The sequence below is a fragment of the Actinomadura madurae genome, assembly GCF_047130825.1.
Lineage (GTDB): Bacteria > Actinomycetota > Actinomycetes > Streptosporangiales > Streptosporangiaceae > Spirillospora > Spirillospora madurae.
The window spans coordinates 8090812-8203345 of sequence record NZ_CP083237.1 but is presented as its reverse complement, the minus strand read 5'-3'; the positions used below and the strand labels follow the sequence as shown (position 1 = coordinate 8203345).

Below are 112534 nucleotides of genomic sequence, written 5' to 3'. Positions count from 1 at the left end.
GCTTCTCGGAGCATGGTCGCCTGGTCGGGCCACGACCACACTCCGCTCTCCTCCCATACCCGGGAGAACTGCAATGGCCGGTTCCACCAGAAAGCGAACAGGTCGAGTTCGGCTCGCAGTTCCCTACTCATGCGCTTACGCATTTCGAGGGACCAGGAAATATGCAAAGGATGGTTTTTTACTGTGTCCAGGATGTGCAAGCTGCGCAGCATTTCATGGGCCACCGAGCCGCTGAACGCGACCATGTCGGAGTCTGCCGCGTCCAGTCGTAACCGCATGTTCATGGTGCCAGTCCTATTGATTGACTCGTTTGTTGATCAGTTGGGGTCGATCGCCGTGCTCGCGTACGGTTTTCCCGACGCCAACACAAAGGGTACATCTCGATGAACATGCAACGGAGAACCTTTATCGGGGGAATCGCGCTGGCCGTGGCCGTTTCCGTCGAGCCGATATTCGCCGGTGTCCACGCCTCCGTGGGCGGGCCGGAGAAATGGAAGGCATTCGATGACTATCTTGAAGAGCTCACCGCGGCCAGATGGTTTTCCGGCACGGTTCTGGTGGCAAGGCACGGCCGGACCCTACTCAAAGGGGGGCACGGAATGGCCGACCGTGCGAGCAGCGAAGTCAACACGGCGAAGACGGGGTTCAATATCGGCTCAGACGGCGTTTACCGATATCCGGGTGCTGCTCGAGAAGATTGAGCACCACAAATTGAGGGGAAGTCAAATCATCGGCGACCAGCTCTGCCCACCACAACAACTTGTTCGCCTGCTGGAGACGGCGGGTGAGATGCCCCGGCTGCTCGTGAAGGTCCATTGACGTGCGCCGGTCGTCCGGCATCTCGCTGAATATACATTCGACGACACGGTGCGTCGTTCCGTGGCCGACGCCTACGGTCGCCGCACCGTGTGCAGTCCCCTGATCTGCGGTGACAACACAGTAGGAGTCCATGCCGGTACGGACGTCCTGTTCGTCCGGCTCGTCGAGCATGCGCAGGTGAGGTGGCTGCGCTGGGCGTGGCCGGCTAGGCATTGGGCTGGACTGCCGGTTCGGCTTGGGTGCGTAGAACCCGCCAGGACAGGTAGACGCACACGCCCAACGCGGGTGCGCCTCCGAGCAGCGTGGCGGTGATGCCGAGTGCGATCAACTGCTCGGTGAGGTACAGCGGCACCAGGATCGCCGCGGCTATGGTTGACTTCAGTCCGAAGAACGCCGTACATATCTGGTACTGCCGCCGTCGCACCGGATCCCGCCGCCAGGTGAACCGTTCACCGCGTACCGTCCCGGCCGCCAACCCGACAGCGGGCCAGCCCACCGCCATGGACGCCAGGAACAACACCGCGCCACCCGACTGTATGAGCACGGCCGACAGGTAGAAGTCGACCGCGCGCCCGGTACTCCCGGCCAGCAACGCCGAGAACGCCACGACGAGCACCCCGATCGCCGTGGACCAGTACGCCCGCTGGGTGAACACCCGTACCAGGGCGAGTACCGCCACCGCACCGACCGCGATCAGCGCGGAGACCAGTACCCCGTCGGTCAGCATGTAGGCGATCAGGAACACGACTCGGGACGCGACGGCCTCGGCGACCGTGCGCCAGCCACCCACCGCGTCGAACAAGGACAGCGACTTCCGCGTCAACATGGTGAAGGTCACGTGTTCGCCCTCGCGGGGGTGGCGGTTTCGGCCGCGCCGTGCGGACCGACAGTGTCGGCCATGGGGAAGCCGTCCCTGGGCAGCGCGTCCTCATAATCGCTGATCGCGGTGAGCAACTCCTGCTCGCCCGTCGCGGCCCGCACCAGGGCGTCGCGGAGGCGCTGCGCGTCCCGCAGCGCCAGGTTGCCGCCGAAACCAGGGGCCAAGTGAATGGCGTCACCGATCAACGTCACCGCGGCAGCGGGCCACTTGGGTGGCCGCGGAATGATCCCGATCCGCAGCGCCACCGTGACCAGCGGCCACGCCTCGTCGACGACCGACCGCAATGCCGGGTGCAGGTCGGCGGCCAACTCCTTGGCCTTGTCCCACAGCGTGGCTGGTCCTTCGGCGGAACTGAGCCGTTCCCTGGCGACAGCGGGCAGCGCCCACATCACGTAGTCCTCGACGTCGGCGACGGCACCGAGGGGCAGTGCGGGCAGCCACCGTTCCCGCGCCGCCATCGGCTCCTCCGTGAACCGCAGCACGCCGAGTGCCACCATCGTGCCGCGCATCTGCGCGCTGGTGGGTTGGTGGCCGATCAAAGCGGGCAGTTCGCTTCCGTCGATGGCACGCAGCGGAGTCGCACCCATGAGCGTGCGTTTTCCCGTGTCGATCACCCGCACGTCGGGCAGGTACTGGCGGCGGACGGCCGATCCGATGCCGTCCGCACCGACCAGCACGTCCGCGGTGTCGGTGCGGCCGTCGGCGAAGTGCACCCGGACGGTGCCGTCGGCACACTGCTCGAACCGCGTGAACTCCGCCCCGAACCGCACCGTGTCCGCCAGTCCGGTCAGCAGCACTGCCCGCAGCAGCGGCCGGTGTACCTGCCGGCCTGGGCGCGGCCGCACCTGCTGACCGGGCGCCGGCGTGCCGTCGAGTGGCCGCCTCCCGGTGACGGCGAGCTGTCCGTCCACTTCGGCCAGAGACTGCGCGTGTTCTCGCGGCCCACCCATGGTGGCCTCGACCATCACGACATGTTCGGGCGGCAGGCACTCGCGAAGCGCCGTCGCTCCACGGTCGTCCATGTGCAGGCTGATGCCCTGCGGGCGGCCCCGTTGCCCGTCCCGTTCGTAGACCACGACGTCGATACCCGCCCGCCGTAGCCCGTGGGCCAGTGTCAACCCGCCGAGCCCCGCCCCGACCACGATCACCTTCATCCGCACACCTTTCTCCATCGGCTGATGAAGAAAGAGCCTAGCGCGAGTTCACGAAAGATCTCCACCGAGCGATGGAGAAAATGCTCGATAGACTCTGCGGCGATGGCGGAGAAGACGACGCACGGTCGCCCCGGACGCTGGCGGTCCGGCGCGGAAAGCCGGCAACGGATCCTGGACGCGGCTCGCACGCTGTTCCGCGAGCGCGGCTACGGCGGCACGACCGTGCGTGCGGTTGCCGCCGAGGCGGGCGCCGATCCCTCGATGGTGTTCTACTTCTTCCACACCAAACAGGGCCTGTTCGCCGCGGCGATCGAGATGTCCGCGCACGTGCCAACCGCCATCGAATCGATCTTCACGGGCGATCTCGACAGTCTCGGTGAACGCCTCGTCCGGACACTCGTCGATAACCTCGATGCCTCCGACCGCGCGCCACTGCTCACGCTCACCCGGTCGGCGACCACCCACGACGAGTCCGAGGCCCTGCTCCGCGAGTTCATCGAACGGGAGATCACTGGCCGGCTGGCGGCACTGGTCGGCACGCCGGACGCCAGGTCGCGGGCCGGCGCGGTGAACGTTCAGATCTTGGGCATCGTCATGGCGCGCTACGTCGCCAAGATCGAGCCGATCGCCTCGGCGTCGATCGACGAGCTGGTGGCCAGGTTCGGCCCCCTCGTGCAGCACTGCCTGACCGGCCCGGCACTGTAGGCCGCGTCTCGCCCGGTCAGCGACCGAGAATGTACCCCCTTGTTCTGGCCTGAGTTGCACAGATTCAGCGTCCCGGCGCGGTGATGGCTGGACGCCGGTCGAGTAGGGCACGGGTCTCGCTGGTGATCTGCCGGGGCGGCGATGACGGCCACGACCGGCTCCCGCGCGACACCAAGATCACTATGTCCGCTGCGGCGGCCTCGGCGTCTACCGCGCCGATCCCGCCGCGAGCAGGGTGCGCACGCCTGCTTGCCTGGGGTTCCCATCGCGATCATGCACGCTTGGATCGGCCGGCCCGCAGACTCCCGGGCCGGCGACCTGTGAAATGACCGCCACTGCTGCTCGCCGCCCGCTGACCCCGGGGCTGGTCTGGCCGCCCGTTGGCCCAGCAGCCGCTCAGGGCAGATGAGCAGGCACCCGAACGCCGGCCGGTACGGCGCCACCGCAGGCGGGAGCGCGGTTCGCGGGTTCGTCCGCCGCCGGGTGGTGTTCGGGTCCGATGGCAGATCGCGGAGGGGCAGGCCGCTGCGGACTCGGTGCGCGGGCTGCGGGGTGACGCATGTGCTGCCGCCGGTGGCCGCGACTATGTCCGCCACCATCTGGAAATCGCCCAACGGACCCGCGAGCGACTCTGACGGCCTCCCCGGCCGCGAAGCGGGTCGGCAAACTACACCAAGCGTTGAATTTTTCGTGCTACGGTCCCACTGCCGACCACGGGAAGTGTGGGCGAAGACGAATGCGAGCCGCTGGCGGGTTACCGACGGACTCCGGAGGAGAAGGGTTACCAGGGAGTTCTGGAAGGGAGACTGAAATGTGGAGACTTCGCTGTGCTTGTTCGATCGCAGTATTGGGGTGCGTGTTCTTGGTCGCAGTTCCAGCGGCGGCACGCGACGACGGGTCCACCCTCACGGCGACGGTACAGCCACAGCTCCGGCGGGCGGCACGCGACGATGGACTCGCCCTCAAACCGCCGATGGGCTTCAACAACTGGAACGCCTTCGGTTGCCGCGTCAACGAAGACCTGATCAAAGAAACGGCCGACGCCATGGTGGCCAACGGCATGAAGGCCGCCGGATACCAGTACGTCAACATCGACGACTGCTGGATGAGCCGCACCCGGGACGCGAACGGGAATCTCGAAGCAGACCCGGCGAAATTTCCCAATGGGATCAAAGCACTGGCCGACTACGTGCACTCCAGGGGGCTCAATCTCGGCATCTACGAGAGCGCGGGTTTGACCACCTGCGCGGGATACCCCGGCAGCTACGGGCATGAGGTCCGGGACGCGCAGACGTTCGCCTCTTGGGGGATCGACTACCTCAAGTACGACAATTGCGGGGCCCCACCCGGGACGGCTGACAATCAGCAGCAGTACATCGCCCGCTACAAAAGGATGGCGGACGCCCTGAAGGCGACGGGCCGCGACATCATCTACTCCATTTGCGAGTGGGGCAGATCCGAACCGTGGACTTGGGCGGGCGATGTCAGCCACCTGTGGCGGACGACCGTTGACATCAAGGACACCTGGCTCAAGACCGTCTCTAACTTCCGTTCGACCGTCGCGCTCGCGGAGCACGCCGGCCCCGGCGCCTGGAACGACCCCGACATGCTCGAGGTGGGCAACGGCGGCATGAGCGACACCGAGTACCGGTCGCACTTCGCCCTGTGGGCGTTCATGTCGGCACCGTTGATCTCCGGGACCGATCTCCGCAAGGCCGGCAAGGCGACCCTTGAGATCCTGACCAACCGCGACTTGATCGCGATCGATCAGGATCCGCTCGGCAAACCGGCGCGCGTGCTCTCGCACGTCGGCAAGCAATGGATCCTGGTGAAAGACCTCGCCGGCGGCGACAAGGCCGTGTTGTTCTTCAACGAGGACATGCAGCCGGTGACGCAGAGCGTCTCGCTGCGATCGCTCGGCATCGGCGGCAGCGGTTCCTACGTGGTCAAGGATCTCTGGTCGCGCGACCGCTCGCAGGCGCGCGACCGGCTCACCGCCTTCGTCGAGGGTCACGGGACGGCGAGCTACCGGGTCTCCCGACACCGTCACATCCCGAGCCTGAAGCAGCCTCACGTCGCGGCGACGAACTCGGTCACCGAGACCTACGTCGAGCCGGGCAGGTCGACGACCCTCACGGGCAGCCTGGTGAACGACGGCACGCGGTCCATCGACCACGTCGCGCTCACTCCCAACGTTCCGCCTGGATGGAAAGTGAAGCAGGTCAAGGGTCCGAGGGCGAGCGTGCCCGGCGGCGCGAGCACGAGCGCGGCCTGGAAGCTGACCGTGCCTCCCGGCGCATCGGCGAAGACGTACTCGGCCGAAGTCTCCGGCAGCTACCGCCTCGGCCGGCACCGGGAAGGCATTGGCAGCAAGCGGGCGATATTCGTCCCACCCGCACCACCCACGACGACGCGTTGGCTCAGCGACCTGCCGTGGACGTCGGCGGCCGGCAATGTCTACAGGGACCAACAGCTGATCATGACGTTGACGCCTGGCGGCGGCACGACCCAGGAATACAAACCGATCACGCTGGGCGGCGTGACCTACGCCAAGGGCATCGGCACCGTGGCGGGATCGAGCTTGATCTACTACTTCGGTGGGCGCTGCTCGAAGTTGACCGCGGTCCTCGGTGTGGATGACAACGCCTTCTCGTTCGGACGGCCCAAGCCCGACCTACCGGTTCGGATCATCGTCGACGGCAAGACGGTGTTCGACCAAAGGGTCGCCAAGGGTTCGCCGGTCACGATCGATCAGGACATCTCCACCGCAAAGGTCGTGGAGCTGACGACGGAGCTGGAGGAGCTCTACAACCTCTCCGTCGACTGGGCGAACGCGAAGGTGGTCTGCTCCTAGGGGACGAAGGGATCGCCGCGGGCCGGTCGTCGGTCCGCGGCGCCCCTCGCGGCTACGCGGAGCCGGGTCGGCCCGATCCGGATGGCGGTCGTCAACTCCTGATGACCGCGGACGCGCGAAGGCCCCCGCGGGGGGATCATGGGCGTGATCCCCCCGGGGGGCCTTACAGCTACCCTATTCCGGTGACGGGGAGAGTACGCGGGGCAGCGCCGCGACGATGAGGGCGCCGAGAACGGCGGGGATCATGAACGCGATGAACCCGGCACGTGGCGCGACGATCATCGTGGTGGCCGCCGTGAGGTACGTCGGACCGACGATGGCTCCCAACCGGCCGAAGCCGAGCCCCACACCGAGGCCCGTGCTGCGCAGGTGCGGCCGGTAGAAGGTCGACATGCAGGCGATCACCATGCTCTGGCAACCCATCGACCCGAGCCGGCGAGCGCCGAGACGACGAGCAGCACCGGACGTGGCTGGTTGGAGCTCAGGACGAGCAGGGAGACCGCGGCGAGCACGAAGATCCCGACGGTGACGAACTTCAGGTGGCCGCGATCGGCGAGCAGCGCGACCAGCAACCCGCCCAGGCTCGCCCCAACGGAGAAGACGATCAGGAACTCCAGGGACGATCTGAGGTTGTATCCGTTCTTCACCATGACCGTCGGCAGCCACACCGTCGTGCTGAAGACCAGCACCATGCTCATGAACACCGCGCCCCAGAGCAGGAGCGTTCCGCGTACGGCGGACGGCGAGAACAGCTCCGCGACACGGGCGCGCCGAGCGGGTGGGTCCGGTGGCGAGGCGATCGGCAGGGTGCGCCGCGTGCGGCGGCCCGGCCGGGACCATTCACCAGATCAGCGGGATGAGGACGACGGGCAGGACGCCGATCCAGAACAGGTTCTGGAAGTCGTTTTCGGGCAGCAGGATCCGGCCCAGGACGGCCGAGGCGGTGCCGCCGACGCCGATGGAACCAAGCGCGATCGCCAGGTGGAGGGTGCGGCGGGCCTGCGGCGGGCCTGCGGGGCGCCGTCGGTGACATAGGCGGACACCAGCGGGCCAGCGCGCCTACCCCAACGCCGGTGCAGAACCGCGCGGCGCTCAGCTGGTCGAGATCGGAGGCGAGCGCCGCCGCCAGCATCGACGCCGAGATCCAGGCCATGGACACGGTCATCGGCAGCTCCCGACCGGCTCACCCCCGCCCGCGTCCGGCGGGACTTCCGGAACATCCACGCGGTCATCGGCACACCGGCCAGCGCACCGAAACCCTCAAAACCCGGCCCTGGCAGGCCACCCGGCTCCAGAACAACCAGCCCGTACTCGTCCACGAAGTCGACAAAACTATCAAACGCGAGAAAACCCTCGCCGCCCCACTCGGACAGACAGCTTAAAAATCAAGCTATGGCGCGAATGAAACGAGATCAGATAGCCACCGAGGGAGCTGTGGGGCGATTGGCCTGGCCGCAGCACGGTCGGGCTGCTGCCGGGATTCGATTTTGTTTAAGTCCGGCCATAAGTGGGGTTACCGTGGTGGCGGAGTTCGCCGTATGTAGAACGTCGCTTGGTCGTGGTAGCCCAGCCAGCGCAACGAAAGCGGGCATCGCGAGACCGGGAGCCAGTGTTCGGCGAGTTCCTCGAAAAACGAAGCCGAGGCGCATAGGCCGCCCGGGCGGTCACCGATGTAGACGAACCCGGGGCCCTCGTAGGCGCGCAGTGCATCCACGGCCATGGGGTCGCGATAGGGAGGCCAGATCATGGCCAAGACGCGGTCGGCGTGGTGTCGTACGGCGTCAGCCGCGGTCGCGGGCTGGATGTCGGTGTAGCGGAACCGATCGGCATAGCCGTTGTGGTCAGTGACGGAATCGGTCGCCAGGACGTTGATGCCTTGTGCCGCAAGTAGCGAGGCCCAGTACCCGCTGCCCGCTCCGACCTCCAGCAGGTCCCGACCGTCGAGCTGGTGGGTGAGCCAGTCAAGGGCGGTGCGGGAGGCGATCGCCCAGCTGCAGATCCGGGAGAGTTCCTGCCGGCGGATCATCGCCGAGGCGGCGTCGTGGTCCGCCGGCAGATGGTCGAAAACGTCGATGACCGGCATGGTATCCGGCCCCTGGCGGAGGGCCGGATACCACAGCAGGGGCACCATTTGCGGGTTCCGCTCGGCGAATTCGACGTCGCGCGCGGGCAACAGTTCGCCGAGCGGGCAGAACGGCACATGCCATCCGGGCATGAACACTCCGTGGCGGTGTTGTTCCCAGTAGCCGACCAGCCGCCGGCCTGTCTCGGCGATCTGGCCGATGACGGCTTCCGCAGTCAAGGGAGCAGAGCCGGTGTTCACTGCCTCGGTGCCCGGTCCGTCTCAGGCGGTGTGGTCCGGCGTCGCGATCGCGGTGTGGTCCGGCGTCGCGATCGCGGTGTGGTCCGGCGTCGCGATCGCGGTGTGGTCCGGCGTCGCGATCGCGGTGTGGTCCGGCGTCGCGATCGCGGTGTGGTCCGGCGTCGCGATCGCGGTTGCGGAGTCCTGCCGAATACCGCTGTCGGTTGCGGTAGTGACGATGGCGGCAGCGGCAAGCGCTGCTGCGGCGGCGCCGATGACGATGGTGCTACGTGATGAACGAGCTTCCATGGCAATGTCTCCTCTGATGGCGAATGGAACTATGTGCACACAATCTGCACTTGATCAAATTGGGGGCAGCTCGAACTCGGCGAGCTTCTAAACAGGCTCTTATGAGCACGGATGTTTGATTGAGTGACCACCTTTCTGCCGCTCTCGACCGCGCGGGGGTACCCGTACGCGTCGCAACCTCTAAAGCCGCGGGGTGCCGTCGTTGATCGTTCGGCTACGCAGCAGCGCCTCACCGGCCGAACAGCGACCCTGTCCAATGGCTGGCCGCGCAGGACACCGATCAGGACGCGTCCGGAAAACGCAGGGCCCTCACTACCGATGAGCAGGTTCCGACGGCGGCCTGCCAGTGCGCCATCCAGGCCAGCCCGGTCGCGATCAGCTCGGGAAGTCCCGCCAGATTAGATCTGGTAGCCGTTCTCGGTGATCGATTCCAGCCTTCGACGTCATCGCCGATGATGGGGACCGCGCCAGGGCCCGGGAAGCTGAAGCGGTGGCGGGCCGAGCACCCGATCGGCCTCGGCCCGTTCTCACCGGGGTGTCAGCCGACCATCCGAAGATACAATGACCAGGTCGGACTTCCCCAGTCGCAGCGGTAGTCGACAACAGCACCGCTGCCGATCATGTCGCGGCCCTTTTTTCTGCATTTCTCATGAGTGCTGTAAGCCGCCCAGAAGACCCAAACATCCGGAACCTGTGCGCTGGTAGTGGCCGTCCGAGTCGGCGTTTTGGCGTCGGCGGTGGCGACGGTGGCGAGCCAGCCGGAGGCTGACACGGTTACCGCCGTGGCTGTTACTGCGACCAGCCTCAACAGTCGTTGCATGCATGGAGATCCGTTCCGCATCTGTTGCCTTTCCTGGGTAGCAGTTGACCAGGATATTGCCGCCGGAATTGTCCTTTCGTGTTGGCGTCGAGAGAATCGTACGCGAGCACGGCGATCAACCCAACTGATTAACAAAAGAGTCAATCGATAGAATTTGGCACTGAGCTAATTCCAACTCATTCGCCCTGGTGGTGCAGGGTGAGGATGGCTTGGACGATGGTGTCAGCCGATTGGGTGAGCAGCGGGCTTTGCGCAGGATGTGCCAGCCTTTGAGGGTGGCGGCGTCCTGTTCGCCGAGCGCGCGGACCTGGCGTGGGGGGTCCCTCCGATGTGTGGACACCGGTTGTTATGCGGCTTGAGCCACCGTAATGGACTGTTGTTCGTAGCTGACCGGGCTGGTGTGGCCGAGGGCCGATGCCGCCTGGTCGTGTTGTAGCGGGTTGCCCATCGGAACACTGCGAGACGGGCCTCGCGCGCCCCGGACCAGCGTCTGCGGCCCTGCAGGGTTCCCCGCTTCAGGCTGGCGTTGAACGCCTCGGCCGCCGCGTTGTCGGCACTGGCGGGCCGCTGGCGCTGCGCCGGGTCCCGCCCGACGCCTACACGCTTACCGCCCGCCTGGACATCCTGACCGCCGAGCAGCACCTCGCCGTGGCCGGCGCCACCCGCCACCACTCCGCCCTCACCAACGACGAAGCCACTGTCCTGCTCGCCGCGATCGGCGTCAGCCGCTGGCCGCCCCAGATCGACTGAAACGAGCTTCGCGCCGACCCGCGCTACCAAGCCGCAGTCGCCGGGCTGAAAGAAGCCGGAGTCCTCTACAGCGACACCGGCCCGCACCGCATCGGCATGCACCCCGACGTGTGTTCAGCCTCCGCCACGAAGACGACACCCGGCTCGCCCGCCAACTCGGCAAAGACCTACCGCCGGTCCCCCACAGGGACCCCTGGCCCGACGCTCTCCAGATCAACCCGGACGGCACCGTCGCCGACGGCCCAGCGCACTGACAACTACTCCGCGCCGTCCACTGACAACTACTCCGCGTTCCCACTGACATTTGCTCCGCGCTCGACACGCCGCAGGTCGGGCAGAATCCTTCACCACACCACGGCGCACCTCAGGGAAGATCAAGCCCGTTGTGCTCTCCCACAATTGAGGCTCTGCCGGTCGCCAGCGCGTGACCCACGGTAACCAGAAGTCAACCGAGCGGCGGGCTGGGCGCGATGACACGGGTGCTCAGCCAGAGACAGCAAGATCACGATCTACAACTGGAGCAATGGATCGAAGGGTGCGCTGCCCGTGAGCCGCATCCCGCCGAACCCGACACGGTTGACCGTCACCGAGCTCCCGCGGCCGCGGCGCTGATCGTTGCGGAGGTCGTCATCGGAGTCCGCCACCCCGTACCGGACATTCACGATCTGCTCACCGGGCGGTGATGGCGCGGGCCAGGAGCTCGGCCAGGTGGAGGCCGTTCTTGCGGGCGAGGTCGCCGAGCTGCGTCCGGCAGGAGAAGCCGTCGGTGAGGACGGTCTCCGGGGCGTCCTCGGCGTGGACCGCCGGCAGCAGCGCGGTCCCGGCGACGGCGACGCTGACGTCATAGTGACCGCGCTCGACGCCGAAGTTCCCTGCCAGACCGCAGCAGCCGTCGATCGTACGCGTCCGCACGCCCGCACGTTCCAGCAGGGCCTGGTCGGCGAAGAAGCCCATGACCGCGCGGTGGTGGCAGTGGGGCTGCACGATCGCGGACGTGCCGTCCAGGCGTGGTGGCGCCCAGCCTTCAGTGCCCATGAGCAGTTCGGCGAGCGTCCTCGTCGCGGCGGCGACGGCGGCCACCTCCGGCGTCCGGCCGAGAAGCTCGGCGGCGTCACTGCGGAACACCGCCGTGCACGAGGGTTCGAGGCCGACGACGGGCATGTCCGCGGCGGCGAGGGCTGCGACGCTGCGGGCGAGGAGCCGGCGCGCGGTGCCGAGTTGGCCGGTCGAGATCCAGGTCAGCCCGCAGCACAGCGCGCGTTCGGAAATGGCGACGGAGTACCCGGCGTCCTCGAGCACCGCCACGGCCGCGATGCCGACCTGCGGGGCGAACAGGTCGGTGAAGGTGTCCACCCAGAGCATCACCGGTCGGCCGGGAGCGGGCCGGTGGCCGGCGAACCACCGGCGAAAGGTGAGCGTGGCGAAGACGGGCAGTGGGCGGCGGGGGTCGACGCCGGCGAGCCGCTTGCCCGCCGACGCCAGCGGTCTCGTAGCCATCGCGCGGTTGACCAGGTTCGGTGTCCGGGAGGCCAGCCGCGCCCAGCGGGGCAGCCACCCCAGCGAGTAATGCGCGGCGGGACGGGGACGGCGCCGGTAGCGCTGGTATAGGGACTCTGCCTTGTATGTGGCCATGTCGACACCCGTGGGGCATTCCGAGGAGCACGCCTTGCAGGAGAGGCAGAGATCGAGCGCGTCGAGCACCTCGGGTGAGCGCCAGCCGGCGACCAGGTCTCCGGCGGCCATTTCCTGCAGGACGCGTGCCCGTCCACGCGTGGAGTCCTTCTCGTCGCGGGTGGCACGGAACGAGGGGCACATGACGCCGGTCGAGCCGGCGGGCACGCGGCATTTGCCGACGCCGGTGCAGCGGTGCACCGCTACGCCGAAGTCCGCCCCGTCCTCGTGATATCCGAAGCCGAGCCGGGTGGGAGAGGGCCTTGCCACGACTTGCCGCAGGTCGGCGTCGACAGGGTGGGGACGCACGATGACGCCGGGGTTGAGCACGTCGCCGGGGTCGAACACGTCCTTGACCGCGCCGAACACGTCCAGCAGCGCGGGGGAGTACATCACCGGGAGGAGCTCGCCGCGGGCGCGCCCGTCACCGTGCTCGCCCGACATCGAGCCGCCGTAACCGGCCACCAGTTCCGCGGCCTGGCCGAGGAACTCCCGGAACACGGCCGTGCCGCCGCTGCGGCCGAGCGGGAAGTCGATGCGGATGTGGAGGCATCCGTCACCGAAGTGCCCGTAGGGGACGCCGGCCAGACCGTGCTGGTCCAGGAGCGCCTCGAAGTCGCGCAGGTAGGCACCGAGCCGGTCCGGTGGGACGGCGGCGTCCTCCCACCCGGCGTACCCGGGGCCGCCGTTCCCCGCCCGCGCGGCCAGCCCCGCGCCGTCCTCCCGGATCCTCCACAGCGCGGCCGCCTCACGGGAGTCGCGGACGATCCGCGCGTCCAGAGCGCCCGCCTCGTCCAGCAAGGACTCCGCGCGAGCGGCGACCTCTCCCGCCTCGTCATCGCCGAGCTCGGCGAACAGCCACCCTCCGCCGCGCGGGAGGCCGGGGACGGATGCGCTGCCCTTGCGGCGACGCACCACGTCCACGAGCCGGGAGTCAAGACCCTCCAGCGCGACCGGGCGGAAGGGCAGGAGGGCGGGCACGGCGTCCGCCGCCGTCGCCATGTCGGGGTAGCCCAGCACGACGAGGACCGTCGCCTTGGGCGCGCGAACCAGGCGCACGGTCGCACGCTCCAGGACTCCGCAGGTCCCCTCGCTGCCGACCAGCGCCTTGGCGACGTCGAAGCCGCGCTCGGGCAGCAGGTGCTCCAACGAGTAGCCGGAGATCTGCCGGGTGAACCGCCCGCACTCGGTGCGGATCACAGCCAGCCGCGACCGCACCAGCCGGTCCAGCGCTGACAGCACCGGGCTCGACCGGGGATCAGCGCCCCGCGTCGCGCGCAGCCGCTCTCCCGTACCGGTCACCATGTCGAGATCGACGACGTTGTCCGCGGTGCGGCCGTAGCCGAGGGCCCGGGATCCGCACGCGTTGTTGCCGATCATGCCGCCGATCGTGCAGCGGTCATGAGTCGACGGGTCAGGGCCGAACCGCAGCCCATGTGCCGCCGCGCGGCGTTGCAGGTCGTCCAGCACGACTCCGGGTTCGACGACGGCCGTGGCCGAGCCCGGGTCGATGTCATGGATCCGGTCAAGGTGACGGGAGAGGTCCACCACCACGCCGGCCCCGACCGCGTTCCCGGCGATGGACGTGCCGGCGCCGCGGGCCGTCAGCGGCGTCCCCAGCGTCCGGCACACCTCGACGACGGCTGCGATCTCGCCGACGTCGCGGGGGAACACGACCACCGCCGGGACGACGCGGTAGAGCGAGGCGTCGGTGGAGTACTCGGCGCGCCGACGGGCCGAGTCGTCGAGGTCGGTGACCCCAGCCCGGCGCAGCGCGGAGACGATGCCGGTCCCCTTCACGCGGGCTCCTCGCCGGGAGGTGTACGGAGCGCGGACAACACCTCGTCGGTGTGCTCGCCCAGTGCGGGGATCCCCCGTCCGGCGTGCGACGGCAGGCCAGCAAGGTCGAACGGGGCCCGCAGCACCCGCACGGGACCCGCCGGTGAGTCGGCTTCGAGCCATCGGCCACGGGCCGCGAGCTGGGGATGCTCTACCAGGCCGCGCAGGTCGTTGACATCGCCGGTGGGTACCCCGGCCGCGAGCAGGAGTCCGGTGACCTCGGCGACCTCGCGCGGGGCGAACCGGTCCTCGATCAGCTGCTCAAGCGCGTCCCGGTTGCACACGCGCGCCTCGTTGCTACGGAACTCGGGCGCGTCGGCGAGGTCGGGGTCGTCCAGCACCTGGGAGCAGAAGGCGTGCCACTGGGCGTCGGTCTGGACGGCGAAGTTGACGTGCCCCTTGTCGCCGACCCGGTACACTCCGTAAGGGACCATCATGTTGTGCCGTGCCCCCGCGCGCCGTGGCTGGTTGCCGCCGTAGAGCTGGTGGTACGCGGGAGCCATCATCCACTCCGCCAGGCAGTCCAGCATCGCGACGTCGATGAACTGCCCCCTGCCCGTGCGGGTGCGGTCGAGTACCGCCGCCAGGATCGAGGACAGCGCGTACACCGCCGCGCACATGTCGGCCACCGATATCCCGGCCTTCGCGGGCGCGTCCGGCTGCCCGGTCACCGACAGCAGCCCGGCCTCGCCCTGCACCAGCAGGTCGAACGCCTTGCGCGCGCGCAGGGGCCCTCCGGTCCCGTATCCGGTGATCGCGCAGTTGATCAGCCGCGGCCACCGCTCTTCGAGAGTTCCGGCGTTGAGACCGAGGCGGTCGACCGCTCCGGGGCTGAGATTGTGGACGAACACGTCCGCGCCGCTCAGGAGCGCGTGCAGCGCCGCGCGGCCGTTGGCGGTCTTCAGGTCGAGAGCCACGCTGCGCTTGCCCCGGTTCGCCCAGACGAAGTACGCCGACTGCCCCTTGACCACCGAGTCGTATCCCCGGGCCAGATCACCGCCTGCCGGGTTCTCGATCTTGACTACATCGGCCCCGAGATCGGCCAGATGGCGGCTGCACAGCGGCGCCGCGACCGCGTGCTCCAGCGCGATCACTCGCAGGCCGGCGAGTGGGGGCGCAGGCGCGTTGCCCACGGCGCCGCCGGCCGGAACCGGGTCAGGGATATTCGCCATCTCCGCCTTTCCTATCCTTCTTGTTCTTTCCGCTCTCGCCTCTCGGTAAAGGGGACGAGGCTGACGCTAGGAGATGGGAGACCGACCGTCGTCAGCCGATCCACCAAACCTGCCGGGGTGCGGTTGGGAATTCCCACACCGCCCCGTTCAGGGATTCCGTTCAGCGCCCCGAAACACGAAATCGGCGGACGCAACGGGCCGTCCGCGTTGCGACACCTTGGTGTGCACGAACACTGTCCTGCGAGTCCTGTGGACGGCAACGGGCCGCGCCAGCAACGGCACCTGGGGATCTACGGCGGTGAGGAACTGGATGTGCCCCGAAACCAGGTGACCCTCGTCGCTGGAAGACGCGGCGGCGAACCAGAACAGCACGGCGCCCTGCACCTGGCCGGAACGGTTCAGCATGGCCGCGTTAGGGTGCAGGAACCGTCCGTCCGAGCCGGCTGTGCACGTCTTCGCGAGTAGCGCGTCGGCCCAGGACCGACCCTGATCCGCGTCCAGTGTTCGCATGGCGGTCAGCACCGCAAGTTCTGCGTCGGTCAACGGCTCGGCCGTCGAACCCGCCGGTGCGGTCACAGCCTCTGGCATCTCCCAGGGCAGCGGGTCGAGGCGCGCCGCCGCGCTGGGGACGGCGAATGTGGCCAGGCAGCGGCCCACCACCGTCTCGCCGGACAGGACGGTGCCGTGCGTCCGCCCCAGGCCGCCGCGCGCCGGCTCGCTCCGCGCACGCACCGAGGTCCACCGCTGAGGCGGTTGCGGATCGAGCTCCAGTGTCAACGTCAGCGTCGGCAGTGCGTGCCGGGCGCCGACCTGGGAGCGCCGCGCCGCGCCGAGAGCCAGATCGGCAGCATGGCGAGGCCCACCACCCCCGCACCGGACGGGCCGGGACGCCCGATCCGCAACTCGGCCACGGACGGATCGCCGGTCGCGACGGCCTGCACCCGCACCATCGTGGCAACCAAGGAACAGCGCTCGCGCGGGCGAGCGCCAGCGCTTCCAAAGCCCGGTCCTGCATTTCTTCACGCTCGTTCTCCGGCATACGGCCAGCGTGATCTCTTCGCGGCGTCCCGGCGACGTGAGTTCCCCCAAAACGGTACGACCGACGTTGCACGATCGCCCGATGTCGGCGCTCACAGCACGGTCCTAGCGTCGTGGGTGCCCACCGATCCGACTCTGGAGGAGCAACGGCCTTGACGAACAACGAAGATGCCATTCGCGGGATCAAAGCCCTCATGTTCGACTTCTACGGAACCGTGGTCGACATGCAGACCGGCCTCACCGAAGCCATCACCCCGTACCTGGCGCAGAAGAACTACACGGGAAATCCAGCGTCCCGCGTCGTCACCTGGTGGCGGCGCACCCACTTCGAGAACTCGATGATCGACGCCCTGCTCCACCGCGAGCACACCCCCTACCGGGAGATCGGGCGGCAGGCCGTCCACTACACGCTCGACCGCGCGGGCATCGAGCACACCGATGAGGAAGTGGTCGGCCTCGTGGCGCAGATCGAACGTCTCAAGCCATTCTCTGACGTCGTGGACGCCCTGGCCCTGGTCAAGGCAGGTGGAACGAGACTGGTCATCCTGTCCAACGGCGACCCCGACATGCTGGCCAGTGGCGTCCGGTACTCGGGCACCGAACACCTCTGGGACCGTGTCGTTTCCGTCGCCGCGGCGAACTCCTTCAAACCGCACCGCGGCACCTACAGGACCGCGGCCGACCTGATCCGGCAGGCACCGGAAGAGGTCCTGTTCGTCGCCAACCACGCGTTCGACTGCGTGGGAGCCAAGGCGGCCGGCATGAGGACGGCCTTCGTCGACCGGCGCCGGCGGCCCTTCGGGAACACGCTCTACGAGCCCGACCTCATCGTCGACGACTTTGCACATCTGGCCAAGACCGTCACCTCCGCCCTCGGCCCCGCGTAGGGCGGGCCGCCGGGGTCCGGCCCGGACCCCGGCGGGCGGTCATTCCGGATGGGCATCTGTGCCGTGGACCCGCTCCCGCACATGGAGGACACGGAGCTGCACCGCGACCGCCAGGCGCTGCACGGGATCGGCCAGGTCCAATCCCGAGATCTCGCCGAGCCGCTGGAGCCGGTGACGCAACGTGTTCGGATGCAGCACCAGGCGTTCGGAGGCTTTCGAGACGGACCCGAACTCGTCCAGGTAGACCCCCAAGGTCGTCAGATAGTCGGTGTGCTGCTGCCCATCGTGCTCGATGAGCCGGCGCAGCGGCGCGCACGGCTCGAACCCCGCGCCACCGACGGCGTTCTCCACCGGCAGCAACACCAGGTCAGGCCACAGGTGCTCGGCAGTGACCACCGCGCGGCATATCGCTCCGGCGGGCCACCTGCAGGAGGTCGTCCACCATCTGCCGGGAGGCGGGCAGGGCGGCCGGGCCCGGCCCCCAGGTGCCGATCGCCGCGCACATGGCGGCGCCCATGCGTTCGAGCTGACGCAACGCCGGCTTCACCCGGGCCGTCAGCCGCGCACGGCCGTTCTCGTCCGGGATCGGTACGAGCGCGTAATAGACGCCCTCACAGAGCACGACCACGGTGGCCGGATCGATGCTGCTCATCTGCAACGACAGGAGATGCAGTAGCCGTTCGCCCAGCAGCGCCGAGGACCCGCCGGAGGGCTCTTCGCCAGCGAACCCGACGACCACGAACCCTGCGCGGTCGCCCAACCCCAGTTCGGCGACGGCGTTCGCGCCCGGCCCGAGATCCCCGTACATCAGCCCCCGCACCAGCCGGGTTCGCGCCGCCCGGTCGGTGTCCTCCACCAGCCGGTGCCTCAGCATGAAGGGCACGGCCAACTCGGCGGCGCGGGACAGCGCGGCCTCCGCCTCCGCGCCGAGCCGCTGCCGGCCCTCGGCGACCGAGATCTCGCCCAGCGCCTCGCCCTCGAGCCAGATCGCGATCCGCAACCGGGTGCGCAGACCCGGGTAGCCGTCCAACCGGACCACGGAGCCGGGATTCCGGAACGTCTCGTAGGCGCTGCGGTCGGCAGTGAAACGCTCGACCCACTGCTCAGGCGTCTGACGGCCCAGGATGGTGTCGCGCCGGACACTGTCGATCTCGAAATCCTGCACGGAGTAGGCGATGACCCGATGAGCCCGGTCGTAGAGCACCACCGATCCGCCCCCCATCACCGCGATGGCGTCGGCCAGCCCGTGCACGCTGCTGGGCGCCAGCCGCTCGCTGCGCGCCTCCGGATCGGCGGTCGTGGCCGAGATCAGCGTCCGCAGCAGGGTCACCAACCGCGCCCAGCCCAACCCCGGCTGCGCGCGCAGCAGCGACGTCCCGAACTCGCAGGCCACCTCAACCGGGCCTTCGTCCCCAGAGTCGCGGAACACGACGGCCGCCGCCCCCGCCGCACCCGCCTCGGCGGCGAGTTCGCGGGCCACGGCGGACGACGCCTCGACGCCGATCGCGAGCACCACCTGGCCGCGCTCGACAGCTTGCGGCGGATCATGGACGACCACGTCATCGACCACGGCCATGCCGTCCTGCGCCACGTACTCGGCACGCAACTGCTCCGGCCTGAGCGCGGCCAGCAGATCACTGAGCCTCATCGTCCTCCCCCCGGGCCGTTGCCGCGGTGGACCCCCATCCGACCTGGACGGTGACACCCACGGTAACCGTCCTCGCACCGGTGAGCCTGTCAGGATGTCCAACGCCACCTCCACGACATCGTGCGAACTCCCGAGGCGTGACCGGCGTCACGCTTCCTAGCGTGAGGCCCACGATCCGGCGGTCGGGACGACGCCGGCCACCCCACGTACGCAGGGAGAAGTCATGATCTTGAGTAAGAAGGAGAGCACCTGACGATCACCCACGCACGGGCGCTGGTACCGCGACGTCACCCGCACCAACCGGCGCACTCTCGATGCGGCCTTCCTGGGATGGGGCTTAGACGGGTACGAGACTTACGCGCTCGTGGTCGTGCTCGTCCCGATGATGCCTGACTTGCTGTCGCCCGGTCAGCAGGCCGACCTCCCGTTCTGGGGCGGGGTCGCCATCGGGGTGACACTGCTCGGCTGGGCGATCGGCGGCGTCATCGGCGTCATCGTCGCCGACTACATCGGACGCAAGCGCGTCATGCTGTTCTCGGTCACCGCCTACGCCGTGTTCGCGGGCCTCACCGCACTGGCGGGCAACCTCGAAATGCTCATCGCGCTGCGCTTCCTGACCGGACTGTCGCTCGGCAGCGAATGGGGCACCGGAACCGCGCTCATCGCCGAGACCTGGCCCGTCCGGGCGCGCGCCAAGGCCGTGGGCATCATGCAGGCGGGATTCGGCTTCTGCGCCCTGCTCGCCTCCGGCGTCTGGCTCGTTCTAAGCGAAGCCGGCCCCGGCGCCTGGCGCATCGTCTTCCTCATCGGACTGGCACCGGCGCTGTTCACTCTCTACATCCGCCGGCACGTCACCGAGTCCTCGTCCTGGCGCCACGCCAAAGATACTGCGACGGCCCGGCGCGAGAAAGAGCGCACACTCGTCCAAGTCTTCAGGGAACCGGAGCCCCGGCGCCGGGTACTGCTGACGCTGGTGTTGTCCCTGTTCTCCATCGGCGCCTACTACACCGTGTCCACGTCCCTGCCATTGTTCGTCAAGGAACTAGCCGTTGACCAAGGCCGAACGGACACCAACCACCTGACCAGCCTCGCAGGCGTGACCTACAACCTGGGCTCGATCCTCGGCTACGTTGCCGGCGGCTTCCTCGCCGACCGCCTGGGCCGCAGACCGTACATCGCGCTCTACCTCGTCGGCGCCGTGGCGACCACCGCGCTGCTCTACCTGACCACGACGTCACTGCCGCTGATCATCCTGATAGCCGTCCTCAACGGCTTCTTCACCCTCGGCATGTTCGCCGCCTTCGCCATCTATCTTCCCGAGCTTTTCGGAGCCTCCGTACGCGCAACCGCGATCAGCTTCGTCTTCAACTCCACCCGGATCGTCGCCGCCGCCGGCCCCATCGTCTTCGGCGAACTCGTCCTGGCCCTTGCGGCGCCGCCCACGCGGCCGTCATCCTCGGCTCCCTCTATATCGTCGGGCTCTTGGTCCTGCCCTACCTTCCCGAAACCACCGGAACCTCCACCGGGTGTTAGCCGGTCACCCTCACCGGTTACGCCGGGCCGCACCGATCCCGCGGGCCCAGGCTGCCCGCCGGGCCGAAGGACGCTCCGCGCCCGATCTCGATCGGACGCGGTGACCGCCAGGTGATGGAAGTGCCTCGGAAGCAGAAGGTGGGCCGGGATTGGACCACCCGCCGTCGAGGAGCTTCATCGCATGGTCGAGGGGCGGGCCCCGGGGGCCCGCCCTGTTGCGGGTGAACCCGCCCTGTTGCGGGTGAAAAGGCAGTTCAGCCGAGGGGCTTCAAGGTGGGCAGGGGCGCTTACAGCCTGTGCGCGGTGGTGAGGAAGTCCAGGACGAGAGGGCTGGCGTGGGTGCGGTACTCCTCGAAGTAGGCGCGCCGGCCATTGGGGACCAGGTGCGGTCGGGCGTCGGGGATGCGGTCGGCGAGCAGGGGTGCGTTGGCGGTGGGGTTGAGCAGGTCGTCGCTACTGTGGACGACCAGGGTGGGGGCGCTGATGTCCGGCAGGAGGTCCCAGGCGTTGTGCCGGTTGCTGGCCGCGAGGTGGCGGCGCCGGGCGTGGGCGGGCATGCGAGGGTCCCCTAGGGTGTGGTGCGCGGCGGGATGGGAGACGAGCCATCGAGGGGTGTACATCAGCTCCAGCAGGGCCTGTCGCGCGGCTCCAGGCTGAGGTTACGCCAGGGCTTGGCGGACGTCGTTGCCGCGTTCGACGCTGTGCGGGCCGCCGGGTGAAGTGCAGCCGAGAACCAGGGCGCCCACCCGGTGGGGGTGGCGGGCCACGATCTGCTGGGCCACCCGTCCGCCCATGGACGTGCCGTAGACGTCGGCCCGGTCGATGCCGAGTTCGTCGAGGACGGCGATAACGTCGTGGGCGAACAATTCGGTGCTGTAGGGGACGTCGGGCTTGTCGCTGTCGCCGGTGCCGCGGTAGTCGAGCGTGAGGAGGATGCGAGCGGGGTGAAAGGCGGCACGATCCGCATCCCACCAGTGGTGGTTGTTGGCCTGGCCCGCCAGCAGGACCAGGGGCGCCCCCTGGCCCCGGAGCTGGTAGGCGATGCGGGTTCCGTCCGGTGTCATGGCGTATGTCATCTGCTCCCTCGAAGTGCCGGCCCGGCCCTCAGATACCTGCTGCCACCGCGGCGCCCAGCACCAGCAGGACGACACCGGTGGTCACGCTGAGTCCCCGCAGGACGGTCGGCTGCGACACCAGGGCGCGCCCTCGGCTGACGGCCCAGGTGAGCAACAAGTACCAGGAGGCGCTGACGAGCGCCCACAGGGCTCCCAAGGCGACGGTCGACAGGAACACCGGGCCTTCCGCGGTCACGAACTGGGGCAGCACCGAGATGGCGAACACGCCCGCCTTAGGGTTGCCGAGGTTAGTGACCAGGCCGGTGAGGTATCCACCCGCGAAGCCGGTGCTGCGCCCGCCCTCGTTGGCTGGGCGGGTGGAGACGGTGGTGAGCGCGGTCCGTAGCGTCTTCACCCCGAGGATCATCAGCACAACGCCGCCTGCGATCCGGAGCACCGCGTACGCGGTGGGGCTGGCCAGCAGGACGGCGGACAACCCTGCCGCGGCGGCCGTGGACCACACGAGAAAGCCACTGGCATTGCCCGCGAGCGTGCCTCGGAGCGTACGTTGGCCGCCTTCCAGAACCTGTCGGATCATCAGAGCTTGACTCGCGCCTGGCAACATCGCTAGCAGCAAGGTGGTGACGATGAAGACGGGCACATGCGTGGGCATGGGAAAGAACCCCTTCCGGGAATGCGGCCGATGGATGGACCACCAGGCTTCCTGTCCCGCGCCCCTAAGTAAAGTTAAAGGAGAAGGGGCAGCGTTAGGATTAGTGAATGCTGGTGGACCCGGGGCAGCTGCGGCTTCTCGCGTTGATCGAGCGGCACGGCTCACTGACGGCTGCGGCTCACGCACTCCAACTCACTCCCGCGGCGGTCACCCAGCAGGTGGCCAAGGCCGAGCGCGACTGGCAGGTGCCCCTGGTCATGCGCGGTCCCCGCGGAGCGACGCTCACGGCGGCCGGCGCGCTGCTCGCCTCCCACGGTCGAACCGTGGAGGAGGCATCAGAGAGGGCCGAGGCGGAACTGGCCGCACTCCTCGGCCACCTCTCGCTCCGTCTGCGGATCGGGACGTTCCAGGCGGCTGCCCTGCACCTGCTGCCACCGGCCCTGACTGCTCTGCGACACCACCATCCGGACGCCGACGTCTCCGTCATCGACGTGGTGTCCGGACGCGGAACGGACGAGATCAGCGCGGGGCGCCTGGACATGGCCATCGTCGCGTCCTGGGGCACGCCGCTCACGCCGCCCCCACACCTACGGGCCCACCCGCTCCTGTTGGACCCGATGGTCGTGGTTCTTCCCGATGACCATCCACTGGCCACCGGGCAGCCCGCGGACACCGAACTCCACTTGGACCAACTGCGCGGCGAATCGTGGGTTTCCATCCTGGCCGGCCATGCCGCCCGCGAACAGTTCCACGACGCTGCCCGCGAGGCCGGCTTCACTCCCACCGTGCGGTTCGAGACCGAGTCCTACGACGTCGCCCAGGCCCTCGTCGGCACAGGCATCGCGGTGGCCCTGGTCTCGCGCCTGGCCCTGACCCATGCGTCTGGCACCACCCATCGCGAACTGGCCCACCCCCGGCCCTACCGCCAGCTCTACGCCGTGACCAGAACCGACGCCAGCCTCACACCACTCGCCGACATGCTCATCGACCTCCTCCGTGATGTCGCCCGCGACATCACCGCCACCTGGGAGGCTCCCCTGCAAGAAGCACAACGCCCATCGAACTCACCGCACGGTGCTTGAAAGCCTCCGGTTTCCAATCGTCACCCGCGTGGTCCCGGAGCGGCCTGGCAGCGCTCCGACCGACCATCGACGCCGGCAGCAGGCGCGGCGTCGGGCCCGCCGTAGCCGGAGCCCCGGGGGTTGTCGACGCCACGGCAGACGACTTCAACCACCCCGCCGCACCTACGATCGCGTCGGCGAAGGTGCGAGCACGGTCGAGGCAGATCGCGCGGCCGGCACGCAGGCTTTCCAGCATCGAAGGGGCGCCTTCGGCCTTGACCCCCACGAGCCGAGTACCGGGGGCATACTCCTTCATCCAGCACGCCGCACCGTTGATCAGCGCGCCGTCGCCAACCGGGAGCACGACGGCGTCAAAGCCAGGACCGCCCGCGCCACCCGGCGCGCCGCGGGTCAGCTCGACTCCGATCGTCCCCGGCGCCCTCGGCGATCGCCGGCTGAAGGCCATCCTGCAAGTAGAGGCGGTCAGGATGGCGTTCGGCGTGGGCGGCTGCGGCCTTCCGCGCCGACGAGCCGTCCATCCCCGACGCGATGACGCGGGCGCCCAAGGTCTCCATCCGCTCGCGTTTGACGGGGTTGACCGCCTCGGGCACGGACACGGACGACGGGACGGTGTCGGTGCGGCGCCCAGCGGCACCCCATCCGGGGCGGTCCGCGCCGTCCGCCGCGCGGCGGACGGGCGTCTGCGACTTGGTCCTCACGCGGACGGCACGGACCGTTGCCGTCTGACCTCGTCCGCCGTCCATCGCCAATGCGACTTCGAGCGGTGACGGCGGCGAGCGTCCCACGCGGTCATCCCCGTTAGGGACCGCCTTCGCTCACCGGTTGCTTAGGTCGCCGCGCCCCGCCAGCCCACCGGAGCCAGGGTCATGGACGATAGCTCGTGCCTCCGCGCTCCACCCCGGTGACAGCCCGGACGCGATCACGTTGGTTGTGACCGTGAGAAGCAGCAACGTTTGTTCCCTGGTTTGAGCGACGGTTGGGGGTTGGTCGGGGTGGTGATGTCGATGAGATTTGACAACGGTGTTGGGTCGAACGCGTGGCAGGCGGTCAAGGTGTCCAGCCGCTTGGTGGCTCCGGGCGGGGTCGTGGTGCGTGCGTTTATGGGACGATCTCGGGGTGGCGCACTTTGAGCGTTTCGTGGAGGAGTTGCTTGACTTTCTGCTAATGCGTCTTGATGAGGGAGGTTTTGAACGACTGGTCGTTCATGAACCTCAGCGGATGTCAGCCGCGCATATGTTCACCGAAGGCGGTCGATGCGAGGTGCGTGTGGATGCGTTCACCGGTTGTAGCGCTTGCTCGCAGGTCCCCCCGGGAGTGCTGTTTGCAAGTTTCCTGCACATCGATGTTGAAGCGTGGCCCTGCACCCCAGTTCGGTCCCTGGCGCTGCAGCTTTCCGACGACCCCGACTACCGCTACCGGTGGAGGCCGGAGTATGCCGTTTTTGCCTCCGGGAAGCTTGTCCACCCGGTGGGCGAGATCGAATGGCCCTGGGGCCTTGTTCAAGGCTGAGTGGTTGGCGGCGGGTTCCTGGCCAGGGTGGCTGTTGTGGTGGTCGTCAGGCATGGTGGTTGTGGTCAGTCGTTGGTGTGGTCGGTTCTGGCGCGGGTCTGGGCGAGGCGGTATGAGTCGGTGCCGGTCTCGATGATGGTGCCGCCGAAGGTGAGGCGGTCGACGATGGTGGCGCAGAGACGGGGGTCGGTGAAGGTCTTGGCCCAGTCGCTGAAGACTTCGTTGGAAGCGATGGCCAGACTGTTCTTTTCCTCCCGCTCGGTCAGAACCTGGAACAGCAGCTCGGCGCCATGGCGGTCGAGCTCCATGTATCCCAGCTCATCGATGCAGAGAAGGTCGACGCGGCCGTAACGGGCGATGGTCTTGTTGAGCTGCCGGTCGTCGGCGGCCTCGAGCAGCTCGTTCACCAGCTTGGTGGCCAGGGTGTATTTGACCCGGTATCCGGCCATGGCCGCTTCGGTGCCCAATGCGATGAGCAGGTGGGACTTGCCGGTTTCCGGGTCGCCGATCAGGTAGAGCGGCTCGCCCTTCTTCACCCATTCGCAGGAGGACAGGGTGCGGACGGCGGCGGGGTCGATGCTGGGGTTGGCGTCGAAGTCGAACTCACGCACCGACTTTTGCCGGGGAAGGCGGCGGCCTTGATGCGGCGTTCGGAGCGGCGCCGGTTGCGTCGTCGCACCCGGCCTGAGCAACTCGGCCAGGAACCCGCGGTAGGTCATCTGGTCGCGGACTGCCGTTTCGGCCAGTTCGGGGAACTCGGTGCGGACGGTGGGCAGCCGCAACATCCGGCAGGCGCTGTCGACGGCGGTTTCGGCGGCTTGCTTGGTCAGTCCTCGGTGGCGGTTCGTGGTGGTCATCGAGCCTCTTCCTGGCTGGTCGGTCCCTGACTGGTGGGCGGGTGGCGGCGTAGGAGCTGGTCGTAGTGGGCCACCGACCGCAACGGCCGCCGGGGCGGCAGCCGGGCCAGCCGCCGCTGGGTGAGCGAGGTCACCGTCGCGGCCGCGGCCGGCGTCGCCGGTCCGGGGGCGGGGACCACGGCGGAGTCGTCGGTCTCGGCGGCCTTGCGGGCCTCCAGCGCGACCGCGTCGGCGGTGAGCGCTCCGGCCCGCAACGCCACGGCGATGCCGGCGACGATGTGCTCGGTTCATGTGCCGGTTCAGCAGCAGCACATCGATCAGGGCGCGGGTGCCCGCACAGTCGCCGTGGGCCTTACTGACCGCCGCCCACCAGGCGTCATGGACGGGGGTGAACTTGCCCGCGGCGCGAGCCTGCTCCAGCGCGGTCGCGCGGGGCGGCGCACCGGGCTTGCGGACCAGGGCCTCCAGGTAGTGGTCCAGCTCCAGACGCCGGTTGCCTTTGGCCCGCAGCCGCTCGTGCCGGGCCACTTCCTGGCGGCCGTCATAGACCACCAACTCCGAGGCGTGCAGCACGACCCGGACCATCCGCCGATCAGCCGGACCGGCACCGAGTAGCGGTTGGTGCGCACGCTGATCTGGCTGTGCCGGTCCACCTGCAGACAGAAATGCCGGCCCGTCTCGAACGCCTCGACCGGCAGCGGCTGCAGCAGCGGCCGCTCGACGGCGAACAGCTCACCGATCGTGCGGGGACGAGACCGGATCCGCCGCGCCTCGTCCTCCTCATCCCAGCGGTCCACCATCTGGTTCAGCTCGGCCAGCGAGTCAACCTCGCGCACCGGGACGAAGTGGTTACGGCGAAACCACCCGATCTGCCCCTCCACCTCGCCCTTCTCGTGCGCGCCCTCGATCCCCGGGCGGCAGTAGAAGCTCTCGATCCCGTAGTGCGACCGGAACGCCGTCCACCGCTCGGTCTCCAGCCGGCCCGGGTGAACCCCAGGATCTGTGCGACCGCGGCCTTGAGGTTGTCGTAGCGGATCTTGCCGAACGGCACCCCGCCCAGCACCTCTAACGCATGGACGTGGCCCTCGAAGAACGCCTCCTGCCCACTGGAGGTGAACACCCGGTGCACCGCCTTGCCCAAATACGACAGCCGCAGCCTGAACAAGTAGCAGGTCACCTGCTGCCCGCCGATCCGGACCGTGACGTCACCGAAGTCGACCTCGGCCTCGGCGCCGGGCCGGTGCGTCTGGGAGATGAACGCCTCGACCGGCCCCCGGCTGGCCTCCACCCGGACCTGCGGCCGCCGCTCGGCGACGTAACGCCGCACGATCCCGTAGGACACCGGCGCCTCATGCTCATCGACGAGCCTGTCGAAGATCCGCTTGACCGCGTGACGCTGCTTGCGCGGCGCGTCCGGATCGGCCCGCAGCATCGCGTCGATCAGCGGCTTGAAGGGATCCAGCAACGACGTCCGCAGGACCATCTTCTTGCGCGGCTTCGGCCACGCCGAGTCCAGCGCCTGACGCACCGTCGGGTGCGAAACGCCGTGCTTGCGCATCACCGTCCGGATCGACAGCCCATGTACATCACGGCGGATGGCCGCGTACAGCTCGGTCTTGCACTGCCGCACCATCCAGGCCCCCCACGGTGGGTGACACTTCAGATACTCCCACCGCAATCCCTGGGGCGTTGCTGAAACTCATCGACACAGCAACCCAACGATCAGGGGCGTTGCCCAAACTCATCGACAAACGTTGCCGCTAGACGCGGACGAAACCATCGCGTCTTTTCATACCTCCGACCGCGCCGTCCGCACGCGCAAGGCGTGGTGACCACTTGGCGTGGGCGCCCCCTGTCGGACGGCTGTCTAGCGGAGACCGTCCGCTCAAGGAAGCTGGCGGCACACCTCGTCGGCGAGGTCGTCGAGTCTGCGGACGGTCCGGGCAGCGGCTTCGGTGTACCAGCGGAGCTGCGGCGTTGGATCCCCCCGAGCTCAGCGCCGCGACGGCCTGGTTGAGGTTGACGCCAATCCGGCGGGCTCGCCCGGACGCCTGGATCAGCTCACCAAGTACCTCGCGCAGCATCGCGTAGTCGGGTCGCTCGCGACCACACACCACAGCCATCATCGCCGTCGCCATGAACGCCCCTACCGCCAGGTGCTCCCGTGCAGCAACGGCGCGGACGAGCTCGTGCTCGTCGTGGGCCAACGACACCCGCACCGACCGCCTCCGCGGCGGTTTCCGCGGCATCCGCCGATTGACCCGCCCATGCTCGTCTCTGGCCGCTAACTGCACCTCCGGATCGCGCCCGATCCCTCGTCCGTCCCGCTGGACCGCGCCCGGTCCAGCAGCGTTAAGTGAACCTTTTCCATTTCTTGCCCCGCACCACCTCGGGCGGCGACGGCCTCCTTGGCGTGGCCGCAGGTCGCAAGACAGGCCACCAATGGCGGCTGGACATCCATAGGGACGTCAGTCCTCAGGAAGGCTTGAAAGACGAATCACGTAAGTATGTCGTCCAAAGCGTTGGCGAGTTTGCTGCGGGCGTCGCGGATCAGGTGGTAGTAGACGTAGTAACTGTGTCGCTTCGGGCTGACCCAGCCGGCTTCCGCCAGGAGCTTCAAGTGTCTGGAGATGGCGGCTTCGGTGAGGCCGATCAGCCCAGCGATCTCGCGGGTCGAGCGCGGTCGTTCGGCCAGCAGACGAAGCACCTGGAGGCGGGTGGGGTCCGCCGCCGAGCGCAGGAGCTTGAGGAGATCCTCTGGCGGCGTCGGCGGGCGTGCCTGCCGTTCCAGCTCGGCCAGCGCGTAGGTGATCTGCACGGTCTGCCGGGTACGGTCTGCCTGCCGTTGGCGGTGTCCCACAACGGCGACCTGTGGCCACGCGAAGTGAGAGGGCACGAGCAAGAGCCGGTCACCCTCCGTGAGGGTGAAGTCCAGCACGGGGGCATGGCCACGGCTAGGCGAGGAGGCGATGACCAGCTCGTGGCCGTGGCGTTCGACATGCAGTTGCGGAGGGAGTCCTTCCAGCATGGCGGCCACTCCGTGCCTTGCACCGGCCTGGCCGCGCCGGACGATGTCGGCGAGCAGGTGCTTCTCCAGGTTCGGCCAGTCCTGGGCGAGGCATTCGTCCCAATAGGACGACAGCAGTTCGACAAACCGCTCGCGGGACTGTTCGGGGTCGGAGATCAGTTCGTTGAGAACGGGCAGCGATGTGGGGTGCGACGCGATGCGATGACGCGCTCGTCCTTGCAGAGCGGGGTCACGTAGAAAATCATGCAGCCGCACATAGGAGCTACGCCCGTTCTCCTCCAGGGCGCTCGCGATCAACTGCTCGGCGTAAAGCGCCACCGGCGCTTTACGGAACGTGATTACCTGATCGCGCCACGACCACACTCCGCTCTCCTCCCATATCCGAGAGAAGCCCAATGGCCGATTCGCCCACCAGAAAGTAAATGCATCGAGTTCCTTTCGCAGTTCCATACTCATTCGCTCGCGTATTTCCAAGGACCAGGAAATGTGCAGGGGATGATCCTTTATCGTGCTCAGGATATGCAGGCTGCGCAGCATCTCGTGAGCAGCTGAACCACCGAAGGTGACCGCGTCGAGATCCGCGGCGTCCAGCCGGACGCGCATGTTCATGGGGTCGCTTCCTTCCGATTGACTCGTTGGTTGATCAGTTGATATCGATCGCCGTGCCCGAGTACGGTGCACTCGATGCCAACGCGAAGGAGAGATCTCGGTGAGCATACAGCGAAGAACCTTTCTCGGAGGAATCGCTTTGACAGCGGTCGCTTCCGCCGAGCCGGCGTTCGCCAAAGCCCATACTTCCGGAGGTGCACCGGAAGAATGGAAGGAATTCGATAATTTCCTTGAAGGCCTTGCCGCAGCCGGACAGTTTTCCGGAGCGGTGCGGGTGGCGAGGCATGGCCGGACCCTGCTTAAGAGGGGATACGGAATGGCCGACCACGTAAGCCGCGAGGCCAACACGGCGGCGACGAGGTTCAGCATCGGCTCGATGAACAAAATGATGACGGCCGTGGCGGTCGCACAGTTCGTCAAGAAGGGGGCTTTGTCCTTCCAGGACACGATCGGCACATACCTGTCTGGTTTCCCGCGCGAGGTCGCCGACAGGGTCACCGTCCACCATCTACTCACCCATACCTCGGGTATACCGGACGTGTTCGAGGGGGAGGGTAAGCGGCTCCTCACCATCGACGCGTTGATGAAGGAGATCGTCAAGCAGCCACTGAAGTTCGAGCCGGGCACGCGCATGGAATACAGCAGCGCCGGGTTCGCCGTCCTGGGGGCGATCATCGAGCGAATCAGCCGGAGGGACTTCGCCCACTACATACGCAGGCACGTTCTCGCGCCAGCGCGCATGCATGACACTGCCTTCCGCGTGTACACGCCGTCGAAGGTGCCGCACATGGCTCACCCCTACGCATTGTTCGACGACAACGGCAAGTGGGTGGGCCAGCCCCGGCCCGACGGCACCCTTCCCGACGGTGAGTTGCGCGACGTAGGGAATCAGGTTTCATCCGCAACACCAGGCGGCGGCGCCATCTCCACAGTGGCGGACATGACCGCGTTCTCCCAGGCTTTGCTGGGCCACAGGCTGCTCAGCGCCAGACTCACCGCGACACTCCTAGAGGCCAAAGTGGACCAGCCACGGCCGAACAGCATGTACGGCTACGGCTTCGGCATCGACAAGGTGAACGGCGTCGACATCGTCGGGCACAACGGTGGCACTATGGGCTATTGGTGCCAGCTCGATATGTATCTGGCCACGGGGTACACGGTCGTCATCTTGACCAACCAGGACGGAGCCCTTCCCCCGTCGCTCAGGAAATCAAGAGACCTGCTCACACAATAGTCAGATGCAAAATTCGGAGCCTGTATTTTGAACGGGCCAAAGGAAGGGGCCGACCGTCGCGTCGGGAGCTGTCCCGCTCGAATACCCGGCTACGTGACCTGACCTGCGGTTATGCGGCGTGGTGATACTCGCTGATCACGCCTTGGACGACGCATTTTCGGCGGATGCGGCGCAGGTCGACGAGCCCGGGGAGCGTCCCGGGTCGGTTGCGTTTCGATGTCCGGAGGGCGCTGCTGCCGGGACTGGTGCGGCCGGTGGCGGTTGTAATGGATCAGATACTCGCTGAGCACCATCGCCAGGTGGCGTTTGCCGACGGGCTGGGTCCGGTCCAGGAGTTCGCGGCGGAGGGTTCCGATGACGCGTTCGCAGATGGCGTTTATCCGTGGGGTCCGCGGCAGGGTGGTGATGATCCGCAGCCCGTCGGCTTTGAAGACCTCGGCGAACGCGGTCGTGAAGAGGGGATCGCGATCGTGAATCAGGAACCGCAGCGTGTCGATGCGCTTCCCCAGGTCGATGGCAAGGTTGCGGGCCTGCCGCACCGCCCACGTCCCGGTCGGGTGCGCCGTCACACCGCCCAGGTGAAAGTCTGCGGGGTTCGTCGGTCACCCGACCATCCTGCCGCGTGGTCACGGCGGTCTGGTCGGCGAGGGTCATCGTCACTTCGCTGTTCGTCCTGTCTCGCCCTGCTTGATATCAGAAGGACTTGTTCGTCCCTTGTGTCACAGCAGTCTGACAGAGAGGGGTGCGGCGCCGCTTGACCTGGATCGCCTGGGCGGCGTGCGGGAACAGCAGGCCGCCCGCGGTACAGACCTTGAGCCGGCGGATCTCGTCGCGGCCGTGCCCGCGGTCACGGGTCCGCTCGCCCAGGGGGACCTCGCGCCAGGGCAGCCGCTTGAGCTGGCGGTGCAGGTGCTTTTGATTCCCCTTGACGATCATGATGTAGTCGGCGTTCTTGGCCTCGACCAGCCAGGCGGCGTGTTGGCGGACGGTGTGCAGGGCGTCGGCGGTGACCACCGCGCCGTGCAGATTCAGCGGTTCCAGCAGGGTGGTGAAGCACCTGTTCTCGCCGCTCTTGGCGGCGGTCTGCCGCTGGCTGAGCACGACACCGTCATGGGTGGCCGCGGCGACCAGGTGCGGGCGGGTGCCGTCTGGGCGGCGGGCTCCGCGCACGGTCTTGCCGTCAACGGCCAGGCCGTGCCGTTCACCCGCCTCTGGGATGTCGCCGCTGGTCAACAGTGCGATCAGATAGCTACCCAGAGCATCGTCGAGTGCGTCACCGTCCACCCCCGCCAGGATCCGGCCCAGCGTGGTGGCCACCGGCAGGCGTGCCCGGCCCGTACCGGTGAGCGGGGAACCCACCGCGCCCCAGACCACCGGGTCCATCGAACGTGCCCGCCGGACGATCTGTGCCAGCGAGCGTGCTCCGCCCAGCACCGCGACCACACACAAGCACAGCACGGCACCCAACCGATAACGGCGTCCCCGCCGGTCCCGATGGTCGGGCACCCGGCCCAGCACCTCGGCCAGAACCGGAAGGTCAAGCACGTGGCGAGCCTCGGCACGCATGTCTGGCGTGCGCAACTCATCGCAGTGGCGCACGAGGGTATCGAGCAGGGAAGATGGCATGCGAGCGCGACCCCGGTTCATGATCGATTGGTCTAGGCAACCTTGATCATCAAAAATCGCGCTCGTTCGTTACGCAGGCCGCCGCGCAGTGGTGTGGCGCCGTGCGATGCTCACATCATGGCCAGGAAGCGCCGTAAGAGAAAGCGCAACAGGGGCAGAGCGAACGAACCGGTCCGGACGCCATGCGATGCGTGCTCCGGCAAGGGCGGCCGCACGGACTCCATGTACCTCAGCAACGGTGGCCTGTACTCCTCCCGGGAGAACCCGGTCGTCTGGGTGCCCTGCACGCGGTGCAAGGGACGCGGCTATTCGTGACGGCCACCAGCGCTGAAGGCCCGCCTCACTCACTGGCGGGCCGATGACGCCGCAGCTCACCCACCAGTCATCTCACCATCCGAGAACGCATCAGCCCTGCCCTTCGGGCCCTATGCCCGACAACCGCGTGCGTCGTGAGCCTGGCAACGTCGAAGGTCTGGATCCCGATGAGATCGCGCATGCCCACTATGCCCCTACGGGTACGTGTCGTGGTCGAACTGCCAGGTGTCGATTCTTCGGACTCGGTCACAGAATCCCACTAGCTGACGCCGCCGCGCCGGTAGCCGCTTCACGGTGCCGGCTGATCGAATCGGCAAGCGATCCGCCCGGTTCCGCCAGTAGTATCAACTCCTCAAACAGCAACGTGCATGTCCGTTCTGTCAGCCGATGGAATTGGTCCCCCAGGACGAAGCCCTTGCCGGGTACTCGGTGGACCAGCGACGCGTCGCGGAGCCGACGGATCGCCGGTTCGATATGCACGTTCTGGAGTAGGGAGTCTCTGAATAGCGTGTCCGGGACAGGCCGGCCTGCGGTCCAAGGCGCATCCGGCGGGAACTCTCCCTCAGCGCAGGGGATGGCCACGCTGAAGATCATGATGAACGCCAGCACTGCGCGATCGATAGAGCACAGCACCCCCATGCCCTCTTCGGCCAAGCGTTGCGCAGTGTCCTCGTCGTAACCGGATATGTATCCGGATACGGAGGAAATCAGCACCCTGCCAGAGGCCGCCAATACGTCCTCGACGACGTGGCGAAGCGATGCTTCTGCGAGAGCGGGGAAAAGCGCGGCCGGCAGGGGCCGTGAAGCCGATTCCACCGCGCGCACGGCGGCCATGACCTGGTCCTTGCGGCTCGCTGAGAGCATTGGGCGGAGCCGTCAACGGCGTAGGTGGCCGGGAGTTTCTCCCTTCAGACATCACCTGGCAATTGGAGGTACGAGTGGGACGGCGTCCGGGGGGCGTACGAAGCAGGCGGCGTGTCGGGCTCGGGTGATCGCGACCCGGAGCACGCGCCGATTTCGGACGGCGCGCCTGGTCTCCCAGGTCGAGTCGAGAAGCCGGTCGCGGTGCTGTCCTTCGACGATGATGACTGCGTCGAATTCCTTGCCCTTGGATTTGTGCATGTTCATCAGCGTGACCGGGTGGGGTTCTGCCGGCCGGCCGGCGAGTGTCTCCTCGGCGAGGATGCGGCGGACGGTGTCAGCTGCGCCTGGGTAGGCGGTATAGCCGTCCCAGATGTCGCTGAGTCCCCAGGCAAGGGCGTCGGTCGCGTGTAGCAGGCGGAGCAGCCGCGCTTTGCTGAACACCTCCTCCAACTGCGCCGATCCGCGTAGCCGTGTACGGGCGAGTTGCCAGTCGGTGACCGGGTTGCCGGTGAGCTGGAGCCCGGCCTCGTAGGCAGCGATGATCGCCTTGGCCGTATTCGTGCGTACCGTCTTGCCGCTGAGGAATGCGTTGATCGCGTTCTCGGTGGCCGCGATGGCCGATCGGGCGCTGGTGGACGGCTTCCCTGCGAGCTTGACCCGGTAGAAGTCGGCGATGTTGCGCAGTGTCGCGGTGATGGCCTCGGTGGGCGGGAGCGCGGGCCATTCGAGGATGCTGGCGGCGACGAATCCGGCAGCGGCGGACAGGCCCGGGTCCCACACGAGTTCGTGATCGACCGGCGGCAGAACCTGCACCTTGGCTGACCGCTGCTCGGCAGAGATGGCTTCGGAGAGCGCCGCGGCGAACAGGCTGGAGGGGGCTAGGACAGCGATGGTGGGTACCTTGCCGAGTTGCTCGGTGAGGTGCTTTTGGAGGTGCAGGATCACTCGGTGGGTGAGCCGTTCCGGGGTGTCCGGGTAGTTGTAGCGCAGGTCGCCGATCGACTGGGGTAGTGCTGCGGGCTGGTTGCGTAGGACCGCGTTGGCGTAGTCGAGAATGCCGTTGCCCGCGCTGCGGTGGTTGTCGCCCGCAAGGTCGAACCGCTTCGGTGCAAGGGCGTCGATGACCTGTTGCAGGCGCGCCTCGTCGACCCCCCTTGACAAAGCTTTCATAGATTTTCTGGTCGGGGTCTGCGAGGCAGATGATCGTGCTGGTCTGGGCCAGCATCTGGATGACGCGCCATTGGTCCAGGTTGGTGTCTTGGAATTCGTCCACGATGACGAGCGGGTACCGGTCGCTGTACAGCCACCGGAGCGCGGGGCTGCGTTCCAACAGCATCGCGGTGACCGGTGCAAGCTGGTCGAACACATAGATTCCGCGGCGGGCGAGGGCCTGGGTTTCGGCGTCCCAGTCGCCGTCTTGATCGGCCTTGAGAGGAGCTTCGGCGTCGGGCGGAACAAACGTTGCTGGCGTTCCGGTCAGGAGCGGCCCGTGCGCGCGGACAAGGTCCAACAAGAAGGCATGGAAGGTCCGGATCTCCAGATGATCGCGGATCGCGTGGGGAAGGTGCTCGGCGACACGGTCGGAGATCTGCCGGATGGCGGCGCGCGAGAAGGACAAGAACACGACCCGCTGCTCGGGTTCCAGACTCCCCAGCGTCTTGGCGGCCTTGAGCAGCGCGATGGTGGTCTTGCCGCTGCCGGGTCCGCACTCGATCAGCAGGTGACCGGCCGCGTCGAGGATGGCTCGGCGCGTGTCGTCGAGCTCCATCACCCCTCGCCGGGCCCGCTCGTGTCGGAGTTGCCGTCCTCGGTCGTGCCAGCCTGTGCTCCGGTTTCGGCCGTCGCGGCGTTGTCGCTGGCTGCCTTTGCCGTCAGGTGCGCGTTGATGTCCAGCATCAGCTTGGCGAGCGTCGGCGGCAGCTGGGCCGGCCCGCATTCGGCGATCAGCAGGGGCGCGAGCGTTTCCGTGCCCTTCCGTGCCTTCAGGACCTTCTTCGCCAGTTCAATCACCTGCTCGTCGCCGGCGCCTGCCGGGAGGTATCCGAACTGCTGGGGGCAATCGGTGCGGGATGAGACCGCCATAAGGAAGTCGCGGAGGATACCCGGGTTGATCTCGGCGACGAGGAGATCCTCGATGCCGAGGTAGCCGATGTCGAGGTGGATCGCGAACGACTTGGCCTTGGTGTTCTGGTCGTCGGTGAGCGGGGGTATGGGTGTGTCGTGCGCGCCGAATACGGTCTTGCCGAGTGCGGCGAACACCGGCCCGTACATCGGGACGCGCGCGTCGCCACCGGCATCGAACACGGTCAGGCCGGCCAGGTCTGGGTGTTGGTAGTCGGTCGCCGGGTCGGCGTCTAGGACGTCGGCCACTGCCAGGTAGGTCGCGACTTCGGTGCCGCCCTCGACGACCAGCACGGCGTTTGCCAAGACGGCCTCGGCGAACTGACGGCGCTGCTCGCGGTACTTCTTGGGCTTGATGTCCTCGCCGAGGTCGATGGTGCAGCTGGACAGGGTCCCGTTGTCGTCGCGATTGAGGACGACGATCGCGTCCGGGCCGAATCGCTCGAAAGCCACCGTTGTCGCAGAAGTACGTCGCTGGCATCGTGCGGGGATGCGGCGGCGAGGAGCTGGAGATCGCCCGGTGGGTGACGGCGTTCCGGCTGCTGGACATGGGGAAGGTTCCGGCCGACGTCCGGCCGGACGGCACGGTGACGACGCTGCGCCGTCCGGCCGGTTCACAGTAGAACGGGGTGCTGGCGGGACATAAGACCCGTGCGGTCCCTCTCCCCCGCCCCGCTACCCCGGTAGGGCCCGGTCCGGCCTACCGGTCCGGCCAGGCCGGCATGCGAGCTTCGAAGAGCGGACGGCCACCACGCCAGGTCGTCGCCCGCTGAGTCGCTGTCTCGGCATGCGATGGGGGATAACGCGTGCAGACCGTCGTCTCGGCAGGCACCGCGAACGATTCAGCGCTCGCGGGAACTCTCTGGTGTGTGCCCGGAGGGCGCGTGGGAGGGCCCGGTCAGGCTCGCAGGCCGGCGAGTCGGGTGGTCAGGGCTTGGTGTTCGGTGCGCTGAGCTTGGTGCGTGGCATCGGCTGGCGGTGTGTCGCCGAGGGCGGTCACCTGGTCGATGACGTTCCAGATGAGGCGGTAGGCCAGCATATCGGTGGCCAGGTTGGCCCACTGTTGGGCGTGGTCGGAGGGGGTTGGTAGCCGAAGGTAGTGGTGAACCAGCCGGGGAACAGTTCGTGGTGGCGGACCGCTTGGCCGATCCTGTTGCGCAGTTTGGTCAGTAGCTGGGTCGGGCGCGTTCGGCGTGCATGATCTGTGGCCCGACCTTCACGCGCAGCTCATCGTCGGCCTGCAGTTGCGCGCTGGCGTCTAGGGCGCGCGGCTGCAGCCGTTGCGCCTGCTGGTGGAGCTGGTCCAGTTCGGCGCGGGCGGAGCGGAACTCGGCGGCCGCGTTGTTGTGCTCGGCGGTGCCAGGGGAGCTGTGGGCGAGGGTCTTGCTGTATTGCAGGGCCCGGGTCTCCTGCTGCTGGGCCTGGGTGGCGACGGTGTTGTACCGGGTGATCTCGCCGCGCAGGTACCGGCGGTTCTGCTCGGTCAGCAACGATGCGCGGGCGGTGTCACCGGCGCGTACGCGCCGGGCCAGGTCGGTCCACGTGGTGGGCGCCTGGTCCAGATCGATCGGCTCCAGGCCGCGTCCGGTGCGCACATGGCGCTCCAGCCAGCGCAGGTGCCCGCTCAAGCGCCGCAGGTCGGCACGCAGCGCGGCGGGCTGGTCGTCGTGGTCGTCGGCGCGCTCGTCCAGCCGTTCGAGCTGGCCGCGCAGTTCCTCCAGCCGGTGGTTCTCCAGCTCATACAGCCTTTCGGCATGTTCCTGGCTGAACGGTGCTGTTCAGCTGGTCCAGCCTGCGACGCAGGTCCGCCGCATCGTCGGCGAGGTCATCGAGGTCGTCGGCGGCGGCGGCGGCGTGAGTGACGGAGTAGGTAACGATCGTGCCCCTTCCCGGGCGGCGTGGCCCGCACCAGTGGTGGCGGTCTGGCTGCGAGTCTTGGTGTTGCCGGCCAAGCTGTCTTTGACCAGAGCGGTGCACATCGGACGGGCGAACGCCACCAGGACGACGATCGCCATCCCCCACAACGAGGACACCTGCAGGATCATCACGACCGTCACGCCGACGGCCGCGCCCATCAAGAACGCGGCGTGCGCCTGGCGGGCCAACGGCACGTACGGGCCGTCGAAGCGGGGGTCCACTTGGTCGTAGTGTGCGCCGAACGCCACAACCAGCGCGACGATCGCCAGCAGAATCGTCGGCTGCAGCCAGGCGCGGGCCAGCCAGCCGAACGCCGCCGGCGCCGCGGCGATGGCGGCGAGCGTGGCCGCTACCAGCGCCCAACGCGACGCCGAGGCGCTGCCGCGCCTGCCGCCGCACCCGATCGCGCAGCTGATCCTCGGCGGTCAACAGCTGCTCAGTCGCGGTACAGATCGCGTCGGCCAGCGCGACGTGTTCGTCGCTGCCTGGTTCGCGTCAACTTCATGTCCGGGCACAGGGTGCCGACGAGCCGGTGGTCGTCGCCCAGGTCGTACCGGGCGTCCATGCCGGCGAGCGGGTCGGCGACGTACTGGTGGGCGTCGAGGTCCATCAGGTCGGAGAACATCTCCCACAGCGCCCTCGTCTGCGGGCCGGGTCGCATCTGAGCTCCAGTCGGGCTGGTGGGGCGGATCCGCAGCGACCGGGTGGTGCGGCTGCCGAAGCCCTCGATCAAGGAGTACGCCCTGGCCTGTCCCCAGGGCGGGCGACCGCCGAAGCACGGCAGGGAGTTCCGCTTCGCCAACCCCGAGACCTGGCCCGAGGCGGCGATCACCACCGTCAGCGACACCACCAACTACGGCAAGACCGAAGCCCAGGCGTGGGACCGGGTCCACCCGAGGCCTGGCAGAGCGTGCCGGTCGGCCCATCGCGCCCGCGCCCGTTGCCATCGGTTCGGAGGCGGAGGCCCTGTCGGCGGCGGGGCGCAGGCGGTGCAGACACACGATCACGGTGGGGGACGTATCGCCCGCCTGGCAGGCGAACGGCAGCCTCTACAACGGCAATTGGCATGACGTCTCTGTTGGAGCGCCGGGCCTCGGTGTACGCGCCGACGAGTGGAACGGTTGTTCCTGCGCAACCGGACCTTGAAGAAGATCGCCGCACCAAGAGTCGCGGGCTGCCAGTGCTTGATCTGGCGCAACTCCGCCTTGGAGAGAGTTGAAGTGTCTACATCCTCCAGCGAGGACAGGAGTTCCGCCGCAGTCAGAGAGTGACCGGCATCGTGTCATCGGTCGAGCGCATTCAGGGATTCTCGCACCGGTACACAACATGGATCCACGGGCGACGAGAGCCATATGCGACAGCGTCGGCCGTCGAGCATCCGTCCGGCCTCTGCACCGCGACGGTTTAAGGACGGGTTCTAACGTTCGTCTCAGGTTCGCTCGGTAGGAAGTAGGCATCCAGGTAAGCGATGCAACCCGTATGTAGGAGGCTAGTGATGGCAGTCGACGCAGCGCCGTCAGGGGAAGCGCCGCCCGGGCGGTTGAGGTTCGGGGCGGCCACCAGGGCGCTGGCGACGACCTTCACTGTCGCCGCCCGCGGGTCGCACGCCGACCACAGTGCGGCGCCCGCCGCGACCGGCCCGCACAGCGCGCACGCGGGCGGGTTGTCAGCTCCACCACAGCCGCTGCGCGCCGGCGAGCGGTTCCTCCACCTGACAAACACCTGAAGAGAGACTGACATGAAGTCCATGGGACGCCGCGGCTTTCTAGCCGCTACCACGGCACTTGGCGCTGGTGCCGGCTTGTCCGCGTATGCCGCCGTTTCGGCAGCGGACGGGAACAAGACTCCGGACAAGACTCCGGACATTGCATCGCGAGACCGGGACCTGCCCTTCATCGGCACGGAGGAGACCTTTTCGACTCCCACGTTGTTGAAGCTGAACTCCATCAATCAGGATCACATAGCGTTCCTTGAGGAAATTGGTCTTTCGGATCTAGGGCAACGCCGCATCGGCGATATGGATGCGGGGGGACTCAACGTTCAAATCCTCTCTGCTCATACACCCTCCGTACAAAATGTCCCCGGACAAAGGGGCATCGATCTTGCCTATCGTCTTAACCGGCAACTTGTAGACGGGCCGATCACCAAATATCCGGGCCGCTTCAAGGCTTTCGCCACCTTGCCCTTGCAGAGCCCGGAGGCGGCGGCGGACGAACTGGAACGCTCGGTTCGGGAAGATGGCTTCTTGGGCGCACTGACCAACGGACACATCGCGAAGAAGTATCTCGATCATCCTGATTTCGAGCCTGTGCTGGCACGCGCCGTTGCTCTCGATGTGCCGATCTACCTGCATCCCGGCTATCCAGCCGACGAGGTCTTCAAGATCTACTACAGCACCACACGGTCTAAATACACGGAAGAGTACCAAGACTACATTTTCAGTGGGTCTGGATATGGCTGGCACCAGGAGGTGCTGACCCAATGCATTCGGATGATCGCGTACGGGGTTTTTGATAGATTCCCCAAACTGAAGATCATCATCGGCCACATGGGCGAAGGTCTTCCCTTCTACTACAAGCGGATCATCAATGACATGGGCGAGCCGACCGAAGACTCGCTCGAGAAGCCCTTCGGGCAATACTTTCAGGACAACTTCTGGGTCACAACCAGCGCATTCCCTCAGACCGAACTGCTCGATCTCCTGCTGAAGTACATAAGCGTGGATCGAGTGATGTTCGCAACCGACTACCCGTTCGCGGACATAAAGGAGCAGACCGACTGGTTCCGCGGAGTCGATTTGCCACGCGAAGCCAAGGAAAAGATTGCGTTCCGAAATGCAGAGAAACTGTTCAGAATGAAAGTGCCCGTGAAGTGACGCGCCAGCGTCGGCAGAAGTGGAGAATGCTTTGGCTGTAAGGCGAGAGTACAGCCAAAGTATGCGATGCGCGGCTGCCGCATCACGCGGTCTTCATGCAACGTTGATCCTGGCTCTGCTGGTTGATGGCTGCCGCTCGCCTCATCAGGGAAGCTTTGCGGTGCGTTCGGGGTGAGCCGCAGTGATGTACCGCATTGCGGACTGCGAGGAGATACCGAACAGGCGCATCAGGTGCAACGGGTCGTCGACCTCGAATGCCTCGTCGCGGATCCGGTCCTGCCGTAGCGTCTGCATCGTGAGTCCGGTGGGCCGGAAGACGGCGGTGAACGTGGTGCCGATGGGCGAGTGAGTGGTGTCTACCGCGGTCCATCGGTTGATCAGCAGATGCGGGTTGGTGGTCACTGGCCAGCGGCGGTGACGTTCGCGGAGCCACGCGGAGGCGCAGCGGTAGGTGAGTTCGTCCAGGTAGATGATGTGCCGTTTGCCAGGGCACCGGACGATGAGGCGCTCACGGGACAGGTCGAGGTCGGTGAGCAGCAGGTGGCGGATGTCGGTGCCGCTGAGCGCATGGAAGGCGGGATCTTGTTGATCCCGGCGAAGACGAGGCCACGGGTGGGATCGCGGAAGATCACGCCCTTTTGCCGAAGGGCCCGGAAGACATTCCGCAGGACGATGTGGATCGAACGGGCCGGCGTCCCCTCGCGGGTGGCGATGGCCCTTTTGACGTCGTCACGGGTGATCTCGCGCAGGCTCTCGACGCCGTCCACGAGCCGGTCCTTGAGGTCGTGGGCTGGGAGGTTGGACTTTTCAGGCTCTCCTCCAAGGGCGCTGTAACCGAGCGAACAGACTTATGGGAGTTCTCAGAAGACCTATGAGTCGCCGCAGGGATTGTATGAAGGCGACACCAGCATGGTCCGCGTCCTCACCGCCCACACCTCCGCCACCGAGCGACCCTCACAAACTGTCACTGCTTCACGGAATTTGAGCCAGATCCCGAGAAGCAGGAACGTATATACGTGTGTTCGGGTGCCTGTCCTGTCTCAGGGAAGGCGGCCCAGTGGGGCTTGTTGAACTGGGCGGGCCAGTTGTCAGAGTGCTCCCAGTCCTGGCAGGCGGTTCACGGGTTGTTTCGACGCCGGCAACGCAACGGCACCCGAGCGCGAATCCAGGCCGCCTTGCGGCCCGGGCTGATGCGGCCCCGGGCTGATTACCTGGTATGTAAACGTTCTGAGCGCATACGTCCTGTCTCGGGGTGAGGTGACGACTGCCGATTGCACTGGGCGGTCCTCTCCAACGACGACCTCCGCGACTTCATCGTTCGTCACTTCAGCTCCATGCAAGAGATCGCCAACACCCGCACCACTTCGAGTACATTTCGCGGGCTCGGTTCTCCTTTGACTCTCTGGACCGGTTCCGCCGAAGACCCTGTGGTCACTACCGGACGATGACGCCAAGGCTTATGTCCGTGCAGGTGAGAGTACATAGGCTGTGTCGGTTTCGGCGCCTGGCCCACTTGACCGGGCTTGTCGAGATCGAGTCACACACGCGCGTGCCGGCTGGATAGGGAACTCACAGGCCGCGCAGCAGTGCCTGTTTGGCGGTGGCGAACTCCTCGTCATTGACGATGCCCTCTTTGTGCAGCTCGCCCAACTCGCGCAGCCGCCGCAACAGGGTGTCGTGATCGTGGGCCGGAGCCTCCTGCACGTGAGGCTCGGGGGCGGCGATAGCGGGCGGTGCGGCTTGGACTGCGGGTGCGGACGGGTGCGGCAGATGGGCGACCACGGCGGCCGCCACCAGCGCCGTCAGCCCACCCTCCTTTTGTATGCCCCAGGCGAGGCATTGCGGGTCGTTTTCCGCCGTCTGCCCGGAGTCGCCCGCCCTAAGCCGAAAACGCAGGAAGCCGTAGCCCATCCCCGACTGGGGTGCCCACTCCACTCCCGCGATGTCGGCGAGGTCGAACAACTGTGGCCCGGCCCCTTCCTTGCGTGAACTGGCCATCCAGTTCCACTCCAGGCGCACCCGTTCGCCGTCGAACGATGCCGTGCCGTCCCCCGCCGAAGCGCTCACCGGCACCGGCGGCCCGGGCATGAGGAACCGATCGCAGGGCCCGTCCGGCACCTGTTCGAGCAGGAGCGAGTGGCGGATTTCCTCCACTAGGTATTCGGCGGCGTCCGTCCGGCCCGCGTCGATCGACAGCCGGTAGGGGTCGGCGGCAGAGTCGGTGAGCGCGCTTCCGACGACCTGGCTGAACGGGTCCGCTCCGGCGCGCAGGCGGAGGCGTAGCCAGCCGCTCTTGCGTCCCGGTTCGAAGACCACGCCGGCGATCGCCTCGACCGGCACCACGAGCTCACCCATCGCCTTGCGCAGTTTGTGCACACCCCGCTCACGGGCTGGGACGATGCGCAGTATCTCGCCGTCGAACGTCCATTTGCCTTCGCGCGAAATGGCCTCCATGAACCAAAATCGTAGTACGCGCGGCGCTGGCGGAGGAGAACGACATCGAGCGCCGCGCGAGCCATCCCCACGTTCGCAGCAAGCCTCTGCTGCAGGCTCGATGAGGCGCCCGAAGCTCCTGATGGTTGCAGATCCGGCTGTGGTGATCGATCTGTCCGCCAAGAGCTTCTCAGCTTCCGGGAGTGAATCGTCAACCCGCGATCACGCCGTGGCCCGCGTATCCTCCTGCACAGCGTGAAAACATACTGGCGGCACGATGATGCGGGCGGCAGACGGTGGAGTCCACGCTGACCAGGTCCAAGTCGGCCGCCGCTCTGCTGGTCATCAAGTTCATCAGGTCTTCCAGAACCCCGTCGCGCGCCCAGACCCAGCTGGTGGTGGCGGTCCTGCACTTCGTCCGGGGACGACGAGGATTCCGCCGGGCTCGTCGGTCGCTTGATGGGGCATCTGGCCCAGGGCAGCCATGTGGCGATCTCCCATGGCTATGAGGGCGGCATGGACCTTGGCGGCACCGCGCACTCCAAAGCCGTGTATCGAAGATCGAAGCCGCCGATCTACTCACGAGACCCGGCTGAGGTGTGAATAGTTCTTCACCGGGCTTCACCTCCTTGGCCCCGGCATCGTGTGGGCCCCGAGTGGGCCGCCCGCGTCCCCGCTGCACGGAGCAAACCCGCAAGGGAGCCACTTCATCGGCGCCGTCGCCCGCAAGCCCTGAACCGGTCAGACCCTCCTGGGCGTGACCGCGGTCGGCAGGCTGGTGAAACCGCGCTCATAGGGCGAGTTGATGCGGCGGGCACCGGTCTCATTGATGCTGTAGACGCTGACCCGGGCCGTGAGCTCCTCCAGCGCGACGCGGACCTCCACCCGCGCAAGTGGGCGCCGATGCAGTGGTGCCGGCCAGACCCGAAGCTGATCTTCGCAGCACTATCGCGGCCCAGGTCGAATCGGTCGGGCTCGTCGAGCACGCGCGGGTCGCGATCGGCCGAGCCGACAGATCGTCTCGGCGGATCCCACTGCGTTTTCAGTGCAATGCCTGTCCGACGATGTTCTGAATGGCGCTCGGTGGGGTGGGGACGTGGTCACTCCAAAATTCCTCCAATTCCGGGCGGGTCAGGTCGGTATACGGTCGTGTCGGAAGCGGGCGGCCGGTGCGCAGCGCCCAGACCGTGTACAGACACAGGGCGAGTACCTCGTCATCTACACTGACGCCATGCGGGCGACATACTGCGGCATGGCTGGTCGCCGCCGAAGTGGCTCTGTCGCGGGTTGACTGTGGCGGTTCGGGCACGCGCCAACGCTGAAGCACATCGGACCACCCTGGAACCGGAATCGCGGGTACCCGGACAAAACCGGATACAAACCGAATCACAAGTAAGTGCTTGCCTATCATTCAGCGATCTTGGAATGCCGATGATCAAGGTGTTCGGGAAGGTCGGCGAGGCGAGTGTGTCAACTGACCTGTTCCGTTTCCGGTGGCGATGACAGGATGTCCGCCGGAATGTGAGCGGGGTTTCCTCACACACTCTCGGAGCATGGGTTGTCGGACGAGTTCAAGCAGCGCGTGATCAACGACTTCATCGCCGAACTGGACGCCGCGCGAGCGACCGCTGCGCCGCCCTCCTATGCCGCCATCGAACAGCTTGCGGAAGAGTTGCGGCAGCGAACGCAGCAGCCGCCGGGTGGGCCGGTGATATCCCTGCTGAGCTCGACGGTGAATGATCTGTTCACCAAGCAGCGGCGGCGGCTACCAAGGTGGGAGATGACCCGCTCGCTGGTGATCGTGTTCCGTGAGATGGCGGCCCGTCGCGGTCTAGCCCCCGATGTCGCCATCGGGACGGTCGCCAAGTGGAAACAGCGACACGAGAAGGCGCTGAAACTGCTGAATTGCGTGAAACGATCCAGCCAGGGACAGGCTGGGACTTCTCAACTGCAGTTGCCTCGCTTTCAGCGGCAAGCCGACGGCCCCTTCGATGACGAGGACGAGCGGCGCGCCGTTCTCCTCGACTGGGCACGAAAGCAGCAGCCTGGCGTGACCGCCTCCGGGATGCGCGTAGCACGCTCGCTCCAGCCCTGTCTGGTGCTTGAGGAGTGGTGCAGCCGCTTGCGTATCTACGATCCACACGGCATTCCCGCTCACCTGCAGACGGCAGAGTTGGCCGACCACCTTCAGTCTTCATCCGACCGCTACGCCAGGGAAGCGGAGCCGACCACCTTGCAAGCTCATGGGCAACGCATGCTGCGCCGCGCTGATGCCGTCGCATTGTGGATCGTGCTTGAGGAGACGGCACTCCGTCAGCCACCGTATCTCGACCTTCCATCCCACGTGTGGCGCGGACAGTTGCAGCACCTGCTCGACCTGACCAACCTGATTCAGGTCACCCTCCAGATCCGCCCTGCGGGCAGTGCTCACTTCTGCGCCAGAGGCCCGATTCGGCTGCTGCGTTTCCGTCAGGCGGATGTCCCGGACGTGCTCGTTTTGCAGGAGTGGCAACACGGACTGTATCCGCCCGATTCGCCATTAGTGAGGGAGTATTATGCTGTGCTGAGCGAGCTGGCTGTTTCAGCGGCGCTACCGGACGACTCGACGCAAATCCTGCGCAGCATCCTCAAGCGGCTGTGACGTCCGACGCCGACGTGGTCTGGCCAACGACCCCAGAGGTCTGCTGTCATGTTGGGGCGCGACGCCTACGTCAAACACCGCCGTGACGACACGGCAAACTCATGGGAGACGAGCGTGAACAGCCGAAACGACGAGCCCGCCCGCCAGGAGCACGAGAAAATGTTGGACGCCACCATCGACACCTCGGTGCCCCACTCGGCCCGAATATGGAATTACTGGCTGGGCGGAAAGGACAACTTCCCGGTTGATCAGCAGGCCGGCGACGAGTACGTTCGTGTTTTCCCTGGCATCATCGATCTGGCCCGTCATTCCCGAGCGTTCCTCTCCAGAGCGATCCGCTACCTGGCCGAGGTGGAAGGCATCCGGCAGTTCTTGGATGTGGGGACCGGCCTGCCCACCGTGGACAACACTCACGAGGTGGCGCAGCGGGTGGCCCCGAACTCACGCATCGTCTACGTCGACAACGACCCACTCGTCCTAGTCCACGCCAGGGCGCTTCTGACGAGCACCACCGACGGGGCCACCGACTACGTTGATGCCGACCTCTACGACCCGCCCGCCATCCTGCGCGGCGCCAGAAAAACCCTCGACTTCAATGAACCCATTGCTCTGATCCTCAACGGCATCATGGGCCACGTCACTGACGATGCCACGGCCCGAGATCTCGTCCGGCGCCTCTTGGCCGGACTTCCGTCGGGCAGCTACCTGGCGTTGAACGACGGCACCGACACCGACGAGGCCTTCGCCGAAGCCCAGGAGGGCTACGACGAAACCGGCGCGGTCCCGTACCGACTCCGCCGACCCGACCAAGTCGCCGCCTTCTTCGACGGGCTAACCATGATCGAACCAGGCTTTGTCCCGGTCAACCGCTGGCATCCTGAACCCAGCCCCTTCGAACCGACGCCGGACGCCCACGCCTACGGTGGCGTCGGGAGGAAAGACTGAATCCCTCAATCGCCATACCGATCAACCCTGGTGAGAAGCCCCTGCGGCGGATCGGGCGTGTGCTGATACTTCGGCGCAGCTCTCTCGAGGCGTTGGGATGATGGCTCCGGGAGTCAGGGGTGCAGGTGGCGAGGATGCCTCGTGGTTGGGGTGCTTTCGGTCTTAGCTTTGAATATTGGACAGTATGCCGTTGGTGCCTGCCGGAGCGGTGTCCGAAGGTACGGTGGGGCTAGTGCTGGTGGTTGGCAGATGGGCGCTTCAGGAAGGGCCTTCAATGTCCGACGTTGCTCCTCAAGCCGCGGCCGCCGATGAGGCGCTGTTCGAGCCGAAGCCGGTTCTTCGGCCGCGCGAGCAGGTGGAGGAGCAGATCCGCCAGGCGATCCTCAGCGGCCAGTTGGCGATCGGGACGCGGCTGCCGAGTGAGGCCGCGCTTGCCTCGAAGTTCTCGGTCTCTCGGACCACGGTTCGCGAGGCGTTGCGCTCGTTGGCGGCCAATGGCCTCATCACGAAGGTGCCGGGCTCCGGAGGTGGCAGCTTCGTCCGAAGCGTGGACCATTGGGCGCTGGGGCGGGTGGTGCTGGAGGGGATGCAGAACCTTCTCAAGCTCGGCACGATCGAGCCGGGTGAGGCGGGTGCTGTACGCCGGATGCTCGCGGTGCCGACCGCCCGGCTCGCCGCGGAGAACCGGACCGGCGCCGACGTCCGCGCGCTTGAACGGATCCTCGCGCAGCTGGCCCGCACTTCGCGCGACGACCCGAAGGCTCTGGCGATGGACACCCAGTTCCACACGACGGTGGCGCTCGCCTCCCGCAACCGGGTCCTCGCATGCCTCATCTACGCGCTGCACATGGTCACCGAGCCCGTTCGCGACGCCGAGTCGGCCGAGGAGGCCGGACGGCGGCACCAGCGGCTGCTCGACGCGATCAAGGCCGGGGATCCCGATGCGGCGGAGCTCGCCATGACCGCTCACGCCGCGTACGTGGAGGAGCATCCCAGACCCGCGCCGAACGGCGCCGCGTCCACGGCACCCGGGCCTGTCGAACTCGGGCCGGCGGACGAGGGCCGGGCCGGCATCTGACCATGGGTCGTGTGACCGCGATTCACGCCGTGTACGGCTTCGCGGCCTGTGCCATCGCCGCGAAGGCCTCGCCCGTCTGCGGTACGAGTTCGGCCTCGGTGAGATCCATGACCTCGTCCAGGTGATCCCGTACGTCCTCGGGCCGTTCGCCCAGGTCTTCCACGCGCGGTGACTCCTTGAGGACGAGACGGGACACGCGACCGAAGGCCGACTGGAGCACCTCTCCATTGAGGCGGCAGTCCTCGTGGGCCAGGTAGGCCACGGTCGGGGCGACTCGATCCGGAGAGTTCCGCATCGCGGCGGTCGCCGCGTCCGATCCCTCCCGCATCGCCACCGCGACCATGCGGGTCCCGGCGCCCGGGCCGATCGCGTTGACCTTCACGTCTCCGTGCCGCGAGGCCTCGATGGACAGGGAGCGGGTGAGTCCGATGACGCCCGCCTTGGCCGCGCCGTACGCCGAGAGTTTCTCGATGCCCTTCGCGGCGGCGGAGGTGGTGTTGACGATGCGGCCGTAGCCGGTCTCGCGCATGTGCGGCCAGACGGCGCGGCACATCCACAGGGTGCCCATGAGGTTGACGTCCATGGTGAGCCGCATGTGAGCGTCCGACATCTCGTCGGCCTCCGCGTAGATGCACACGCCGGCGTTGTTGACCAGGATGTCGACGCCTCCGAACGCGTCCACTGCTGTCTGGACGATCGCGCGGGCGCCGTCGGGGTCCGCCACGCTGTGGGTGTCGGCCACGGCCCTGCCGCCGGCCGCACGGATCTCGTCGACGACGGTGTCGGCGGACGCGTTGTCCGAGGCGCCCTTGACGCCGCTGCCCACGTCGTTCACCACGACTCGGGCGCCGCGCGACGCCAGCATCAACGCGTATGACCTCCCGAGCCCGGGGTCTCCGCCCGCGCCGGTGACGATGGCGACCCGCCCGTCGAAGAGCATTTCTGGCATTTTCTCCCTCTTTCGCGATGCTCTGGTCCTTCGTCAGGCGGTGGCGCACTGTGCCTGGGCTAGGGCCTTCGCCGGGTCGAGTGCCATGTTGGCGAGGGCGTGGTCGCAGGCCGTCTCGATCTCGTTCCGTGCCGTTTCCTCCGCCGCCGCGATGGCCTGGTCGGCGACACCGGACGCTCGGAGCTTCTCCGCCAACCGGGTGATCGGCTCCGTGGGACTCCATTGGTCCGTCTCGCTCGCGTGGCCGGTGCGGTGTTCGGGCGGTCGCTCGGTCGTGAGCACAAGGAGGGTCGGTCCTTCACCTGCGCGAGCCCGCTCCACCGCCAGACGGCAAGCGGCTCTGACTGCCACTGGGTCCTGGCCGTCCACGTGGGAGCCGTCCATGCCGCATCCGGCGGCGCACATCCACGGTTGGTCTTCGATGACCGTGTCTGTGCTTGGGGTCACCTCCGGATGGACGTCTTCCTCGCAGATGAAGACCACCGGTAGGCGGAAAGCCGCGGCCATGTTCACCGCCTCTTGGGCACGTCCCTCTCTCAATGCCTCATCGCCGAACACCGTCATGGACACGCGGTTGCTCTGGCCGAAACGGCCCGCCATGGCGGCGCCCACGGCGATCGGCAGTCCGGTGCCGGCGGTCGCTCCGTAGAAGCCGTACTGCGGGGTGAAATCGCCCGGAGGTGCGCTACAAGGTCTCCGGGCGGTCGACGCACCGCGTCCGGTGTGGACGCCTGTGGCTCGGCTGAGGGTCTCCGCGAGGATCACGTGTGCCGGTACACCTCGTTGCAACGCCCAGCCGTGCCCGCGGTGGGTGGCGAAGAGAGCGTCTTCAGGCCCCAGCTCGGAGCAGGCGCCGACAGGCCCGGCTTCTTGTCCTATCCGTATGTGCGCCGCTCCCGATGGCTGCCCTGCGGCGAGGAACTCGGCGGCCTTCTCCTCGAGGACCCTGATCCTCCACATGTCCATCAGATCGATCAGGTGGTGTTCCCTGGTCATGCCTGCCTCCCTCTGTCCGTCGGGGGCCGTCGTGCGTCCGGGGAATGTCCCGGCGGCTCCGCCGCCATGTGTCGCCCCGGTGTGGCGTGGGGCGGGCCGAGGGTGCGGCAGAGAATCCGGCCGCATACGAGGCTTCCTCGGCGTTGGGAACCTGCGAGACGGTACGGAGTCCTGAGCCGGTCGGTGTCGGTGAAGTCGGTGCGTGCCACTGACCATGGGTTGCTGTCTTCGTCATGGGCCATGAGAGCCCCCTCAAGCCGGGGCCGACCATCACGCGGAGGTCGGCGACCGTCGGAAGTATATGGTCATTTACTTACAGGGTCAATGACCGACAGAGGACCTTCGCCCCGACTGTCGGACGAGGTTGGCCCCTCCTCCGCGCGGCGAGCAGCCCCCCAGCGGGGGAACCATCGCGAAGGCGCCCTACCTCGCCGCGTGCACCAGTGGGCCGCCTCCGCCTCCGCCCCGCGTTGCGCGTAGCTGTCGAACATTTGACTTCGGTTGAGGAAGGAGGGCAACTGTCCGCTCTTGATCAAGATGGCAACTGGCTTCCCTCGCGTTCTTGACATGCCTCATCGTCGCGCTTACCGTGAGCTAAGTAAATAGCCATATACTTAGTCTCCGGTGAGGCGGGGTGAGCGACCGTGGCGATCACAGTGACGAGCGGCGACCCGGCCGCGCCCGGCCCGCGTGCGGCCGACGACGCCGGGCACGGTGCGAGCTCGGCGGCGAAGGCGCTGGCGATCCTGGACGCCTTCCGCGGTCCCCGCGCCGTCCTGGGGGTGACCGAGGTGGCGCGCTCGATCGGCGCCCCGAAGTCGACCACCCATCGCCTGCTGACCGTCATGGTCGAGAGCGGATACGTCCGCAAGGTCGACGGAAGGTACGCGCTCACCGAGCGGGTCTTCGAGCTGGGCAACCGGGTCGGGTTCACCCTGCTCGGCTCGACGGGTCTCCGGCACCGTGCCATGCCGTTCCTGTCGAGCCTGTTCGTGGCCAGTCGCGAGACCATCCACCTCGCGACGCTGGCCGGGGGTGACGTTCTCTACCTGGAGAAGCTGTTCGGCCACAGCGGCGCCCTGTGCTCGACCGCCGTCGGCGCGCGGCGACCGGCCTACGCGACCGCTCTGGGCAAGGCCATGCTCGCCTTCGCTGAGGACGCGGTCATCGATCACGTCCTCCGGGGCCCCTTCCGTCGCTTCACCAGCAGCACCGTCCGCGGTGCCGGCCAATTGGAACGGCGACTCGACGAGGCCCGATCGACCGGGATCGCATCGGACCGCGGCGAGATGCAGAACAGCGTGTACTGCATCGCGTCGCCGATCCTCGATCCGTGGTCGGGCCAGGCGATCGCGGCCGTCTCCATCTGTTCCTGCACGAACCGCAGGCTCGAAGCGAAGTACGGCCACCTTCTCCTCGCGACGACCCGGGAGTTGTCCCATCAGGTCGCGGGCCCCGCGGATCCCCGCCCCTCCCAGAGAACGGAGCCCCATGGAATACACGAACCTCGGCGCGTCAGGGCTGCGCGTCTCCCGGCTGGGCCTGGGCACCGCGACCTTCGGGCTGGCACCCGACGCGACTGAGGCGGATCGCATGATCCGCGCCGCGCTCGACGCCGGGATCAACTACATCGACACCGCGAACAGCTACGGCAACCAGGCGCGGTTCGACCGGGCGGGACTTCCCGGCGCCGGCGAGCGGATGTCGTCCGAGGAGATCGTGGGTGCCGCACTCGGAAAGCGCCGGGACGAGGTCGTGCTGGCGAGCAAGGTCGGAGAACCGATCGGAGGCGGTCCCAACGATCGCGGTCTCGGCCGCACGCACATCATGCGGATGGTCGAACGGACCCTGAGCCGCCTTCGGACGGATCATCTGGACATCTACTACGCCCACCATCCCGATCCCGACACCGGCATCGCGGAACTCCTCGGCACATTCGATGACCTCATTCGCCAAGGCAAGATCCGCCACTACGCATTGTCCACCTATGACGGGTGGCAGCTGACCGAAGCACTTCTCGTCGCGGAGAACATCGGAGTCCGAAAGCCCATCTGCCATCAAACCCGCTACAGCCTCGCCAAGCGCTGGATCGAGCGAGAAGTGCTTCCCGCCGCACGGCATTTCGGCTTGCCAACGGCCGTGTTCAGTCCTCTTGCGGGCGGGCTGTTCGCGGCGGGAACAGCGGACCGTCCGTACCAGGGCGACGCTCGCTGGGGAGGGCAGGGATTCACCGCACACGAACGCGACCTGGCCATGGCTGTCACCGGACTCGCGAACAAGTGGGGTCTTACGACATCGGGCGTCGCCCTGGCATGGCTCTTGGGCAGGCCGGGCATCGCCACGGCCATCGTCGGCCCGGAGACGGTGGAAGAACTGAATCAACTTGTGCCGGCGGTCGACGGTGTCAGGTTGGACGACGCGCAAATGGACGAGCTCGACCGGCTCCTCCCCCCAGAGCCGACGCTATGGTCCTGACCTGCGGGTCCGCGGGGCGGCCGTGCGATCTGTGTTCCGCCCGCTTGGAGGCGCTCAGCCGCATGACCACCATTGCGGACCGGCCGGTCGTCCTTTGAATCGGGTCTCGGGATGAAGGTATGATGATCTAATTCTCGGATGATCGTACGGCGAGCGGAGGTGCGGGTGGCTGCGGTCCGTCTGCGGCTGCTGAAACGGTGGGGGCGGCTCAACGGCCGCCTGATGCATCAGCCCCGAAAAGGAGATCACTCCCACGAGCCGTTCCGGTCGACGAGGTGAACCGGAATCGCACCGCCCGTGGGGGGCCCGCGCGCGGGCGCAATGCCGAGCTGACTCGCGCCGAGATCGTCAAGGCGGCCGCCCGGCATTTCGCCGCACGCGGATACGCCCATGTGACCCTGCAGGAGATCGCGGCAGACGCGGATGTCACCGCGGCACTGATCAACAGGTATTTCGGATCGAAGCGCGCCCTTTTCGAGGTGGTCGCCTCGGCGAAATTCGGCTATGAGCCGGAGATGCCGGACACCGCGCCCGAGTGGGCACGCCGGCTGCTCGAATTCTGGGACGACGTCCAGGCCCGAACCCCCGCCGTCGCACTGGTGAGGTCGGTCGACCTCGACGGCGGAACGCTGCTGCAGGCGGAACTGGAGGAGCGGTTCACCGGCCCCCTGAGAGCGAAGCTCGGAGACCGGGACGACTCCGAGACGATCCTGCGGTTGATGGCGTCGTTGACAATGGGGCTCGGGCTCTTCGGTATCGGGGCGATCTTCGGCCGCTCGCTGGACGACCTGAGCGAGCACGAACGCGACGCGCTGGAGCGCAAGCTCACGAAGATCATCGAAGCCTGCCTGACCGACGAGTAGGACGCACCGCCCTCCTCCGCCTCTTCCGGCGCCTGACCGGTCTTACGAACGAAAGACGGCGCTCCACTCGTTCGAGCAGGGCCGTCGGTGATCTGACCTCGATGCAGAGGGTGCCGGGCTCACGCCCTGAGCGGCGCCCCGGGCACTCGTGGATCGTGCTCCGGGGCGCCGGGCGGCTGCTCTCGCCGGACGCGCGGATCGGTGCCTACTCAGGCGGCTGTGCGCGGAGTCGGGCCATTGTTAGCGTGCGCTTCCAAGCGGCCCTAAGACGTCGGCTCGTTCGCTCCGGTCATCGCTTCCGGGCGTCGATGACCCCAGTAGCTCGCGGCGGTGTAGTGGCCGACGACCCAGGTGTCGTCGTCGACCTGGCGACCGTCGAAACCGTACTCCACCACGAAGTCCGAGGGCGTCTTGAAGAAGCAGCTGATCATGTGGTCGTTGGTGTGCTTGCCGAGTGTCAGGTCGACCATGCCGCCGCCGTTGTCGTAGGCGTGCCCCACGGTGTCGATCGAGGCGACCTGCAGCATGATGTGATGCAGCGAGGGCAGCCTGCCGGGAATGGCGACGCCGGCGAGCGTGTGGTGCCGCGTGTTGCAGCGCAGGAAATGGGTCTCCGCGCCCGGCGTCAGGCTGACGGTGTCGCTGAGGCGGAAGCCCAGCTTGCCGATGTAGAAGTCCTTGAAGACCTCGATGTCGTCACACGTGATGAACGCGTGGCCGAGGCCCATGTCGTCGATGACGAACTGGGCGCCCGTGGGCGAGACGAAGGGGGCGGTGGCCTCCTCGTGCCCGACGAAGAACTCCAGGCGGTTGCCCATGGGATCCGTCGCGCTCCGCAGGGCGGACACGCGCCGGGCGGCACAGAGCTCGGCGCCTTCCTCGGTCACCTCGACGCCTTTCGAGTGAAGTTGCTCGGCGAAGTCGGCCAGTTCCTCGCGGGTGCTGATCTCGAATCCGAAGTAGTGCAGGGCGCCATGGGTGCTCTTGTGCACGGCGATCCGGTAGGACCTGCCGTCCATCCGGAAGTACAGCGTGTCGTCGTCCGCGCCGGCCTCACCGACCTGGAGGCCGAGCACGCCGGTGCCGAACTCGCGCCACGCGGTGAGATCGTCGGCGCCGACGCCGATGTATCCGAGGCTTTTGATGTGACCCATCGTCCGGGCTCCTTTGTGGTGGCTGGGCGGGAACTCGCGACCGAAGCGGGGCTCGTCACCGCGCGGCGACGTACTCGGGCATTTCGGGACGGTTCTTGGACACCCCCGCCCAGTCCGCCGTCTTCCGGCTGACCTTTCCGTCGCGGAAGAACTCCAGGAAGACCTGGTTGAACATGTCCGGCTGGTCCGTCTGCCCCTGGTGTCCGCACTCGTCGGGGAAGAAGAACTGGACGTTCGGGAGCCGTTCCTCCTGCAGGTAGCCGAGTTCGACAGGGAAGATCACGTCCTGCCGCCCGTAAAGGTAGATCGCCGGGATCGGCAGCTTGTCGAGGCGGCCCTTGGTGGGGAAGCGCGCGACGTCGACACCGGTCAGCGGCTGGAACGTCTTCACGGTGTGCCGGGCGTACTCCTCGCGCTTGTTGTTGGCGGCCCGCGTGCGCATCTCCAGCAGCTCGTCGCTGATCGACTCGGCCCGGTAGATGATCTTTTCCAGCATGGTCCGCATCGAGTCCTTCGTGCCGTCGAAGACCCTGATGTCGGGGATCACGTGGTCGAGCCTCTCGCGGAGCTCCTGCTCTTCGTCGTCGCCGACCAGATCGCCGATGCGGCCGCCGATCAGCGCGTAGCTGATGACCCGCTGGGGGTGGGCCACCACATAGTTCACGGTGTTCAGGCAGCCCATCGAATTGCCCGCCAGGTGGAAGCGGTCGAGGCCGAGCGCCGTGGTGAAGTCGTGCAGGAAGTCCACGTGCCCGGCACGCCCCGGCTCGTAGTACCCCTGCGGGTCCTCGGTCAGGCCGAACGCGGGCTGGTCCGGGCAGTACACGCGGAAGCCGTGCGCTCCGAGGAATGGCGCCATGAATCGCCACCCGGCCGTACCGGAAGAACCGATGATGCCCCCGTGCAGCAGCACCACCGGCGGCCCGTCCTCGCCCGAAGTCATGTAGTGGGCCTTGACGCCGCCGGGCAGCCTGACCCATCGGCTCAAAAGGCCGTCGACCTTCATGATCCCCTCGTCGGTGAAAGCCATTGCAGAACTCCTTTGCACTTTCTGCGGCAGACCATCTGCCGGCAGCCTGAGTATGGTCGCGGGCATTCGCTGCGTCAGGACGCTTGTTCCGCATCTCTGAACGGCTGCGGACGATTTCTCACACCAATTGACGGGTCGCCTTGCGCAGGTCGATGGCGGGGTCGGCGAGAATCTCCGGCGGGACGGCCAAGCGGGCCGCGATGGCGGTCAGTGCCGCGCGGACGTCCTTGGGCCGGTTGACTCCCACCGCGCCGGTGAGGACGCCGTCCCGGACATAGAAGGCGCAGAAATCCGCGCCCGACGGGTCGCCTCGCCACACCACGTGGTCCGTCGGTTCCGGTGCGCCGGCCATGTGCAGTTTCAGGTCGTACTGGTCGGACCAGAACCAGGGCGATTCGCGGTACGCCGACCCTTTGCCCAGCATCGACATCGCGGCGGCCGCCCCCTGGTCGATGGCGTTCTGCCAGTTCTCCCTCCGGACCCGCCGATCGGCGGCGGGCGACCAGAAGCGGGCGACATCACCGGCGGCGAACACGTGGGGGTTGCCGGTGCGGCACAGCTCGTCGACGATGACCCCGTCGTCGACCGTGATGCCCGCCTGCTCCGCCAGATCGCTGTTGGGAAGGGCGCCGATGCCGACCACGACCACGTCGGCGGGATGGCTGACACCGTCCGTGGTGGTGACGGCTTGGACGTGCTGCGCGCCCTCGATCGCCTCGACGCCGACCGCGCAACGCAGGTTCACGCCGTGGGCGAGGTGGAGCGCGGTGAAGCGCCGTGCGATGTCCGGCCCGAGCACCCGCCCCAGGGGCACGGGCGCCGTCTCCAGCATCGTCACGTCACAGCCGAGGCTCCGAGCCGAAGCGGCGACCTCGGCCCCCACGAATCCGGCACCGATGACGACGACCGCGGCTCCGGCGCGCAGCTCCCCCGCCAGAGCCAGTGCGTCGTCGAGTGTGCGCAGGTACGCGACGCCGGGGAGGTCCGCCCCGGGAACGGTCAGCGGACGCGGTCCAGCACCGGTGGCCAGGAGCACCTTGTCAGCGGGCAGGACGGCGCCGTCGCCCAGCTCCACCGCGGCCAGCCGGGGACGCAGTGCGGTGACCGGCCGGCCGGACACAACCTCGATGGCGTTGTCGACGTAGAAGCTCTCATCCCGCAGTCTCGTCGACTCGGCTTCCCGCGAGCCGTCGAGCACGCCTTTCGACAGCGGCGGGCGATCGTAGGGCAGGTGGGGCTCGTCACCGATCAGCACGAGACGGCCGTCGAAACCCTCCTGGCGAAGTGTCTCCGCGGCCCTCATGCCGGCCAGACCGGCGCCGACGATGACGTAGGTGGGGTGTTTGGGCATACCTGTCGTTCCCTCAAATCCGTTCAAGCGGGGCACAGCGGGCAGCGGGGCACAGCGAGGGCGCAGCGCGTCCCCGGCGCGATCACACGTCGACGTAGACCGCTCCGTCCTCGACCTTCACGGGATAGGAAGTCAGGCCCCTGGTGGCGGGCGGCGACAGCACCTTCCCCGTCCGGATGCAGAACTTCGCCATGTGCAGAGGGCACTCCACGACCTCGTCGTCGATGTAGCCGTCGGCGAGCGAATAGTTGTCGTGGGTGCAGGTGTCGTCGGTGGCGAAGAACTCGCCGCCGACGTTGAACACCGCCACCGGCGGCTCCGGGGAGCGCTGCAGGACGGTCGCCTCGCCGTCGTCGACGGCGTCGATCTCACAGGCGCGGATCCAGGTCATGGCTATGCACACATCCTTGGAGTCGGAGGAGGGAGATCAGTTACCGGCGGGAAGCGACGGCCCTCGCGGCCGGTCCGCTTCCGGTGCGTCGGTCGCCGCGGCGCCCGCCAGGTAGAGGCCTTGGATGTCTTTCAGCGCCGTCTCGCGCAGGTCGTGTGCGGCTCCGCTCATCTCGACCCGCCCCTGCCGCAGCACGTAGGCGTGGTCGGCGACCTCCAGCGCGCGCTGGACGTGCTGCTCCACCAGCAGCACGCCGATGCCGGTCTCGGCCGCCGCGCGGATGGCCTGGAGCAGCCGTGCCGATGCCATGGGGCTGAGCCCGAAGGACAGCTCGTCGGCGATCAGCAGCCGCGGCCTCCGCGACAGCGCGCGAGCGAGCGAGAGCATCTGCTGCTGGCCGCCGGACAGCATCCCCACGCGGCGGTGCAGGTGCGGCTCCAGCTCGGGGAACAGTTCCAGCGCGAGGCGCCGGTCACCGCGGCTGAGCCGCAAGTTCTCCGCGACGGTCATCCGCATCAGCACCGTGCGCTCTTCGGACACCAGGCCGAGACCGTCCTTGACCCGCGCGTGGAGGGCCGAGACCACCTCGCAGCCGTCGATCCGCACGGTGCCGCCGTGCTTGCGCAGATCGCCGGCGAGCGTGCGGACGGTGGTCGTCTTGCCCGCGCCGTTCGGGCCGAGGAGGGCGACCACCTCGCCGCCGCGCACGCGTAGGTCGAGATCCCGGACGACGGTGAGGTCGCCGTAGCCCGCCCGGAGCTTCTCCGCTTCGAGAACGACGGCGCGGTCATCCAGGTCGGACGCGGTCGCCGCGGACGGTTCCCGCTCTTCGAGCGCATCGCCCAGGTACGCGTTGATCACTTCCGGATGACTGCGGATCGCGTCCGGGACGTCGTCGGCGAGCTGCCTGCCGAAGTCGAGCACCGTGACCCTGTCGCACAGGCCCAGGATCATCTCGACGTCGTGCTCGACGATCAGCACCGCGACGCGCCACTTCCGCGCGATGCGCTCGATCAGTGCGACCAGTTCGGCGGTCTCGTGGGCGTCGAGTCCGGCCGCGGGCTCGTCGAGCAGCAGCACCGAAGGGCGGCTGACCATCGCCCGCGCGATCCCGCACAGCCGCGCCGTGCCCTGGGACAGCGTCGACGGCCGCATGTCGAGGAACTCGGCGAGCCCGAACTCGTCCACCACGTCCTGCATCGCCGTGGTGGGCCGGGGGCGTCCCGGCCAGACCAGGTCCACGAGGTAGCGCGCCGGGGGGTGCCGCTCGGCGGCCACGAGCAGGTTCTCGCGGACGGTCATCTCCTCGAACAGCTCGACGCTCTGCCATGACCGCGCGATGCCGCGCCGGGCCCGTTTCTCCGGCGACCAGGCGTCGATCACCTGGTCGCCCAGCAGCACGGACCCGGCCGTGCGCGTGGAGAAGCCGGTGATGACGTCCACCATGGTCGTCTTGCCCGCGCCGTTCGGGCCGATCAGCCCGAGCACCTCTCCCGGACGGACGCTGAAGCTCACGTCGTCGAGGGCCACGACGCCGCCGAACCGCTTGGAGACGTTGCGGACCTCCAGTGCCCTCGGCTGGTGCGGCCGCCCCGGGACGGGCGCGGCCGGGGAACCGGTCCGGCGCCACCTGAAGTCCGGCAGCCGGCGTCCGACCAGGTTGGCGTACAGCGCGGCGAGGCCGTCGGGGCACTGGCGCATCAGCAGGATCACGCCGAGACCCGAGACGATCTGGATCCAGAAGACCGTCTCGGTGTTGCCGGGGAACAGCTGGTCGAGGACGTGTGTCGTGATGCCGCCCTCGGTCTGGGCACCGCCGATGACGCTGCCGGAGGCGAATCCCACTCCCCCGAGCACGGCGTTGAGCACGGCGTTGATCGACCCGGCGATGTCGAACTGGTTGAACTGGATCTGCGGCTGCCGGAACCCGAGGACCACGCCGGCCACCGCCGCGATCGCCGCCGCCAGCGCGAAGGCGAACAGCTTGGCGGTGTGGACGCCGATCCCGAGCGACGCCGCCGCGCGCTCGTTCCCGCGGACCGCGAGCAGGCGCCGGCCGGTCCGGCCGCGGCGCAGGTTGGCCACCATGAGCCCGACCGCGACGAACATGGCCAGGCCGAAGACGGCGTAGCGCGCAGGATGGCCGATCGGGTCGAGCGAGAGTCCGAACAGGCTCGGCGTCGTGACGAGCGTGCCGACGTATCCGCCCGTCAGCGCGCCGTTGCTGAAGACCAGCGCGTTGATCATGAGCGCGAGGCCGAGGGTCGCCACGGTGAGGCTCACCCCCCGCGCCCGGAGGGCCAGCAGGGCCACCAGGAGTCCGGCCGCCGCCGTGGCCGCCACGCCGGCCACGAGTGCGGCGCCGAACGCCAAGCCCTGGGTCGCGACGAGACGGGCGGCCACCCAGCAGCCGAAGCCGGCGAGGGCGAACTGCGCCAGCGACAGCTGGCCCGCGTAACCGGTGACGACCACGACGGAAAGGACGAGGAGCCCGCCGGCGATGCTGATGGTGAACGCGTCGACCCACGTCCCGGAGACCTGGAACGTGATGACCGCGAAGACGGCGCCGGCGCCGATGATGAGGCCCGGCCGGAGCCGGCCGGTGCCCGGCAGCGGCATCCGCGCGGACGTCTCACCGCGCTGGAGGCGGGCCCGGCCGCCGAACACGGTGATCAGGATGACGACCAGGAGCGGGACGGTGTCCGGCAGCCCGGTGATCGAGGGGACGCCGACGCCGAGCGCCTGCGCGATGTCCGGCAGGAGGAACCCCATCACGCTCGTGACGACCCCGATCGCCAGGGCACCCGCGACGGTCAGCGCGAAGGAGGACAGCCGGCCCACCAGAGCGGCGGCGAGTGCCGGCAGGACGGTGAGGGCCAGGGTGCTCCCGGCGAGGCCGATGATCGGCGCGAGGAGGATGGCCGCGAAGCCGGACAGCAGGCCCGCGATCGTGAAGTTGATGAGCTCGATCCTGTTCGGCGACCACCCGTAGGCGCTCGTGACGTGCCGGTTCTCGGCCACCGCCGAGGTGGCGAGCCCGAACAGGGTCGTCGAGTAGGCGATGCGCAGGGCGACGGCGAGCGCGATCGCGATGCCGATGATGAGCAGACGGTCCTGCGGGATCAGGATGCGGTCGGTGATCCGCACGGGGTCGTTGGGCAGGATCGGCCGCGGCAGCCCCTTGGATTCGTTGCCGAAGGCGATGGCCACGGCGCCTTGCGCGGCCGCCATCACCCCCAGTGTCGCGATCAGTTTCCCGATCAGCGACGCCTCCCGCAGGAACCCCAGGACCACGAGCTGGGTGAGCGCGCCGAGCGAGGCGGCAAGGAGCAGCGCCACGGCCAGTGCGGGCACGGTCGCCCAGCCGAGGTCGTCCCGCATGCCGTAGAAGCAGAATGCGGCGATACCGCCGGCCGCGCCCGCCGAGAAGTTCAGTACGCCGGATGACCGGTAGTCCAGCACTATGCCCAGCGCCACGAGCGCGTAGAGCGAGCCGGTGGCCATGCCGAGCAGCGCGAACGCCATTGTCTGCTGGCTGAGGAGATCGGTTGCCAACATGGTTCTTCTCCACTACGTCGGAATGCGACAGAGGCGTGGCCGGTCGCATCGTCATCGTCTTCGGGGTGGGCCGGCGGGACGGTGCCGCCGCCTCGGTGGGCGGCACCGTCCGGCGCGAGTGGAGGGATCAGCCGGTTTTCGGGGTGAACGGCTTCCCGACCGTTGCCGGCGACGGAGTCACCAGGCGCGGCTTGCCGCCGATGATGCGGGACACGAGGAACTGGTTGGAGAAGATCCGAAGGCGGGAGAGCGACGCGTCGTTCGGGAAGGCGTTCCTGCTCCAGTCGACCGTGCCCGCCAGTTCGGAACGCTTGATCGGCCCGGCCGTGTTCAACTTCCGCACGAGGGTCTTGGCGTCCATTGTCGGGGAGCCCTTGAGAAGGCCGGCCATGATGTGCACCGCGGACCATGCCTGGACACCGAACTCACTCACATCGCATGCACCGGACGGCAGTCCGGCCGATTTGAGTTCACCGATGTACTGCTTCGCGCCCGGAGAACCGGTGTCCCACGCCACCGGCCACGCGGAGTTGAGCACCCAGAGCCCCTCACCGGCCGGGCCCACCTGATCGAGGAATTCGCAGGTGACCCCGGAGCCTAGCTGGATGACCACGGTCTCGGTCAGCGGGCTGCCCTGGGCCGCCAATTGCTTGACCAGGCCGAGGAACTGGTCACCCCCCAGAACCGGATAGACCGCGTTCGCGCCCGCGCTCTTCACCTGCGCCGCGTACTGCGTCATGTCGACCGTGGTCGCCGGCACCGGGAACGAACCCGCGAAAGTGCCGTTGAGGGCCTCCGTCTGACGCTTGAAGAAATCGATGTAGAAGCTCACGCCCGGGGAGTCCAGAGGGAGCACCGCGGCTCTGACGTTGTCGAGTTCGGACGCCGCGACCGTCGCGTAGGCGAGAGCCGCGTTGACGTTGCCCGCGAGCGGGAACCACAGCGGGCTCGTGGTCTCGACGCTGGACAGGCCCGTGCCGCCGATCTCGGGAATGCCGGCGGCCGACGTGATCGGGAACCACGTCCCTCCCCCGACGTCCTGGCCCATGAACGCCACGACCTTCTTGTCCACGAGCTTCCGGCCGCAGGCGGCCTCCAGGTTCGGGTCGTTCTTGCTGTCGCAGCTGACCACCTCGACGGGCCGGCCGAGTTCGCACGACCGGTTCAACGCCGTGGCGGCGGCCTTGGCGCCGTTGGCGTAGGAGGGATCGGCCGGGATGACCGCGTCACCGGTCAGGACGGAGATGACTCCGAACCTCACCGGCTCGCCGGTGCAGGACGGGTTGACGCCCACGCCGCCCGTCTCGGAACTGTCCGGCGCGCCGCCGCACGCCACCGCCGCCAGAGCCAGCAGCAGGACGGGAACGCATATCCGGTACACCCGTCTCCGGGAATTCGCGACTTCCATTGTCGCCCGCTCCTCTACGTTGTTCTTCATGTATCGGGCAGGGGCGATCCGGGATCGTCCCTGGTCCTGTTCATCGGGAGGCGTTCATTGGGAGCCGCCGGCAATGCGTTGTCGCCACTCGGCCGGCGAGTGCACGCGTGATCGCACGCTGTCCTCGTTCCGAGGAAGGTGCGGTCTCAGAACATGGTGGTGAGGTTGCGCGAGAGCACCACCGACTGATCCAGCAGGATCAGTCTTCTGGCGATCAGAAAGGAATCACCGTTGCGCCTCAGTACGTCCTGCCGTGAACCCACCCACGAGTCGACATCCGTCTTCAGGCGCGTTCTGTAGACGTGAAAGTTGGACTCCACGCTCAGCTCGGCACCGCGGTCCTCGGTGACCCGAACGTTCGTGATCAGGTGCCGCGTCCTCGACGGCGGGTCCTCCGCCCAGGAGGCTCCGCTGGCGAGCTTCTTCCACCTGGCCTGGAGTAGTTCCTTGTCATCGTCGAAGTACGCCATCTCGCCGGGCTTGGTGAACTCCTTCGCCAGTTCGCGGCGCAGGCGCGTGCGCCTGATCGGCATGAAGTAGTGGGTGTCCTCGGAGAACAGCTCCACCCACTGTTCGTGCTTATGCGCGTCCAACAACGCGGCTTCGTCGTTGTAGAACTTCTCCACCTGGTACTGGAGCACCATGGACGCCACCAGCTCAGGAGAGGCGACCGCCTCCAGATCGACCGTCATCGCCACGAACTCCTTTCAGAAAGACGACGTGTTCGGGATTCAGGACGTCGATTCACAGCACGTCCGGTGGCACGGTCGCCTGGCGGAGCGAATCCCAGTCCAGGTCCTTCATCCACTGCGCCCAGGCGTGATAGGTCCACAGCTGGGCGCTCTCGCTCGTGGATCCTTCGATGCGGTGGAGGCCGTGCTCGTTGATGACCTTTCCCCGGCCCAGCCCCATCTTGAGCAGTTGCGGAATCCGCCGGCTGCGATGACCGTGCGTCTGGACGGTCGACTGGGCCCAGTTCTCACCGTCGTCCTGCTCAAGGATTCCGGCGGGCCCGAAGATGTGGCTCGCCATCCTGACGGTCATCTTCCGCTGCTCGGGCGTGGCGTTCTTCTCGACGAAGCTGAACCACCAGATCTCCGTCTTGTTCGGGCTCACCGGCACCCGAAGCGACAGCTGCCCGCCCGCCGTCGCGAGCCAGCTGTTCGGGAAGACGTTCGGATAGCCGCAGACCTGGCTTCCGATCGGGCCGAGCCACTCGCGGGCCTTCGGCCTCTGCCGCCACGAGGTGTCTATCGGCATGCCGCCCAGCCCGTCGACCGACGGGCCGCCCGCGGCGTGGCCGAACTCGGCGAGGAGCACGAGGTCGTGGATCCCGTCGCCCATGAGCCCGCTCGGGATGTCCAGGGATTCGCCGAGCGTGTTCCTCGCACCGCCGACCTCGACGTCGCCATCGGTAGGCGCGAACAGCCCCGATGCGAGAGCGGACATGTGCGTGACCTGCGCGTGGTACCAGTCGAACACGTTGTCGACGGCGAACTTCCAGTTGCAGTCGATGGTGAACTTCTGGATACCGGGAATGATCTCGACATCGCGCGCCGCGATGAGGTCGATCGCGATCCGGCCGGTCGGCCCGAGGTAGTCCTCCAGCGAAGGCGCCGCAGGATCCATCGTGCCGAAGATGAACCCGTGGTAGTTCGCGAGTTGCGCGACCTGGATCAATCCATGCTTCGACTTGTCGAGGCCGCCCTTGTAGAACCTGTCGATGTTGGGAACGCCGATCAGTTTCCCGCCCAGGTCGAAGGACCATCCGTGATAGGTGCACATAAAGGCCTTGATGTTGCCTTCTTCCGCGCGGCACACCGCGTTGCCACGGTGACTGCACGTGTTCAGCATCGCCTTGATCGAGCCGTCCTTCTGACGGACCGTCAGCACGTTGTCCCGGCCCATCGGCGTCTCGAAGAAGTCGCCCGCCTTCGGGATCTGGCTCTCGTGGCAGAGGAACTGCCAGGCCCTGCCGAAGATGAGCTTCATCTCCTGCTCGAAGATGTCCTCGTCCGAGAAGATGCGCCGGTCCACCTCCCCCCGTTCGAGCGAGACCAGCTCGTCAAGTCGCGTCGCGCTCAGGGCATTCATGCGTCCACCTCGCGTCGTGTGGTTCGACCACGCTCTGTCGTGGGTCCGGTCACGGTCGCACCGGCGCGAGCCCGTTCCCAGACCGGTGTTCCACACCACGGAACGCTCGGTCCGACATTCATCTGTCGGACGAGCACGTCACTTTGGCCGCAGGTCACCACAGCGCTGCGGCTCGCGCCACGCAAGGCCTACGTCACCGACCCGCGACCGAGCATCGCTTGGGCGCACTGCAGGTGAACGGGCCGACCTCAGCTGGAGATCGCCGGCCGGTACCTCGGCACGAGTGGCGTTGGCGTCCGGGCCTGCGCACTTCTTAAGGGGTTGCCGTTTCGGGGCGCAGGCCGGCTATGAGCAGGTCGAACAGGCGTGCTGTCTGGGCGCTGTCATCGGTGGCGAGGAGGATGCCTACCAGGGCCGTTAGCAGGTCCTCGGGTTGCGTGTCCGGTCGGAGGCGGCCTTGCCGGGCGCCGGCGGAGAGCAGGGTTCGGACGGCGGTGTCGAGGTTCTCGCGTGCCTCGGCGTCGGCGCCCGCGTCCATGGTGATGATCGCTTTGAGTGTTTCGGCCATGCCGCGTTTGGTCGCGACGAAGTCGGCGTAGGCGTCCATCCACAGCCGCAGGGCCGTGACGGGCTCGTGGTCGGCGAGCAGTGACTCGGCGCGGGCGCAGAGGGCGGCGCGTTCGGCGCTGAAGAGCTCGCCGATCAGTGCCTCTCGGCTCGGGAAGTGCCGGTAGAGCGTGCCGATGCCCACACCCGCTTCACGAGCGACGTCCTCAAGGACGAGCGGCTTGCCGCTCGTGAAGGCGGCGCGAGCCACCGCCAGGAGACGGTCGCGGTTGCGCCGGGCGTCCGCCCGCATGCCATCACCTCTCGTTCGCCGACGCCACAATCGGAGGCACCTCCGATTGTGCTACGTTTCGGAGGGTCCTCCGGTTTGGAGGTTACCAGCGATCGGAGTCATGACATGACCGTCGGTGATGCCACGCAGTCCCGCCGTCCGCGGCCGGGTGGGATCGGGTCCCTGTACGGGCGCCCTGTCGCCCGTATCGGGTACGGCGCGATGCAGCTCGAACACGGGGACGACAGATCTGCTTTCGCCGTGCTGCGCCGGGCCGTCGAGCTCGGCGTGAACCACATCGACACCGCCGAGTTCTACGCCGCGGGCCTCGTCAACATGCGCATCCGCGCCGCCCTGCACCCGTACCCCGATGACCTGGTGCTGGTCAGCAAGATCGGCGCCACGAGCGACGTGAACGCCGAATGGGGGCTGCGGCCCGCGCAGACGCCCGCCGAGATGCGCGCCGAGGTGGAGACGAACCTTCGCACGCTGGGTCTGGAGCGCCTCGACGTGGTCAACTTCTACCCGATGGGCCGGAACCCGGGCATCCCCGAGGAACAACGGGTCGACTTCGACGATCAGCTCGCCGAACTGGTCGCCCTACGGGACGCCGGGCTGATCGGGGGGTTCGGCCTGAGCCACGTCGACGCCGGCCGGTTGCGTCATGCGCTTCCGGCCGACGTCGCCTGCGTGCAGAACGGTTACAGCCTCGTCGACCGTTCGTCCGAGCCCGTCCTCGAGGTCTGCCGCGAGTTCGACATCGCGTGGGTGCCGTACTTCCCGCTCGGATCGGGAGTGCCGGACCTGCCCAAGGTCGCCGACCTGCCGGCCGTGCGGGAGGTGGCGTCACTGCTGGGCGTGAGCGCGGCTCAGGTCGGGCTGGCCTGGCTGCTCGCGACCGGCCCGCACGCGTTGCTGATTCCAGGGACCCGCAGCATCGAGCACCTGGAGGAGAACATCGCCGCCGGTGATGTGGCGCTCGATGAGGGAGCGTTGGCTTTGCTCGCGGGGTCTCGGTGACAGGCGGTCAGATCTGCGGCGGTGGTCGTTTCAGCAGGGTTGTGGCTATGGCGACTTGGGCGGGGTCCAGTGCCGTTTGCCGTCTTCTATGTCCCACATCCATTCGCGTTCCTGGGGTGCCCGGGGAGCGGGCCGGGGTCAACGCATGGCCCGCCCTGTCCGGGACGATCATTCCGGCCCGCGACTGATTCCGGCCCGGGTCGGCCCGTGGGTGGGCCGACCCGGGCCGGGGGCTTACCTCGGGCTGTCGAAGGTCCATACGGCGTGGGCGCCGGGGCCGGCGACGAGGGTGGAGTTGCCGATCCGCTCCGTGTGGCGGGTGGTCATGGGCCGGTTGAGGGACATCTCGACCCGCCGCATACCTGCCCGCTCGCGCGGGACGCCGTGGAGTTCGATCCTCGTCCCGCCGCTCACCGCGACGACGCCGTCCGGGAGCTTGCGGAGCGTGAAGCCGCCGGCCTTCAGCAGCGGCACCGTGTTGGTCAGGTCGCGCTCGGGGACGGCGAGCTCGATCGCGGTGATGTCGCGCATCTGGTGGTCACGGTAGCCGTCGGGCAGGTAGCGCTCCCGGCCGACGTCTCCCTCGTGGCTCGCGGGCTCGGTCTGGCTGCGCGGGTCGGCGAAGTACTCCGGCCGGTACTCCATCGCCCAGGGGTCGAAGGCGTCGTACTGCTGCCCGGTGGTGCGGATGGTGTCGAACCACGGCACCGGCACGCCGTCGCCGAAGTCACGGGTCTGGTCGTACTCGGCGGGGTCGCTGATCCCCTGTGCCTTGAGCCGGTCGGTCACCGTCGCCAGCTCGCCCTGGTTCTCGACGGACAAGGCCAGCCCGGACGAGCCGAAGAGGGCGTCCTGGCCGGGCAGGTCGCCCTCGCTGAAGAACTCGATGTAGGTCTCCCGTCCCTTCAGGTAGCGGCCCTTCCAGGTCAGGCCGCCACCCGTGGTCGTGCGGACTTCGAAGTCGGAGAACGCCCGCAGGTAGGTGGAGTGCTCCACGGCGTCCGCGGTCGCCCTGTCGAGCACCGCGTAGGAGTGGTTGTAGAACAGCAGCTGCGGCCGGGCCGCGTCGGCCCTGGCCGTCCCGGCTCCACCGCCAGCCGTCCCGCTTAAGGCCACGGCGAGAGCGGCGGTGAGCGTCGTGATCGTCCGTACTGCTCGGCGCATCGACATGAAAATGATCATAAGACGACCAAGATCACGAACGGGGGCTTTCCGCGCCGCGGGCTGACTGCGGCCGTCCACATTTCAAGATCATGCAGGTCACGGGTCCGGCCGTTTTGTGTCTTTTGTGTGGCGCCGACGCGGTGCCGGTTTTCGGGGGCCTGCTCTGCCGATTTTGGATGATTTTTCCTTTTTGTCTGGCTTGTTTGGGCTCGGTGAAAGGGCGGGGAGGTCGGACGTGGCAGGAGCCCTCGTTCGCCCATGGCCCGGCCGACCTCCGGCCGCTCTTCCGCGCTACTTGCGGCGTGCCACGTCGTATGCGGCGCAGCCGATCAGTTCGAGGGAGACCTGGAGCCGTTCGGGGCTGATGTTCAGGGCGATCGTGTCCTCGGGCGTGTGGTAGATCGGTTCCAGCTGGCTGGGCGCCTCGCTGCCGCGCCAGCTGAAGTTGCCCGCCGGGATGCCGCGCTCGTAGAAGGCCTCGTGGTCGCTGGAGCCGCGGGCGGTGGGGCCCTCGGTCTGGCCGGCGTAGCCGAGGCGGCGCGCGGCGGCGTTCACCGCGGCCGTCGTGGTGTTGTCCGCGCCGTCCACCGACAGCAGCCAGTACGTCCCCGCGGGCGGGTGACTGGTGGCGACCATGTCGTTCTGGAAGCAGCCGGTTATCTGCGCGACGCCCGCCTCGTCGAGCTGCTTCACGTAGTGCCGCGCACCGATGAGGCCGGACTCCTCCGAGCCCCACAGGCAGACGCGAATCGCCTGCTGGGTCGGCAGCCGTTTCAGGACGCGCGCCAGTTCCAGGCACAGGACGGTTCCGCTGCCGTCGTCGTTGGCGCCCGGCGAGCCGGGGACGGTGTCGTAGTGCGCGCTGACGATGACGGCCTTGCCCGCGGGGTTCGGCAGCGTCGCCTTCCGCTCGGCCAGGACGTTGTACGAGGTCAGCCCGGAGTAGTGGGTGACCTTGAAGGACAGCCGCCGGGCGCCCGCGCGGATCCGCTCGCCGTGGTACTCGGCCAGGCCCAGCACCGGGATCGCGACCTCCTCCGACAGGGTCGGGACGAAGGAGCCGGGCTTGCGCTCGGGGTAGGTCTCCGAGCGCGCGTTGATGATGAGCACCGCCGTGGCGCCCGCGTCCGCGGCGGCCTTGGCCTGCGCGGTCTCCTTGCCGGAGACGCGGTCGAACAGCACCAGTCTGCCGCGCACATCGGCGGGGACCTCCGTGACCGGGCCCACGTCCACCACCGTTCCGGACACCGAGGCGACGGCGCCCTGCGGGGAGGCGCTGCACTGCCAGAGCCGCTCGCCCCGGGCGCGGATCTCCGCCAGGTACTTGTCGGCGACCGGGAAGGGCTGCAGCACGACCTTGTAGCCGAGGTCGCGCAGGTACCCGGCGATGTAGCGGGCGGCGCGGTGCTCGGAGGGGGTGCCGGAGATGCGCCAGCCGATCCCGTCGCTGAGCACTCTCAGGTGGCGCATCGCTCGGCGGACGTCGACGCGGCCGACCACGGCCCTGTCGCCGGGGGCGAGCGAGGGTGGCAGGAGGGCACCGGGGCGCTGCCGGGTCGCGGCGGCGGCGGTGCCGGGGAGCAGGCCGACGGTCGCGAACCCGGCGAAGGCCGCGGCTCCCGCCAGCAGATCACGGCGCTTGACCTCGGACATGGCGTCTCCTCAAGGGATACGGGCCGCGCCCGCCGGCCTCGGGTCTCGAGGTGACGGACGGCGGCGAGATAAGGAACCATGCCCCCGTTTGAGTCGAAACTACGTAATCACCGTGATGACGACAAGAATGCGTCGTCAATCCGAAACCGGACCGTGATCAAGATCAGCAAGAGAAGGCGCTAACGAACATATCGATATGAAAAGCGCGCCCGTGGCTTGTCAATTGCGCACATGGCGGTTCGGGAGAACCTCTGTCATCGGCCGGTGAGCCGGACGGGCAGTGACCGCAGTCCCCGGAAGACGGGGAAGGGCAGCCAGGCGAGCTCGTCGTGCGGACGGTCGAGCGCGATGCCGGGGAATCTGGCCAGCAGGGACCCCAGCGCGATCCGGCCCTCCAGGCGGGCCAGCGGCACGCCGAGGCAGCGGTGGATCCCGTGCCCGAAGGCCACGTGGGCTCGGCCGTCGCGCGTGAGGTCGAGGCGGTCGGGATCGTCGAACGCGCCGGGATCGCGGTTGGCGGCGGCCAGCCCGACGATGACCACCGCCCCCTCCGGGATCGTGACCCCGCCGATCTCGATGTCCTCGACGGCGTAGCGCGGCGAGGCGCGCGCGGTCGGCCCGTCGTAGCGCAGCAGTTCCTCGATCGCCGCCGGCAGCAGGTCGGGACGGTCCCGCAGCAGGCGCAGCTGGTCGGGATTCCGGAACAGCGCCGCCATGCCGTTGCCGATGAGGTTGGTCGTCGGCTCGTGACCGGCGAAGAGCAGTTGCTGGGTCAGCGCGACCACCTCGGCCGAGGACAGGCGTCCGTCCCGTTCGTGCGCGGTCAGCAGGGCACTGAGCAGGTCGGGCGCGTCCGCCCCTTCCGCCGCGGCCTTGGCGGCGACCAGGTCGGTGACGTACTCGCGCAGTCGCCGGCCGCCCTCTTCGCGTGACATCACCGGATCGCGCACGAATCGGGGCGTCAGCGCCGCGGTCACCCAGACGCGGAAGTCGTCCAGGTCCGGCGCGGGCACGCCGACCAGCTCGCTGATGACGGTGAGCGACAGCGGGTAGGCGAAGTCCCCGATCAGGTCGGCCGTGTCCCCGGCCGCCATCGCGTCGAGCAGCCCGTCGGTGATCTCCCGCACGCGCGGTTCGAGCCCGGCCACCCGGCCCGGGGTGAACGCCCGGGTGACGAGGTCGCGCAGCCGGGTGTGCTCGGGCGGATCGACGCTGTGCAGGTCGAACGTCGCGTCCTGCGGCTCTCCGGACACGATCCCCGCCGCGCGCAGAGCGTCCCAGGCACGGCGGGGGTCCTTGGACAGCCGCTCGTCGGCGAGCGCGGCGCGGGCCTCGTCGTACCGTGTGATCAGCCAGTACGCGAGCCCGTTCGGATCCTTCATCTTCAAGACGGGCGCCTTCTCCCGAAGACGCGCGTACACCGGGTGCGGATCACGGAAGAACGCGTCTGTATAGATCACTTCCTGATTGTTCCGCATCTGTCTGCCTGTGACCCGTGATCCGCTGCGGCCCTCTGTGGCCGCCGCCTGCGTCAGCGTTGGCGGACGGGGAACGGGGTGATGGTGATCTCGGTGCAGCAGACTCCCGGGGGCTGGTCCAGGGCGAACCGCACCGCGCTCGCCACGTCGCCGGGGTCGAGCAAGGCGGGATAGGAGTCGTAGTAGGCGGCGGCCTTGTCCTGGTCGCCGCGCCAGCGCGTGGCGGCGAAGCCGGTCCGCGTCATGCCTGGGAGCACTTCGGTCACGCGGATGCCGAGGTCGGCGCATTCCTCGCGGAGCGCGGCGGTGAAGCCGTGCACCGCGGACTTGCTGGCGCTGTAGGCGGCGAGCCCGGCGGCGGGGCGGACGCCGTTGACCGATCCGATGTTGACCACGTCCGCCGGATCCGTCTCGGCCAGTACCGGCAGCAGCGCGTGCGTGAGACGGAGCAGCCCCGCGGCGTTGGTGTGCAGCACCGAGAGGGCGTCGTCGATGTCGGAACGGTGGAAGGGGGTACGGCCGCCGACGTCGTGGCCGGCGCAGTTGACCAGCGCGTGCAGGTCCGCAGGCCCGTTCCGGAGGGACCGGGCGAGGCGGTCGACCGACTCCTGGTCCGTGACGTCCAGGGCGGCGGGGACGCAGGCGGGGCCGAACCGGTCCGCGAGGGCGGTCAGCGCGTCCAGCCGGCGGGCCGCGATCGTGACGTGCCAGCCGGCCTCCAGGAGGGTCTGCGCGACGGCGGCCCCGATGCCGCTGGACGCGCCCGCCACCAGGGCGTGCCTGCTCATCGCGGCCGCCCGGGGTGCGGAGCGTGCGCCGTCCAGGGCTGCGCCTCCTCGAACCGCGCCGCCGCCGCCATCACCCGGTCGTCACGATGCCGGTCGGCGACGATCTGCAGGCCCACGGGCAGCCCGCCGCCGTCCAGGCCGCAGGGGACGCTGGCCGCCGGATGCCCGGTGAGGTTGAACGGGTAGGTGAAGGGCAGCCGCTCGAACAGCGGGATCTCCGGCTCCCCCTCGGCCGGCCACGCGGTGATCGGCATGGTGGGGGTGAGCAGCAGGTCGTAGGTGTCGAACAACTGCCGCACGCGATCGTAGAGCTCGGCGCGGCGGGCGAGGAGCCGCCGGTATTCGAGGGCGCTGCGCGCGTGCCCGTCCTGGACGAAGGCCAGCAGGCTCGACTCGATCCAGTCGGGACGTTTCTCCGCCTTCTCCGCGAAGCGGGCGACGAAATGGATCCCCCAGGTGGGTTCGATGATCTCCCGGGCGAGCGTCCCCCAGCCGATCGGCACCTCCTCCACGGAGGCCCCGAGCCGCTCGAAGACCAGGGCGGCCCGCCGTGTGGCCTCGGCGACGTCCGGTGCCACGGTGGCGTGGCCGAGGTCGGGGCTCCAGGCGACGCGCAGGCCCCGCACGGAACCGCGGCAGGCCGCGACGAAGTCGGGCGGTTCACGGTCGATCGACTGCGGGTCCCGCCGGTCGGGGCCCGCGAGCGCGTTGAGCATGAGGGCGGCGTCGGTCACGGTGGTGGTGAGCGGGCCGGCGGTCGCCAGAGCGGCGTACCAGTCGTTGCTCGGCCATTTGGGGATCAGCCCGTTGGACGGCTTGAACCCCACCACCCCGCAGTGCGCGGCGGGGATGCGCACCGAGCCCGCGCCGTCCCCGCCCTGCGCCAGCGGGCCGAGCCCGGCGGCGACCGCCGCGGCCGCGCCGCCCGAGGAGCCGCCCGGGGTGCGGGTGAGGTCCCAGGGGTTCCTGGCGGGCGGGCCCAGCAGGTTGTCGGTCATGTCCTTGTAGCCCGCCTGCGGCGTGTTCGTCTTGCCCAGCAGGGGTGAGCCGGTGGCGCGCAGCCGCGCGGCGACCAGCGAGTCGTGGTCGGGGACGTGGTCCTTGTTCCACAGCGAGCCGCCGGTGGTGCGGATCCCGGCGGTGGGCTCCAGGTCCTTGACCGAGTGCGGGACGCCGTCGAGCGGGCCGAGACGCTCCCCGTTCAAGGCGCGCGTCTCCGCCTCCTTGGCGTCCCGGCGGGCCCGTTCCGGCGTGACGGTGAGGAACGCGTTGAGGTGCGGGTTGAGATCGTCGATGCGCTGGAGGAGGGCCTCGGTGAGCTCGACCGGGGAGAGCAGCCCGGCCGCTATGAGCGCGCCGGCCTCGTTGGCGGGCAGCCGCCACAGGTCCGTGCTCATCGCTCGTCCGCGGCGATATCCGCGAGCGCCTCGCGGAACACGTCGAGCGTGGCCGCGACGTCGTCATGGGTGTGCGCGGCCGACAGGTACCAGTTGCCGCGGGCGCTGGCCCAGACTCCCCGTCCCAGCAGGCCCTCCACGAGCCGCTGGTAGCGCGGCATGTCCGGCGGCACCGTCTCGTCCCAGGGGTCGCCGGGGTCGCGGTCGACCAGGGCGACGTGGAAGGCCGCCGGGAAGCCGCGGACGCGCAACCGGACTCCGGCCTTCCCGGCGACCTCCGACAATCCCGACATCAGGCGCGACCCGACCTCCTCGATGTGCCGGTGGACGCCGCCGTCGGCGATGGCGTCCACCGTGGCCACGACGGCGGCCATGCTCGCGGTCGAGCCGTTGTAGGTGCCGCGGTGGTTGACCGTTCCGTCCTCGACCCTGGCGAGGGCGGCGCGGTGCCCGGCCACCGCCGCCACGGGCCAGCCCGAGGCGATGCCCTTGGCGTAGGTGGCGAGGTCCGGGACGACGCCGAACACCTCGGCCGCCCCGCCGGGCGCCAGCCGGGCGCCGGTGACGATCTCGTCGAAGACCAGCTGCGCCCCGCACGCCCGCGTGAGGCGCCGGCACGCCTCCAGGTAGCCGGGCGCCGGGAGAGTGCCGCGGTGGTTGACCATCACCGGCTCCATGATCACTGCGGCCACGCGGGAGCCGCGGCGCTCCAGCAGCGTTCTCAGGGCGTCCTCGTCGTTCCAGGGCAGCACGTGGGTCCAGGGGTCCACGCCGGCCGGCCATCGCCCCGCCGCCTGGTCGCCGCCGGGCGACGGGGCGTCGTCCACCAGCCAGCCGTGGTAGTGGTTCTCGAACCGCACGATCTCCTGGCGGCCGGTGTGCGCCCGCGCAACGCGGAGGGCCAGCTCGGCGGCCTCGCTGCCGGTCGTGGTGAACCGCAGCATCTCCGGCCACTTCAGCAGGGCCCGCAGCTTCTCCGCGGCCTGCACTTCCAGCGGGTGCTGGGATCCGAGGCTCATCCCCGACTCCGCGGCGGCGGTCGCGGCCTTGAGCACGGCGGGCGGCGCGTGCCCGAGCATGCTGGGGCCTCGGCCGAGGACGTAGTCGATGTACCGCCGGCCCGCCACGTCCCACAGGTACGCCCCGCTCCCCCGTTCGAAGAACATCCCGGCGTGGCCGAGGCGGGCGTTGGAATGCACCCCGCCCGGGGCCACGTCCAGGGCCCGCGGACGCAGCCCGGCGGTCGCGTCGCCGCCGTCATCTATGCGGTCGTCGGTCATCGGTCGCTCCCTGTCGCGTATGTGGGCTCGCGTGTTCTCGGCTCGCGTGTTCTCGGCTCGGCATGTCCGGCGTGGGGTCTCAGTACGCGGTCGCGGTCTGCCGGCCCTTGGGTTTCAGGACCGGGGTCTCAGTCTTGGACGAGATGACTTCGAGCACGACCGGGCCGCCGGTGTGGTCGGCGGCGGCCTTCGTCGCGGCCTCCGCGAACTGGTCCGGCGTCGTGCACCGGTGCGCGAGGGTGCCCATGGCGACGGCTGCGGCGGCGAAGTCCACGTCCGTGAAGTCCTGCGAGATGGGCTCGCTGCCCGGGTACCGCTGCGCGGCCGAGTGCCGCGTCCAGGCGAGCACCGAGTTGTTCAGCACCGTCGCCACGACCGGGAGGCGCAATCGGGCGAGCGTCTCCAGCTCCGACTGGGAGTAGGCCCACCCGCCGTCCCCGGCGACGCAGTACACCCGCGCGGCGGAGCCGGCGTCCCGCAGCGCCAGCGCGCTGCCGATCGCCGCCGGCAGGCCCCAGCCGAGCCCGGCCAGGCCGCGCGGGGCCACGAAGGCCCGGCCGGCCCGGGGGGCGCGCCAGTGCGCGGCGCCCCAGCCGGAGGACAGGCTGGCGTCGGTGACCAGGACGTCGTCCGGGCCCATGACCGCGCTGAGGGTCCGCATCACCGCCTGCGGCTTCACGGCGCCGTCCCCGTCCACGCCGTCCCCGGGGGTTCCCCGCCACCACTCCTCGGCCAGCCGGCGGACCCGTTCCAGGTCCCAGTCCCCGGGGCCGCGCTCCGGCAGGGCGTCGGCGAGCGCCCGGGCGCCGAGCTTGGCGTCGCACTCCAGCCCGAGGCTCTGCGGGAAGTTCCGCCCGATCTCCGTCGCGTCCAGGTCGAGGTGGACGATCGGTGTCCCCGGCGGCGGCAGCGTCCAGTTCAAGGTGGCGCCCTGGGCGGCCTTGGTCCCGATGAACACCACGCAGTCGGCCTCGGCCAGCAGCTCGTTCACCAGCGGCAGCCCGAAGGTCCCCGCGGGGCCGACGGCCAGCGGATGGTGCTCGGAGAGCACGCCCTTGCCGTTCAGCGTCGTGGCCACGAGCGCTCCCAGGCGCTCGGCCAGCCGCCGGACCTCGTCGCCGGCTCCGGCGCTCAGCGCCCCGCCTCCGGCGAGCAGCAGCGGCTTGCGGCTGTGGCGCAGCAGTTCCACGGCGCCCTCCACCGCGGCGGGATCGGGGCTCGTGCGCGACTGCGGGTAGACGGTGCTCAGCGGGGTGACGGCTGAAGACCCGTGCGGAGGCTCCGGGTAGTCCGCGGAGAACACGTCGTCGGGGATCTCCAGGACGACCGGGCCGGGCCGCCCCGACGTCGCGATCCGCAGCGCCGCGGCCAGCAGCCCGTCGAGGTTCTCGGGCAGCTCGACCCGGCCGTAGTACTTCACGCACGGTTCGAGGTACGAGCGCTGCTCGAAGCCCTGGGAGGCGGACCCGAACCGGCGCCGGGTCTCCCAGTGCCGCGGGATGTCGGCGATGATCGCCAGCATCGGGACGGAGCTGGTGTAGGCCTCCAGGAGGCCGGACACCAGGTTGCTGACGCCGGGCCCCACGGTCGCGTCGCACACGCCGACCCTCCCGGACATCCGCGCGTACGCGTCGGCGGCGAACGCGGCGCTGCGCTCGTCCCGCATCAGTGTGTGACTGATCACGCCGTGCTGCCCGGCGATCCCGTGGTAGAGCGGCGTCGTCTGCCCGCCCGGGACGCCGAAGACGCGCCGTACCCCGGCGTTGACCAGTAGCGCGGCGAGGCGCTCACCTACATGCACGGCATGCTCCTGGAAGAGTTATTCACATCATGGTTACGGTGACCTTAATCTGAACATAGGGAGCTGAGTAGGGTGTGGTCAACCCTCATGAACACGTCGACCACGATGTGGTGATCGGCGGGAGGGGCCAGCGCGCAGTGGTGAAAGGTGCCGCGATGTCGATGGATCCGGGGAAGATCGGGACGATCAAGGTTCTCGACAAGGCCGCGGCGATCCTGCAGGTACTCCGGGAACGCGAGCGGGTCACCCCGGCCGATCTGGTCGAGACCGTCGGGGAGAGCCGGACGACCGTCGTGCGGATCTGCGAGACCCTCGTCCGCCACGGGCTGCTGGAACGCGAGGACTCGTCGCGCGTCAGCTACCGCCTGGGCCTGACGCTCCTGGAACTGGGCGCGCTGACCCGGCAGCGGCTCAGCATCCGCGACGTCGCCCACCCCGTCCTGGTCGAGCTGTCGGCGAAGACCGGCGACTCGACCAACCTCGTGGTGCAGCGGGACGACGCGGCCGTCTGCCTCATCCGGGTCGTCGGCTCCTACCCCGTGGTCAGCCAGGCCCTCTACGAGGGGGGCCGGCTCCCCTACGACCGGGGCGGATCCAGCCTCGCGCTGCTCGCGTTCGGCGACGCGGAGCTCCAGGAGTCCGTGCTGGCGCGGCTCGAGCCGGACCGGCGGCCGGCGCTGCGGGACAGGCTCCAGGAGATCCGCGAGACCGGCTACTGCGTCAGCCGGGGCGAGTTCCTGCCGGAGACCGGCGCGGTCGGGGCCCCCGTCTTCGGCGTGCACGGCGACCACGCGATCGCCGGCGTCAGCGTCAGCGGCGTGGTCGGCCGGCTGGCCGACGACCGCCTGCCGGAGCTGACGGCCGCGGTCATGGCCGCCGGCGAGAGCATCAGCCGCGGCCTGGCCTACAGCGGCCCGTACCCCCGGCCAGCCTGACACCACCCCGACATCCACCCCGATCCCGCCGGCGCCCGCGCCCTGACACCACCGACGTCGCCGGACCGGCGGCGCGGACACGTCCCGCCTCTCCTTCGCCGCGCATCTCCTTCGCCGCGTCTCCCTGGCGTCGGCATGCCGTCGTGGCCGCGTCCGGCTTCCCGTCACCAGCGCTTCTCCGCACGCCATCGCGCATTTCCGGTGCGCCGGGCCATTGACAGGCGTCGTCCGACTCGCGCATAGTGTCCGCACACATCGTGGTTAGCGTAACCACAATGTGGTGAATGGACGCTCCGGGGGGACGCCCCGGCGCGAACCACGGGAGGCGTGATGAAGAAACGCAGCCGGATGGCCGCCGTCCTCTGCGCGGTGCTCTCCTCTGCCGCCTGCGGCCTGGTGGGGGCCGGGTCCTCCGGGTCGGACGGAGCGGACTACCCGTCCAAGGAGGTGCGCATCCTCGTGCCGTTCGCCGCCGGCGGCACCACCGACCTGCTGGTCAGGACCATCGCCAAGGGCATGGAGAAGCGGCTGGACAAGCCGGTCGTGGTGGAGAACAAGCCCGGCGCCGGCGGCGGGAACGCCTACAACGAGGTCCTGCGCGGCGAACCCGACGGCTACACGCTGTGCGACCTGAGCCTGCCCTTCGCGGTCATCAGCTCGACCCGGCAGAACGTCGGGTACACGATGGACAAGTTCCAGCCCATCGGCGTCACGTACCGCGGGCCGAACGTCGTGGTCGTCCCGACCGGCTCCCGGTACCAGAGCGCGAAGGACCTCTTCGACGCGGCGCGTGCCGAGCCCGGTGACGTCGAGATCGCGACGGCGGGGGCGACCGTGTCCGCGCACATCGAGATCGAGCGCATGCAGCGCGAGTACAAGGTGCCGATCAAACCGGTGCCGTTCGAGGGCGTGGCGCCCGCCCTGACCGCGCTGCTCGGCAAGAACGTGGACGCCGGGATCGTCGACGCCAGCAAGGAGACGCTGCGGCGGATCTCCGCGGGCGAGCTCCGCGCGCTGGCGGTCACCTCGCCCGAGCGCGCGCCCTACCTTCCCGACGTCCCCACGTTCAAGGAACTCGGGTACACCAACCTCACGCTCAGCGTCAGCATCGACGGCCTCGCCGGCCCGAAGGGCATGCCGGCCGCGGTGACGCGCAAGCTCCAGACGGCGCTGCAGGAGACCCTGCGGGATCCCGAAGTGATCAAGACGATCGGGGAGAACTACGTGCCCAAGGAGTTCGTCGGGCCCGAACCGTTCGCCAAGACGATCAGCGATCTCCAGCAGACCTACAGCCAGGTCTTCAAGCGCTGACGGGGAGGCCCGCATGCGGCAGCTACTGCAGTTCGTCGGCCGGAGGGCCGCCGCCCTGGCGGCCCTCGCCGCGGGATCCCTCGGCATGGCCGGCTCCATGGCCGTGGAGTTCGGATCCCCGAACGACCCGGGAACGGGCATGTGGCCGCTCATCGTGAGCTGCCTGACCGTCCTCGGCTCGCTGGTCCTCCTGGTGCGTCCGGGCTCCGAGGACCACGAACCGTTCACCGGCGGGACGCGGGCCGTCGCGTCGGCCACCGCGGGCATGGTCGGCTACGCGGTGCTCTTCCCGCACACCGGGTTCACGCTGCCGGCGTTCCTGCTGCTGGCGTTCTGGATCCGGGTGCTCGGCAAGGAGCCGTGGCGGCTCACGCTCGCCGTGTCCGCGGCCTCCTCGACCGCCTTCTTCTGCCTGTTCTCGCAGGTCCTGAACGTCCCGCTGCCCCGGGACCTCATCTGGGGAATCTGAGGAACACCGCGCATGGGTCTTCTCGACGGCCTGGCCGTCGCACTCCAGCCGACGAACCTGCTGTTCGTCTTCATCGGCGTGTTCGCCGGGATGGTCATCGGCGTCCTGCCGGGGCTCGGCCCGGTGGCGACGATGTCCCTCCTCCTCCCGCTGACCTTCGCGATGGGCCCCGAGTCGGCGATCATCATGCTGGCCGGCATCTACTACGGCTCCATGTACGGCGGGACGATCACCTCCGTGCTGCTGCGGCTGCCCGGCGAGGCCGCGTCGATCGTCACCACGTTCGACGGCTACCAGATGGCGCGGCAGGGCAGGGCGGGGCCGGCGCTCGGCATCGCGGCGGTCGGCTCGTTCCTCGGCGGCACGGTCTCGGTGGTCGGCCTGACGCTGGTGTCCGGCCTGCTCGCCAAGGCCGCGCTGTCCATCGGGCCGCCCGAGTACGCGGCGCTGACCGTGCTCGGCATGGCGATGGTCGCGTTCCTCGGGACGAGGTCGTTCAGCAAGAGCCTGGTCATGGTCGGGATCGGCCTGCTGATCGCCACCGTGGGGCAGGACCCCATCACCGGGGAGGCGCGCCTGACCTTCGGCTTCAGCCAGATACTCAACGGGATCGACCTGGTCGCCGTGGCCATGGGCCTGTTCGGCATCGGCGAGATGCTCTACAACCTGGAGAACCAGACGGCGGCGCCGGCCGCGCTGCCCGCGGTCTCCCGCGCCTGGCCGTCCCGGCGCGACTGGCGGCAGGCGCGCGGCTCGGTGCTGCGCGGCGGGGTGATCGGCTTCTTCATCGGCATCATCCCCGGCGGCGGGGGCGTGATCTCCTCGCTGGTCTCCTACGCGGTCGAGAAGCGCCGGGCCAAGGATCCGGGACGGTTCGGCCACGGCGCCATCGAGGGCGTCGCCGGGCCGGAGACGGCCAACAACGCCTCCTCCACCACGGCGTTCATCCCGCTCCTCACGCTCGGCCTCCCGTCCAACGTGGTGATGGCGGTGATCTTCGGGGCCCTGCTGATGCAGGACGTCACGCCGGGGCCGCAGCTCATCAACGACCACCCGCAGGTCTTCTGGGGGGTGATCGCCTCGATGTACGTCGGCAACCTCATGCTGCTGGTGCTGAACGTGCCGCTCGTCGGGATGTTCATCCGGCTGCTCCGGCTGCGGTTCACGCTGCTCGCCCCGCTGACCGTCACGGTGATCATGCTCGGCGTCTACACGATCAACAGCAGCACCTTCGACGTGTGGGTGGCGCTCGTCTGCGGGATCATCGGCTACCTGATGCGCAAGGCCGGTTTCGACCCGGGGCCGCTGGTGCTCGCGCTGGCCCTCGGCGCCATCCTGGAGCGCTCGTTCCGCCAGTCGCTGCTCATCTCCAACGGCGACTTCGCCATCTTCGCGACCCGCCCGGTCTCGGCCGTCATCCTCCTCGTCACGCTCGCGCTGCTGGTCAGCCCCCTGATCGGCGGGCTGCGGCGGGGGTCGGAGAAGCGCGGAGACCCAGAGCCGACCCTCTCGGAGAAGAACCGATGACCTCCCAGGCAGATGGTGCGGACGAGTGCGACCTCGTCATCACCGGCGCGCTCATCGTGACGGCCGACGAGGCCGGCACGGTGCTGCCCGGCAGCGTCGCGGTCAAGGACGGCCGCATCGCCGGCCTCGGTCCCGACGGCACGATAGCCGCCCGGTACCGGGCGGGCCGCGCGATCCGCGCCGACGGCGCCGTCCTGCATCCGGGCTTCGTCGACGCGCACATGCACATCAACCAGTACGCCGCCCGCTCGGCCCTTCCCGCACTCGAACGCGCCGGGAAGACGATGGGCCACTGGAAGGCGCGGATCACCACCGCCGACGAGGTGGCCAGCGCCCGCCTGGCCGTTCTCGACCTGCTCCGCTCCGGCCATACCGGCTTCGTCGACCCGGGAACCGTCTACGAGCCGGACGCCGTCGCCGAGACGGCGTCGCAGGCCGGCGTCCGGGCCTGGCTGACCGACCCCTACGTCGCCGACCGGGGCCACGACCTCGCCGCGTCCCACCCCGAGCTGTTCGGCGGGGGCTTCCTCCGGAGATGGCCGCGCACCACCGACGAGGCCATGGCCCGCGTGGGCGGCCAGCTCTTCCGGAACCGGGATGACGGGCTCGTCCAGGGCTTCGTCGGGCTGTACGGGGAGGCGAGCGACTCCCCCGAGCTGTACCGGTACGCCGCAGAGGTCGCCCGGGACAACGGCGTCACCGTCCAGGAGCATCTCGGGTACACGCAGTCGCGGTACATCGCGGAGGAGAAGCGGTACGGACGTACCCCTGTCCAGCGGCTCGCCGACGCCGGCCTGCTCGGCGAGCACACCTCGTTCGTCCACATGAACCGGGTCACCGCCGCGGACGCCGACCTGCTGGTCCGCGCGGGGGCATCGCTCGTGTGGTGCCCGTACGGGCAGATGCAGGCGCTCTCCCGGCCGGACGCCGAGCCGCGGATGCCCGAACTGTGGCGCCGCGGGACCCCGGTCGGCATCGGCAGCGACATCGCGCGCGCCGGCGGCCTCGACGCGCTCGGGACCCTGGCGGTCTCGGCGTCGACCATGGCGGGCGACGCCGTCCGGCCCGCCGAGGTGCTCCGGATGCGAGGCGCCGGCGCGGCCCGCACGGTCGGCGCCCGCGGCCTCGGCGAGATCCGGCCCGGCCACCGCGCCGACCTCGTCCTGCGGTGGCCGGCCGCCTCCGAGGCCCTGGGGGCCGACGCCGCACTGGAGACGGGCGTCCTCGGCGCGTGCGGATCGGTCCGCACCGTGATCGTCGACGGCGCGGTCGTCTTCGAGGACGGCCGGCCCACGCGGTTCGACGCGGCCGACGCCGTGCGGCACGCCCGCACCTCCGTGCGCCGCCTGCTGGAGAGCATCGGATGACGCGGCGGGTCCGGTCAGGCCGCCCGCTCTCAGCCGGGGAGCGTGCTCAGCTCGCCGCCGTGGACGGCGACGACGGTCCCATTGATGTAGCTGCTGCGGTCGTCGATCAGGAACAGGACGACGTTGGCGACCTCCTCGGGCTCCCCGATGCGGCCGCGGACGTTGGTGCGCGCACCGAGCGCGTCGATGTTCTCGCCGAGCATCTGCTCGGTGCCGTCGGTGCGCGTCGGGCCGGGCGAGACGCCGTTGACCCGGACCCCGCCGGCACCGAACTCGGTGGCCCAGGAGCGGGTCAGCAGCTCGGTCGCCGCCTTCGACGCGCCGTAGGCGGTGCCGACCGGGGCGACCGCGGTGCCCGCGGTCGAGGTGACGTTGACGATCTGGCCGTACCCGCGCTTGGCCATCGCGGGCGCCAGGGCCCCGACCAGGAGGAACGGGGCGCGGGTGTTGATGGCGACGTGGCGGTCGAAGGCGGCCGCGCTCGTGCCGGGCGTGCTGGTGAACTCGTAGACGCCGGCGTTGTTGACCAGGATGTCCACCTCGCCCGCCTCCGCGGCCAGCTTGGCGACCTCGCCGGGGTCGGCGAGGTCGGCGGACACGAAGCGCGCTGTGCCGCCCCGCCCGGTGATCTCGGCCACCACCTCGGCTCCCCGCCGGGCATCGCGGCCGTGGACGACGACCGCGGCGCCGCGCTCGGCGAGCTGGACGGCGACGGAGCGGCCGATCCCGGCGGTCGCGCCGGTCACGAGGGCGGTACGGCCCGCAAGTTCAGTGCTGGTGGACATCGGAGACCCCTTTCTGGGTTGAACCACCCAATTTGTACCACGATTTTTGGGTGATTCAATCCAGTTCGGTATCCTGGGGCCCGTGACTGAGAGCACGGCGACCGGGAGCACGGCCAAGCCCCACCGGCTGACCCGCAAGGGACGGGCGACCCGGGACCGCATCCTGCGGGCGGCGACGGACCTCATCGCCCAGCACGGGGTCGCCGGCACGGCCACCGAGGACGTCCGCCGGGCCGCCGGGGTCAGCGGCTCGCAGCTGTACCACTACTTCGACAGCAAGCAGGCCCTCGTCCGGGCGGTCATCACCCGCCAGGCCGACGCGCCGCCGGTGCCCGGCCAGCCGATCATGGGGTCGCTCGACAGCTTCGAGGCCCTGCGGGCCTGGGCGGACGCGGCCATCGAGCGCCAGGAGCAGAACGGCGGCCGCGGAGAATGCACGCTCGGGTCGCTCGCCGGGGAGTTGAGCGCCACCGACCAGGGGACGCTGGACGACCTCAGCAAGGGATTTCTGCGATGGCAAGGGCTGCTCCACGAAGGGCTCGCCGCCATGAAGGAACGAGGAGAGCTCCGCGCGGACGCCGACCTCGACGAGCTCTCCCTCTCCCTGCTCACGGCCCTGCAAGGCGGCAACATCCTCAGCCAGACGTTGGGCAACGCCGCGCCGCTCCGGGCGTCGATGAACGCCGCCCTGAGCCACATCCGCGCCTACCTGACCCCCGCATAGGCCCTGGCCCCCGCATAGGCCCCTCGCCCCCGCATAGGCCCCTCGCCCCCGCGTAAGACCACGTGGGACCACGCCGCGTGCCCGTCAGAGGAACAGGTACGGGAGCGGGTCCGGGCCGCCCCGTACCCGGCGAACGGGGCGGCCGGCACGGCCTTCAGCGGCCGACGAAGACCGGCGGGCGTTTCTCCAAGATCGCGCGGGCGCCCTCCTTCGCGTCGGCGGAGCCGGCGCACAGGTCGAGCAGGCGCTCGGCCCGGCACCGGTGCGCCGGCCGATCGGGGCTGGTCACGGCGGCGATGGCCGCCTTGGCCGCACGGACGGAGAGCGGCGCGTTCGCCGCGATGGACTCGGCGACGGAGGCCGTGACGGCATCGAGGTCGCCGTCGGCGGCGAGGCGCGTCACGAGGCCCATCCGGTGCGCTTCGGCGCCGTCGACGCGCCGTGCGGTGTACAGGAGATCGGCGGCGGCCGACGGGCCCACCGCGGCGACCAGGGCCTTGACCTCGGGCATGGGGTACCCGATGCCGACCCGCGCCGCCGGGATGCCGAACACGCTGTCGGGTGCGGCGATGCGGACGTCGGCGTGCAGGGCGACGGCGGCCCCCGCGCCGAGGCAGTGGCCGCGGATCATGGCGATGACCGGACGGTCGAATCCGTCCAGGCCGCGGAACAGCTCGGCGGCGGCGTCCGGTGCGTCCCCTCCGCCGCCCGGCATGCCTCTGAGGTCGGCGCCCGCGCTGAACGTGGCGCCGTGCCCGGACACGATGAGCACCCGGACGTCGAGGTCGGCGGCGAGACGGTCCAGCGCGGCGGCGGCGTCGAGCATCATCCGCGGCGTCAGCGCGTTGCGCCTGCGCGGATTGGCGAAGACGAGGCGCGCGAGGCCGCCGGACACATCGACCTGGATCCGGGCCTCCTCGGCACCGTCCCGACGGCCGGCGACACCGCCCGGCGCGCCCGGTTCGCCGGCGCGGTCCCCGCTCCGCGGCGCGGCGGTCATCCCGCGGCCTTCCCGGCGATGCTCGGCTCCGCCGGGGCGAGCCCGAGGACCCCGTCGGCGGCGAGCCGCTCGATCCGGTGCTCCTCGTAGCCGAGCTCGCGCAGCAGCCGGGCCGTGTCCGCGCCGAGCGCCGGCGCGCGGCGGGTCGCGCGGGGCGCCCCGTCGGACACGATGGGCGTGTTCACGATGGTGGGGTGGCCGAAGCGCTCCTCGTCGTGCGGGAACATCTCCCGGGCGGCGTAGTGCGGGTCGTCGATCAGGGCGTCGATCGTGTTGACCGGTCCGCACGGCACGCCGGCGTCGCGCAGGCGGTCCATCCACACGTCGCGGGGGGCGGAGCCGAACCGCACCTGGAGGAGCCGGGCGAGCTCCTCGCGGTGGACGAACCGCTCGTACTCGGTGGCGAACCGCGGATCCGAGACGAGGTCGAGGTCGAGGACGCGGCACAGCTCCGGCCACGCGCGGTCCACCGCGCCGATGACGAGGGTCCGCCCGTCGCCGCAGGCGAACGCCTGGTACGGCGCGGCAAGCCGGTGCGCGGTGCCGAGAGGGCCGGGCGGGACGGACGTCCCGAGGTAGTCGGCGACCTCCCAGACGGACCAGGAGGCCACGGCGTCGGCCAGCGAGACGTCGATGTGGGCGCCGCCCCCTCCGCCGCGGACCCGCTGCAGGGCGGCGAGGATCCCGATCGCTCCCCACATCCCGGTCCCGATGTCGGAGACGGGGTAGCCGGCCTTGGCCAGCTCGCCGTCCGCCGACCCGGTGACGCTCATCAGCCCGCCGTAGGCCTGGGCGATCAGGTCGATGCCCTTGGCGTCGCGCATCGGGCCGTACTGGCCGAAGCCGGAGATCGAGCAGTAGACCAGGTTCGGGCAGTCGTGTTTGAGGTCGTCGTAGCCCAGTCCCTGCAGGGCCAGCGCTCCCACCCGGAAGTTCTCGACGAGGATGTCGCTCCCGGCCGCGAGCCGGCGCACGATCGCCTGCCCCTCGGGACGCTTGATGTCGACGGCCAGGCTGCCCTTGCCCCGGTGGACGAGGTCGAACGGGATCGGTCTGCGCCGCGGACCGACGACGCGGCGGCGCATGCCGTCCCCCGCGACCGGCTCGACCTTGATCACCTCGGCGCCGAGGTCGGCGAGGATCGTCGTGCAGTACGGGCCGGCGAGCGCGCCGGTGATCTCCAGGACGCGGACGCCGGCGAGGAAGCTCGACTGCGGCGGGTCACCTTCGCGCGATGGGTTCGACACAATCACCCTCGGTTCTCAAAGCGGATCAGCGGACCGTAATACGGTACGCTAGGCAGGAGAGGTCGCCCACGTCAACCGGCGGCCGGCACCCCCGCCATGACGGGCACAGCCGTTCAGAACAACATGTCCAGGGCCGGTGTGCGCCCCACCGGCGATGAGTGGCATGCTGGACCGGAGTGCGAACCAGGAGGAGCACATGCGCAGTGTCAAGACCGCCTTCCAGGTCCTGGACGCGGTCGCCGACCACCAGCCGGTGGGCCTCAGCGAGCTGGCCCGGCGGCTGGGGCTCCCGAAGGCGACGGCCCAGCGCAGCCTGGCCGTCCTCGCCGAGGTCGGCTGGATCAAGCAGGACGGTCAGGACATCACCCGCTGGGTGCTCAGCGACCGCGCCCGGATCGTCGCGCAGCGGGTGGGCGACCACGCGCGGCTGCGCGACGCCGCGCTGCCCAGCCTCGCCCGCCTCCACGCCGACACGCTGGAGACCATCCACCTCACCGTGCCGGACGACCAGGACGTCGTCCTGGTCGAGCGGCTCGACAGCCCCCACCCGGTCCGGGCCGTGCGGCCGATCGGCACCCGGCTGCCGCTGCACGCCTCGTCCACCGGCAAGGTCATCCTCGCCCACATGCCGGAGGAGGAGATCCGCGCGTACCTCGCGCAGAACCTCTCCTCGCCCGCCCGCCACACCAAGACCGACCCCGAGGCGCTCCTCGTGGAACTCAAGCGCGTCCGCGAGTGCGGCTACGCCGTGGCGGAGGAGGAGGCGGCCGACGGCATCGCCTCGGTGGCCGGGGCGATCCGGCCGGACGGGCAGCGGGCCGTGGCGGCGATGAGCGTCTCCGGGCCGGTGTCGCGGATCCGGCCGGACATCTACCAGTTCTACGGGGAGAAGGTGAAGGCCGCCGCCGAGACGGTCAGCAGGGAACTGGCCTCCTGGTGATCCCCGCCTCCCGGTGACCCCGGCGGTGCTCCCGGCGGTGCTCCCGGTCAGGGCTCTCAGGCCCTAGCCGGAGAACGCGCGCGGCTCGGCCAGCGACGGATCGACGAGCGTCTTGACGCTTCCCCCTCCCCTCTCGGCCATCGACGTGAGCGCGGCCTCGACCGCGGCCAGCGGCTGGACGCGCGGGGCGACGTCGGCCCAGCCGGCGGCGCGGCTCCCGAGCAGTTCGAGCGCGCGGGGAAGGTCCACCCGACGGACGTGGGCCATCGACCCGAGCAGGTCGATCTCCTGGACGGCCAGCCGGGTCACGTCGACCGGCGGCGGTTCCTTCTGCAGCCCTGCCACGACGATCCGGCCGCCAGGCCGCACCAGCGCCGTCGCGGCCGCGAGCGGTTCCGGCGCACCGGTCATCTCGTACACGACGTCCCAGGGGCCGCCGGGGGCGAGGCGCTCGACGAGCGGCCCGCCGTCGTGGTGCACGGTCTCGACCTCGCCGAAGCCGCCCACGACGGCCAGCCGGCCCGCGTCCCGGTCGCAGACGGTGACCCCGGCACCGGCGGCGAGCGCCGCCCACGTGGCGAACGTCCCGATGCCGCCGGCCCCCAGGATCAGCGCCGACTCGCCCGCACGCGGCCGCCCCCTGCTGACGGCGTGCCGGGCGATCGCCATGGGCTGCGCCAGCGCGGCCGTGTCGCCCTGGACGCCGTACCTGCCGGTCTCCTCGCAGACGGCAGCGGGCACGACCGTGTACTCGGCGAGCCCGCCGTCGCGGTGGACCCCGGCGGTCCAGTACTCCTCGCACAGGTTGGTCGTGCCGCGCCGGCACGGGGCGCACCCGCCGCAGGCGGCCCCCGCGCCGCTTGCGACGAGGTCGCCGGTGCGCAGCCCGGTGACCTCCGGCCCCGTCTCCACGACGCGCCCGGCGAACTCGTGGCCCAGCACGACCGGCCATCGCGCCCGCTCACGGCCCGGGATGATCACCGGGCCGGCCCGGTGCAGGGCCGCGTCGGTGCCGCAGATCCCCGCACCGGTGACCTTCAGCAGCACCTCCCCCGCGCCGGGGGACGGCCGCGCGATGGTCTCCAGCCGGGCGTCCCGCGCGCCGTGCAGCCGCAGCGCCCGCATCGTCGTGCTCACTTCCAGAATCCCCCCGCGGGGCTGACCCCGTGCTTGGCGCACAGCTCCTTCAGCAGCCCCGGGACCATGTGCACCCCGTGCCGCGCGCAGAGCCTCGTCACCGACTCCATGTCGGCGGCCCCCGAGTCGGTAAGGTCGCTGAGGGCCCGCATGTAGGTCTCGAACCCCCGGCCCGGAGTGGTGATCTCCAGCATCTGGGCCGGCTCGTCGGTGGCGTTCCACAGCGTGTGGACCTTGCCGGCCGGACGGTGGATGTAGCCGCCGGCGCCGATCTCGAACTCCTCGCCGTCGACCCAGAACCCGAGCGTGCCCCGGACGACGTAGGTCGCCTGGTGCTCCTTCTCGTGGGAGTGCGGCGCGACGATCAGCCCGGGAGGCACGATCTGGTCCATCACGTTGAGCGAGCCGTCCGTCCAGTCCGAGGCGCCGATGACGACGGTGACGGCCCCGACGCTGAGGCTCGTCCCGGTGTCGATCGACGCCACGTGCGGGACGTCGGGGTCGCCGTGCGAGTCGGGCATGGATTCACCTTTCCTTGCAGGGAGGCGCCGCTGGGCCGGCGCCCGGCGGCGGGCGTCAGCGCCCGGCGGCGATGGGGACCTCGCACCCGGAACGCTCCAGGACGGCGTCACGGGACTCCAGGACGGAGGCCGCGAGCTCGCGCGGGTCGACGTCCAGCAGCCGGCCCGCCCACTTGCGGGGCTCGCCGGCCACGAGCACGCCGGTGATGTTGCGCGGGTCGGTGCCCAGCACCAGTGTGCCGACGGCGTCGTTGAGCGGCATGTTGTTCACCGCCATGGCGTCGACGATCAGCAGGTCGGCCTGCTTGCCGGGGGTCAGCGAACCGGTGCGCGCCGCGACCCCGTTGGCCTTCGCCCCGGCCACCGTGGCGTATCCGAGGACCTCCCGCGCGGTGAGCATCGGCGGCGCGCCCTCGTCGCCCGCGTACCGGTCGCGCTGCGACAGCATGCGCTGGGCGTTCAGGACGGCCTGCATCTGGCTGAACATGTCCGACGGCAGCGAGCACTCGACGTCCACGCTGAGCGCCGGCGCCACCCCGTGCTCCAGCGCCTCCAGGACCGGCGCGACACCGGCCTCGCAGCCGAGCAGCGAGTCCGACGTCGGGGCGATCACGACCGGGCAGCCGGCGTCGGCCAGCACCCGCCAGGCGTCCCCGTCCAGGCTGGTGCAGTGGATCCAGGTGACGTCCGGGCCGAGCAGGCCGGTGGCGGCGATCTCCGCGATGTGCTCCGACGCCAGCGGACCGAACACGGCGTCCACCGTCACGCCGATGCCGAGGTCGCGGGCCGACTCCAGCGAGTCCGCGCTGAGCGCCAGCTCGCCGGTGACCATCGGAGCGATCTTGGCGCCGACGCCCATGCGCAGCGTCACCAGCGCGTCGTCGGAGGACAGCTCCTTCGCGCGCAGCCGGGTGAGGTCCGCGAGCCACCGGCCGTCCCGCTCCCCCGCCAGGGTCGGGCAGTTGGCGATCACCGCCCGCGCGCCCGAGTCCCGCCACGCCTGGACGGCCGCGTCCGAGTGGGCCGGGGTCCTCGGGTTGTGGAAGAAGTCGAGCACGGTCGTCACGCCGGCGTCGAGCGCGCCGGCCGCGGCCAGCCGGGTGCCCGCGTAGACGTCGTGCGGCGTGTAGGCCGGCGCGATGCCGAAGTGCATGAGCTCCAGGTAGTAGGCCAGGTCGGCGTCCGGCAGCCAGCGGCGGAACTGGGTCTGCCAGCAGTGCCGGTGGGCGTCCTGGAACCCCGGCGCCAGGATGTGGCCGCTCGCGTCGATCACGACGGTGTCCGGACCCGCCGCGCCCGACAGGTCCGGGCCGATCTGCGCGATCGTGGAACCGGAGACGAGCAGGTCGCCGGTCGGCAGGTCGCCGATCCCGGGATCCATGGAGACGATGCTCGCCCCCCGCAGCAGGATGCCGCGGGTCGAGGCGCCGCGGTCCCGGATCGCCTTCAGCCCCTGAGCATCAGATGGCGTGAACATGGTTGGTTTCCCCTGTCAGTGGAAGACCTGGAGGTCCCGGCGGTCGATGATCGGGGTGCGCAGCACACCGATGTGCTCGACCTCGACCTCCACGACGTCGCCGTCGTTGAGGAAGCGCGGCGGGTCCATGCTCGCCCCGACCCCGGAGGGGGTGCCGGTGGCGATGACGTCGCCGGGCAGGAGCGACACGGTGTCGCTGATGTAGGCGATGATCTCGGGCAGGCCGTGGATCATGTCGCCGGTGGAGGCGTCCTGGACGACCTCGCCGTTCACCCGGGTCCGCAGGCGGAGGTCGCGGTGGTCCGGCAGCTCGTCCGCGGTCACGAGGACCGGGCCGATGGGGCCGCTGCGGTCGGCGTTCTTGCCGAGGGTGAACTGCATCGTCTCGGTCTGCTTGCGCCGGGCGCTGAGGTCGTTGAACGCGGTGTACCCGAGGACGTGGTCCAGCGCGCCGGCCGCGCCGACGGCGAAGCCCGGGCGGGCGATGACCGCCGCGAGCTCGACCTCCCAGTCCAGGCCCGGCTCGTTGGGCGGGACCGGGACGGGGGCCCCGTCGACGACCAGGGTGCTCTCCCAGCGGCCGAAGATCATGGGGTGCTCGGGCAGGTCGATCCCGCCCGTCCGTTTGGCCTCGTCGCCGTGCGCGAGGTAGTTGATGCCCACGCAGAACACCCGTGCGGTCTCCGGGACGAACGGCACCACGTCCAGCTCCGCCAGGGGGAGGCGGTCCGTGCCGCCCGCCTGCCCCAGCGCCACGTCCGGCTTGGCGTAGAAGTCGGCCGTGGTGGCCAGCGGCTCCACCGACTCGCCGTCCAGACGGCCGATGTGCCGGACGCCGTCGCTCTTGTAGCCGATCAGTCGCACGCGGGAATCCCTTCGTTTCTTGATTACCGGATATCGCTGACCGTGCTTTTCACGGAAAGACCTGCACCTGGGCGTCCGCCGGAATGAAGTCGTTGTCGACGGCGCTGCCGTACTCGCGGAACAGCTCGTAGACGATCTCGCGGGTGATCTTGCCGTCGGTCATCTCGAAGCAGTGCACGACCCGGGCGTTCAGCCGCGTCCCCGGGGGGTACGGCAGGTTCGGCATCTCCTCGCCGACGATGGTGACCTCGCCGACCTGGTCGTCGAACACGATGTTCTCGGTGGCGAACCGGCGCAGCGTGGTGAGCTTGTGGTAGCGGACGGTGCGGAAGATCCCCAGGTAGGCCTCCTTGACGTCGGCCGGATCGGTGTAGATCATCCCGCGCGCCGGTGCCTCCCAGACGATGCCGGGCCCGTAGAGCTCCAGCGCCTTGTCGATCGTCTCCGGGGTCTCGTTGTGGAAGTGCGCCTCCACCACTTTGAGATTCCGCGCGATGACCTCTTCCCGGGTCAGTGCGCTGTCCGGGAGTTCTGTCGTCTCCGCAGAGGGCATGGCTCATCCCTTCTTTTTGATGAATGTTCTTTGACGACCCGCTTTTCGATGACCGCTCAGAGTCCGACGGTCACGGTCTTGCTCCGGGTGTAGGCCGCGATCGCCGCCTCGCTGGAGCATTCGGCGCCGATCCCGCTCTGCTTGAACCCGCCGTACGTCATGCCCGCCAGCTGGCCGAGCCCACGGTTGACCTGCACCCATCCGCTGTCGATCGCGTGCGCCGTCCTGAGCGCCAGGCCGGTGTCGCGGCACCACACGTAGGCGGCGAGGCCGTAGTGGCTGTCATTGGCCATGGCGACCACGTCGTCCCACTCGCGCCACGGGATCACCACCAGGACCGGCCCGAAGACCTCTTCCCTGGCGACCCGCCACGACGGGTCGACGTCGGTCAGGATGACCGGGGACATGAAGTAGCCCTTGGTGCCGTCGGCGGCCTCGGGCTCGCGTCCGAGGCGCAGCGTCGCGCCGTCCCCGACCGCCTCGATCACGAACCGCCGCACTCGCTCGTACTGCCTGCCGTTGATCAGCGAGCCCATGTCGGTGGAGGCGTCGAAGGGGTCGCCCACCCGCAGCGCGCCGCCCAACTCGACCAGCTTCCGCACGAACGACTCGAAGACGTCCTCGTGGACGAACAGCCGTGACCCAGCGGTGCACGACTGGCCCTGCCGCCCGAACCGCATGCCCGCCATGACGCCCCGGGCCACGTCGACGGTGTCGGAGTCGGGGAAGACGATGGCGGGGTTCTTGCCGCCGAGTTCCAGCGAGACGGGCGTGACGCGCTCCGCCGCGGCGCGCATGACGTCCTTGCCGACCGCGGTCGAGCCGGTGAAGGTCAGCTTGTCCACGCCCGCGTGGTTCGCCAGCGCCGCACCGCAGTCCGGGCCGAAGCCCGTCAGCGCGTTGACGACCCCCGCCGGGACGTGCCGCTGGAAGATCTCGGCCACGTGCAGCGCGGCGAGCGGGGCGTCCTCGGCGGTCTTGAGGACGATCGTGTTCCCCGTGCACAGCGCCATGGAGATCTTCAGCGCCGCGAGCGCGACCGGGGTGTTCCACGGGATCACCGCGGCCACCACCCCGAGCGGCTCGCGCACGGTGTAGTTGAGCAGGTCGCCGCCGACCGGGGTGGTCGTCCCCTTGAGCTCCGCGGCCGTGCCGGCGAAGTAGCGGACGAACGACGCCGCGAGGCCCACCTCGGGGCGGGACTGGGTGCGCAGCGCGTTGCCGGTCTCCCGCGCGACCGTGGTCGCGATCTCCTCCGCCTCGGCCTCGATCGCGTCCGCGACGGCGACGAGGGCGCGGGACCGCTGTTCCGGGATCGTGCGCCGCCAGCCGGCGAACGCGGCGCGCGCGGCGGCGACGGCGGCGTCCACGTCGGCCGCGGCGCCGCGCGGCACCGACGCGACGAACCCGCCGGTGGCGGGGTCGAGCACGTCGAACGACTCCCCCGACGCGCCGCCGACCCAGTCGCCGCCGATCAGCATCAGGTGGTGGGATCCGCCGCCCGTCACCCCCGTGCGAGCGGCGCGGCCGTGCGTGTCGTCGATGTCGGTGTCGTCCACGGCTCCTCCAGAACGTTCGTGGCCGCCCTCGTCCCCCGGGACGGTCTCCGCCGGCAGCCCCGGCTCACCGCGTCAGAATGAACCAGTGAACCGCATAGCGAAACGGTACGTGCGTCGCCGACGTGCCGTCAACAGTCTGCCGCGACCCGGCACCGGCTCCCCTGCGATGACATGCCGGGACCCGTCCGCGAGGCCGCCGACGCGCCACCGGCTCTCTCCACAATCCACATCGGACGGGGTACGGTGACGAACCATCGATCCGCTTTGTGAACCCCTGATGGGTTCGGACGCCGATCCAGGGAGATACCCGTGCGAGAGACCGACCTCACGTCGCGCCCGGCCGGGACGGCCGGTTCCATCCGGAGGGAGACGGCGGCATGACCAGCCAGAAGATCGCGGTCCTCGGCGCGGGGGCGAACGGCGCGTCCATCGGCGCGGACCTGACCGAGGCCGGGCTCGACGTCGTGCTGATCGAGCAGTGGCCGGAACATGTCGAGGCGATGCGCAGGCGGGGCGTGCTCATCAAGGAGGCGGACCGTGCGCGCCGGGTGCCCGTCCGCACCCTGCACCTGTGCGAGGTCGCCACCCTGCGCGAGCGGTTCGACTACGTGCTCATGGCGATGAAGGCGTACGACTCCCGCTGGGCCGCGCAGCTGGTCGACCCCTACCTGCGGCCGGACGGCCTGCTCGTCGGCGTGCAGAACGGCATGACGGTGGACACGATCGCCGAGGTCGTCGGCCTGGCGCGGACGGTGGGCTGCGTCATCGAGGTCACGTCGAGCATGTTCGAACCGGGCGTCGTCGACCGGTACTCGCCGAGGGAGCGCTCCTGGTTCGCCGTGGGGAGCCTCAGCCCCGAGACCAAGGGGCGGGAGGAGGAGATCGCCGCGCTGCTGCGGCACTCCGGCGCCGTGGACGTCTTCGCCGACATCCGCGCGGCGAAGTGGATGAAGCTGGTGAGCAACGCGACGGCCCTGGTCACCACGGCCCTGCTCGGCCTGCCGCTGGCGGACGCGGCGGCGATCCCCGAGATGCGCTCGTTCATGATCGCCTCCGGCCAGGAGGCCCTCGACGCCACCGTCGGTCTCGGGAACCCGGTGCTCCCGATCTTCGGCATGTCCGAGGAGGCCCTCGGCCGTCCCGAGGCCCAGGTGGCGAACCTGCTCGACACGCTGCTGCGGGCCTTCGTCGTCGCCGGCGGGAAGACCACCGTCCTGCAGGACTGGATCAAGGGCCGGCGCAGCGAGGTCGACGACGTCAACGGGCTGGTCGCCTCGACCCACCGAGACCTCGGGAGCCGGGCGCCCGCCAACGAGGCGGTCGTCGAGGTGGCGCACCGTATCGAGCGGGGCGAGATCGAGCCGCGCGTGGAGAACCTCGGCCTGCTCCTCGAACTCGCCGGCCGCTGACCGCCGGGGCCCGCCCGGCGACTCCGCATCTCTTTCCAAATCTGGACCGACGATCCATAATACGGACCAGGCCGACCCTGCTTCGACCGAACCGGGAGAGATCATGACGGAGACGAAGGACGAGGCGACCCTGCCGATCCTGCCGAGCCTCGAAGCGGCGGGAAGGTCGATCCTCTTCTACGACGCGCGCACCCCGAAGGCGTTCCTGCCCCGGCCCGTCACGGAGGAGGAGCTCCGCCGCGTCTGGGACCTCGCCCGGTGGCCTCCGACGTCGATGAACAGCCAGCCGCTGCGGATCCTGTTCGTCCGGTCCGCCGCGGCGCGGAAGCGGCTCGTGACCCACATGTGGGCCCCGAACCGCGCGAAGGTGGAGGCCGCCCCGGTCACGGCCGTGCTGGCATGGGACACCCGCTTCCACGACCGGTGCACGGAGACGGCCCCCGACAAACCCGGCCTCCGCGAGATGTACGACTCCAACGAGCGGCTCCACCGGCTCACGGGCGAGTACAACGGCGCACTCCAGGCGGCCTACTTCCTGCTCGCGGTGCGGGCCACGGGACTGGGCGCGGGCCCGATGAGCGGGTTCGACGCGGAGAGCCTGGACGACGACTTCTTCCCGAACGGGCACCTGAAATCCCAGCTCGTCGTCAACATCGGGCATCCGGACCCCCGGTCCTACACGACCCGGCAGCTTCGCCTCGACGCCGACGACGTACTGCGCTGGATCTGACCGAGGACACCCCTGCCGCGGCCTGAACCGGCCTGGTTCAGGCCTCGCGGAGCCGGGTGCCGGGCCGCCGGCCGAGCAGCCGTGAGATGCCCAGGCCGCCGGCCACCAGCGACGGGAGCGCGGCCTGGTGCGTGACCGAGCCCGTCCGCAACACCACCGACATGGCCGCGACGACGTGGCCTTGGCCGTTGACGATCCGGGTGGCCACCGAGTCGGCCCCTTCGGTCAGCTCACCGCGGACGACGGCGGTTCCGGTCCGGCGGCACGCCGCGAGCTGGGCCCGCAGCTCCGCGGGATCCACCACGGTTTGCGGCGTGTAGCGGCGCAGCCCACCGCTCAGCACCTTGTCGATCAGCTCCGGGCCGCCGTGGGCGAGCAGCACCTTGCCCACGCCCGAGCAGTGCAGCGGCAGGCGCCCCCCGACCTGCGACACCAGCCCCAGCGCGTGCGGCGCGGAGAACCGCTCGATGATCACCGCCTCGTGCCCCTCCAGGACGGCCAGCTGCACATGCTGGTGCAGCGCGCTGTGCAGGTCCTCCATGAACGGCTGGGCCCTGGCCCGCAGCGACTCGGTCCGCGGCGCCAGGGTGCCCAGCTCCCACAGCCGCAGACCGATCGTGAACCGCCGGTCCTCCCCGCGCTCCAGCGCGCCCGCCTCGACCAGCTCCAGAGCCAGCCGGCGCGCGGTGGGATGCGGCATGCCGGTCGCCCGCACCAGATCGGCCAGGCTCAGGTCAGGACGGTCCGGACGGAAGGCGAAGAGGATGTCCAGCAGGCGGGAACTCACCGTCCTGCCGGGTTCACGCGTGCGCGGCATACCGGCTGAGACCTCCTGCACCGTCCAGGTGGGCAGAGCCGGAACCCTAACAAGGTGTTCGTTGAATGGACACAGCGTCCTCTCACGGCGGCCTGGACGGCACGATGACCACGCCGACAGGTGAGGCGAACGGAGCGGGGATGGGCAACGCAGGGACGGGCCTTCCGCGGATCGCGATCCTGGGGGGCGGGATCGGCGGGCAGGCGGCCGCGGCGTTCCTGCACCGCGAAGGCATCCCCGCCACCGTCTACGAGCAGGCGCCGGTGCTGAAGGAAGTGGGCGCGGGCCTGGTGGTGGCCCCGAACGCCGCCCGGCTGCTGCGGCGGCTCGGCGTCATGGACGAGTTCCTGGCCCGTGCCGTGCGGCTCGACACCGGATGGGAGTTCCGGCGCTGGCAGGACGGCACGGTGCTGTCCGCCGAAGACCTCGCCTCGTCCTGCGGGCGGCTGTACGGGGAGCAGACCTACACCGCGCACCGCGCCGACCTGCTGGAGGTCCTGCGCTCGGCCGTGCCTGACGCGTGGGTCCGGTACGGCAGGCGCTGCGTCGGCCTGACCGTCCGCGTGGACGGCCGGCCCTCCCTGCGCTTCGCCGACGGGGAGCGCGCCGACCCCGACGTCCTGATCGGGGCGGACGGCATCCACTCGATCGTGCGCGGCGCGATCGCGGAGGCGGCGCCCGCCGCCTACTCGGGCATCTGCGCGTTCCGCGCCCTCGTCCCGGCCGGCCGCGCCCCGGGCTTCGCCAGGCGCCGCGCCCAGACGCTGTGGATCGGACCCGGCCACCACCTGGTGCACTACCCCGTCTCGGCCGGGCGGCTGGTGAACCTCGTCGCGTTCGCCCCCGCGGGCGACGCCGTCGAGTCCTGGACGGCGACCGCGACGATGCCGGAGTTCCTGGCCGAGTTCGACGGCTGGGACCCGCGGCTCACCGGTCTCATCCGGGCGAGCGAGACCCCCGGACGGTGGGCCCTGCTCGACCGGGCGCCGCTGCGGCGCTGGAGCAGGGGCCCGATCACCTTGCTGGGGGACGCCGCGCACCCGATGTTCCCCTTCTTCGGGCAGGGGGCGGCCCAGGCCGTCGAGGACGCCGCCGTCCTCGCCAGGTGCCTCGCCGGCGATCTCGACGACCCGTCCCGCGCCCTGCGCCGGTACGAGGAGCTGCGCATCCCCCGCACCACCCGGCTCCAGGAGGTCAGCCACGGCCGGGCGCACATCAACCACCTGCCCGACGGCCCCGAGCAGCGGGCCCGCGACGCATCCTTCGCGGAGGCGGACCCGCTGGTCGCCAACGGCTGGATCTACGGATACGACCCCGACGACGCGCTGGGTATTCATGCCTCGTGACCGCCGGCGGGCCGACCGTCCTGCCGCGGGCGGCCGGGAAGGAGCCGAACCGATGACCCACAGTGACACCGCGCCCGACACCGCCACCGAGCAGGCGCGCCGCGAACAGGAGCTTCTCGGACGAGTGCTGCGCTCGTTCGACGACTGCGCCGATCCTCGCCTCAAGGAGCTGATGCAGGCGCTGGTGCGCCACCTGCACGCCTACCTCCGGGAGGTGCGCCTCACCGAGGGGGAATGGCGGAAGGCCGTCGAGTTCCTCACCGGCGTCGGGCACATCACCGACGGAGAGCGGCAGGAGTTCATCCTGCTCTCCGACGTCCTGGGCGCGTCCATGCAGACGATCACGATCAACGACCCGGCCCGCGGCGACGCCACCGAGGCGACCGTCTTCGGGCCGTTCTTCGTCGAGGACGCGCCCCGGATCGAGCCGGGCGGCGACATCGGCGGCGGCGCGCCCGGCGAGCCGTGCTGGGTGGAGGGGACGGTCCGCGGCATCGGCGGCGAGCCCGTCCCCGGCGCCCGGATCGAGGTGTGGGAGGCCGACGACACCGGCCGCTACGACGTCCAGTACGGCGACGGCCGCACCGCCGGGCGGGCCCACCTGTTCACCGGCCCGGCGGGCGAGTACCGCTTCTGGGCGATCACTCCCACGCCCTATCCCATCCCTCACGACGGACCGGTGGGGGCGATGCTCGACGCGGTCGGCCGGTCGCCCATGCGCGCCTCCCACCTGCACTTCATGGTGATCGCCGACGGCCACCGCACCCTGGTCACCCACATCTTCGTCCGCGGCGACGAGACGCTGGACTCCGACGCGGTCTTCGGCGTCAAGGAGTCGCTGGTCAAGGACTTCGAGCGGCTGCCGGCCGGCACCCCCACCCCGGACGGCCGCGCCGTCGAGGGCACCTGGTCGAGGGTCCGGTTCGACATCGTCCTCGCCCCCGCCCCGGCCGTCTAGGACGGGCTGACGGTCGTGCGGTCGCCGTCGTGCTCGTAGGCCACGACCTGGACGATCGGGAGGTGGGTCGTCTCGGCGGGCGCCTCCCCGACGGGCGGGCCCGGCACGGTCAGCAGGGGCGTCTCGCCCGGCCGGGTCGCCTTCGTGTCGTGGGCGCCGAGCTCGCCGACCGTCTTGAGCCGCGCGACGTTCGGGCCCGCCGCGGCCACCAGATGCCAGCGGCGGGACGACCGCCACCACAGGGCGGCGGCCATCGTCCCGGCGGAGGAGACGGCGGCGCTGTTCGTCCGGCCCCGCTCCGACAGCGCCCGCCCGGTGTCGGAGATCAGGATCGAGGTGCCGGAGACGCCCTGCTGGAGCGACGAGTCCACGGTCAGCAGCATCGCCCGGCCACCGCCGTCGGGCAGCGAGCCGCTCCACAGGTGGCCGAGCTTCAGGTCGCCCGACTCGGTCAGCGTCGCCGCCCCTTCGCAGGCGAGGGCGTGCAGCGCCGCCCAGCGGAACCGGTCCCTGCGCTCCGGCGGATCGCGGAACCACACCAGCGGCGCCGCCGACCGCGGGTCGTGCGAGGCCAGCTGCGTGATCGTCCGCGCCTCCCCGCCGCCGGCCGGCCGGTACGTCATCTGGAACGCCACGTAGTTCTGGCAGCGCGGCGTGAACCAGCGCCACGGCAGCGGATCGCTCAGGCCGTCCCGGACCGCCACCCGCACCCAGTCCGCGGAGCGCTCGGAGGGCACCGCCGCCCGCAGCTCCCCCATCCAGGGCGGGACGAGGTAGCGCCACGTCATGCCCAGCATGATGAGCTGCCCCGCGCCCGTCCCGAGCCTGCGGACCGACTCCACGCCGCGCGACAGGCGCCGCTCGAAGTACTGCGCGATGCTGGGCGGGTCCCCCAGGCCGGGGGAATCGCGCAGGACGACGAGGGAGGAGCCGTCCACGGTCCCCGCGTACAGGAGGACGACGCGGCCGTGCGGCGGGTCGCGGCGGTCGGCGCGCCACGCGCCGGCGGCCCGGCGCAGCAGCGCGGTGTCGTGCCGCAACGCGCCCTGGGCCGGCCACTCGTGGATGGTCGGCGTGCCGGTGGCCTGCCACGCGCGCGGGTCGACCTCGGCCGGCGCGCCGGGCCTCTCGTCCGGGCGGGTGAGGACGACCGCGGCGACCGCGAGCAGCACCGCGGCGAGCACGGCCGCCACCGCGGCGCGGGAGACGGTGCGCGGCGGGCGGAGCCGGACGAGGCCGGGGTCGAACGCCTCGATCTCGGCCCGCTGCGCGGCCTCGTCCAGCCGCGTCCGGCCGTCCACGGCGGCGGTGGCCCGGTCCACGCTCTCGAAGTCGGCGTGGGTGTGGACGCGCAGCTCGGCGGCGACCTCGGGGGCGGTGAGGCCGTCGAGGCGGAGCAGGTAGGCGAGCCGCTCGTACGGCGTCAGCTCCTGCAGCGCCGCCCGGACCGGCCCCGGCGGGATCCGCGCCGGCTCGACGAACAGGCGGTGCGGCCGGTGCCCGGCGGGCGGCGGGCCGGTGAGCAGGATCCCGACGAGCCGCGCCCGCATGGCCGGGTACCCGCCGGGGCGCCCCCGCGCGGCGCCGGCCGCGGCGCGCCGGGCGCGCATGAGCGGGGCGTCGCCGTCGTCGAGTACCAGATACGCCAGCCGTAGAAGATCGGCGTAGTGTTCGCGGTCCGCCATGCGCACGGGCACACCTCCGTCCGCATTGTGCGCAGCGATCGGTAACGGCCCGGTTGAGAACGGGTGGGGTTCGGAGTCAGGCCTTGGCGAAGGTGTTCCTGGCCCAGAGGTAGGACGCGACGGCGATGCCGGCGCACCAGGCGATGGCGATTGCGGCGTCGTCGCCGATCGGGGTGCCGAGGAGCAGGCCGCGCACGGTCTCCATGATCGGGGTGAAGGGCTGGTAGTCGGCGAACCAGCGCAGCGCGGTGGGCATGGAGTCGGTGGGGACGAAGCCGCTCCCGAGGAAGGGCAGCACGATCAGCGGCATCGGGGCGTTGCTGGCGGCCTCGGGGGTCGGCGACTTCAGGCCGAGCGCCACCGAGAGCCAGGTGATGGCGACGACGAACAGGGTGAGCAGGCCGATGGCGGCCAGCCATTCGACGGCGGTGGCGCTGGGGTCGAAGCCGATCGCGAAGGCGATGCCGATCAGCACGGCCATGCCGAGAAGCTGCTGGACGACGCTGCCGACCACGTGGCCGGTCAGCACCGACGCCCGGGAGATCCGCATGGTGCGGAAGCGGGCGATGATGCCCTCGGTCATGTCGGTGGCCACCATGACGGCGGTCCCGGTCGCGGCGGTCGCCGCCGCCATCAGCAGAATGCCGGGGACCACGTAGTTGACATAGGTGTCGCGGCCCCCGCCGAGGCCGCTGCCGAGAGTGCCGCCGAGGACGTAGACGAACAGCAGCAGGAGGATGACGGGCGTCACCACCAGCTGCACGGTCATGGACGGGTAGCGGAGCAGCCGCTTGAGCTGCCGCCGGACCATCGTGGAGGAGTCGCGCGCGGCGAGGGTGAGGGTGCTCATCGGGTGGTCTCCTTCGGGCGGCCGGTGAGGGTGAGGAAGACGTCGTCGAGGTCGGGGGTGTGGATGCTCATGTCGGCGATGTCGATCGAGCGCTCGTCAAGGAGGGTGAGCAGCTCTCGGATCGCGCGGACGCCGCCGTCGCCCGGCACTTGCAGGGTGAGCGCCTCGGGGTCGGCGATCCCCGCGCCGAGGGCCTCCCGGGCCGCGTCGAGCAAGGGGGCGGCGGCGAAGGTGAGGGTGATGTGGCCGCCGGGGATGCGCCGCTTCAGTTCCTCGGCGGTGCCTTCGGCGATCAGCCGTCCGTGGTCGAGCAGGGCGATGCGGTCGGCGAGCTCGTCGGCCTCTTCCAGGTACTGGGTGGTGAGGAAGATGGTGACGCCGCCGGCGACCAGGTCGCGGACGATCTGCCACGTGGCGCGGCGGCTGCGCGGGTCGAGGCCGGTCGTGGGCTCGTCCAGGAAGATCACGCGGGGGTCGCCGACCAGCGTCATCGCCAGGTCGAGCCTGCGCCGCATGCCGCCGGAGTAGGTTCCGGCCGGCTTGCGCGCCGCGTCGACCAGGTCGAAGCGGTCGAGCAGTTCGGCGGCCCTGCGCCTGCCCTCGGCGCGGGACAGGTGCCTGAGGTCGGCCATCAGGAGCAGGTTCTCCTCGCCGGTGAGCAGCTTGTCGACGGCCGAGTACTGGCCGGTGACGCCGATGGCGCCGCGCACGTCGTCCGGACTCCGGGCCAGGTCGTGGCCCGCGACCCGGACGGTGCCGCCGTCGGCGGGGATCAGCGTGGACAGGATCTGGACGGTGGTGGTCTTGCCTGCGCCGTTCGGCCCGAGCAGGGAGAAGACCGTTCCTTCGGGGACGGCCAGGTCGACGCCGTCGAGGACGACCTTGTCGCCGTCCTTGCCGGGGTAGGACTTGCGCAGCCCGTCCACCGAGATCGCCAGGTCGGTCATGACGGCCACTCCTCCTCGTGCGCTTCCTTGTTTCGCATGTCTGAAACGCTACGTTGCATTTCTTATTTGAGCAACATTCTCGTTGCACTGTACTTCCATAGTTGCAGGTAAACACAGCAGAATTGTTGCAATGAGTCTGTGTGACAATGCAACGACTCGAACTCTTCGCGTTGCAACGAATTGAGATCGAACGCTACGGTGAGGGCATCCGAGGAGCGGAGGAGACGCGATGCCGGGAGGCAGGCTCACCCAGCAGGACCGCCGGCAGATCGCGCAGGGCCTGGCCGACGGCCTCGCCTACGCGGAGATCGCCAGGCGGCTCGACCGTCCCACCTCCACGATCACGCGCGAGGTGATGCGCAACGGCGGCCCCACCGCCTACCGGGCCGACCTGGCCCACCGCGCCACCGAGCGCCGCGCCCGGCGGCGCGGGCAGACCCCGTCGCGGGCGCCGGAGACGCCCTCGCGGGCCGACGGGCGCGACGGCGAGGCCGTGCGCGAGTACGAGGAGACGCTGACCACCGTCTTCGTCGAGTCGGGCCTGCCCGCGATGATGTCCCGGATCCTGGGCGCCCTGTACACGACCGACGCGGGCAGCCTCACCGCGTCCGAGCTCGTCCAGCGCCTCCAGGTCAGCCCGGCGTCCATCTCCAAGGCGATCGCGTTCCTGGAGAGCCAGGACCTCGTCCGGCGGGAACGCGACGGGCGCCGCCGCGAGCGCTACTTCGTCGACGACGAGCTGTTCTTCCAGTCGATCATCGCCAGCGCCCGGTCCAACGACCGGCTCGTCCGGACCGCCCGGCAGGGCGCCGCCGTCCTCGGTCCCGGCACCCCGGCCGCCGCGCGCCTGGAGAACATCGCCCGCTTCCTCGACTTCGTCACCGAGAGCCTCCTGCGCGCCGCGGAGCAGGCCCGCGAGGTCCTCCACACGAACGCCGGGGCGGCCCCGGGCGACACCCCCGAGCCGGGTTCCGCGGACCGCGCCTAGGCGGGCCGGGCCCGGTGGTCCCGCGGTCGGGAAGCGGTGGTCTCTCGGTCGGGAAGCGGCGGCTCAGCCGAGCGTCCAGAGCAGTCCGCCGGCGGCCAGGCCGGCGACCGCGACGGCGGTGCCCGCGGCGGCCGTCACGCGCCAGGAGAGCTCCCGCATCACCATGATCATCGAGGGCAGGCTGATCGCGGGCAGGGTGATCAGCAGGGCGCCGACGACCCCGGCCCCCGCTCCCGCCGCGGCGAGCCCGACCAGGATGGGGATCTCGCCCGCCGTCGGGACGACGACGAGGGTGCCGAGCACCGCCGCGGCGGCCACCGCGAGGACCCCCCACTGCGTCGCGTCGCCCTCGAAGGGGAACAGCCAGCCGCGCAGGGCCCCGATCGTGAAGACGACGACCGCGTACTCGGGGACCAGTGTCAGGGACAGCCGGGCGAGGCTCCGGACGAACCGTCGCGGCGCGGCCCGCAGGCCGTCGTCCGCCGGGGCGGCCGGGACGTCCCCGGACGGCGGGGCGTCCCTCTTCGCGGCCAGCCGATCGATGAGGACGGTCACCGCGAACACCAGCACCACGCCGACGGCCAGGCGCGTGGCGAACCACTGCCACGGCGCGACGATCGCCAGGAACGCGAGCACCGCCGGGTTCAGCGTGGGATTGCCGAGCCAGTAGGCCAGCACCGAGGACGTCGACGCGCCGTTGCGCCTCAGCGTGCCCACGATCGGCGCCGCGCAGCACGTGCACATCATGCACGGCATGGACGCGAATCCCCCGAGCAGGGACCCGCCCAATCCCCGCCGCCGTGCCAGCGCGGCGGCGAGCGGCCGGCGCGGCACCAGGGCGTCCACGGCGGCGGCGACCACCAGTGCCACGACGAGGGCCTTCCAGACCGCCTCGCCGTAGCCGACGGCGAAGTCCCATCCGCCTCGCAGGCTGGGACCCGACCCGCTGTGGCCGGCGCTGTCCAGCGGTGACGCCCCCGGCCACGAGCGGTCGTCCAGGAGGGTGTCCAGCTTGAGGCTGTACGGCCACCACTTGGCCCACAGGAGGCCGCTGACGCTGATCACCAGGAGCAGCAGCGCCGCCGCGAGATACGGAGCCCTGCGGGCGGGCTCGACAGCATGGACCGGCATATGACTCCCGTTCCGGACGCCACAGAGGACCAAGATCGGCGCGTTCAGCGTCCGTCGGCGCCCGCGCGAAGTCAAGATCATGTCCCGTTGCGCGAGGGGGGCGGGTGCCGGGGCACGCCCGCCGGGTCGGCCGGGAAGCGGTTGAGCCGCGCTGTGCGGGTAAAGCGTTCCCATGCGAGTCGGTGTACTGGACGTGGGTTCGAATTCCGCACATCTCAAGGTGGTGGACCTCAGCGTGAGCGAGCCGCCCCGTCCGGTGACGGCGGTGAAGTGCCCGACCCGGCTGGCCGAGGCGATCGATGCCGAGGGCCGGGTGGCGGACGACGCCGTCTGCCGGCTCGTGGGCTCGGTCGGCGAGGCGGCCTGCGCCGCGGCGGCGCACGGGGTCGAGGAGCTGATCGCGTTCGCGACCTCGGCGGTGCGGGAGGCGGCGAACCGGGACGAGATCGTCGCCAGGGTGACCGCGGCGACCGGGATACGGCTCGGGTTCCTGTCCGGCCGGGACGAGGCCAGGCTGACGTTCCTGGCCGCGCGGGCCTGGTACGGCTGGTGGGCCGGGCGCCTGCTGCTGGCCGACATCGGCGGCGGGTCGCTGGAGATCGCCCACGGCGAGGGGCGGGAACCGGAGCTGGCCCTGTCGCTTCCGCTGGGCGCGGGACGCCTCACCCGCGAGATGCTGCCGGGTGACCCGCCGTCCAACAAGCACGTCCAGCGGCTGGGCCGCCGGGTGTACGACGAGCTGGAGGAGCTCGCCGCCGAGGTGCGGCCGGGCCTGGCCGGCGAGCAGCCGGTGCGGCCGGTGGCGACCTCCAAGACCTTCACCCAGCTGGCCCGGCTGACCGGCGCCCCGCGGCGCAAGGCCGGCCCCTACGCCCACCGGGTGCTGGACGTGGAGCGGCTCCGGGAGGCGATCCCCGTGCTGGCCGCCAAGAAGGCCTCGGCGCGGGCGAAGCTGCGGGGCGTCTCCCGTCCCCGGGCACCGCAGATCCTGGCCGGGGCGATCGTGGCCGAGGCCTGGATGACGGCCATGGACATCGACAGCGTCGACATCTGCCCGTGGGCGATCCGCGAGGGCCTGATGATCCGGCGCCTCCAGGCGATGTCCGACCCCGCGTCCGCCGACGACGAGACCGCCCGGCTCACCCAGGCCGTCCCCGGCTCGCTCTCGCCGGCGCGGCCCCCGCTGCGTCCCGTCCCCGCGCTCGGCGCCTGACCGCCGGCCCCGGCGTCAGCTCTCGCGGAGGGCGTCAGCTCTCGCGGAGGGCGTCAGCCCTTGCGGAGGACGCCGCCGAACTCCTTGACCTGCTTGTTCTCGCCGGCCGCGCCGAGGAACGGCTGGAGGGGGGCGTCGACGGTGGCCGGGGGCGGCTGGTCCGGGTCCGGGCGCCAGTCGGCGACGTCCACCAGGCCGGGCGGAACCGGCTCCAGGTCGGGCACGAGCGGCCGGAAGTCCTCGACCGTGCGGGTCTTCCACGCCAGCCCCATCTCGGTGGCCTTGCCGGTGTGGGCGTCGGCCGCCTCCCGGTCCGCCCCGACGAACTGGGACATCGCGAGGAAGCTGCCCGGGACGAGCGCGTCGGCCGTCGCGGCGAACATCCCGCGGACCTGCTCGTCGTCCGGGATCGAGTGGGCCACCGACAGGAAGAGCGCGGCGACCGGCCGGTCGAAGTCGATGAGGCGGCGGACGTCGTGGTGCGCGAGGACGTCCCCGGGGTCGGTCATGTCCGCCTGGATGACCGTGGTGGACTCCGCGCTCAGCAGCGCACGGCCGTGGGCCAGCACGATGGGGTCGCTGTCGACGTAGACCACGTGCGCGTCCGGCTGGAACCGCTGCGCGACCTGGTGGACGTTCGCCTGGGTCGGCAGGCCGCTGCCCATGTCGAGGAACTGGCGGATCCCCTCTTCCTCGGCCAGGTAGCGCACCACCCGGTACAGGAACTGCCGGTTCTCCCTGGTGACGTCGAGCCCCTCGTTGAACTGGGTGACGAAGCCGAGCACGGCCGCGCGGTCGACGGCGAAGTTGTCCTTGCCGCCGAGGCAGTAGTCGTACATCCGCGCCGGGCTCGGTGTGGAGGTGTCGATGCCGGTCGGTGCCCAGGCGTCGTTCACAAGTGCTCCCTCGAAGATCGCGCAGGGGGGACGAGCACGGTCGGAGACCCTCGTGTTCTCGTGTGCCCGGCGGCCGTGATCTCCCGCGATGATACCGCCGCGGCCCGCGCGGCGGCGGCGCATCAGGAGCCGGCGCGGCCGGTCAGCTCGTCCCAGGCGGCGGCCAGCCGGGCGGTCGCCTCGGTGAGCACGTCGGCGGGGAAGGTGTACGGGAGCCGCAGATACCGGTCGTGGGCGCCGGTCGGGTCCATGGCGGCGCCCGGGACGACCTCGACGCCGTGCCGCAGCGCCACCTGGGCGAAGTCGCGCGCGTCCCGTCCGGGCAGCTCGATCCAGAGGGCCGATCCGCCGTCCGGCGGCCGGAAGCGCCAGCCGGGCAGCCGCTCGCGCAGCAGCGCCGCGAGATGGTCGAGGCGCCGCCGCAGGACGGCGGCGCGGGCCGCGGCGATGTCCGGGAGCCGCGGCAGCAGGCGGGCGGCGAGCGCCTGGTCGAGGACGGGGCTGCCGAGGTCGGCCAGCGCCTTGTGGCGGGCGAGCCGCTCGATGACCCCGGCCGGGCCGCGCACCCATCCCGTGCGCAGCCCGCCCCACACCGACTTGGCGAGCGAGTCGGCCGACAGGATCTCGGCGCCGCGCGGCGCGTACGCGGCGATCGGCGGCGGCGCGTCCCGGCCGCCGATGCCGTAGGCGTTGTCCTCCAGAACGGGCACCCGGTGCTCGGCGGCGAGCTCCGCGACCCGGCGGCGGCGCCCCTCCCCCATCAGCGTGCCGGTCGGGTTGTGCACCGTCGGCATGACGTACAGCAGGTCGGGGCGGTGCTCGGCGAACGCCCGCGCCAGCTCGTCCGGGCGGATGCCGTCCTCGTCGAGCGGCACGCCCGCGAGCGTCGCGCCGGCCGCCCGGAACACGTCGAAGCAGCCGGGCCAGCCGGGCGACTCCACGACGACGGCCGACCGGCGCCGCAGGTACATCTGCGCCACCAGCGCCAGTGCCTGGGACACGCCCGTCGTGACGAGCACCTGCTCGGGCGTGGTCGGCGATCCGGCGGAGGTGAAGTGCGCGGCCACGGCGGCGCGGAGCGCGGGCAGGCCGTGCGGGTGGTAGCCGGTGTCCGCCATCAGGGCGGGCAGGTCCTCGGCCAGCAGGGCGGCCAGTTCCGTGCCCAGCTCGGGCACCGCGCCCTCCATCGCGTGGCGCAGCGAGATCACGTCCTCCGGCCCGTCGATCAGCCGCTGGAAGATCGCCGTCGCCCGGCCGCCGGGCACGCGGCCGTCGGCTCCCGGGCGGGCCGACCCCGGCTGCCGGACCACCCGGGTGCCGCTGCCGCGCCGGCTGTCGACCACCCCGAGCCCGCGCAGCTCGTCGTAGGCGGTGACGACCGTCGCCCGGCTCACCACGAGCGCCTTCGCCAGGACGCGCTCGGCGGGCAGCCGCTCGCCGGCGTCCAGGGAGCCGTCCAGCACGGCCCGGTGGAGGGCGGCGGCGAGCTTGCGGTAGAGCGGGCCCGGCCCGCTCGTCCAGTCGCCGAGGATCTCCGCCAGCTCGCCCGGGTCGCGAAAACGGTCCACCTGCGGCCCGATTGGCCCGGGTTCGCCCGCGTCCATGGCGACAGGCTAGCGGTGACGCCGCAGCCGGCGGCCGATCCAGGGAGCTACCACCGTGAACACCCTCCTCGCCTTCGCCGCGGCCTCCATCGCGCTCATCGTGATCCCCGGCCCGAACGGGATCTACATCATGACCCGCAGCGCCGCCCAGGGGTACCGGGCCGGCCTGGTCTCCGCGCTCGGCGTCGAGACCGGCACGCTCGCGCACATCGCGCTCGCGGTGCTCGGCGTGTCCGCGCTCATCGCGGCCTCACCGGTCGCGTTCGCCGTCCTGAAGTTCGCCGGGGTCGGATACCTGGTCTACCTGGCGGTACGCACCATGCTGCGGCCGTCCGAGCTGGACCTCGGCGAGGGGGCGGCCCCGCTTCCGCTGCGCCGGGTGTTCCGGGACGGCGTGGTGGTCAACGTGCTCAACCCCAAGGTCGCGCTGTTCTTCCTGGCGTTCCTGCCGCAGTTCGTCACGTCCGGTGCCGGGACGGCCGGGGCGCGGGCGCAGATGATGGTGCTCGGCGCGGTGTTCTTCGTGCTGGCGCTCGCCCTGGACGCGGGCTACGCCGTCGCGGGCGGCGCCGCCCGCCGCTGGCTGGGCCGCCACTCCGGCTCGGCGCACCGCTACGGCTACGCGATCGGCGGCGTCTACCTGAGCCTGGCCGCCTACACCGTCGCCGCCTGACCGGACCCCGAGGACGCGGAGTTGCGAGAACGCGGAGTTGCGAGAACGCGGAGTTGCGAGGGTTCTGAAGTGCCACAATGCGGTGTGAGCAAGCCGAGTCTGATCGTCGTCAGCGGGCCGCCCGGAACCGGCAAGACCACCCTCGCGCACCGGCTCGCGCAGGGGCTCGGCTGCCCCGCGATCATCCGGGACGAGATCAAGCAGGGCATGGTGCTCGCGGCGGCCGGTTCCGGCACCGGCGGCAACGACCGGCTCAACCTGCCGACGCTGTCCGCCTTCTTCGACACGCTGGCCGTCCTGGCGAAGGCCGGGGTGACCGTGGTGGCCGAGGCCGCGTTCCAGGACCGGGTGTGGCGCCCGCGCCTCGAACCGCTCGGCGACATCGCCGCCGTCCGCATCGTCCGGTGCACGGCGCCGGCGGCCGTCGCGCACGAGCGGGTCGCCCGGCGCGCCGCGAGCGACGCCCACCGGGCCGCGCACGGCGACCGGGCCCTGCTGGAGGCGATCGCCGCCGGGCGGCACTCCAACGACTCCTTCGTCTGGATCTCCCTGGACGCTCCGACCATCACCGTGGACACCGGCGACGGCTACGACCCCGCCCTCCCGGACCTCCTCGCCTTCGCCGGAGGCGAGGCGTAGGGGCCCGCGGCCGATGAGTTAGCTTTGCCTTTCCTCAACTGTGCCGATCATTGGAGCGGGAGTGGTCACGGGAAGGGCCGTGCTGGGGTGGGCGGTTCGGTCGCAGCGGCGGGACGTCGCGGTCGCCGCGGTGCTCGCCTCGGCGCACCAGGTCGGTGAGGCGCTCGTTCCCGTGCTCATCGGCATGGCGATCGACCAGGCCATGGCCGGGGACGACGGGCGCGCCCTCGTCCTGTGGCTGGGGGCGCTCGCCGCCGTGTACCTCGTGCTGTCGTGGAGCTTCCGGATCGGCGCCTACGCCGGGGAGCGGGCCGGGGCGCGGGCCGCGCACGGGCTGCGGCTGGCGCTCGTGGAGCGGGTGCTGGACCCGCGCGGCGGCGCCGAGAGCGGGCGGCTCCCCGGCGCGCTGACCGCCATCGCCACCGAGGACGCGCGCCGCGTCGGCGCCGTGAACCTGGCGCTGATGGCCGGGATCGCCGCGCTGGTGGGCATCGCCTCGGGCGCGGCGGTGCTGCTGAGCATCTCGCTGCCGCTCGGTCTGGTCGTGGTGCTCGGGACGCCGCTGCTGATGCTGCTCGGGCACCTGCTGAGCAGGCCGCTGGAACGCCGCAGCCGCGCCGAGCAGGAGCGCGCGGCGCACGCGTCCGCCGTCGCCGCCGATCTCGTCGCCGGGCTCCGGGTCCTCAAGGGCCTCGGGGCCGAGCCCGCCGCGGTCGACCGGTACCGGCGCACGAGTGCCGACTCGCTCGGCGCGACGCTGCGGGCCGCGCGGGCGGAGGCCTGGCAGAGCGGGACGGTCCTCGCGCTGACCGGGGTGTTCATCGCGCTCGTCGCGCTCGTCGGCGGGCGGCTCGCCGCGCAGGGGGAGGTGAGCCTCGGGCAGCTCGTGGCGGCCGTCGGCCTGGCGCTGATGCTGCTCGGCCCGCTGTCGGTCCTGGCGTGGGTGAACGCGCGGTTCGCGCAGGGGCGCGCCTCCGCGGCCCGGATCGCGGACGTGCTCGCCGCGCCGTCCGCCGTCCCCGAGGGGGAGGGCGTGCCGCCCGAGCCGGTCGCCGGGCATGTGCGGCTGAGCGGCGTGACGTCCGGAAGCCTTCGGGAACTGGATCTGGAGGCGCGGCCCGGCGAGCTGCTCGGCGTCGTCGCCCCCGACCCGGGCGACGCCGAGGCGCTGCTGCGCTGCCTCGGACGCGAGACCGACCCGGACGCGGGCACCGTCGAGCTGGACGGCGTCCCCCTGAGCACCCTGCACCCGGCGGCGGTGCGCGCCTCGATCCTGGTGGCCGCGCACGACGCCGACCTGTTCTCCGGCGATCTGGCCGGCACCATCGCGTCCGGCGACCGCGCATCCCGTGACCTGGCGCCCGGCGACCTGGACCGGGTGCTGGCCGCGGCCGGCGCCGGCGAGATAGCCGCCGCCATCGGGGACGGCGCGTCCGTCGGCGAGCGGGGCCGGTCGCTGTCGGGCGGGCAGCGGCAGCGCGTGGCCCTCGCCCGCGCGCTGGCCGCCGACGCGCCCGTCCTCGTCCTGCACGATCCGACGACGGCGGTGGACGCGGTCACCGAGGCGCGCATCGCCGAAGGGCTGCGCGCGCTGCGCCGGGGCAGGACGACGGTCGTCGTCACGACGAGCCCGGCGCTGCTCGCCGTCACCGACCGGGTCGTGCTGGTCTCCGGCGGCCGGACCGGGGACGCCGCGACGCACTCCGAGCTCGCCGCCCGCCACGACGGCTACCGCGCGACGGTCCTGTCATGACGGGCCCTGTCATGACAGGCCCCGGTATGACGGCCGGAGACGGAGCGGAGCCGCTGCCCGTCGCGTCCGGCGCGCGGGTCCGGGCGCTGCTCGGCGAGCTGCTGCGGCCGCACCGCGGGCTCGCGGCCGGCGCGGCGGCCGTGATGACCGCCGCGACCGCCGCCGGGATGCTGACCCCGCCCCTGCTCGGCAGGGTGGTGGACGCCGTCGCCGAGCACCGGCCGGACGCGGTGACGCCGCTGATCGCGCTGCTGGCCGCCGTCGCGGTCGTCCAGGGCCTCACCACCGCCTGGGGGCTGACCCTGGTGGCGCGGCTCGGCGAGACCGTCCTCGCCCGGCTGCGCGAGCGGTTCGTCGAGCGGGCCCTGCACCTGCCGCTCGCCGAGGTGGAGCGGTCCGGGTCCGGGGACCTCGTCGCCCGCGTCACCGGGGACGTGTCGCTGATCGCGGAGGCCGTCCGCCGGGCGCTGCCCGAGCTGGTGCGGTCCCTCCTGACGATCGCGCTGACCCTCGCCGGCCTGGCCCTGCTCGACTGGCGGTTCTTCCTCGCCGCGCTGCTCGCCGCGCCCGTCCAGGCGTACACCGCCCGCTGGTACGTGCGGCGCGCGGTGCCGGTCTACGCCGAGCAGCGTGCGGCGAACGGCGTCCAGCAGCAGCAGCTCCTCGACAGCATCGGCGGCGGCGCGACGGTCCGCGCGTTCCGCCTGGAGGACGAGCACGCCGGCCTCGTCGCCCGCCGCTCGTCGGCCGTCGTGGACCTGACGATGCGCGGCATCAGGCTCGTCCTGCGCTTCTACATGCGGCTGCACGTCGCCGAGTACACGGGCCTGGCGGCCGTCCTGGTCACCGGGTTCCTGCTGGTGCGCGGCGGGGCGGCGTCCGTCGGCACCGCGACCGCCGCCGCCCTGTACTTCCACAACCTGTTCGGCCCGATGAACACCGCGCTCGCGCTGCTGGACGACGCGCAGGCCGCCGGGGCGGGGCTGGCCCGCCTCACCGGCGTGGCGGACCGGCCCGCGCCCGAGCCGCCGCCCCCGGTCGCCCCGCGTGACGCCTCGGTCATCGCCACCGGGCTCGGCCACGCCTACGTGCCGGGACGGCCCGTCCTGCACGGTGTCGACCTGGAGCTGCGGCCCGGCGAGCGGGTCGCGCTGGTCGGCGCGAGCGGCGCGGGCAAGACCACCGTCGCCCGGCTGATCGCGGGGGTGCACCGCCCGGGCGCCGGGACGGTCCTGGTCGGCGGGGTCGACCTGGCCGACCTCGGCCCCGGCGCGGCGCGGCGGGCCGTCGCCCTGGTCACCCAGGAGGTGCACGTGTTCGCCGGGCCGCTCGCCGCCGACCTGCGGCTCGCCCGGCCCGGCGCCACCGACGCCGACCTGCGCGCGGCGCTCGCCGCGGTCGGGGCGCTGGAGTGGGCGCGGGCACTGCCGGACGGCCTGGACACCGTGGTCGGCGACGGCGGGCACCGGCTCACCGCCGCGCAGGCTCAGCAGCTCGCGCTGGCCCGGCTGGTCCTCGCCGACCCGCGGATCGCCGTCCTGGACGAGGCGACCGCCGAGGCCGGCAGCAGCGGCGCCCGCACCCTGGAGCGGGCCGCGGACAGCGCCGTCGCGGGCCGCACCGCGCTGATCGTCGCGCACCGCCTCACCCAGGCCGCGTCCGCCGACCGCGTCGTCGTCATGGAGGACGGCCGGGTCGTCGAGAGCGGCACCCACGACGAGCTGCGCGCGGCCGGCGGCCGGTACGCGGCCCTGTGGCAGGCCTGGTCCGGTGCGCGGGCCGATCACAGCAGCAGCACGGCGAAGATCAAGTAGGCCACGATGTTGACCACCCAGCTGTGCGAGCCGATCCACTCCCGGACCCGGGGCATCGCCCGTTCGGCACGCCGGTGGAACAGCAGCAGGGCCAGCAGCGGCAGCGCGGCGACGAGGACGGTGGCCCCGACGAACGGCAGCGCCGACACCAGGGTCGCGTCCGACTGCTCCAGGTTCGCCCCGACGGTGAGCATGACCGCGATGTCCGACGGCATCAGCAGGATCACCAGCAACCCGGTCGTGAACGCCTTCCGGGTGCCGGCCTCCATCAGCGCCCCGAGCCATTTCGGCGGTGCCGCCGTCTCCCTCCGCACGTACGACTTCAGCGCGGCGAGCAGCAGCAGGCCGACCAGGACGTACTGGACGATGGTCCCCGCCGCCCCCCGATCGGACGAGTCACCCAGCTCGACATTGTTCCCCACCAGAGCGAACACGCCCCTGGTCGCGGCGACCCCCAGCATCGTCGCGACCGCCACCCCGGCGAGGAACGCCAGCGACACCCGCACCGCCCGCTCGGCCGTCACCAGGATGACCGCGGACATGATCTGCGGCCCCACCATCATGGTGACGGCGAGCGGGAGTATCTGAAGGCTCACGTGCGCCCCCTCCACGCCACTGCGCGGATGCTCCCCCGTCATCCCCCCGCCACACCGGTGCCCGCCGGTTCTTCGAAAGTCCGCGCAGGTCGGACGGCTCGCTACTCCGGCTAGATCTGCCAGCTCGACCCGGCGCGCGGCTGGGCCCTGTGCGTCGTGGACTGACACCCGCCGGCGGTGCCCGGCCCACCCTCGCCGGGCACCTCCCGCCCCCAAAGAGGATCTCCCCGAACTTCACGCGACCAAGCCGTCACGGACGGTGGCCAAACCATACATATCGGCCATAATTGGCGCTGAGGGACGACGCGGTCACTCATCCGCGCCAGGGGGCTTCCCCCCAGGCCCCTGGAGCACATCCAGGAACGAGGGGGGAAACCATGCGGCGCATCGTCGCCATCGCCGGCGCAGCAATGATGCTCACCTTCGGCGGGTGCGGCCTCGACGAGGAGGCCGCCGATGTTCAGCCCGCCGGCCAGAACACGGAGTCGAAGCAGGCGAAGCAGGTCTCGGTCAAGCTGACCGCCAAGAAGACGGATTTCCGGCCGAGCGCGCTCGCCGAAGGCGACGACTACACGAGTGTGAGGGTCACCGTCACGAACAACACCGGGAAGGTGCTGGCCGTCAATCCGCTGTACTTCGCGATCACCGACACGGGCGGCACGCGGCACGAGACCGCCGACGCGCTCGGTGCCGATGACCGGGAGATCGACTCGACCAGCCTGCAGCCCAAGGAAAGGGCCAGGGGCACGGTAACGGCGGAAGGCACGTTCTCTCCGAAGACGGTGACGTTCACCAGGGACGGATTCGGCACCAAGTACATCGCGGAGGTGGGCTGACGGCCGGCGCCCGGAAAGGGGGCTTTCCGGGCGGGTCGGCGGTCGTCAGACGGAGCGGACGGCTCTCAGGGATTCCTTGAGGGAGGTCAGGGTCGAGAAGACGGCCGTGGGTTCGTAGCCGCAGTGGGCCATGCAGTTGGCGCAGCGGGCGTCGCGGCCGCGGCCGTAGGAGTCCCAGTCCGTCTCGTCCAGGAGCTCCTGGTAGGTCTGCGCGTAGCCGTCCGACATGAGGTAGCAGGGGCGCTGCCAGCCGAAGAGGGAGTAGGACGGGA

110 protein-coding genes and 3 pseudogenes (2 of these 113 running past the window's edge) are annotated in these 112534 nt (G+C 70.0%); 39 read left to right on the top strand and 74 right to left on the bottom strand.

What is annotated here, in order from left to right; genetic code table 11:
* Positions 1-278: the start of a metalloregulator ArsR/SmtB family transcription factor gene (locus tag K8Z49_RS38090; RefSeq protein ID WP_412516456.1), read on the bottom strand. 856 nt of this gene lie to the left of the window's left edge; the window shows 278 of its 1134 coding nt (coding positions 1-278); the start codon lies at positions 276-278; its stop codon lies off the left edge, out of view.
* Positions 279-383: 105 nt separating this feature from the next.
* Between K8Z49_RS38090 and K8Z49_RS38085 the strand changes: the two genes are divergently transcribed.
* Positions 384-701: a hypothetical protein gene (locus tag K8Z49_RS38085; RefSeq protein ID WP_412516455.1), complete on the top strand. Its 318-nt coding sequence runs from the start codon at positions 384-386 to the stop codon at positions 699-701.
* Here K8Z49_RS38085 and K8Z49_RS38080 read toward each other — a convergent pair.
* The 3 genes from K8Z49_RS38080 to K8Z49_RS38070 are packed head-to-tail and all read right to left on the bottom strand — an operon-like array spanning position 646 to position 2853.
* Positions 646-990 carry a hypothetical protein gene (locus K8Z49_RS38080; protein ID WP_412516454.1) on the bottom strand — a complete coding sequence of 115 codons (345 nt, stop codon included), beginning with the start codon at positions 988-990 and terminating at the stop codon, positions 646-648. The two genes, K8Z49_RS38085 and K8Z49_RS38080, sit on opposite strands and share 56 nt — an antisense overlap.
* 34 nt (positions 991-1024) lie before the next feature.
* Positions 1025-1657: a DUF3159 domain-containing protein gene (locus K8Z49_RS38075; RefSeq protein ID WP_412516453.1), complete on the bottom strand. Its 633-nt coding sequence runs from the start codon at positions 1655-1657 to the stop codon at positions 1025-1027.
* The gene (locus K8Z49_RS38070) at positions 1654-2853 is read right to left on the bottom strand and encodes an FAD-dependent oxidoreductase (protein WP_412516452.1); all 1200 of its coding nucleotides are present in this window, start codon (positions 2851-2853) and stop codon (positions 1654-1656) included. The genes K8Z49_RS38075 and K8Z49_RS38070 overlap by 4 nt, the downstream gene beginning before the upstream one ends.
* A gap of 102 nt (positions 2854-2955) precedes the next feature.
* Between K8Z49_RS38070 and K8Z49_RS38065 the strand changes: the two genes are divergently transcribed.
* Positions 2956-3558 carry a TetR family transcriptional regulator gene (locus tag K8Z49_RS38065; RefSeq protein ID WP_412516451.1) on the top strand — a complete coding sequence of 201 codons (603 nt, stop codon included), beginning with the start codon at positions 2956-2958 and terminating at the stop codon, positions 3556-3558.
* Between the two features lie 856 nt (positions 3559-4414).
* Positions 4415-6412: an NPCBM/NEW2 domain-containing protein gene (locus tag K8Z49_RS38060; RefSeq protein WP_412516450.1), complete on the top strand. Its 1998-nt coding sequence runs from the start codon at positions 4415-4417 to the stop codon at positions 6410-6412.
* A gap of 174 nt (positions 6413-6586) precedes the next feature.
* On the opposite strand, the gene K8Z49_RS38055 is transcribed toward K8Z49_RS38060, so the two are convergent.
* Together K8Z49_RS38055 and K8Z49_RS38050 are read right to left on the bottom strand one after the other, a co-directional pair.
* Entirely contained in the window at positions 6587-6805 is a 219-nt protein-coding gene (locus K8Z49_RS38055; RefSeq protein ID WP_412516449.1) for a hypothetical protein, read from the bottom strand.
* Positions 6806-6813: 8 nt separating this feature from the next.
* Positions 6814-7116, bottom strand: a complete 303-nt coding sequence (locus K8Z49_RS38050; protein ID WP_412516448.1) for a hypothetical protein — start codon at positions 7114-7116, stop codon at positions 6814-6816.
* Between K8Z49_RS38050 and K8Z49_RS38045 the strand changes: the two genes are divergently transcribed.
* Both K8Z49_RS38045 and K8Z49_RS38040 read left to right on the top strand, forming a co-directional pair.
* Positions 7085-7447, top strand: a complete 363-nt coding sequence (locus K8Z49_RS38045; RefSeq protein ID WP_412521344.1) for a hypothetical protein — start codon at positions 7085-7087, stop codon at positions 7445-7447. The two genes, K8Z49_RS38050 and K8Z49_RS38045, sit on opposite strands and share 32 nt — an antisense overlap.
* A gap of 38 nt (positions 7448-7485) precedes the next feature.
* The gene (locus K8Z49_RS38040) at positions 7486-7794 is read left to right on the top strand and encodes a hypothetical protein (protein ID WP_412516447.1); all 309 of its coding nucleotides are present in this window, start codon (positions 7486-7488) and stop codon (positions 7792-7794) included.
* A gap of 131 nt (positions 7795-7925) precedes the next feature.
* Here the strand turns inward: K8Z49_RS38040 and K8Z49_RS38035 are convergent, their stop codons facing one another.
* From K8Z49_RS38035 to K8Z49_RS38000, 8 genes and pseudogenes are all read right to left on the bottom strand, one after another.
* Positions 7926-8714, bottom strand: a complete 789-nt coding sequence (locus tag K8Z49_RS38035) for a hypothetical protein (RefSeq protein WP_412516446.1) — start codon at positions 8712-8714, stop codon at positions 7926-7928.
* Positions 8715-8756: 42 nt separating this feature from the next.
* Complete coding sequence (locus K8Z49_RS38030; RefSeq protein WP_412516445.1) at positions 8757-9023, bottom strand: hypothetical protein; 267 nt, start codon at positions 9021-9023, stop codon at positions 8757-8759.
* 538 nt (positions 9024-9561) lie between these two features.
* Positions 9562-9843 carry a hypothetical protein gene (locus tag K8Z49_RS38025; protein ID WP_412516444.1) on the bottom strand — a complete coding sequence of 94 codons (282 nt, stop codon included), beginning with the start codon at positions 9841-9843 and terminating at the stop codon, positions 9562-9564.
* 346 nt (positions 9844-10189) lie between these two features.
* Positions 10190-10401, bottom strand: a pseudogene (locus tag K8Z49_RS38020) (integrase core domain-containing protein); the annotation flags it as partial.
* Between the two features lie 861 nt (positions 10402-11262).
* Positions 11263-14064, bottom strand: a complete 2802-nt coding sequence (locus tag K8Z49_RS38015; RefSeq protein ID WP_412516443.1) for an FAD-binding and (Fe-S)-binding domain-containing protein — start codon at positions 14062-14064, stop codon at positions 11263-11265.
* The gene (locus K8Z49_RS38010; RefSeq protein ID WP_412516442.1) at positions 14061-15275 is read right to left on the bottom strand and encodes a CaiB/BaiF CoA transferase family protein; all 1215 of its coding nucleotides are present in this window, start codon (positions 15273-15275) and stop codon (positions 14061-14063) included. Before K8Z49_RS38010 ends, K8Z49_RS38015 begins: the two co-directional genes overlap by 4 nt.
* Positions 15276-15422: 147 nt before the next feature.
* Positions 15423-16052, bottom strand: a complete 630-nt coding sequence (locus K8Z49_RS38005) for a PaaI family thioesterase (protein WP_412516441.1) — start codon at positions 16050-16052, stop codon at positions 15423-15425.
* Between the two features lie 2 nt (positions 16053-16054).
* On the bottom strand, positions 16055-16225 hold the full coding sequence (locus K8Z49_RS38000) for a hypothetical protein (protein ID WP_412516440.1): 171 nt from the start codon (positions 16223-16225) through the stop codon (positions 16055-16057).
* Between the two features lie 240 nt (positions 16226-16465).
* On the opposite strand from K8Z49_RS38000, the gene K8Z49_RS37995 reads away from it, so the two are divergent.
* Positions 16466-17200 (top strand): haloacid dehalogenase type II, encoded by a 735-nt coding sequence (locus tag K8Z49_RS37995; protein ID WP_412516439.1) that lies wholly within the window; start codon positions 16466-16468, stop codon positions 17198-17200.
* A gap of 39 nt (positions 17201-17239) precedes the next feature.
* Here the strand turns inward: K8Z49_RS37995 and K8Z49_RS37990 are convergent, their stop codons facing one another.
* On the bottom strand, positions 17240-17596 hold the full coding sequence (locus K8Z49_RS37990; RefSeq protein WP_412516438.1) for a helix-turn-helix domain-containing protein: 357 nt from the start codon (positions 17594-17596) through the stop codon (positions 17240-17242).
* A complete protein-coding gene (locus tag K8Z49_RS37985) occupies positions 17568-18806 on the bottom strand; it encodes a hypothetical protein (protein ID WP_412516437.1) in 1239 nt (412 codons plus the stop codon). Before K8Z49_RS37985 ends, K8Z49_RS37990 begins: the two co-directional genes overlap by 29 nt.
* A gap of 367 nt (positions 18807-19173) precedes the next feature.
* Here K8Z49_RS37985 and K8Z49_RS37980 point away from each other — a divergent pair, with 367 nt between their 5' ends.
* Complete coding sequence (locus K8Z49_RS37980; RefSeq protein ID WP_412521254.1) at positions 19174-20496, top strand: MFS transporter; 1323 nt, start codon at positions 19174-19176, stop codon at positions 20494-20496.
* 172 nt (positions 20497-20668) lie between these two features.
* On the opposite strand, the gene K8Z49_RS37975 is transcribed toward K8Z49_RS37980, so the two are convergent.
* The 3 genes from K8Z49_RS37975 to K8Z49_RS37965 form a co-directional block, all read right to left on the bottom strand.
* Positions 20669-20938 (bottom strand): alpha/beta fold hydrolase, encoded by a 270-nt coding sequence (locus K8Z49_RS37975; RefSeq protein WP_412516436.1) that lies wholly within the window; start codon positions 20936-20938, stop codon positions 20669-20671.
* A 102-nt stretch (positions 20939-21040) separates the two neighbouring features.
* Entirely contained in the window at positions 21041-21457 is a 417-nt protein-coding gene (locus K8Z49_RS37970; RefSeq protein WP_412516435.1) for an alpha/beta fold hydrolase, read from the bottom strand.
* A gap of 28 nt (positions 21458-21485) precedes the next feature.
* Positions 21486-22109 (bottom strand): LysE family translocator, encoded by a 624-nt coding sequence (locus K8Z49_RS37965; RefSeq protein ID WP_412516434.1) that lies wholly within the window; start codon positions 22107-22109, stop codon positions 21486-21488.
* A gap of 107 nt (positions 22110-22216) precedes the next feature.
* On the opposite strand from K8Z49_RS37965, the gene K8Z49_RS37960 reads away from it, so the two are divergent.
* Entirely contained in the window at positions 22217-23191 is a 975-nt protein-coding gene (locus K8Z49_RS37960) for a LysR family transcriptional regulator (protein WP_412516433.1), read from the top strand.
* Here K8Z49_RS37960 and K8Z49_RS37955 read toward each other — a convergent pair.
* Positions 23124-23636, bottom strand: a complete 513-nt coding sequence (locus tag K8Z49_RS37955) for a pyridoxal-phosphate dependent enzyme (protein WP_412516432.1) — start codon at positions 23634-23636, stop codon at positions 23124-23126. The two genes, K8Z49_RS37960 and K8Z49_RS37955, sit on opposite strands and share 68 nt — an antisense overlap.
* Complete coding sequence (locus K8Z49_RS37950; protein ID WP_412521342.1) at positions 23542-23889, bottom strand: hypothetical protein; 348 nt, start codon at positions 23887-23889, stop codon at positions 23542-23544. Before K8Z49_RS37950 ends, K8Z49_RS37955 begins: the two co-directional genes overlap by 95 nt.
* Before the next feature lie 418 nt (positions 23890-24307).
* Between K8Z49_RS37950 and K8Z49_RS37945 the strand changes: the two genes are divergently transcribed.
* Positions 24308-24700, top strand: coding sequence for a hypothetical protein (locus K8Z49_RS37945; protein ID WP_412516431.1), 393 nt, complete (start codon positions 24308-24310; stop codon positions 24698-24700).
* A gap of 65 nt (positions 24701-24765) precedes the next feature.
* Here K8Z49_RS37945 and istB read toward each other — a convergent pair whose 3' ends face one another.
* From istB to K8Z49_RS37930, 3 genes and pseudogenes are all read right to left on the bottom strand, one after another.
* Positions 24766-25557 carry an IS21-like element helper ATPase IstB gene (istB, locus tag K8Z49_RS37940; protein WP_412516430.1) on the bottom strand — a complete coding sequence of 264 codons (792 nt, stop codon included), beginning with the start codon at positions 25555-25557 and terminating at the stop codon, positions 24766-24768.
* Positions 25554-27190, bottom strand: a pseudogene (gene istA, locus K8Z49_RS37935) (IS21 family transposase). Before istA ends, istB begins: the two are co-directional and overlap by 4 nt.
* 864 nt (positions 27191-28054) lie before the next feature.
* Positions 28055-29194 carry a DUF5937 family protein gene (locus K8Z49_RS37930; protein ID WP_412516429.1) on the bottom strand — a complete coding sequence of 380 codons (1140 nt, stop codon included), beginning with the start codon at positions 29192-29194 and terminating at the stop codon, positions 28055-28057.
* A gap of 100 nt (positions 29195-29294) precedes the next feature.
* On the opposite strand from K8Z49_RS37930, the gene K8Z49_RS37925 reads away from it, so the two are divergent.
* The gene (locus K8Z49_RS37925; protein ID WP_412516428.1) at positions 29295-30428 is read left to right on the top strand and encodes a serine hydrolase domain-containing protein; all 1134 of its coding nucleotides are present in this window, start codon (positions 29295-29297) and stop codon (positions 30426-30428) included.
* A gap of 89 nt (positions 30429-30517) precedes the next feature.
* Here K8Z49_RS37925 and K8Z49_RS37920 read toward each other — a convergent pair whose 3' ends face one another.
* The 6 genes and pseudogenes from K8Z49_RS37920 to K8Z49_RS37895 form a co-directional block, all read right to left on the bottom strand.
* Positions 30518-30997 carry an integrase core domain-containing protein gene (locus tag K8Z49_RS37920; protein ID WP_412516427.1) on the bottom strand — a complete coding sequence of 160 codons (480 nt, stop codon included), beginning with the start codon at positions 30995-30997 and terminating at the stop codon, positions 30518-30520.
* Between the two features lie 124 nt (positions 30998-31121).
* Positions 31122-32054, bottom strand: a complete 933-nt coding sequence (locus K8Z49_RS37915; RefSeq protein ID WP_412516426.1) for an ISAs1 family transposase — start codon at positions 32052-32054, stop codon at positions 31122-31124.
* Between the two features lie 561 nt (positions 32055-32615).
* Positions 32616-33203 (bottom strand): hypothetical protein, encoded by a 588-nt coding sequence (locus tag K8Z49_RS37910; protein WP_412516425.1) that lies wholly within the window; start codon positions 33201-33203, stop codon positions 32616-32618.
* An 81-nt stretch (positions 33204-33284) separates the two neighbouring features.
* Positions 33285-34403: a 3'-5' exonuclease gene (locus K8Z49_RS37905; RefSeq protein ID WP_412516424.1), complete on the bottom strand. Its 1119-nt coding sequence runs from the start codon at positions 34401-34403 to the stop codon at positions 33285-33287.
* A gap of 55 nt (positions 34404-34458) precedes the next feature.
* A pseudogene (locus K8Z49_RS37900) lies at positions 34459-35001 on the bottom strand (UvrD-helicase domain-containing protein); the annotation flags it as partial.
* Positions 35001-35807 (bottom strand): hypothetical protein, encoded by an 807-nt coding sequence (locus tag K8Z49_RS37895; RefSeq protein ID WP_412516423.1) that lies wholly within the window; start codon positions 35805-35807, stop codon positions 35001-35003. The pseudogene K8Z49_RS37900 and the gene K8Z49_RS37895, both read right to left, overlap by 1 nt.
* 2 nt (positions 35808-35809) lie before the next feature.
* Between K8Z49_RS37895 and K8Z49_RS37890 the strand changes: the two genes are divergently transcribed.
* Positions 35810-35977 (top strand): hypothetical protein, encoded by a 168-nt coding sequence (locus tag K8Z49_RS37890; RefSeq protein ID WP_412516422.1) that lies wholly within the window; start codon positions 35810-35812, stop codon positions 35975-35977.
* Between the two features lie 275 nt (positions 35978-36252).
* Here the strand turns inward: K8Z49_RS37890 and K8Z49_RS37885 are convergent, their stop codons facing one another.
* From K8Z49_RS37885 to K8Z49_RS37870, 4 genes are all read right to left on the bottom strand, one after another.
* A complete protein-coding gene (locus K8Z49_RS37885; RefSeq protein ID WP_412516421.1) occupies positions 36253-36393 on the bottom strand; it encodes a hypothetical protein in 141 nt (46 codons plus the stop codon).
* Between the two features lie 127 nt (positions 36394-36520).
* Positions 36521-36982 (bottom strand): hypothetical protein, encoded by a 462-nt coding sequence (locus K8Z49_RS37880; protein WP_412516420.1) that lies wholly within the window; start codon positions 36980-36982, stop codon positions 36521-36523.
* A 150-nt stretch (positions 36983-37132) separates the two neighbouring features.
* Positions 37133-37492: a hypothetical protein gene (locus tag K8Z49_RS37875; RefSeq protein WP_412516419.1), complete on the bottom strand. Its 360-nt coding sequence runs from the start codon at positions 37490-37492 to the stop codon at positions 37133-37135.
* Positions 37493-37707: 215 nt separating this feature from the next.
* Entirely contained in the window at positions 37708-38118 is a 411-nt protein-coding gene (locus K8Z49_RS37870; RefSeq protein WP_412521340.1) for a hypothetical protein, read from the bottom strand.
* Here K8Z49_RS37870 and K8Z49_RS37865 point away from each other — a divergent pair.
* The 3 genes from K8Z49_RS37865 to K8Z49_RS37855 all read left to right on the top strand — a co-directional run bounded on the left by K8Z49_RS37865 (position 38000) and on the right by K8Z49_RS37855 (position 40146).
* Entirely contained in the window at positions 38000-38341 is a 342-nt protein-coding gene (locus tag K8Z49_RS37865; RefSeq protein WP_412521252.1) for a hypothetical protein, read from the top strand. The two genes, K8Z49_RS37870 and K8Z49_RS37865, sit on opposite strands and share 119 nt — an antisense overlap.
* 425 nt (positions 38342-38766) lie before the next feature.
* A complete protein-coding gene (locus tag K8Z49_RS37860) occupies positions 38767-38997 on the top strand; it encodes a hypothetical protein (RefSeq protein ID WP_412516418.1) in 231 nt (76 codons plus the stop codon).
* 12 nt (positions 38998-39009) lie between these two features.
* Entirely contained in the window at positions 39010-40146 is a 1137-nt protein-coding gene (locus K8Z49_RS37855; RefSeq protein ID WP_024935196.1) for an amidohydrolase family protein, read from the top strand.
* Positions 40147-40290: 144 nt separating this feature from the next.
* Here K8Z49_RS37855 and K8Z49_RS37850 read toward each other — a convergent pair whose 3' ends face one another.
* From K8Z49_RS37850 to K8Z49_RS37835, 4 genes are all read right to left on the bottom strand, one after another.
* On the bottom strand, positions 40291-40548 hold the full coding sequence (locus K8Z49_RS37850; RefSeq protein ID WP_412516417.1) for a hypothetical protein: 258 nt from the start codon (positions 40546-40548) through the stop codon (positions 40291-40293).
* Entirely contained in the window at positions 40545-40913 is a 369-nt protein-coding gene (locus K8Z49_RS37845; RefSeq protein ID WP_412516416.1) for a hypothetical protein, read from the bottom strand. The genes K8Z49_RS37850 and K8Z49_RS37845 overlap by 4 nt, the downstream gene beginning before the upstream one ends.
* A gap of 802 nt (positions 40914-41715) precedes the next feature.
* Positions 41716-42600 (bottom strand): DUF4429 domain-containing protein, encoded by an 885-nt coding sequence (locus K8Z49_RS37840; RefSeq protein WP_021592931.1) that lies wholly within the window; start codon positions 42598-42600, stop codon positions 41716-41718.
* Between the two features lie 720 nt (positions 42601-43320).
* Entirely contained in the window at positions 43321-43464 is a 144-nt protein-coding gene (locus tag K8Z49_RS37835) for a hypothetical protein (protein ID WP_412516415.1), read from the bottom strand.
* 673 nt (positions 43465-44137) lie between these two features.
* On the opposite strand from K8Z49_RS37835, the gene K8Z49_RS37830 reads away from it, so the two are divergent.
* From K8Z49_RS37830 to K8Z49_RS37820, 3 genes are all read left to right on the top strand, one after another.
* Positions 44138-45220, top strand: coding sequence for a Scr1 family TA system antitoxin-like transcriptional regulator (locus tag K8Z49_RS37830; RefSeq protein WP_412516414.1), 1083 nt, complete (start codon positions 44138-44140; stop codon positions 45218-45220).
* Positions 45221-45268: 48 nt separating this feature from the next.
* Entirely contained in the window at positions 45269-46165 is an 897-nt protein-coding gene (locus tag K8Z49_RS37825) for an SAM-dependent methyltransferase (protein WP_412516413.1), read from the top strand.
* A 232-nt stretch (positions 46166-46397) separates the two neighbouring features.
* Positions 46398-47243: a FadR/GntR family transcriptional regulator gene (locus tag K8Z49_RS37820; RefSeq protein WP_412516412.1), complete on the top strand. Its 846-nt coding sequence runs from the start codon at positions 46398-46400 to the stop codon at positions 47241-47243.
* A gap of 22 nt (positions 47244-47265) precedes the next feature.
* Here K8Z49_RS37820 and K8Z49_RS37815 read toward each other — a convergent pair whose 3' ends face one another.
* On the bottom strand, positions 47266-48192 hold the full coding sequence (locus K8Z49_RS37815) for an SDR family NAD(P)-dependent oxidoreductase (RefSeq protein ID WP_024935192.1): 927 nt from the start codon (positions 48190-48192) through the stop codon (positions 47266-47268).
* 33 nt (positions 48193-48225) lie between these two features.
* Positions 48226-49188: a thiamine pyrophosphate-dependent dehydrogenase E1 component subunit alpha gene (locus K8Z49_RS37810; RefSeq protein WP_412516411.1), complete on the bottom strand. Its 963-nt coding sequence runs from the start codon at positions 49186-49188 to the stop codon at positions 48226-48228.
* A 644-nt stretch (positions 49189-49832) separates the two neighbouring features.
* Here K8Z49_RS37810 and K8Z49_RS37805 point away from each other — a divergent pair.
* The 3 genes from K8Z49_RS37805 (at position 49833) to K8Z49_RS37795 (ending at position 52526) form a co-directional block, all read left to right on the top strand.
* Positions 49833-50771, top strand: a complete 939-nt coding sequence (locus tag K8Z49_RS37805; protein WP_111832072.1) for an IclR family transcriptional regulator — start codon at positions 49833-49835, stop codon at positions 50769-50771.
* Positions 50680-51663, top strand: coding sequence for an aldo/keto reductase (locus tag K8Z49_RS37800; RefSeq protein WP_111832073.1), 984 nt, complete (start codon positions 50680-50682; stop codon positions 51661-51663). The genes K8Z49_RS37805 and K8Z49_RS37800 overlap by 92 nt, the downstream gene beginning before the upstream one ends.
* Positions 51664-51938: 275 nt before the next feature.
* Entirely contained in the window at positions 51939-52526 is a 588-nt protein-coding gene (locus K8Z49_RS37795) for a TetR/AcrR family transcriptional regulator (RefSeq protein ID WP_021592941.1), read from the top strand.
* Between the two features lie 263 nt (positions 52527-52789).
* Here the strand turns inward: K8Z49_RS37795 and K8Z49_RS37790 are convergent, their stop codons facing one another.
* The 9 genes from K8Z49_RS37790 to K8Z49_RS37750 all read right to left on the bottom strand — a co-directional run bounded on the left by K8Z49_RS37790 (position 52790) and on the right by K8Z49_RS37750 (position 64401).
* Entirely contained in the window at positions 52790-53680 is an 891-nt protein-coding gene (locus K8Z49_RS37790; protein WP_111832075.1) for a VOC family protein, read from the bottom strand.
* 55 nt (positions 53681-53735) lie between these two features.
* Positions 53736-54710, bottom strand: a complete 975-nt coding sequence (locus K8Z49_RS37785) for an alpha/beta fold hydrolase (RefSeq protein ID WP_412516410.1) — start codon at positions 54708-54710, stop codon at positions 53736-53738.
* 118 nt (positions 54711-54828) lie between these two features.
* Positions 54829-56061, bottom strand: coding sequence for an NAD(P)/FAD-dependent oxidoreductase (locus tag K8Z49_RS37780; RefSeq protein ID WP_412516409.1), 1233 nt, complete (start codon positions 56059-56061; stop codon positions 54829-54831).
* 82 nt (positions 56062-56143) lie between these two features.
* A complete protein-coding gene (locus K8Z49_RS37775) occupies positions 56144-56452 on the bottom strand; it encodes a bifunctional 3-phenylpropionate/cinnamic acid dioxygenase ferredoxin subunit (RefSeq protein WP_075024620.1) in 309 nt (102 codons plus the stop codon).
* A gap of 36 nt (positions 56453-56488) precedes the next feature.
* Positions 56489-60010 carry an ATP-binding cassette domain-containing protein gene (locus tag K8Z49_RS37770; protein WP_412516408.1) on the bottom strand — a complete coding sequence of 1174 codons (3522 nt, stop codon included), beginning with the start codon at positions 60008-60010 and terminating at the stop codon, positions 56489-56491.
* Between the two features lie 127 nt (positions 60011-60137).
* Positions 60138-61418: an ABC transporter substrate-binding protein gene (locus K8Z49_RS37765; protein WP_412516407.1), complete on the bottom strand. Its 1281-nt coding sequence runs from the start codon at positions 61416-61418 to the stop codon at positions 60138-60140.
* A gap of 176 nt (positions 61419-61594) precedes the next feature.
* Positions 61595-62140 (bottom strand): aromatic-ring-hydroxylating dioxygenase subunit beta, encoded by a 546-nt coding sequence (locus tag K8Z49_RS37760; RefSeq protein ID WP_024935188.1) that lies wholly within the window; start codon positions 62138-62140, stop codon positions 61595-61597.
* A 52-nt stretch (positions 62141-62192) separates the two neighbouring features.
* Positions 62193-63542: an aromatic ring-hydroxylating oxygenase subunit alpha gene (locus tag K8Z49_RS37755; RefSeq protein ID WP_412516406.1), complete on the bottom strand. Its 1350-nt coding sequence runs from the start codon at positions 63540-63542 to the stop codon at positions 62193-62195.
* 313 nt (positions 63543-63855) lie between these two features.
* Positions 63856-64401 (bottom strand): TetR/AcrR family transcriptional regulator, encoded by a 546-nt coding sequence (locus K8Z49_RS37750; RefSeq protein ID WP_021592950.1) that lies wholly within the window; start codon positions 64399-64401, stop codon positions 63856-63858.
* A 105-nt stretch (positions 64402-64506) separates the two neighbouring features.
* Between K8Z49_RS37750 and K8Z49_RS37745 the strand changes: the two genes are divergently transcribed.
* Entirely contained in the window at positions 64507-65400 is an 894-nt protein-coding gene (locus K8Z49_RS37745) for an aldo/keto reductase (RefSeq protein WP_412516405.1), read from the top strand.
* A 234-nt stretch (positions 65401-65634) separates the two neighbouring features.
* On the opposite strand, the gene K8Z49_RS37740 is transcribed toward K8Z49_RS37745, so the two are convergent.
* From K8Z49_RS37740 to K8Z49_RS37710, 7 genes are all read right to left on the bottom strand, one after another.
* Positions 65635-66516: a DUF5829 family protein gene (locus K8Z49_RS37740; RefSeq protein ID WP_412516404.1), complete on the bottom strand. Its 882-nt coding sequence runs from the start codon at positions 66514-66516 to the stop codon at positions 65635-65637.
* 339 nt (positions 66517-66855) lie between these two features.
* Complete coding sequence (locus K8Z49_RS37735) at positions 66856-68217, bottom strand: M20/M25/M40 family metallo-hydrolase (protein WP_412516403.1); 1362 nt, start codon at positions 68215-68217, stop codon at positions 66856-66858.
* Between the two features lie 254 nt (positions 68218-68471).
* Positions 68472-69677 (bottom strand): cytochrome P450 family protein, encoded by a 1206-nt coding sequence (locus K8Z49_RS37730; RefSeq protein ID WP_412516402.1) that lies wholly within the window; start codon positions 69675-69677, stop codon positions 68472-68474.
* Between the two features lie 71 nt (positions 69678-69748).
* The gene (locus tag K8Z49_RS37725) at positions 69749-70483 is read right to left on the bottom strand and encodes an SDR family oxidoreductase (RefSeq protein ID WP_412516401.1); all 735 of its coding nucleotides are present in this window, start codon (positions 70481-70483) and stop codon (positions 69749-69751) included.
* Positions 70480-71880 (bottom strand): amidase, encoded by a 1401-nt coding sequence (locus K8Z49_RS37720; protein ID WP_412516400.1) that lies wholly within the window; start codon positions 71878-71880, stop codon positions 70480-70482. The genes K8Z49_RS37725 and K8Z49_RS37720 overlap by 4 nt, the downstream gene beginning before the upstream one ends.
* Positions 71877-73160 carry an aspartate aminotransferase family protein gene (locus K8Z49_RS37715; protein ID WP_075024612.1) on the bottom strand — a complete coding sequence of 428 codons (1284 nt, stop codon included), beginning with the start codon at positions 73158-73160 and terminating at the stop codon, positions 71877-71879. Before K8Z49_RS37715 ends, K8Z49_RS37720 begins: the two co-directional genes overlap by 4 nt.
* A gap of 79 nt (positions 73161-73239) precedes the next feature.
* Positions 73240-74961 carry a thiamine pyrophosphate-binding protein gene (locus tag K8Z49_RS37710; RefSeq protein WP_024935186.1) on the bottom strand — a complete coding sequence of 574 codons (1722 nt, stop codon included), beginning with the start codon at positions 74959-74961 and terminating at the stop codon, positions 73240-73242.
* A 155-nt stretch (positions 74962-75116) separates the two neighbouring features.
* Between K8Z49_RS37710 and K8Z49_RS37705 the strand changes: the two genes are divergently transcribed.
* The 5 genes from K8Z49_RS37705 (at position 75117) to K8Z49_RS37685 (ending at position 80570) form a co-directional block, all read left to right on the top strand.
* Positions 75117-75896, top strand: coding sequence for an IclR family transcriptional regulator (locus K8Z49_RS37705; protein ID WP_111832083.1), 780 nt, complete (start codon positions 75117-75119; stop codon positions 75894-75896).
* A 330-nt stretch (positions 75897-76226) separates the two neighbouring features.
* On the top strand, positions 76227-77207 hold the full coding sequence (locus tag K8Z49_RS37700; protein ID WP_075024610.1) for a tripartite tricarboxylate transporter substrate binding protein: 981 nt from the start codon (positions 76227-76229) through the stop codon (positions 77205-77207).
* A gap of 13 nt (positions 77208-77220) precedes the next feature.
* Positions 77221-77676, top strand: a complete 456-nt coding sequence (locus K8Z49_RS37695; RefSeq protein WP_412516399.1) for a tripartite tricarboxylate transporter TctB family protein — start codon at positions 77221-77223, stop codon at positions 77674-77676.
* 12 nt (positions 77677-77688) lie between these two features.
* Complete coding sequence (locus K8Z49_RS37690; protein WP_075024609.1) at positions 77689-79203, top strand: tripartite tricarboxylate transporter permease; 1515 nt, start codon at positions 77689-77691, stop codon at positions 79201-79203.
* On the top strand, positions 79200-80570 hold the full coding sequence (locus tag K8Z49_RS37685; RefSeq protein ID WP_412516398.1) for an amidohydrolase family protein: 1371 nt from the start codon (positions 79200-79202) through the stop codon (positions 80568-80570). Before K8Z49_RS37690 ends, K8Z49_RS37685 begins: the two co-directional genes overlap by 4 nt.
* 29 nt (positions 80571-80599) lie before the next feature.
* On the opposite strand, the gene K8Z49_RS37680 is transcribed toward K8Z49_RS37685, so the two are convergent.
* Positions 80600-81355, bottom strand: coding sequence for an SDR family NAD(P)-dependent oxidoreductase (locus K8Z49_RS37680; protein WP_024935184.1), 756 nt, complete (start codon positions 81353-81355; stop codon positions 80600-80602).
* Positions 81356-81437: 82 nt separating this feature from the next.
* On the opposite strand from K8Z49_RS37680, the gene K8Z49_RS37675 reads away from it, so the two are divergent.
* Positions 81438-82079: a TetR/AcrR family transcriptional regulator gene (locus K8Z49_RS37675; RefSeq protein WP_412516397.1), complete on the top strand. Its 642-nt coding sequence runs from the start codon at positions 81438-81440 to the stop codon at positions 82077-82079.
* Positions 82080-82233: 154 nt separating this feature from the next.
* Here the strand turns inward: K8Z49_RS37675 and K8Z49_RS37670 are convergent, their stop codons facing one another.
* Both K8Z49_RS37670 and K8Z49_RS37665 read right to left on the bottom strand, forming a co-directional pair.
* On the bottom strand, positions 82234-83079 hold the full coding sequence (locus tag K8Z49_RS37670; protein ID WP_021596356.1) for an enoyl-CoA hydratase-related protein: 846 nt from the start codon (positions 83077-83079) through the stop codon (positions 82234-82236).
* A complete protein-coding gene (locus K8Z49_RS37665) occupies positions 83076-84326 on the bottom strand; it encodes a CaiB/BaiF CoA transferase family protein (RefSeq protein WP_412516396.1) in 1251 nt (416 codons plus the stop codon). Before K8Z49_RS37665 ends, K8Z49_RS37670 begins: the two co-directional genes overlap by 4 nt.
* Positions 84327-84522: 196 nt before the next feature.
* On the opposite strand from K8Z49_RS37665, the gene K8Z49_RS37660 reads away from it, so the two are divergent.
* The gene (locus K8Z49_RS37660) at positions 84523-85266 is read left to right on the top strand and encodes an IclR family transcriptional regulator (protein ID WP_024935183.1); all 744 of its coding nucleotides are present in this window, start codon (positions 84523-84525) and stop codon (positions 85264-85266) included.
* A gap of 63 nt (positions 85267-85329) precedes the next feature.
* Here K8Z49_RS37660 and K8Z49_RS37655 read toward each other — a convergent pair whose 3' ends face one another.
* Genes K8Z49_RS37655 through K8Z49_RS37630 form a run of 6 tightly spaced genes read right to left on the bottom strand, consistent with a single transcriptional unit; the run spans position 85330 to position 91377 of the window.
* Positions 85330-86403: a zinc-dependent alcohol dehydrogenase gene (locus tag K8Z49_RS37655; protein ID WP_412516395.1), complete on the bottom strand. Its 1074-nt coding sequence runs from the start codon at positions 86401-86403 to the stop codon at positions 85330-85332.
* A complete protein-coding gene (locus K8Z49_RS37650) occupies positions 86400-86924 on the bottom strand; it encodes a cupin domain-containing protein (protein ID WP_412516394.1) in 525 nt (174 codons plus the stop codon). Before K8Z49_RS37650 ends, K8Z49_RS37655 begins: the two co-directional genes overlap by 4 nt.
* 55 nt (positions 86925-86979) lie before the next feature.
* A complete protein-coding gene (locus K8Z49_RS37645) occupies positions 86980-88401 on the bottom strand; it encodes an amidohydrolase family protein (protein ID WP_021596351.1) in 1422 nt (473 codons plus the stop codon).
* A 15-nt stretch (positions 88402-88416) separates the two neighbouring features.
* Positions 88417-89265: a fumarylacetoacetate hydrolase family protein gene (locus K8Z49_RS37640; protein ID WP_021596350.1), complete on the bottom strand. Its 849-nt coding sequence runs from the start codon at positions 89263-89265 to the stop codon at positions 88417-88419.
* A gap of 49 nt (positions 89266-89314) precedes the next feature.
* A complete protein-coding gene (locus tag K8Z49_RS37635; protein ID WP_021596349.1) occupies positions 89315-89818 on the bottom strand; it encodes a nuclear transport factor 2 family protein in 504 nt (167 codons plus the stop codon).
* Positions 89819-89874: 56 nt separating this feature from the next.
* Entirely contained in the window at positions 89875-91377 is a 1503-nt protein-coding gene (locus K8Z49_RS37630) for an aldehyde dehydrogenase family protein (protein ID WP_412516393.1), read from the bottom strand.
* Between the two features lie 377 nt (positions 91378-91754).
* Between K8Z49_RS37630 and K8Z49_RS37625 the strand changes: the two genes are divergently transcribed.
* Positions 91755-92786 carry a ketopantoate reductase family protein gene (locus K8Z49_RS37625; RefSeq protein WP_412516392.1) on the top strand — a complete coding sequence of 344 codons (1032 nt, stop codon included), beginning with the start codon at positions 91755-91757 and terminating at the stop codon, positions 92784-92786.
* A gap of 103 nt (positions 92787-92889) precedes the next feature.
* On the top strand, positions 92890-93516 hold the full coding sequence (locus K8Z49_RS37620) for a malonic semialdehyde reductase (RefSeq protein ID WP_412516391.1): 627 nt from the start codon (positions 92890-92892) through the stop codon (positions 93514-93516).
* A 37-nt stretch (positions 93517-93553) separates the two neighbouring features.
* Here the strand turns inward: K8Z49_RS37620 and K8Z49_RS37615 are convergent, their stop codons facing one another.
* On the bottom strand, positions 93554-94333 hold the full coding sequence (locus K8Z49_RS37615) for an IclR family transcriptional regulator (protein WP_412516390.1): 780 nt from the start codon (positions 94331-94333) through the stop codon (positions 93554-93556).
* 65 nt (positions 94334-94398) lie between these two features.
* Between K8Z49_RS37615 and K8Z49_RS37610 the strand changes: the two genes are divergently transcribed.
* Both K8Z49_RS37610 and K8Z49_RS37605 read left to right on the top strand, forming a co-directional pair.
* Positions 94399-95679, top strand: coding sequence for an FAD-dependent monooxygenase (locus K8Z49_RS37610; protein WP_412516389.1), 1281 nt, complete (start codon positions 94399-94401; stop codon positions 95677-95679).
* Positions 95680-95731: 52 nt separating this feature from the next.
* Positions 95732-96637 (top strand): dioxygenase, encoded by a 906-nt coding sequence (locus K8Z49_RS37605; protein WP_412516388.1) that lies wholly within the window; start codon positions 95732-95734, stop codon positions 96635-96637.
* On the opposite strand, the gene K8Z49_RS37600 is transcribed toward K8Z49_RS37605, so the two are convergent.
* The 3 genes from K8Z49_RS37600 to K8Z49_RS37590 form a co-directional block, all read right to left on the bottom strand.
* A complete protein-coding gene (locus K8Z49_RS37600) occupies positions 96634-98322 on the bottom strand; it encodes a hypothetical protein (protein WP_412516387.1) in 1689 nt (562 codons plus the stop codon). The genes K8Z49_RS37605 and K8Z49_RS37600 overlap by 4 nt on opposite strands.
* 76 nt (positions 98323-98398) lie before the next feature.
* Complete coding sequence (locus K8Z49_RS37595) at positions 98399-99172, bottom strand: ABC transporter permease (RefSeq protein WP_075023646.1); 774 nt, start codon at positions 99170-99172, stop codon at positions 98399-98401.
* Complete coding sequence (locus K8Z49_RS37590) at positions 99169-100119, bottom strand: daunorubicin resistance protein DrrA family ABC transporter ATP-binding protein (protein ID WP_024935179.1); 951 nt, start codon at positions 100117-100119, stop codon at positions 99169-99171. The genes K8Z49_RS37595 and K8Z49_RS37590 overlap by 4 nt, the downstream gene beginning before the upstream one ends.
* Before the next feature lie 229 nt (positions 100120-100348).
* Here K8Z49_RS37590 and K8Z49_RS37585 point away from each other — a divergent pair, with 229 nt between their 5' ends.
* Positions 100349-101107, top strand: coding sequence for a GbsR/MarR family transcriptional regulator (locus K8Z49_RS37585; protein ID WP_021600059.1), 759 nt, complete (start codon positions 100349-100351; stop codon positions 101105-101107).
* A 63-nt stretch (positions 101108-101170) separates the two neighbouring features.
* Here K8Z49_RS37585 and K8Z49_RS37580 read toward each other — a convergent pair whose 3' ends face one another.
* Complete coding sequence (locus K8Z49_RS37580) at positions 101171-102238, bottom strand: permease (RefSeq protein ID WP_412516386.1); 1068 nt, start codon at positions 102236-102238, stop codon at positions 101171-101173.
* Positions 102239-102473: 235 nt separating this feature from the next.
* On the opposite strand from K8Z49_RS37580, the gene K8Z49_RS37575 reads away from it, so the two are divergent.
* Positions 102474-103451, top strand: a complete 978-nt coding sequence (locus tag K8Z49_RS37575; RefSeq protein ID WP_235206407.1) for a hypothetical protein — start codon at positions 102474-102476, stop codon at positions 103449-103451.
* Between the two features lie 53 nt (positions 103452-103504).
* Here the strand turns inward: K8Z49_RS37575 and K8Z49_RS37570 are convergent, their stop codons facing one another.
* Positions 103505-104347, bottom strand: a complete 843-nt coding sequence (locus tag K8Z49_RS37570) for an SAM-dependent methyltransferase (protein WP_021599449.1) — start codon at positions 104345-104347, stop codon at positions 103505-103507.
* Between the two features lie 122 nt (positions 104348-104469).
* On the bottom strand, positions 104470-105951 hold the full coding sequence (locus tag K8Z49_RS37565; protein ID WP_412516385.1) for a PLP-dependent aminotransferase family protein: 1482 nt from the start codon (positions 105949-105951) through the stop codon (positions 104470-104472).
* Positions 105952-106006: 55 nt separating this feature from the next.
* On the opposite strand from K8Z49_RS37565, the gene K8Z49_RS37560 reads away from it, so the two are divergent.
* The 4 genes from K8Z49_RS37560 (at position 106007) to K8Z49_RS37545 (ending at position 110830) form a co-directional block, all read left to right on the top strand.
* A complete protein-coding gene (locus tag K8Z49_RS37560) occupies positions 106007-106624 on the top strand; it encodes a LysE family translocator (RefSeq protein ID WP_021599451.1) in 618 nt (205 codons plus the stop codon).
* A gap of 84 nt (positions 106625-106708) precedes the next feature.
* Positions 106709-107263, top strand: coding sequence for an AAA family ATPase (locus K8Z49_RS37555; RefSeq protein WP_021599452.1), 555 nt, complete (start codon positions 106709-106711; stop codon positions 107261-107263).
* 61 nt (positions 107264-107324) lie between these two features.
* Positions 107325-109016 (top strand): ABC transporter ATP-binding protein, encoded by a 1692-nt coding sequence (locus tag K8Z49_RS37550; RefSeq protein ID WP_412516384.1) that lies wholly within the window; start codon positions 107325-107327, stop codon positions 109014-109016.
* Between the two features lie 26 nt (positions 109017-109042).
* Positions 109043-110830, top strand: coding sequence for an ABC transporter ATP-binding protein (locus tag K8Z49_RS37545; RefSeq protein WP_075023642.1), 1788 nt, complete (start codon positions 109043-109045; stop codon positions 110828-110830).
* Here the strand turns inward: K8Z49_RS37545 and K8Z49_RS37540 are convergent.
* A complete protein-coding gene (locus tag K8Z49_RS37540) occupies positions 110800-111426 on the bottom strand; it encodes a GAP family protein (protein ID WP_024935173.1) in 627 nt (208 codons plus the stop codon). The genes K8Z49_RS37545 and K8Z49_RS37540 overlap by 31 nt on opposite strands.
* 377 nt (positions 111427-111803) lie before the next feature.
* On the opposite strand from K8Z49_RS37540, the gene K8Z49_RS37535 reads away from it, so the two are divergent.
* Positions 111804-112262, top strand: a complete 459-nt coding sequence (locus K8Z49_RS37535; RefSeq protein WP_021595755.1) for a DUF4352 domain-containing protein — start codon at positions 111804-111806, stop codon at positions 112260-112262.
* Positions 112263-112307: 45 nt separating this feature from the next.
* Here K8Z49_RS37535 and hpnH read toward each other — a convergent pair whose 3' ends face one another.
* On the bottom strand, positions 112308-112534 hold the end of the coding sequence (hpnH, locus tag K8Z49_RS37530; RefSeq protein ID WP_021595756.1) for an adenosyl-hopene transferase HpnH. 778 nt of this gene lie beyond the right edge of the window; only the last 227 of its 1005 coding nucleotides appear in the window; its start codon lies off the right edge, out of view; its stop codon occupies positions 112308-112310.

Coding starts and splice junctions, on each gene's coding strand:
- K8Z49_RS37715 (WP_075024612.1), bottom strand. CDS start 73,160: ATGACCGACGACCGCATAGATGACGGCGGCGACGCGACCGCCGGGCTG.
- K8Z49_RS37620 (WP_412516391.1), top strand. CDS start 92,890: ATGACGGAGACGAAGGACGAGGCGACCCTGCCGATCCTGCCGAGCCTC.
- K8Z49_RS37735 (WP_412516403.1), bottom strand. CDS start 68,217: ATGTCCGAGGTCAAGCGCCGTGATCTGCTGGCGGGAGCCGCGGCCTTC.
- K8Z49_RS37910 (WP_412516425.1), bottom strand. CDS start 33,203: ATGGCCGCCGTGCGCGCGGTGGAATCGGCTTCACGGCCCCTGCCGGCC.
- K8Z49_RS37960 (WP_412516433.1), top strand. CDS start 22,217: ATGCTGGTGGACCCGGGGCAGCTGCGGCTTCTCGCGTTGATCGAGCGG.
- K8Z49_RS37595 (WP_075023646.1), bottom strand. CDS start 99,172: ATGAGCACCCTCACCCTCGCCGCGCGCGACTCCTCCACGATGGTCCGG.
- K8Z49_RS37790 (WP_111832075.1), bottom strand. CDS start 53,680: ATGGGTCACATCAAAAGCCTCGGATACATCGGCGTCGGCGCCGACGAT.
- K8Z49_RS37700 (WP_075024610.1), top strand. CDS start 76,227: ATGAAGAAACGCAGCCGGATGGCCGCCGTCCTCTGCGCGGTGCTCTCC.
- K8Z49_RS37770 (WP_412516408.1), bottom strand. CDS start 60,010: ATGTTGGCAACCGATCTCCTCAGCCAGCAGACAATGGCGTTCGCGCTG.
- K8Z49_RS37825 (WP_412516413.1), top strand. CDS start 45,269: ATGTTGGGGCGCGACGCCTACGTCAAACACCGCCGTGACGACACGGCA.
- K8Z49_RS37670 (WP_021596356.1), bottom strand. CDS start 83,079: ATGACCGCCGCGCCGCGGAGCGGGGACCGCGCCGGCGAACCGGGCGCG.
- K8Z49_RS37750 (WP_021592950.1), bottom strand. CDS start 64,401: ATGCGGGCGGACGCCCGGCGCAACCGCGACCGTCTCCTGGCGGTGGCT.
- istB (WP_412516430.1), bottom strand. CDS start 25,557: ATGACCACCACGAACCGCCACCGAGGACTGACCAAGCAAGCCGCCGAA.
- K8Z49_RS37600 (WP_412516387.1), bottom strand. CDS start 98,322: ATGGCGGACCGCGAACACTACGCCGATCTTCTACGGCTGGCGTATCTG.
- K8Z49_RS37955 (WP_412516432.1), bottom strand. CDS start 23,636: ATGGCCTTCAGCCGGCGATCGCCGAGGGCGCCGGGGACGATCGGAGTC.
- K8Z49_RS38030 (WP_412516445.1), bottom strand. CDS start 9,023: ATGGAAGCTCGTTCATCACGTAGCACCATCGTCATCGGCGCCGCCGCA.
- K8Z49_RS37615 (WP_412516390.1), bottom strand. CDS start 94,333: ATGCCGCGCACGCGTGAACCCGGCAGGACGGTGAGTTCCCGCCTGCTG.
- K8Z49_RS38070 (WP_412516452.1), bottom strand. CDS start 2,853: ATGAAGGTGATCGTGGTCGGGGCGGGGCTCGGCGGGTTGACACTGGCC.
- K8Z49_RS38065 (WP_412516451.1), top strand. CDS start 2,956: ATGGCGGAGAAGACGACGCACGGTCGCCCCGGACGCTGGCGGTCCGGC.
- K8Z49_RS37965 (WP_412516434.1), bottom strand. CDS start 22,109: ATGCCCACGCATGTGCCCGTCTTCATCGTCACCACCTTGCTGCTAGCG.
- K8Z49_RS37535 (WP_021595755.1), top strand. CDS start 111,804: ATGCGGCGCATCGTCGCCATCGCCGGCGCAGCAATGATGCTCACCTTC.
- K8Z49_RS37785 (WP_412516410.1), bottom strand. CDS start 54,710: ATGGCTTTCACCGACGAGGGGATCATGAAGGTCGACGGCCTTTTGAGC.
- K8Z49_RS37635 (WP_021596349.1), bottom strand. CDS start 89,818: ATGCCCTCTGCGGAGACGACAGAACTCCCGGACAGCGCACTGACCCGG.
- K8Z49_RS37610 (WP_412516389.1), top strand. CDS start 94,399: ATGGACACAGCGTCCTCTCACGGCGGCCTGGACGGCACGATGACCACG.
- K8Z49_RS37860 (WP_412516418.1), top strand. CDS start 38,767: ATGGCAGTCGACGCAGCGCCGTCAGGGGAAGCGCCGCCCGGGCGGTTG.
- K8Z49_RS37930 (WP_412516429.1), bottom strand. CDS start 29,194: ATGAACATGCGCGTCCGGCTGGACGCCGCGGATCTCGACGCGGTCACC.
- K8Z49_RS37585 (WP_021600059.1), top strand. CDS start 100,349: ATGCCGGGAGGCAGGCTCACCCAGCAGGACCGCCGGCAGATCGCGCAG.
- K8Z49_RS37810 (WP_412516411.1), bottom strand. CDS start 49,188: ATGACCAGGGAACACCACCTGATCGATCTGATGGACATGTGGAGGATC.
- K8Z49_RS37580 (WP_412516386.1), bottom strand. CDS start 102,238: ATGCCGGTCCATGCTGTCGAGCCCGCCCGCAGGGCTCCGTATCTCGCG.
- K8Z49_RS37680 (WP_024935184.1), bottom strand. CDS start 81,355: ATGTCCACCAGCACTGAACTTGCGGGCCGTACCGCCCTCGTGACCGGC.
- K8Z49_RS37545 (WP_075023642.1), top strand. CDS start 109,043: ATGACGGCCGGAGACGGAGCGGAGCCGCTGCCCGTCGCGTCCGGCGCG.
- K8Z49_RS37760 (WP_024935188.1), bottom strand. CDS start 62,140: ATGACGGTCGATCTGGAGGCGGTCGCCTCTCCTGAGCTGGTGGCGTCC.
- K8Z49_RS37915 (WP_412516426.1), bottom strand. CDS start 32,054: ATGCCATCTTCCCTGCTCGATACCCTCGTGCGCCACTGCGATGAGTTG.
- K8Z49_RS38085 (WP_412516455.1), top strand. CDS start 384: ATGAACATGCAACGGAGAACCTTTATCGGGGGAATCGCGCTGGCCGTG.
- K8Z49_RS37840 (WP_021592931.1), bottom strand. CDS start 42,600: ATGGAGGCCATTTCGCGCGAAGGCAAATGGACGTTCGACGGCGAGATA.
- K8Z49_RS37775 (WP_075024620.1), bottom strand. CDS start 56,452: ATGACCTGGATCCGCGCCTGTGAGATCGACGCCGTCGACGACGGCGAG.
- K8Z49_RS37650 (WP_412516394.1), bottom strand. CDS start 86,924: ATGCCCGACTCGCACGGCGACCCCGACGTCCCGCACGTGGCGTCGATC.
- K8Z49_RS37625 (WP_412516392.1), top strand. CDS start 91,755: ATGACCAGCCAGAAGATCGCGGTCCTCGGCGCGGGGGCGAACGGCGCG.
- K8Z49_RS38080 (WP_412516454.1), bottom strand. CDS start 990: ATGCTCGACGAGCCGGACGAACAGGACGTCCGTACCGGCATGGACTCC.
- K8Z49_RS37765 (WP_412516407.1), bottom strand. CDS start 61,418: ATGGAAGTCGCGAATTCCCGGAGACGGGTGTACCGGATATGCGTTCCC.
- K8Z49_RS37565 (WP_412516385.1), bottom strand. CDS start 105,951: ATGGACGCGGGCGAACCCGGGCCAATCGGGCCGCAGGTGGACCGTTTT.
- K8Z49_RS38000 (WP_412516440.1), bottom strand. CDS start 16,225: ATGGTGCGGGTGCAGGCCGTCGCGACCGGCGATCCGTCCGTGGCCGAG.
- K8Z49_RS37905 (WP_412516424.1), bottom strand. CDS start 34,403: ATGAAAGCTTTGTCAAGGGGGGTCGACGAGGCGCGCCTGCAACAGGTC.
- K8Z49_RS37885 (WP_412516421.1), bottom strand. CDS start 36,393: ATGCTGGCCTACCGCCTCATCTGGAACGTCATCGACCAGGTGACCGCC.
- K8Z49_RS37720 (WP_412516400.1), bottom strand. CDS start 71,880: ATGAGCACGGACCTGTGGCGGCTGCCCGCCAACGAGGCCGGCGCGCTC.
- K8Z49_RS37660 (WP_024935183.1), top strand. CDS start 84,523: ATGCGCAGTGTCAAGACCGCCTTCCAGGTCCTGGACGCGGTCGCCGAC.
- K8Z49_RS38025 (WP_412516444.1), bottom strand. CDS start 9,843: ATGCAACGACTGTTGAGGCTGGTCGCAGTAACAGCCACGGCGGTAACC.
- K8Z49_RS37800 (WP_111832073.1), top strand. CDS start 50,680: ATGGAATACACGAACCTCGGCGCGTCAGGGCTGCGCGTCTCCCGGCTG.
- K8Z49_RS37685 (WP_412516398.1), top strand. CDS start 79,200: ATGACCTCCCAGGCAGATGGTGCGGACGAGTGCGACCTCGTCATCACC.
- K8Z49_RS37725 (WP_412516401.1), bottom strand. CDS start 70,483: ATGAGCAGGCACGCCCTGGTGGCGGGCGCGTCCAGCGGCATCGGGGCC.
- K8Z49_RS37855 (WP_024935196.1), top strand. CDS start 39,010: ATGAAGTCCATGGGACGCCGCGGCTTTCTAGCCGCTACCACGGCACTT.
- K8Z49_RS37605 (WP_412516388.1), top strand. CDS start 95,732: ATGACCCACAGTGACACCGCGCCCGACACCGCCACCGAGCAGGCGCGC.
- K8Z49_RS37590 (WP_024935179.1), bottom strand. CDS start 100,119: ATGACCGACCTGGCGATCTCGGTGGACGGGCTGCGCAAGTCCTACCCC.
- K8Z49_RS37780 (WP_412516409.1), bottom strand. CDS start 56,061: ATGCCCAAACACCCCACCTACGTCATCGTCGGCGCCGGTCTGGCCGGC.
- K8Z49_RS37745 (WP_412516405.1), top strand. CDS start 64,507: ATGACCGTCGGTGATGCCACGCAGTCCCGCCGTCCGCGGCCGGGTGGG.
- K8Z49_RS37755 (WP_412516406.1), bottom strand. CDS start 63,542: ATGAATGCCCTGAGCGCGACGCGACTTGACGAGCTGGTCTCGCTCGAA.
- K8Z49_RS37815 (WP_024935192.1), bottom strand. CDS start 48,192: ATGCCAGAAATGCTCTTCGACGGGCGGGTCGCCATCGTCACCGGCGCG.
- K8Z49_RS37970 (WP_412516435.1), bottom strand. CDS start 21,457: ATGACATACGCCATGACACCGGACGGAACCCGCATCGCCTACCAGCTC.
- K8Z49_RS38055 (WP_412516449.1), bottom strand. CDS start 6,805: ATGTCGACCTTCTACCGGCCGCACCTGCGCAGCACGGGCCTCGGTGTG.
- K8Z49_RS37645 (WP_021596351.1), bottom strand. CDS start 88,401: ATGTTCACGCCATCTGATGCTCAGGGGCTGAAGGCGATCCGGGACCGC.
- K8Z49_RS37690 (WP_075024609.1), top strand. CDS start 77,689: ATGGGTCTTCTCGACGGCCTGGCCGTCGCACTCCAGCCGACGAACCTG.
- K8Z49_RS37695 (WP_412516399.1), top strand. CDS start 77,221: ATGCGGCAGCTACTGCAGTTCGTCGGCCGGAGGGCCGCCGCCCTGGCG.
- K8Z49_RS37705 (WP_111832083.1), top strand. CDS start 75,117: ATGTCGATGGATCCGGGGAAGATCGGGACGATCAAGGTTCTCGACAAG.
- K8Z49_RS37975 (WP_412516436.1), bottom strand. CDS start 20,938: ATGCCCGCCCACGCCCGGCGCCGCCACCTCGCGGCCAGCAACCGGCAC.
- K8Z49_RS38010 (WP_412516442.1), bottom strand. CDS start 15,275: ATGGCGAATATCCCTGACCCGGTTCCGGCCGGCGGCGCCGTGGGCAAC.